Genomic DNA, 115,343 nt, shown 5'->3' with positions numbered 1-115,343 from the left:
GCTCAAGCTTAAGCCGATCCTGGGCATGGACCACCCTTGGGGATACCGCAACAAAGCCCAGCTGCAAGTGGAACGCCGGAACGGCGAAATCATAGCGGGGCTGTACGAAGCCGACAGCCACAGCATCGTGGATATCAGCGGCTGTCCAATCCAGCATCCAAAGGTGAATGAGGCCGTGGAGAAAGTGAAATCCGTGCTGGAAGAACTGCGCATCCCGCTGGCCAAAGAAAACGGCAGTAAAGATGGCGTGCGTACGATCGTGGTGCGTCACGGCTTTCAATCCGACCAGCTGCAGGTGACGTTGGTTTGCGCAAACAGCGGCCTGCCGCGTCAGGACGATCTCATCCGTCTGCTCAGATTGTCTATCGACGGATTGGCAGGAATCGCCCTGAACGTCAATCCGAAGCGGACCTCGCTGATCTTCGGCGACCGGACCATTACCATATGGGGGGCCGATTCCATGCAGGAATCCTTGAGCGATTTGGAATTCTCCTTATCGCCGCGAGCGTTCTTTCAGCTCAATCCGCAGCAGACCGTGAAGCTGTACGAATCGGTCCGGGCAGCCGCCGGTCTGACCGGCCGCGAGACGGTCATTGATGCTTATTGCGGCACCGGCACGATCGGACTCTGGCTGGCCCCGCACGCCAAGGAAGTCCGTGGTATCGAGACGATCGCAGAAGCTGTAGAGGATGCCAACCGGAATGCCGAGCGCAACGGCCGTCATAACGCCAGCTTCCATGTAGGCGAAGCGGAGGATTTGCTCCCGCGATGGGTCAAAGCGGGACTTCGCCCGGACGTCATCGTCGCCGACCCGCCGCGAACCGGACTGGACCGCCGCTTCCTGGAAACCGTTCTGAAAACGAAGCCCAACCGTTTCGTGTATGTATCCTGTAACCCTTCCACGTTGGCCAAGGACAGCAAGGTGCTCATCGACGGCGGTTATGAGCTCCAGTGGGCCCAGCCCGTGGACATGTTTCCTCAGACGAGCCATGTGGAGTGCTGTTCGCTGTTCGTTTGGAACGGCAAAAGCGGAAAATAAATACGGCAACAATTTGAAGAAGGCGGTGTCAAAGCATGGATTTTGAACAGGTCATGCAGGAGCTCGAAGCTCTCGGCAAGGAACGGCTCAAGAAGCAGTATATGTCCAATGGAGCACACGAACCGCTTTTTGGCGTAGCGACAGGTGCCATGAAACCCATGGCCAAGAAGATCAAAATCGATCAATCGTTGGCTGAGCAGCTGTACGCAACAGGAAATTATGACGCCATGTACTTTGCCGGCATCATTGCCGATCCGAAAGCGATGACCGAAGCGGATTTTGAGCGTTGGATTCAGGGGGCCTATTTTTATATGCTGTCCGATTACGTGGTGGCGGTAACCTTGGCAGAAACCGATATTGCGCAACAAGTCGCCGATCAATGGATCGCAAGCGGTGAGGAGCTGAAAATGTCGGCGGGCTGGAGCTGTTATTGCTGGCTTCTAGGCAGCCGGCCGGACACTCAATTTGACGAAAGCAAACTCGCCGATATGCTGGAATTGGTGACAAAGACAATCCACGAATCTCCGGAACGCACAAAATCGGCGATGAACAATTTTATATACACGGTTGCCGTATCCTATTTGCCGCTCCATGATAAAGCGGTCGAGACTGCAAAAGCAGTCGGTCCGGTAGAAATGAAACGCGATCATAAAAAAATCAGCATCCTAAATGCTTCGGAAAACATTCAAAAAGCGGTGGACAAGCAGCAGCTTGGTTTTAAACGCAAATATGTCAGATGTTAATTGCAGATATGTAATCTATTAAAAGAAAAGAAGATGCACCGAGGAAGCATGAAGCTCCTTCGTGCATCTTCTTTGGCGTGCGCCGTTTATTTACCGCTCCACAGCTCCACTCTCGCTTTGACCAGCTCTGTGTATTGCTTTTCCATCTCCACGGCGCCCGCGTCGTCGAGCTCCTTCAGCATACCGTCAAAGATCGCGTCGAACTGCTCAGGTTTTGCCAACACGGCTTCCGGAATCCGTTTGCGGATAATATCCTGCGTTTTCTGGTAAATCACGTTATAATTACCGTCTTGCGGAGCTGCAATATTCCAGGCAGCACCCCACGGCTTGACCGGAAATTCCTTGCTCGATGGGAACAGGTCTTTCCAGGTGGTTGCTCCGTATGCCTCAAGCGTTTCCTTTTCCGGCTTGGTGTATGAGGCGATAATTTGTTCCGGAAAATTCGTCGTGTAATAGTTTCCTGTGGCGTCCTTGACACCGTCTCCGTAGTGAGCCGACATGTTTCCGTACAAGCCGATCCCGGTGGTTTTCGTAAAGTTGGCGTTATCATTCACTTTCTTATCCAGCACTTCTTGGGGAATGACCCGTTTGCCATCCACCACATTATAGTGCTTGCCTTCAATCCCCCAGTTGATCAGGACCTGGCCTTCATCGGATGCAAGGAAGTCGAGGAACTTGATCGCCCGTACAGGATCTTTGCACGCGGTCGTAATGCCAACGCCCCAGCCGGACATAAATCCGGTATCCTGGAAGTTATGATCCTTGTACTCTTCCGACATGGTCACCGGAAAATGGGCGTAGGTGCGCTCCGCCTTCCCGCTGGACTTCAGGGCATTCTCCGCTTCCGCATATCCCCATTTGGCGTCAATCAGGCCGAGGACGCGGCCGCTGGCGATTTTGGACTTATACTGATCGCTTTTTTGGACAAACGTTTCTTTATCCAGCAGACCCACATTGTACATATGGTTCAGCCAGCGGAAGTATTCTTTTTCCTCCGGCCGCTTATAGTGCAGCTTGGCTTCAAAGGTGTCCGGATTAATGTAGTATTCACCGTCGTCCTTAAGTCCGGTAGTATACACTGCGGGGTTCGTAACCGTGATCATGATTCTCCAGTCATCGGCGTCCAAAGTTAACGGAATGGTCGGCTTGCCGTCAATCGTGGGATGCTTATCCTTGTACTGCTGGAGAACGTTTTCAAAATCCTTGACGGTTCTGACTTTCGGGTAACCCAGCTCCTTCAGCACCGCATTTTGGATTTCAAAGCCGCTGCCGGCGTCAAAGTCCTGCTGATCAACAGCCGCGTTACTTGGTATGACATAGATAGATTTATCGTCGTTGCTGTATGGCAGGCGGTTCATATACTTGCCGTATACCTTTTTCAGATTCGGTGCATACTTGTCGATCAAATCGGTCAAGTCGATCATAGCCCCGGCTTCCACCAATTTATCGACATCGCCTTTGCCGTAAATCAGATCCGGGTAATCACCGCTCGCCGCCATAAGCGATATTTTATCCGCTCCCGCGCCGGATACGGCGAATTCCGCATCCAGGGTCACCCCTGTCCTTTTGGTGATCTCTTGGCCAACCTCATCCTGCATTTTGTTCCAGTTCGGGCTCGCGTCCGCCCCAAAAAACGAAAATGTGATCGGGCTCGTATCGTCCGCTTTGGAGTCCTGCGTGCTGCCGGCCGAATCGGCTGGCTTGCCATCCCCTGAACTGCTGCACCCTGCCGAAATGAACAGCATGCCGGCAAGAAGAAGCAGCCCGAATTTTTTCCCAACTGTACCTGTCATGGTCACGTTCCCCCTTATTTCTGTTAAGAATGCGCTTGCATTTTTGGGTTTAGCATAGCTGATTGATTTTAGCTCTCCCGGTTATCCTTCCGTTTGTGCGTGCAGTAAAAACGTTTTCGGAAATATCCTCGAAAAACATCCCTCCTCTACCGGTTTCCGGTTTGGTTAATAGCCATTGTAATTCGTAATCTACAAGCAAACCTTGATTTTTAAGTCGCAATTATAGGATGATATAGACATCAAACCATACTTTATCGGGTGGGATCCTCCATGAGCATCAACGTGTATTTAAACTGGTTTACGACCGATGAGCAGTTTCCGTTTTTCATCCAGTATGGAGGTCATGACGAAGACATGCAGCTGCATAAGCACATCGACTTTTGCGAGCTGGTGATCGTACTGAACGGACATGCTACGCATATCGTCAACAACGAGGCTTCTTTTATCAAAAAAGGCAACGCGTTTGTTATTAATGGCGCCACGCAGCATGCCTACAAGGATCCGTACGATTTTAAAATTTGCAACATCATGTTCAAGCCCGATATGCTGAAATATGCCGGCCCGGATTTAAGGGCATCTCAAGGATTTCAGGCGCTTTTTATTTTGGAACCGCTTTATCGCCATCTGCATCCTTATGAAAGTAAACTTAATATTCCGCTGTCCAATCTCGAACATGTGGCTTCGGTCATTTCCGATATGATTGACGAATACCACCATCGGCACCAAGGGTATCAAACGATGCTGGCGTCACGGTTTATGGAGCTTGCCGTATACTTGTCCAGGCTGTATGAGCACCAGGATCAGGGCGTCGAAAGCAATCTGATGCATTTGGCAAATGCAGTATCCTATATTGAAGACCACTATCTCGAACCGGTGACCCTGGAAGAAATCGCGGATAAGTCCCGGATTTCCGTAAGGCACCTGAACCGGATCTTTCGGGCATATTATCAGACGTCGCCGATGGCGTATCTTCAACGGCTTCGCCTGGAACGGGCATGCATCCTGCTCAAGCAGACGAACCTTTCGATCACCGAAATCTCATACGAATGCGGCTATAACGACAGCAATTATTTGACACGCCAGTTTAGGAAAACTTACGGCATGACGCCCAAAGCATTCCGGAAAAGCGTGCAGCCGTAAGGGCTGGAGCACCAGCGTCAGCCAACCGGATCGTACTCGAACCAATCGAACGACGCGGGAGCAGGCTCCTCATAGGCAGATACCGCGTACATCGCCACGAATACCCCGGTGAATCCCCCGGCCACTTCCGTGGAAAGCAGGTGGGTCTCCCCCCAGCCGATTTCCGTCAGTTCTGCTCCCGGCTGCCCGTAATAAAACACGAATTTGTCAGGCTGTACCTCGATCTTCAGTTCCAGCGGCCCTGCTGGACAAGCATGTTCTTCCTCCACGCATAAAGATCCGACGGTGCGCCGAAGCCGTATCTTCTTGACTCCATTTCTTGACGTAACGGCAAGATCATAGTGATACTTCTCATTCATATAAACCGTTAACCCGGCTTCTTCCCCGTCGCCGACTGGTTCATATTCCATGGCTGCCGAAATATTGCAGGTAAAATGGCACAGACGGCGGCCAACAAACGCCGGAGAGCCAGTGTCGGACAGCGTCGTCCGATTTCCGCGAAGTTCCAGGTGCCCAGGCCGCCGCTCCAAAGACCAGCTACCAGGAGCGGGATTACGCAAGAAGGTCCACTCCAGCTGAAGCTGCGAGGCGTCAAAGTCATCCCTTGCCGGCTTCTCGTCCCAGCGGACGGCAGGCAAATTCGGCGAGTCCGTAACGGGTTCGATGTGTCCGCCTGCTCCGATGACCGGCCAACCGTCCGTCGTCCAGGTTACCGGCGCAAGCATCACTTCCCGGCCCAGGTGGTGGCGCATCGGATAGGACGGTGGCCGGATTCCCAAACAAACCGCCCACCAGCTTCCATCATGAGCTTGTACCAGATCGGCATGACCTGTCGCATGGATGGTGCTCTTTATGCTCCGGTTCGACAGAATCGGATTATGCGGGCAAGAATCATAAGGTCCGTAAGGATCGTTGCTTCTGGCGATCGTCACCATATGTCCGAACTCCGTTCCGCCTTCGGCGATCATCAAGTAATAATCATCCCCGATTTTGTAGAGATGCGGCGCCTCGGGATGCGCCCCTCCGGTTCCCTGCCAGATCAACCGGCTTTCGGTGAGCATCTCACCGGTTTCCTTATCGATCTCACATTGATAAATCCCGTCTCCCTCGTCTCCCATTCGGGTTGATTGGAAATACACACGGCCGTCCTCATCGAAAAACAAGGATGGATCGATCCCGCCCTGCGCAACGGGTATCGGATCGGACCAGGGGCCGGCTGCCTCTACACTGGTCACATAAAAATTCCCGATCCCGCTAACATTGGTCGTTGTCATATAAAACATACCGTCATGGTAGCGAAGGGTTGGCGCGTAAATGCCGCCTGAACTGCCTGCACCCGCTAGCCGCAGCTGCTGCTCGTTCGTCAGGCAATGCCCGATTTGCCGCCAATGCACCAAATCTTTGCTGTGAAAAATAGGCACCCCCGGAAAATACTCGAATGTGCTGGTGACCAGATAATAATCTTCACCGACCCGGCAGATGCTGGGATCCGGATGAAACCCGGGAATGACGGGGTTGGTATACTGCATCGATGCTCAGCTCCTAATCGTGATGATTCCACATGTGACTCTATGAGAGCGGTTACGCCAATTTGTTCTGGGTTCAACCGGCTCTGTCCATATTCTAAACGGTTGCCTGCAGTCAAACCTTGATGATCAAGTCAGGAAAATAGCATGATCTAGACATTCAAGCCACAAGATATGGCGCATTTGACACCCAGCCCTCCATCCGGATTCGTGCAGCCCAACACAAAAAAGCCCGCATGCTGCGGACTTTTCAAATATCTTCATTCAAGCGATTACGAAAACTCATTCAAATGCTCCGGCGTCCAATTTTTCACACCGTTGTCTTCGATGATGCCCAATACGACATCCGATATATCCGGATCCGAGCTGAGCTGGTCCTGAACGCGGAACTTAATATCATCGGCATCGGCAAGCGACAGGCCGCTCCGAAGTTCGATCATCGTATCCACATGATAGTACCGGCCTTCCTGGATAATCCGCAGACCGTTGATATCGGTGACGTCCTGATCGGACAAAATGATGGAAGACACCTTCTCCGCCACGTCGCGCGGCGCAGCCACACCGATTAGTCCAACCATATTATCATAGCCTACACGAAAAGCCACGGCCACCATCAGCACACCGATGATGACGGTCACGATGCCGTCCAGTGCTTTAAAGGCTGTAAATGTCGTGACGACAACAGCGACAAGAGCCAGAAACGCACCGGTGACCGCTACCAAATCCTCATAAAAGACCAGCCGCGTCGGAGGTGCTGAGCGTGATACATGCTTGAAAGACATAGGGATGAGTGAGATCCCGGAGGCCTCAATCCTTGCTTCTCGGGCAATTTCCTTCATCACCTTAAATAAAATCGCGCCATCGATCACCAGGTTCAGAATAAGCGCACCCACGTTAATCCAAAAAGCTCCGCCCGCTTTGGCCGGATGATGAATCAAATGCCATCCTTCCCGAATCGTTTCATAAGCCATAATCGTCACCACAATGACGGCGACCATGCAGAAAATGTTGATTACCCGGCCGAATCCGGTCGGAAATTTACGGTTGGGCTTTCTTTCCGCAAGCACGCTTCCGGCAAACACAAACCCCTGGTTTACACAGTCCGCAAGCGAGTGCATCGCTGATGCAAACATCGCCCCGCTGCCGCTCAAAGCGGCCCCCACCCCTTTGGCTGCAGCGATGACCGCATTGCCGAGCATCGCGATCGCTGATGATTTGTTTCCCTTTTTGATGAGTGCCAGCCAATGCTCCCGTTCCTGCTGCTGCGCCATCTTTTGCCTCCTGCTTAAGAATCCGACATGTTTGAATATGTTCTTACGATGGGAAAAATAGCCGGATTTTATGCAGTTTTATGGAAAATAGAAGATGTTTATTGGTTGCCGGGCAAACGATAAACCAAGAAAAAGCCCGCTATAAAGCGAGCTTTCGAATAATCCCTAATTCGAGCCGATCATGAGCCCGGTATCTCCGGGATCTTTCAGCCATATGGACGAGATCGCCCATTGGTCATCAGCAGGTCCAGTCCCCTTCTCAATCGTGAGCATTGCTTTGCCCGTGCCTTCCACGCCTGCGGATGTCACCAGCGGGTAATCGAAGGAGATTTGCACTTTGCCGTCCGATAACGTCTTGGTAGTCATGTTGGTGACCGTGCCCATATGAGGACTGGAGCCCCCGGTAACCCAGAAATTGTCCTCAAACTGCTGTTTGGTTTTGGCCTGCAGCGCGGGAGTCATCACCGCGTACTGCATCGGTCCGCTGCGCTTCTGAACACCGCGGATCCAGGTCTTGGCGGCATCCTCCGGCGTATCGGCCTGCAGTGCGTTCATGAAGCCGTTCACCTGCTGAGCCAGCTTGCTCGCCTCGGGCAATGACACATGAATGCCGTCGCTTTTGTACTCCACTTCGCCTTTCAGCTGCTCCACGATGGCCCGCAGCGAGACCATGGCGGTTCCGTTTTCGATTTTCAATTTCATAAAAGTGTTGGCGAATTCTGCCCCATTGATAAAAATCCTCGGCCCGGCCGACACTGCCAGCGCAGAGCCCGACAGAATGACAAATGCTGAACTCGCCGCAATGAACACCTTCAACCGTTTCTTCATGGATCATTCTCCTTTATATACGCCATTGAAGACGTATTTATATGTATAGATGTCATTTCTATTGTAGAAGAATGGTGATCCATGAAGGGTTACGTTCGGGTTACGATTCGGTTAACGAACCCTCATCAATGGCTTTGCGGATATCGTAATCGTGTATGTCGATATCAAGCTCCACGCCTTGGGCCAACTTAGCTAACTGATAGCCGATATAAGGCCCCATCGTCAAGCCGGATGCACCGAGCCCGTTCGCCGCGAGCAGGCCGCTCCAGCCCGGAACGGCCCCAAGCACCGGCAAAAAGTCGGAGGTAAACGGACGGAATCCGACTCTGACCTCCTGAAAGGTGCCGTCCGCCAAACCGGGCGCCAAGGCTAATCCTTTATTCAGAATTTCCTGCATACCACCCGCTGTTGTTCTTGTATCGTAGCCTTCCACGTCATTTTCATGCGTTGCCCCGATCACAATCTTCTGCTTCTCGAAAGCAAGCAAGTATTGATCCGAAGGCGGCATGACAACTGGCCATGTGCCTGTATCCTCATGATTTTCGAGCTGGAGGTGCATGATTTGCGCCTTTTGGTAACGGACGTTAAAGCGGACACCGAGCGGCTGCAGAAGCTGCCCTGCCCACGCCCCTGCACAGACAATCGTGCGGTCCGCTGCATATTCGTCGGGTCCGACCGATACGCCGCTCACCCGGTTCCCATCCGCCAGAAGCTTCGCATCCCCGTGAATCACAACTGCTCCGTGCCTCTGGGAAGATCGAATCAAAGCGTCGCGCAGGGCACGGCCGTCGACCCGGGCGGCGCCGCTGATCCGTACCGATTGATAGCCTCTCTCCAGCAGCGGAAAGCATTGATGGGTTTCTTCTTCCGAAAGCCGGGTAATACCGCCGATTTCCGGTGCATCCGCCTTACGCTGCAATGCCCGCTCCTCCATCTTCCGGATTTTCTCCGGGTCCTGGTGAACGCTGAGGGCACCGACCTTCGCATAGCCCGTCTCGGTTTCGCCTTCTCCTTCCAGTTCCTTGATTAACCCGGGATAAAAAGCCGCTCCTGCCTTGGCGAGCCTATACCAGGCCTGATTGCGGCGCTGCGACAGCCATGGACAAATGATGCCCGCAGCGGCATCCGTCGCCTGTCCTGGATCCTTGCGGTCGATGAGAATGACATCCGCTCCCATTTTTGCCAGCTGATAGGCCGTCGATGCTCCCAGGATGCCAGATCCGATGATGATATATTTCTTCATAATTACATTCCTTTCTTGATGCCTGTTTCCCCATTATAGCGGACACTTCTCTTACAGAGGAATTGGAGCTGATCTTTAGGTTTTCCTGAATGTACGGTTACAAATATTTTTTAAAGCCTTTGCTGACTGAGCCGTCATATCCTTCGCGTTCAAAAAATTGATGGGCCCGGACTCGTTTGGAATGGCTGAGCACCATGATTTTGTGACAATGCAGCGATCTGCAATATTCTTCGGCACCAGCATTCTGTACAAGTTACTCAGTTGTTCCCTATCTTTGGATTCCGCTTCACGGATCATAATATATTCTCCTTCCGATCTATCTGACGGCTCTATTTTTAATATGTTTGACCCCTGTCGTATGATCTAAATGTCTGATTTCCGAAGCAACAAATTCAGGAATGACAGTATACTGATCAAGTTCATCGATATTGATCCACCGGTTGACAAATCCTTCTTCCATGCCTTGAAATTCTTCAACATGATGATATATGGAATGATCTCTTGGCAAATTCACAAGAAAAAACATCCCCAGCTCGTGAACCTTACGATCCGGAAAGTCTATAAAATTCTCGATTACCCAAAAAAGCTTTCGGTCATAGATTGGCGCCCCATATTCTTCCATCATTTCACGTTCTATCGTTTCTTCTGCGGTTTCACCGAATTCCACTCTGCCGCCGGGTATAAACCACAATTGATTATGTTCTGCTCTTTGCATCAATACCTTATCTCTATGAAGGATAATGCAAGCAGCCCTAAACTGAAATGTATTTGTACCGGTCTCATAAGATATCATCATGTTATTTCATTCCCCACCCTTGATAATAATTTATAAAGTTTCTTTTGAGAGGCTTATTTATGACATTCCAGCTAACCTATAAGCGACTATATTTCGATACACCGCACCGTGAAACCTGCAATGACATATGGATGTCCGCTGCATTCATTGCAGCCTTTTACCACCAGCAGCCGCAAGGTCATATTTTCATTGGTAGTCCGCATAAACCATATAGGAGAGAAGTCATGAATATGGAGGTTAAGGAATGAACGATTCCCATCACAACGGTGCTGCCCCTCAGGCTGGCAATACAACGAACCGTGAACCCAATTCAGCGGTTCCAAATGAGGGGAACGACAGGCCGCAAAGCGTAAACCAGTCCTTACCATGGGCAGAGGATCTGCCGGCCGCGATGCACTCGCAGACGGTTGGCGAACGCGGGCCTGTCCTGGAACAGGATAACATTTTGCATGAAACGCTGGAAACCTTTGTACATAGCAAAATCATTGAGCGTCCCGTCCACGTAAAAGGCTTTGGCGCATTCGGTTATTTTGAGACAGTGCATTCCATGACCGACTATACGATGCTCAGCTTTTTGCAGACGCCCGGTCAGCAGGTTCCCGTCACGGTTCGCTTTTCCCTCGCGGTCAGCAATAAAGGCACACCGGATACTTCGCGCAATGTGCGCGGGTTTTCCACCAAGTTTTACACGGAACAGGGGGTATTTGATTTGTTATGCAATCATATCCCCGTCTTTTTGGTTCGAGATGCCGTCCGGTTCCCGGAATCGATCAAGGCCTTTCTTCCCTCGCCGAAAAACAACCTGATCGATCCCGAACGCTTCTGGAGCTTTGTAGCCAGGGCGCCGGAATCCACCCATTTCCTCGTTTGGCTCTACTCGGACGTGGGCACGGTGAAGAGTCTCCGTCATATCAAGGGTCACAGCGTGAGCACTTACGTGTGGAAAAATGCAAAGGGCATACGTTTTTATGTAAAATACCACTGGATGCCATTAGCCGGCGAGCAGTATATCGATCGGCAGGAAGCAGCCCGGCTGGCGGGTGAGAACCCGGATATTGCCGGTCAGGATCTGTACGATACCATTGCCGCAGGCAAGACCGTGGAGTACGGGCTGTATGTGCAGCTGATGAATCCCGATGATGCGGCGCATCTTCCGTTCGACCCGTTGGATGATACCAAGGTGTGGGACCAGCAGCAGTACCCTCTTCGTCCGGTCGGCCGCCTCGTATTGAACCGCAATACGGACAATTATATGGGACAGGTCGAAAAGATTGCCTTTTCCCCGTCCAATCTGCTGGAGGGCGCCGAATTGTCGGATGATAAAATGCTGCAGGGCCGTGCCAACATTTACTGGGATTCCCAGCGCAGGCGGTTAGGCCCTAGCTTTCGCAGCATACCGATCAATCACCAGGAGAATTGGTCTCCGGCTTCCCTGGTGACCAGCGGAAATGGCAGATACGTGGAGGGCAAGATCGAACGGACCGACATCTCCAAACCGGATAATTTCACCCAGGCCGGGGAGTTTTACCGCGCCATTTCACCAGTACAGCAGGAGCACTTGGTGGATAACCTAGCAGCTGATTTAAAAGGTATATCCCATGAAACGCAGCGGATCGTTTTAAGTTACTTGTACGAAGCATCTCCGGAGCTGGGTGAAAGGGTTGCGCTGCACATCGGTATGAAAGGAAAAGGCTGAGACTGAACAAGGAATCATTTCGAGGATCATTTCAGGTATGCCATACGTCTGAGCTTGGTAGACGGGAGGAGGGATACGTTCTTTAACGTGTCCCTTCTTTTTGTGCTCAGCATTCTATCTCAGCGAACTTTTGTCGTTCAGCGGAAACAGGAAACAGCATGAACAATGGCAAAAGGCGGCATAATGGCCGCCACCTTAGATCATACTCCATTAACGTTTACATTGACTTCGACCCAGCGTTTAGAGCGACCTTTCGTACCAATACCCGGGCGAGCGGCCATCCAGACGCATCAGTGCTTCAAGGAAAAAATAATCGCCCCAAATGACGAAATCATCCGGCGAAATTCCCCCTCTGACAAAGTAGGAGCCATGCCGCAGGAACCCCTCTTCCTCCGTGCTGCCGGCCGTAAAGTAACTGTTTGCCATGGAAATGACGGATTGCTCCGCGAATTCCTGAAAAGATGCTCGCTCGGGATCCGATTCGTCCAGATGCTGCGCCAGCTCCAGCATTCCGCATGCCGCAATGGCCGAAGCTGAGCTGTCCCTCGGTTCACCCGGCTGCTGCGGGGCGTCAAAATCCCAATAAGCCACAAGATCCTCCGGTACGTGATCCATGAAATACCGGGCCAGCTGCTTGGCTGTATCCAAAAAATACGGCTCCCTCAAATAACGATAGGCAAGTGCAAAACCGTAAATGCCCCAAGCCTGCCCGCGGGACCAAGTGGAACCGTCCCTGAAGCCCTGATGCGTACCCCCGCGGATCGAATCACCCGTTTGCGGATCAAAGTAGAACGTATGGTAGGATGATCCGTCCCCCCGTACGAGAAATCTCCGGCTCTTGTCCGCATGAATGCGGGCGATCGCGGCATAGTGAGGGTCCCCGGTCTGCTCTGACGCCCAATATAGAAGCGGAAGATTCAGCAGGCAGTCGATGATGATGCGACCGCCGTTTTCCGGGTCCCCTTCCGGACCCCACGCCTGAATGATTTGCGTGGAGGGCCTCCATCGTTTTAAGAGCAGGTCGGCTGCCTGTAAGGCGGTTTGCCGGGCATCTTCATTCTGCTCGACAATCCAGCCTGCCATGGCGGACAGAGAATACAGGAAGCCGATATCGTGGTGCTGCAAGTGGCTCTCCTGCTGCAGCCTCTCCTGAAAAGAACGGACGCTTTGGACAGCTGCATCGTGGATATCCGGATCTTTACTGTATTCGTAACTCAACCATAAAATGCCGGCCCAGAAACCTTCCGTCCAATCGGTATGATTCACCAGCTGATATTTGCCATCTCCGTGGCTGACATGCGGAAAATGACCATGAAAGCGGGCGATGTTGGATTTCGTAGTTAACAGCGTTTGCTCGATCGTTGCGCTCCAGTTCATAACAACCTCCTGAAAAATGATGAAGTAGGGTCTCTGTGTTGGAACTATGGGATGAAGCCCCCTATAAAGTTGCAGTTAAACCTAATCGGCAGCACGCCTGTGTACCTGCCTATTTCGGCTCGACTTCGTCCAGCGTCAGGCGGAACGCCAGATCCTTCATGTACGTACCGTCCCGATTCAGGAAGGTCATGCCGAAAAGAACGTCTCCCGCTGTCCCGCGAACGATGGCGATGAGCCGGTTCAGCCCGCCCTTCAGGATGATTTCCTGCTCAGGCTTCGAGACCTTTTCCCCGTTTATATAAATCTCGAACCACGCCTCGGTGTTGATCCGCAGCTTCCCCTGCCGCACCTCGTTATCCTTCCCGGGCACCAGGATGAAACAGCTGAGGAACCATGGCGTGTCTCCAGCGTCCGCTATGCGAAACATGCCGTCATCCGGGCGCCGTTCCTTCTTCTGCATCCATCCGTACAAGCCTTCGCCCAAATTGTTCAACGAAAATTCGGGGTCCGTGTGATAAGCTTTCATCGCTTCGTAATCGACATGCGGCGGACAAGGCAGGGCCATCACGGCTTCCACGGCCCACTGTGCATCTCCCTTCTCGCTCGTAAGCAAGCCGTCATCGAAGGCAGCACCAAGATTGGCGAGCAGGCGCGAATACAGGCGCAGCGCCTTGTCGCTGCCAGGATCGGGCAGCAGCTGAGAGCATACCACGCTTCCCCCGCCAATCTGGGCTTCGATCACGAATTCCCCTGCGGGCACGATCTTAGCGCGATTCAGTTCCACCAGCGCCAAACGGCTGTACTCCGCCGTGTAGCCGTTCACGAAGTAGTCCTTCCAGGCGGTGCCTTCGACGCTGCGGCACAGCACCTCCGTGCCGGGTGCTTCGATCTTGTGGCTGGCCAGCACCCGGTTGACCACGTCGCGCGGCGACAAGAATACCTTGTCGTAGCTGAACAGGTCAACCGGGCTGATGCCGCGCATGGCGGCGCCGTCATCCGCCGCCAAGTGATACGCCTCGTGCGGCGCCACCCGCACGGGGCGGTCCAGCAGGCGCGCCAGCGCCGCCTGCTGCGGACCCTTCGCCGGCAGGACGAGCACGCGTCCTCCGGCTTCGGCGTGGCGCCGGACGGCCTCGGCCGCGCCCGGCGCCTCAAGCAGGCAGGCTTCGGCCACCAGCAGGCCGAAGCCCTGCCCGGGCGGCATGGCGGCATGCCGGCCATGCACGCCTGCGTCCGGCGCCGGGGCGATGCCCTGCGCCGGCATCCCTGGCGCGGCGGCTGCGCCCGCCAGCGCGAGAAGCGGCGCTGCTTCGCCAAGCGCCGTGTAGTTCAGCCGCAGCTTGTCGAGGAAAGCTGCGGCCGCTCCGCCGGCGCGCACCAGCGCGGCCGTGCGGGCGGTTTCGCCTGCGCCCGCGTCATCGGCGCGCCCGGCGTAGGCGAGCAGGTTCCGCAGCAGCAGGCAGGCCTGCGGAACGTGCGTGACGTTCGCCATCAGATCGAGCTGGCTCGCGATAAACATACCTGTGCCGCTGCGGTATTCCAGCAGCGGTGACCACAAGTCTCCACCGTCTCCAAAATCGCCTGCACCGCATTCGAGCAGCAGCGTAAAGTCGCCGATGACCGGCTTTTCAAAGGCCGCCTGGATGATTGGCAGCGGTCCTTCTTCCCGCAGCTCCTCATGCCAGAACATTAAATCCTCGTCGCCGATTCCCTTCAGAACCGGATGGCTGTAGCTGCCAGCATGGGCACGGATGAAAGGCCTCCGTGACAGCGTCAGCTTGCCGAGCGACAGCTGGTTTTGCTCCAGCAGAATGAGACGGCCGCCGCGTTCCACGAATGCCTTCAGCTGCGCTTCCAGCCCGCCGTCCGCATCCTCGGCATAGGTGCCGATGATGAGTAAGCTGTCCGCCGGCAGTCCGGCCAAGCTTTCCCGCTCTATTGCTGCGCATTCTGGAATCATCCTGCAGATCATGTCATATTCGCCGGCCGGTCCACAAAAGAAAGCTTCCCGGCCGACTTCCACCGCTTCGCTGCGCAGCCTGCCGGAAACCAATCTGTATTCGATACGCAGTTCATGCACAAGCTGCCCGTCATGCATCAGCTGCGCGGTCAGCTCAGCCCGTTCTTCTGCATCCACAGATTCCGGGGTCCATTGCACCGAGATGATTTGGTGCTCAGCCGGAGCTTGGCGGAAGTCAAAGCTTTGCTCGTGAACCAGCCTCCCTCCCTGCCTGATCTTGCATTCCACCCGGACGTCCTGCGCGGCAAGCGTATCGTTGTACACGTCGAAGCTGCGGTGAACCGGCGCATCATCGTAAAAACAGCGGTTGTATTCTGCCGCGATGATGGTGGCCGGCTTGAATGCTCTGGCCATGATGGCAAAGGCCGGATTTGGAGAATAAGCCGGATACTCTTCAGGCAGCAGACCGTTGTTCAAGGTCAGTGAATAAGCGGGGATCCGCTTTGGCTTGACGCCGGGCTGGCAAAGTTCGCCGGGACCTGTTGCCGGTAAAATCACGTCGCGGTCAGGCATAGCCCGCATGAAATAATGCGCAAAGTTAAAGGTCGAAATGCCGGATACGCCTTGGCGCCGGGCGTATTCGACAAACAGCCGCTCCTTCTCGGCAAGTCCGGCCGTGCTCTCATCTGTCCCGCAGTAGGCTCGCAGTCCGACATACATACTGCTGTTCTGCGGGCAGATGTACCACCACCCGCCATGCTCGCCGAACGTCAGTGGAACGTCACGGTCCCACTGGCCGATCGTGCCGTCGATATTGTAATGGCGGCTCTCCACCTCCGTATCTTCTTTCGACAGAAGACGGTTGTCTCCTTCAGCAAGAATCGGCCGCGTCGGATCCAGCTCGCGGATGGTGGCCATCAGGCCGGGAATATGTGTTTTGAAACCGTCGCGCCCGTCGACCCAGCGCATCTCATTCTGTACGCTCCACAAAATGACGGACGGGTGGTTTTTGTCCCGCTGCACAAGGCGGCGGACATGGTTCCGGCAGTTATCCAGGTAAGCCGGATGGTCGGCCTGCATCGATTTTCCCGAGCCGTATATCGCGGTTTCATCCACGATGAGCATGCCTTCTTCATCGGCGATGCGCACGTAGTCCTCAGGGTACGGCTCGGCATGCAGCCGGATGCTGTTTACGCCGACAGAGCGGCACATCCGGTACCAGTTCCGGATGTAGGCTTCCGTCTGCTGCACCCCGCCTTGAAAATGCCAGGAATCTCCGCGCAGATTGATCGGAATGCCGTTCAGGACAAACTGCGGTCCTTCGCACCAAAACTCCCGAAACCCGAACGTAATATGACAGCGGTCGATGACCCGCTCATCCACCAGCAGTTCAAGCTCCGCCCGATAGAGGAATGGGGAATCCGGACTCCACTGATGGGCGTCCGTCCAATCCAGTATGAAGGAGGCGCGGTATGCCGTCCCGTCCCGCTCGTTTTCGCACAGCCTAGGCAGCTGGACAACGGCATCGTCATCAGGAACGGCCGCTGCACTCGCTGCAAGAACCGGGTTTGGAGCCGGATGAGTCGAGGATGCTTGAGCGTGCTCCAAAGGCTGCGGATCCCCGCTCAGCACACCAAGCTCCCGTACGAAAAGCCTGATTTGCACCGCATTCTGCTCCATCTCTCGCGAATTGTGAACTATCTTGGTGGAAGCTCCTCCGGCAATCGCATGCACTTCCAGTTTCCCATCCCTGACAGACGTGCGGATGGTGACGTCTTCCAGAGATAATTCCGGATAGCTCTCCAAGTAAACATCCTGCCAAATGCCGCGGCATACGGTGCCGAACCAGGAACCGGTAAGGCCGGTCACTTTTTGCGATCCGGACGGAAGGGTCACGCGGTCAAAGCTCCCGCAAACGACGTGCAGGTGGTGTTCATGATCCGCCTGCACCCGGGACGTAATATCCAGCCTGAGCGGCAGGTAGCCGTCTTCCCATACGGCGATTTCCTCCTGGTCCAAATAGATAACAGCCTTCTGCATGATGCCGTCCAGCCGCAGCACAATCCGCTGGCCGGCCATGTGGTCCGGAAGCCGGAAGCTCCGGTGCAGCACGCCCGCCTCGGCGGTGTCCCATTCCTTCGGATAATCGTACAGGTCCATCGGAACATATCCGTATTCGGGAATGTTCCCGAACGACCGGCCGGTGCCCTGCTTGTAGGTCCTTCTCCAGCTGGATGGGACCTGAACTTTGTGCTGATCGTATACGATGTTCTCCGGCAGCTGACGGGATTGGGGCTGATCGTACAATGGCATGAAATCCCAATCTCCGTTCAGACATAGCGAGTTACGCATGTTGTGCACCCCTTCTTTCGGCCGGGCAGCGCACTTCTAGCACAAGCATCAGCTTGCGCCAAATGTCCTGCCCGTCCGAAACCCCCTCCCACTTGATAAAATGAGGCTCCATCACCTCGGCCCAGTTTTCAGGCTTCAGCGACGTTTTCAATCGGCCCTCATAGAGCACGGGCGTGATCGTCTCCGGCAGCTCTGAATAGAAAAACAACACGTTCTCGTGCATGCCGATCATGCCGTACTTATCGCCGTCCCCCGGCTTTTCCTCCTGGTATTGGTAGTGATAATATACATAGCTTGCCGTTTGCTCCGGCTTTAGCAGAGCAATTCTTCCGTATGGTGTGCGTTCCTTATGGACTCGGGCCCACTGCGAATTCGACACAGGGTGCTGGTAATGAAAAATATCCGTCATCGGTACCCAACATCTTCCCGGCGCGCCTCCCGGCCATTCAGCCAGCCGCTCTCCGGTTTCAGCCAGCAAGCTTTCCGGGAGAACCGGCGTGTCCAGACATTCATAATATAGAAACAGCTGTTCTTGATCGGCAAATAGGCTTAGATTGGCGACCTGAAGCCGCTCCATCGCATCGGCAAGCGAATGCTCTCTTTCCTGGGCCCGAAAAAAAGAGCGCGGACTGCCTTCTCCGTTCCAGACGGCTCGAAATAAACATCGAATCATGTTGTCCCTCCTTGAGGTGGTTTTTGGTTTTACCGTGCTAAAAATCTTTAGGTATCCGAGAATCGCGCTTATCCATGAATTTCGCGCTGCGCACAGTTAGCACGATTTTGCCATGGTAGGTATACCGTATTGTCCTTGAATAGAATTGAATTGAACCTCTTGAGTGCTGCACCGGACCTGGAATTGTAAAAGCGCCCCCTCCATGCAGGGAGAGAGCGCCGAAGAAACCCTTAAACACCAGTAAGCTTTAAGGCACTACCGAGAAACGAATGTCGTCGAATAGCATGTAATCGAATCCGCTCACATAGAAACCGACTTTGCCGGAAGCTTTATGTCCCGGATCAGTGCCGGACAGCCTCAGTTCCCCGTTCACATAGAGCTGGATGTCGCCGTCTTTGACGACCGCCTTGACGTCATATTCCGTATCCGGCTGCAGGTCTTGCGTAGGCAGCGCCTCTTCCTTGATCTTCTGCCAGGCGGTGTCGTACAGTATCCATGCCGATGTGCCGTCGGCCCTTGTTTTGTAGCCGATTCGCGTCGATGCAGTGGCGTCCTGGCGGTCAAAAATGTACAGCACTCCGTCATTTGGCATAACCGCAGGCGTCTTCAGCTTGAATTCAAGCTGGTAGGACGAGAAGGTTCGGTCGAGCAGGCCGGTGGCGCCGTTTAAGATTTTATAGCGGCGGTTCCCGTCCGGATCGGCTGCAATGCTGCGATTGGGATCGACAGGCCAGCCGTTTCCTCCGGTTTCAAAATCGGTCTCATGCATGACGTTCGAGACGGTGACCGCGATATCCGCCTTGATCAGCGGGTTTACCTTGGATACGGCCGTGATGACCGTTTCGCCCTCGTACACGGCGCTGACGACGCCTGTGTCGTTCACTTCTGCCACCGCAGGATTCGCGGATTGCCAGGTCACATCCGTATCCGGTGTATCCGCGGGATCAAATGTCAGTTGGAGCTGCTTGCTCTCTCCGGCAGCCAGCCGAACCTGATTTTCCGCCGGGATAATTCCGGCCAGATCTGTAGTCAGCGCCTTGAACTGGATGTCATCGAACATCATGTCGCTGACATTGTTAACGTAGAACCCGACTTGACCCTCCGCGTTATGGCCCGGATCGGTGCCTTTCAGCCGTAACCCACCGTTCACGTACACGCTGATGTCGCCGCCCTTGACGAGCATTTTGACGGCATATTCCGTGTCCGGCTTCAAATCATGATCAGGCATCTTGACTTCCTTCAGCACGGACCACGCCGAGTTGTACAGCAGCCATGACGATGTTCCGTCCGCCCGGGTTTTATATCCGATACGGCTAGAACCGCTGCCCGCCTGGCGGTCGAAAATATACAGCGTTGCGTTTTCGCCGATGGTCGCCGGCGTCTTCAGCTTGAAGGTCAGCTCATAATCGGAGAACTTTTTGCTGCTCAGCGCGGACGCGCCGTTAAGTAACTTGTACCAGCGGTTTTCATCCACTTTAACGATGCTCCGGTTAGCATCCACCGGCCATCCATTTGCACCGGATTCGAAATCGGTGTAGTCCATAATGCCGTTGCCGGCTTCAACGGTTACATGTACTGAAGCTGTCAACTGCGGATTTTCCACAGATGCTACAGTGATCTCGGTTTGGCCGACAGACTGCCCGGTAATAACGCCGGCGTTATCGACCGTGGCGATTCCCGGATCGGCGGATGTGAAAGACAGAGCCGGATGATCTGCGTTCCACGGCAGGACCGCGGTTTGCAGTTTGACCGTTTTCCAGCGGTCAACCGTCACATCGTCGTTGTACACGGCAACCCCCTGGACAGGATGGCTGTCCTGACCTGTGCTGGTGCCGGCTCTGCCATTAATGCCGATTTCTCCAAACGGGATGTTGGGAAAGCCGGGTATGGCGCTGAATACAGCCGCATCCTGCCGCAGGGATAAATCTCCGTTCGCCAGATCCACAAAGCCCGGATCCTGTGTCGTAACGAAGTTATTGGCATACTGAACCAGCCCGAATTTGTCATACGCTCCGTTGGCATTGGTCGTCGTGCTGCGTGGAATGGTCGGGTTGTAGATGACATTGCCCTGGAACGTGTTCGTATCGGGATAATAACGGTTTTCTGTAAAGAAGTTGGCCAGCTCAGGATACTTGGTCAAATAAGGCGTGCCTACAAAATCGTTGTTGGCGGCGAACAGCGCCTGCCATTTTGGCATGTAGTTTTTCGGGATTTGATTGTCCGGCTGATCCCCAAGGTAGATGTCCGCGTAATCATACGGAACTTTACTGTCTACGAAAATATTGTTCCGGGACAAAATATGTGCGCCGCCGTTGTTTTTGATCGCCGAGTTGCCCATTTTGTAGAAAATGTTTTCGTCGATCTGAAGCCCCATGGTGAAGTTGTCGGGATAGACGCCCTCCACGCCGGCCTTGCTTTCTCCAATATTGTGAAAATAATTTCTGCGGATGACGGTACCCCGCTGCTGCGGTGTTTCGCCCGCGTTCATGTAAATTGCCCCGAGATCCGAGAAGGTTTTGCACACATCGTATATGTTGTTGTACTCTACGACATGGTCGTTGCCGAAGATCAGCACGCCGGGATGAGGCGCGTCATGCAGCTCGTTATGTGCCATGCGGTTGCCGACCCCGGAGAGAAGAACGCCCGGATTGTAAGCTTTATGGTAATAAGCAAAATCATGAATGTGCGAATTTTCAACGACATTGTTTCCCGGCTGCAGGGTCGTTTTGTCGCCACCCGTCAGCGTGACCGCGGTCCCGCCGATATGGTGGATATGCGTGCTGACGATGGCATGATCCGTTCCCGGCACGCCCTGAAAATCATTGTAGTAGAACCGGCTTTGCGTATTGACTAGCACGCCGCTGTTCGTGAAGTTGCGGATTTCGCTGTTCAGAATACGCACGTGGCTGCCGCCCATAATCACCGCTGCCGAGTCGCGTCCATCTTCCATGACCAGCTCGGAAAAGTCGATGTACGAAGCGTTCAGCGCATTGATCATCGGCGTTTTCAGCATCGTAACTTCTATCGTCGGATTCGCCGCTGTAAATTCGGCGTTCGGCAAAAAGTACAGCTTTCCCGCCTGGCGGTCGATGTAATACTCGCCCGGCATATCGATTTCTTCCAGCAGGTTTTGCGCAAAATGAAAATCCGGATACCAGTTTTTGAGCAGGCCGCTCATCTCTCCGTAGCGGAGGGTGATGGTTTTGGCGGCTGTGTCAATGGAGGCGATTTTGTTGTAGGACCATTCCCAGCTGTAGCCGAATATTCCGTCCAGCCAAATATCGTCCGCCTGGGTCCAGTACTGGGGCCGGTCATACGAATAGGAAAAGGTTCCTCCGCGCGTATGTACCTCCCCGTTCGGATCTTTCCGCGTCGGACCCGGATCGATGATTTCATCCATCTGTACCGTCCCTTGGTTCGGCCATCTCGCTAAAGTCATTCCCTGCCCGTTGACGTACAGCTCCATCGGCGGAACTTTGCTCAGATCGTTGGCAAGATAGTAGCCGTGGCGGCTTTGCTCGCCGTAATCGGTAATCCCCTGGCCTGCCAAGTCGGCCACCAGCACTTTTGGTCTTGCCTCGGGACTGATGATCCGGTTAAGAATCGCTTGATCGGTGACTGGTGTGAAGGCGGATTTTTCAATGCGTTTCGATCCGGACAAAGTCACCTTTTCGCCCGGATAAGCCGTATACCTAATCGGCTTCCCGGCTTCGCCGGAGTCCTGCTCGTTCAAATCAAAGCTGCCTGATCGTTCGTACCGCCCCTCACGCAGATACACCGTCACGCCGCCGGCGGGCAGGCCATCTTTCGCTTTCAGCTTCCGGATGGCATCCCTTGCCTTCTCCAGCGTTTTAAACGGGTGGTTCTCGGATCCATTATTCGTGTCGCTGCCAGTTGTGGCTACATACAGCGATTTTCCCGTTGGTTTGGCGACGGCTTCATCCGCTGCAGCTGGCGGCGGAGACGGGGTAAACGTGATCAGCACGATGGCTGCGAGAAACGCGAGCAACCGTTTTTTTGCCATGGATTCTCTTTCCTTTCAGCATGGATTAGGGCCGGCCACGGTCCCGTTGTATGCTTCCAATGAAGCCGCCCATGACAGCAGGTTTCTCCCCGTTATCCGTGCGCCGCTTGCGCTTCTCTGCCTTTAAATGAACTTCTTACTTTTTCAACCCCTTGTCTTTCAGGAATTGTTCAAACTGTTTCTTCACCTCCTCCACATACTTATCCTCGCCCGCTTCCTTCAGCTTGCCGTAAAGCACCGGCCAGGTTTCGTCAAAATCAAGCGTCCCGGTCACAAGTCCGCGTTTGTATTCGCCCCATACCGCGTTCAGGTTGGCGATCTCCGTGCTGACCGGCTCCGAATTGAATTTGAACGCCCCGACCGGATTGATTTCGGCTGTTTCGTTGATCTTTTTCGTTTCCTCCCAGACGTTCTCCGGCTGGCCTTCCTTCAGATAAGAATTGAATACGCTGCCGAACACCCAGTCCATATTCGGTTTATATCGGGAATCCGGGAGTGCGCTAATGTATTCGCCGGACTGCTTCTCGTAATGAACGCCTTCCAGGCCGTTGCAGAGCAGATTGTACAGCTCCTTGTCGGTGTTCACGAGATTCAGCAGCATCATGGCCCGGTCCGGATTCGGCGAAGTGCGGCTGATCGATTGGTTGGTGGTCGCCGAATAACCGTTGGAGAACCAGTTGCTGAGCGGGATGATGACCACATCGTGTCCGCCGTTTCTCGCCTTGACTTCAGCTTCGACGCCCGGTTTCAGGACGATATGATAATCCACCGCGATCTTGCCTTTGAAGTCGCCCGATTTCACGGTCGCCGCATCCTTGTAAATGTAACCTTCCTTGTACCATTTGCTGGCCAGGCGGAAATTGTTCAGTTCTTCTTCCGGATAACGTTGAAGCGTATAGGTCGGGTCATCCGTCTTGATGTAGAAGTGGTCATCGAGCCCCGGCACGATCCAATATTTGTCGTCATGCACCTGCGGATTGATAAAATCAGTGCCGAAGATACCGAACGGGATCATATCCGGTTCGTTGTCCTTGATCTGCTTCAGGAACGGTTCAATGTCCTCGATCTTTTTAATCTTCGTGGTGTCCAGTTTATACTTGTCGGCAAGCTCCTTCAGCACGATAAATCCGTAGCGGGAACCGTTGATCTGCTGGTTGGGGATGCCGTAAATTTTGCCGTCGACGGACAGGCCGTCCCACATCACCTGCGGCACATCGGATTTCAGCTCCGGCGCGTATTGATTCAGCAGATCGTCAAGCGGCTGTATGGCTCCTTTGCGTACCAGCTCCTCCGGCTTCAGCATATAGCCGGTCCAGAGAATGTCGAACTTCTCGCCTGCTGCCAGCACGGTGTTCATTTTTTGCACGTAGTCGCCGATAGAAACCGGCATCAGCTTGACGGTAGCGTTGATCTTTTCTTTGACGATTTTGTTGACTTCGTCCTGCACTTTCTGCTGATCGGGCTGGAGCTGGGACAGCGGATAATACCAGGTCAGCTCGACGGGTTTCAATCCGCTTTCGTTCTTCACATCCGTTGATCCGGCCGATTCTCCGCCGCCGTCCGCGCTTTTTCCTCCGCCGCATCCGGCAAGGACGGTCGCGGCCAGCAGGATAAACGCCAGCACGCCAAACCACTTTTTCTTCATCTGTGTGACCTCCTGTTTTTATAATTGCTTGAGTGTATGTTAACCCTTGAGGGAGCCAACCGTAAGCCCTTTCACAAAAAACCGCTGGAAGAACGGGAAGATGATCAGCATCGGTCCACCGGCCAGCACGGCGATCGCCATCCGGGCGGAATTGTTCGGGAAGCTCGCCAGGTCGATACCCAGCTGCGTCGCAAACTCGGTATTCGTCGTGAGAAATTCAATGCTGTTCAGCGTCCGGACCAGCAGCAGCTGCAGCGGCACCTTGCCCGGATCGTCGATGTACAGCATCGCGTTAAACCAGTCGTTCCAATAGGAGAACGAGATCAGCAGGCCCAATGTAGCCAATGCTGGCGTGGACAAAGGGAGAATGATGCGGAAGAAAATCCGGAATTCCCTCGCCCCATCCATTTTCGCCGATTCGATGATCTCAAGCGGTATCTTGGACATGAACCCTTTCATGACCATGATGTTGAACGGCGACAGCAGCACCGGCAAAATGAGTGCGAGCAGGCTGTCTTTGAGATGCAGGTACTGGGTCATTAGAATATAGGAAGGAACGAGTCCTCCGCTGAACAGCATCGTGAAAAATACGTAAAAGGTCGTCATCCGGTTGTAACGATAATCCGGCCGGGAAATGACGTAAGCGGTCATCGCGGTCAGCAGCAGTCCGACGAGCGATCCGATCACCGTGACGGTGATCGTAACCCCGTATGCCTGGATCATCACGTCCGGGGCATCCAGCAGATAGCGGTACGCCTCCAGGCTGAACGATTTGGGGATGAATTGATAGCCGTCCCGGGACAATGCCTTCTCATCCGTAAGCGATACGGCGATTACGAGCAGAAACGGCAGCACGACTAAGACGGACAGGATGATAAACAACAGGTTGATTAATACTTTCGACAGTTCCAATGTTTTTGTCACCTTTACGTCACCTCCTTACCATAAAGAATGGTCGGGATTGATTTTGCGCACAATGCCGTTAGCCAGCAGTACCAGTACGAAACCGACAACCGATTGGTAAAAGCCCGTTGCCGCCGACATGCTCACGTTCCCGATTTCCCGCAGCGCGCGGTACACGTAAGTATCGATAATATCGGTGGATCCATACAGGAAACCTGAGTTGTTCGGAATGAAGTAGTGCAGGCCGAAATCACCGCGGAACATGTTGCCGATGGACAAAATCAGCAGTATGATGACGAGCGGCGACAGCAGCGGAATGGTGATCTTGCGGGCCATCTGCCACTTGGTCGCCCCGTCGATCCGCGCCGCTTCGTAATATTCTCCGTTGATCCCCAAAATTCCCGCGAAATAGATGAGCGTATTGAAACCTACGGCCTTCCATAAATGAACCAGAATGAGAATGACCGGCCATGGCGCCGCGTTCTGATACCAGCTGACCGGATCCATCCCAAACGCTTGCAGCGTCCGGTTGATCAGCCCGTCCGCATGGTTCAAAAAAGCATACGCGACGTAACCGACCAGAACCCAGGACAGGAAATGCGGCAGAAACAAGGCGGTCTGATAGAACTTGCTCCATTTCTGCTTGATTTCGTTCATCAGGATCGCAAGCAGCAGTGCAGCCACGGTGGTCACCAAGATGTAGGCGGCATTGTACAGCACCGTGTTGCGCGTAATCCGCCAAGCCGTATCAGTAGAAAACAAATACCGGAAATTATCGAGTCCCACCCATTTGCTGCCGAAGATGCCCAGATCGTACCGATAATTTTTGAAGGCGATGATGAGCCCCACCATCGGAATATAGGCGAATATCAGCTTATACAATATTCCCGGCAATGAGAGCAGGAACAGCTCCCGGTTGTTACGGAAATGGCGCAGCTCCTTCCGGATGATCGATTTTTGCTTGCGCTGCTTTGGCGGCACGTCCGGCGAGGGTAGCAATCCGGTTTGTCCAGGTTCTGGCGCCACCCGTCTGTTTTCTGCGTCACCCGCCAGAGAAACCTTATTCAACATATCGTAAGCCCCTTTCCTCCTTTGCGCTCTGCCTGGTGTCAGGCTTTGCACGTCTAACGATAACGTAAAACCCTTGCTGCTGCGTACTGTACAATTGCAGGATCACTGTACTGGCGGGCTGTATAGATGCCGGATTCCTGTATTTACAGGCCTGCAGCCGCTCTTGGACATGCAAAAGACCCGCCAGGGAAACGGTTCTCCCGTGCGGGTCTTTATCAGGTTCATATGCTTCTCTCTATGGCTGATTTCAGGCGGTACTCCTTGGGTGTGGTTCCGTATCGGCGTTTGAACAAGCGGTAAAAATAGCTTTCGTTGCCGAAGCCCACCTTTTCCATAATTTCCGCTACGGTCAGCTCCTGCTGCTCCAAATACGTTCGGGCACGAGCCAGGCGGGTGGCATTAATCTGATCGACGACCGTCGTCCCTTCCTGTGCCTTGAACACCTGCCCGATGTAAACCGAGCTCATCTTCAGCATGTCGGCGATCCGCTGCACGTTGAGATCCGGATCGGCAAAATGCTTGTCGATGATTTCTTTCACGGTATCGGCAAGCAGCCTGTTTTTGTCTTCACGCCCGTTCCGCCGCTGTTCGAATACCTCGCGGACGACCTCGAGCAGCACCGTCTCGATTTCATCCAACGTTTCTTTCTCGAGAATGCGCCGGTTGATGGCCTGAACGTTGACCGATACCGGGTTCAAATTGTGATGGTTCATCTCTCCCAGCGTATTGCTGAGCGTCACTGCTAGATGCAGCAGCGCGGAGTACATATTCTCGAAGCTGAATCCGCCGATCAGCTCTCTCCAGCTCCGGATCGCCTGCTCCGTCTCTTCCAGATCGCCGCTCTTTAATCCTTCCGTCAGGCGCCGCTCCAATTCCTGTGGAATGCGGAACGTATCGTTTGCCTCGCAGCTTCGGACCCGTTCCGGCTCTAGCACCGCACCTTTGCCAAAAACCATGCGGTAATTGGCGTGGCGGACAGCCAGGTTATAATGCGCCGTGATTTCGCGGTAGTCTTCAAACGGGTCGCTAAGCGTTACCGTGAAGGTAACCCGATAATATTGAAGGATGGTGTGCTGAAGCTCCCGAAAGCGGTCGGCAAGCATGGCAAGATCCCTGGATTCGCCGCCGACGATAAAGACGAGATGCCCGCTTTTCATATCTGCGGCTTCGCAGGATCCGTGTTTGTGGAGCAGTTCCTGGCCAATATTGGCTATGGCGAAATACAGCAGCGATTCGGCTTGCGATCCCTGGCCGCGGGCAAGGCTCTGTACGTCGTCAATCTGGACCAGAGCCAGCCGGAGTCTTGATGGATACGCGATATCGAGCCCGTACTGCTCCCTGATCCGCCGAAACTCCAGTTCATGTACGCCTTCGCTGAGACCGATCAGGCTGCGCAGGTGATAGACCTTGGCGATGTTCCACTGGGATGCCCTCTCCTGCTCGAGCCCTTTCAGCTTTCCGATCATTTCCGTAACGTTGGCGGCAATGACCGACAGCTCATCCTTCGCAGGGGGAGCATCGCGCCGCTGCGGCGGAACGAGCGTCAGGAGCTGCCCGACCGGTTTATACAGCCGAAGCGAAAAAAACACGGACAGCAGCACAGCCAGGACCGCAACGGACAGCGTCACGGCCATCTCCGTCCATTTCATCTGCCGGACGCTGCCGAGCACGTCGTTATAATTCTGGAGGCTGACGATTTGCCAGTTGTTCAGTCCTTTGCTCAAATACGTCACCTTGTATTTATGCGAACCGTGCTTATAGATAAAAGAATCCAGCGTACTCCCGGTAGATTGGATTCGCGGAAGCAAATCCTTTTTGACGCTCAGCCCCTCCGGCAGCGACCGGTCGTTGGAGATCAGCATGCGCCCGTCACTGTCAGTCACGAACAGCATGTCGTTCTCCCGCTCCGCGACACGATTAAGCGCTTTCACGTTATCCAGCATCCATCCCGGCTTGACGGTCAAAATCAGGACATTATCATTTACGGAACCTAAGGACGGTCCGTCATAAATGAAGAAAGCGAATACGTCGATCCCTTCATTTCCGCCGTCCAGATCCATCGGAATCAACTGGAGCTTAGGCAGGTCGCTGCGGGACGACATATAATCCCCCAGCCTTTGATACAGCAGCCTGTTGTCCATATCATGGTTGAGCGATGAGAAAAACCGGTGCTGCGCCCCGTTGTAAAAGACAGCAGCGTGGAGATATGGAGACGCTGCGACGGTCTGATTCAGGCGCTCGATCTTCAGAATGCTCTGCTTGTAATCCGCTCCGGATTTCAGTGCAATCAGCTCTTCGTCGTTGTACAAGGATACCGCCAGGTCCTTGACGATGCCGTTCATGTTTTCGATGTTATAGTTGATTTGAGTCAGCAGCTTGCGGTCGGCTTCGTTCTGAAGGCCGAGCACTTTGTCGCGTGCGAAGGCGTTCATAAATAGGGAGGCCACCGCCAGCGTGGCGACTACGAGCATAAAGCTGAGCAAGATCCGCTGTAAATATTTCCGCGTTCGCAGCATTTGCAGCAAGTTCATCGTACCTCTCTCCCTCCCAATTGTTGGAGTGACCTAACTATAATCCGGTTGATTTTTAGGTGTCAATCCGTTTCTTCCGCAAGCGATTTCGAAATCGCATCCACATCGGGAGTAACACCGGGGGCCTCGCCGAACATTTCCTTGAGAAGCGTACGCGCCATAACCCAGTGCCCGGCACGGTTCGGATGAATACCGTCCCCCGAACGATAAGCAGGATCCAGTGCTCTGTGTTCCTTTATATGGTCCAGCAGCGGACTGCGCAAGTCGATGATCTGGTCGGCCAAATCACCCGCTGACAGAAGCCATGCGGAATATTGCTCGAGGACGCGGTCATATTCCTGGAATGGTGCGAGATAGCTGAAATCCGGTGCGCTTTCGGGCAGAAGCTCGGCGTTCATTGAGAGTGGGTCAAACGGCGGCGGCGTCATGAGCACCACCTTGGCTCCAGCCCCTCTGCTGCGTTCAACTAGACGAAATACCCCCTCTTGATAGGCAGCAAAACGATCCTCGGAGTAAGGATGGTAAATCCCGTCGTTCATACCGTAACAGGCGGCCACGATCCCGGGCGATACCGTATCCAGCGCGTTCCGAAGCCGATCGTGCACGCAAGGGCGCGGAAACGGGTGTGCCGCCTCACTGAGTCCCGATACAGTTTCGCTGGGCACACCGCATGAAACCAGCTTTATCTCCATCGTAGGCCGGTGCTGACGGAGCCAAGCTTCGGTATACCGGATATAATGACCGCTGGCCGTAATGCTGTCCCCCAGAAAAAGGATAACCGGCTTCACGGGCTGATTCGTCCTTTCATTCCACCATAAATCCATAGGTACCTCCCCATTGACATTCTATAAGCCGATGACATTTCGATTTGCCATGCGTCGGCCCGTAAACTTAATGGTAGCGCGGTACGCCGTTCTTCGCCTTGACGATGCCGACATTGTTTAGCATAATATGGACATGATGACCAGACTGTTTGCCACGGACATCGGACTCGAACCGGGATTTACGTTCCGCATCCAGAAATGTCCGCTAACGCACGAATATTTTGTACATAGCCACGATTTTTCCGAACTCGTCGTCATTTTGCAGGGCAGCGCCATTCATATCATTGAAGGGAGGGAATACTCCGTTACAGCCGGCCAGGTATTCTTGATTCACAGCGGCGTATCCCATGGATACAAAAACGTCGACGGGATTGAATACATCAACGTCATGTTCCAACCCGAGCAGCTTCTGCAGCTGTCCGAGCTTAGGCTGCTTCCGGGCTTCCAAGCGCTCTTCTACATCGAACCATTTTACCGCAAGGAAATGAACTTCAAGGGCATGCTTACGCTGAACGAAGCGCAGCTGCAGGAAGCGACAAAGCTGCTTGACCTGATTTTAACCGAGTATGAGCTGCAGCCGCAGGGCTATCGTCTGATGATTCGCTCTTATTTTACCGCTCTCGTCGGCCTGCTCTCCCGGTATTATCAGATCGGTAGCGGACATGAAGACAACAAGGCGCTGCGGATCGGTGAAGCCGTCACTTACATTGAAGAACATTTTCTCCAGCCGATCACCCTGCAAGCGATGGCCGACAAAGCCTATCTCTCCACCCGCCAGTTTCAGCGCGTCTTTACGCGCAACTATCACACCACACCGATGGATTACGTCATACGCAAGCGTCTGGACTATTCCTGCACGCTGCTTCGCTATCCAAACCTGTCCATTTCCCAGGTAGCGCTCGAAAGCGGCTTTCGGGACCAGAACTATTACGCCCGCCAGTTCCGCAAGGTGTACAACTGTACGCCATCCGAGTATCGGGAGAAGCTGCGGGATTCATAAATACGGGGGAAAGGCCATGGTTTAAGCAGGCCGATTGGGCGGGCGATCCGAATCCAGCCGAAAGGCCCTGCTGTGAATCAGCGGGTTACTTCAAACGGTTGTACAGGTAAGTTAATACCGCTGCCAGTACAGCAGCCCATAACAAAATAATCAGGACACCCGCAGCCCAATTCACCGGTTTCCCTTGGTTCATGCGAGCATCCGCTTTCTTTTTGGCATCCTCAATGACCTCACCAGGCATCATTTTTATAGCAGCCAATACTCCCAGCGGTATCAAAACCAAATCGTCCGCATAGCCAATGACGGGTATGAAGTCCGGTATTAAATCTATGGGGCTGAATGCATAGGCAACGACGCACATGGAAAACAACTTTGCATACCACGGCGAACGTTTGTCCCGATAAGCATAATAGAGTACAAATACCTGCCTTTTTAATTGTTTGGCCCAAGCTTTCAGCTGTTCCATCATGTCTTCCATTCTCCCCTTGGCTTGTTATGGCTCATTGTATGATCTTCATATTAACTTGCTGCAAGACTTGCCTTATGTATTCTTCGCCGCCTTAAACTGACAAACCTTCCTGCACTTATTTACGATTCGACACGATGAGAAGGAGACTCTCAGCAGCAGCAGCCGTCCTCTATGCTATCATCATTTCCAGTCATACGAATTGGAATCACTGCGGGATATGTAAGTTATATTTTCGTGATCATGGGCACCTGCGGAATATGGACATGAAGCATTCAGCCTCAGCGATCAACGCAGCGACAGCAGGAAATCGCTGAATTCTTCGGCGTTCCGAAACCGGTTGATTTGTACTCCGCGGCTCTGAAGATGCTGCTCCAGCTGCGAATCAAGCTGTTCAACCGCCACTTTCAGGGGGATGAAATCTTCCTGATTCAGTATTCCGATTACATCTGAAAAGCCAAGCTCCTTATACAAGGTTAACTCTTCCTCCCCGGCGCACAAAGGCGACGGCCAATACCCTTTCTCGGTGAAATAGAGAAAACGGGATACTTCTTTCTGCACGCCGACCGCCCAGAAATAGGCTGTATGGTAGTCGCTTGATTCACAAGCGCTCACCACCTTATCCATAATTCCTTTTACTTCTTCATAGAAGCCCTTCATCCGGCCAGGATAATCTGGACCGCTGACGTCTTTCTCTTTCTGCTGCAAAATGAGACGAAGCGTATCCTTGGTCAATCGTTCGCAGGCTTCCCGGATTTGAAATCCCGAACAGGAAGACAGAATCGTCTCCATCGTCTGCTCCAATGTGTCCGGTTGTATAGGGAAGTTTCGGATTTGCTCCCTGTTTTTGCCCCAGCCTTTGGTGTAGTATGTATGATTAATTAATGAAAGGCTCTCAAGGTTTAAGATCAGGATCTCTTGGGCTTCATAGCGAAAAGAAACCAGATCATCCATAGAGCTCATTTTGCTTAAGTTGTAAAGGTGTATATAAGCTTCTTTCAGCCTCGATTCGGCTTTATGGAGCCATTCCAAGCGTGCCCGGGCTTGGTCAGCAATTTTGCTGCGAAGCTGGAGAAACCGCCCATGATCTTCTTCGGACCGCACATACAGTAGCTTGCAATCCGCGATGATCGATACATTCAGTTCTTCGAAAGCGGCGATTCTCTCCGCACGTTCCCAGCTGATCGGCCAAAAATCAAAGCTGATCCCGTTCACTACAAACTGCAAACTATGACGGAAACCTTCCGCGTTCGCCGGTATAAAGAAAAAATCGAGATCGGAACGCTCCGTCGCCGTTCCTTGCGCGCGTGATCCATAATATCCGATCAGAGAGACGTCGTCTGGAAAATTCGTTGAGATATGTTGGACCATAAGCTCGGCTACTTCAAATGGATTGAACATCTGAAATCCTCCTTGTTCAGGGCTTGCGTTGCATACTCCCTTCTTGCGAAAAGAGCGACGGATCGTTACCATCGCCCCTTCTTCCGCCCGTGAGCGGCCGTTATTTTTTTTCCATGACCGCAAAGTAATTCGCTTCGTCATCCGCAAAGTTAAACACCCTGCCGGTAGGCAGCTCAACGATTTCACCGACGGTGATCTGTTTATCGGTCAAATCGCGATACAACGCATCCACGTCCTCTGTGAAAAACATTAAAGAAGGCGTGCCGAGATTTAAGTCCTCGGACATCTTCGCGACAGCCTCTTTATCATGCAGTACGATGCTGGAACCTGCATCCTTGGCCGGGGCGACTTCGATCCATCTCATGTGTTCATTGTTTTCTTCAGAAATGACACGAAAACCTAATTTCTCCGTCCAAAATTGTACCGCCTGATCCTGGTTGTTGACGTACAGCATCACTTGACCGAGCTTGTTGATCATTTGCCGTAACTCTCCTTTAATTTGAAAATAGTATATGACAGTTCATTCATGGTCTTCTCAAATTATAGCACGCCCAGCCACCGGAGTTTCTCGTCGATTGCCAAGACCTTAGCATTTGTTCCGCTTCAGACTCGTATACACAAACAAGCAGCCCATATGTGGACTGCTTGTTTGTGCCTTAATTGATTTTGGTCAAGGCCCATTTCTGGGCGTCCGTTCCGTTATCCGTCCACTGCTGAACGGCCGCGCCATCCGCCGTGGATGAACCGGACACGTCAACGACAAGTCCGTTTGCTTTGGAGACCAGCTTATAATACCCTCCGCCTACGTCGACAATGCTCCACCTTTGCGCGTTCGTCCCGTTATCATCCCACTGCTGCAGCTGGACGCCGGCTGCTGTAGACGAATTCGGCACATCCAATACTTTGCCGCTGTGCACGGCAGTAAGCTTGTAATAGCCATCACCCGTGCTTTCGATCCGGAATTGCTGGTTGGTGGCGGTATAATTCGTCCACTGCTGGATTTTGGCTCCGCTGGCCATGGACACGTCAATGACATCCATAACTTTTCCGCTCGCCTTGGAGGCCAATGTATAAACTCCGTCGCTGATTGCGCTGGACTGGCCATTGTCCTGATATACACGGACGTAGTCCACGAGCATTTGAGCTGGAAACGGCGTCGAATCGTTCGGAGCCCCCGGCCAGTTGCCGCCGACCGCCAAGTTCAGGAGCAGGAAGAACGGCCGCTGAAATTCCTCGGTATTTCCGGTGCCATTCTCAATATAAAATTCATTGAACTGCTGTCCGTCAACGAACCAGCGGATATACTTCGAATCCCATTCGACACTGTACACATGGTATTGGGAAAAATCGAGGTTGCCCGAAACTCTTCCGTATTCCGCATGCCCTCCCGCATCCCAGTGAACCGTGCCGTTAACATAAGGGTTGTTATTAACCCGCTCCATGATGTCCGTTTCCCCGCTGTACGGCCATCCGACCGTGCTGATGTTGCTGCCCAGCATCCAGAACGCCGGCCACAGCCCTTGTCCGGAAGGCAGCTTGATCCTAGCCTCTATTTTGCCATAGGTAAAGGATTTCAGGTTTTGCGTTTTAATACGTGCCGAAGTATAGTTCATTCCGCCGTATGATTCTTTTCTCGCCGTAATCACCAGATTTCCTCCGGTAACCTGCAAATTCTGCGACCGGTCCGTATAGTATTGAAGCTCGTTGTTTCCCCATCCGCCGCTGCCCGTGCCGATCTCCGGAGTCCAATTGGAACGGTTCAGCGCGGTTCCGTCAAATTCATCGCTCCACACCAGCTTCCAGTTTGGAGCCGCACTCACCTGTTTGACAGGAAATAAAGCAATCAAAAGACTGACCATGATGATTCCGCATAATCCTTTTTTCAGCATCTTGTTCCCTCCTCATCAAATTGGGAAAACGTCACAGACACTATAAGGAAAATCAGACCTGCATCATTAAAGAGCCCGCCTTTGGGTCGTTAATCACCTCGCTTTATGCATGGAATGGGACAGCGGCAGGGAAATCTAGAAGTCTCAATCTACTAAAGCAAGCGCTTACATTGCTAGTATAGCCGGTTTGGATAACATTAACAACCTTTATTTATATTTATTTACAATTAATTCATCATTTACCTCTCTTTATTCACTTGATCAAAATCACAATCATGATAGCTGCCGCAACGATGCTAATTAAGTAAAAGCCTAGAAGCCTAAACCATTTTTTGCCCGTATCCTGGAAGTATTGCGGATTTTGTTCTTTATTGCTTTGGGATTGTCCAATTCTCATCGTTGCGAAGAGTCCCCATATTAATACGATCACGGCAAAAACCATCAGCCAGACCATGCTGTTCACCCGCCCGTCAAGTAGATTTGTTGCAGCTTTATTATAATCACCATCGGACGTGAACACACCAGCCATTGCAATCGTTCCCTGACCATCCATTTCACTAAATGAAACGGGCCGTGTTCATGAAAACGCAAAACTTTCAGTGAGAAAAAGACGGAAATCGTTAAGCGAATAAGATATATTGGAAAGGATGATAAAAATGTGTCGTAATTGTTGTTCGAGGAAGTGAAAACGTATGTGGGGTCTTGACCGAGAAAGTAAAAAACCATTATATCAGCAAATCGCCGACCACATCGAGCGGCGAATTTCGTTTGGGGAATTTCCGCCCGGCAGCCTGCTCCCTTCAGAAAGGAAATTGGCTGAGCAGATCGGTGTAAACCGGAGCACGGTCGTACAAGCTTTTGCGGAACTCCGTTCGCTCGGGATCATCGAAAGCCGTTCCGGCAGCGGAACTCGGGTGAGTCAATTTAAGTGGGGTGCTTCGCCGAAACACACACCAAACTGGAACAGGTATGCCGAAGGCGGGAGCTTTCTTCCGAACCTTCCGTTTCTCCGGAGAATTCGGGAAGCTCTGAGCCAGGATCCCTCCCTGGTGGATTTTGCAAGTGGAGAACTTGCGGCCGACCTGGCCCCGACAAGCGAAATCAGCGAAATCATGAGCAGCCATCAGTACGCATCGTATTTGGGATACGACAACCCGCAGGGATATATCCCGCTCCGGCAAGCTCTGGTTCGATATTTGGCCGAATACCGCGGGCTTCAGGCGACGGAATCATCCATCCTGATTACATCCGGGTCTCAGCAGTCCTTATTTTTAATTACGCAATGCCTGCTGTCCCCTGGCGACGCCGTTGCTATAGAGGATCCATCCTATTATTATTCGCTGCCGATGTTCCAGTCGGCGGGACTGCGGATCTTCCGGCTCCCCGTAGATCAGGACGGCATGAGGCCGGAAGAAATTCGTGGACTGTACAAAAAACACCGCATCAAGATGATATTTACGAATCCGAATTTTCAAAATCCTACCGGTACGCTGCTTGCCGACGAACGGCGTCACCAGCTCCTTCAAACCGCAAGCGAGCTCGGACTGCCGATCATCGAAGACGATCCTTACAGCCTAACCGATTACGAAGGCTTACCACGCATGCCTTTAAAATCAATAGATACGTCCGGCTCTGTCATTTACATCGGATCCTTCTCCAAAATCGCCGCTTCGGGACTGCGGATCGGTTGGATGGTTGCTCCGAATTCCGTCGTGCTGAGACTGGCGGATGCCAGGCAGCAGATGGATTTTGGACTTAGCGTTATTCCCCAGCAGGTGGCGGCGCAGTTTTTGGAATCGGACTTTTTTGAGCCTCATCTCGGCCGCCTGCGGACAAATCTGATGTATAAGCGCGATCTTCTGATCGAAGCGCTGCGGAAGGAACTGCCGGGGGAGATTCAATTCCATATTCCCAGAGGGGGGCATCATTTGTGGTGCAAGCTGTCCGAGCCAGTCAATGACGCAAAGCTGCTGGAAGCAGCGATCCGGAACGGCGTCGTATTCGTGCCTGGCAGCGTGTACGGTTCGGATGCCGGATTCGTCCGGTTTACGTTCGCGCGTGCAAAATCGGAATGCATTGGACAAGGCATCGCCGGATTTGCCCGTGCGCTGCACAGCTTAAGGAATTAATTTGTTCCTTGTTTGGACTGTGAAAGCTGCTTCAAGCAAGGCTGTGGTCTAATTTTTCTTATGATGGCCGGGGCTTTGGCTTGCGGTGATGTCGCGCACCTCTTCCGGCAGTTGATGAGATATGCTGGGGACCTTTTTCGGGAAGTATTCGATCACGTCAGACGACAAAATGGACACAGCCATGCTGCCGCCGCCCGCAAACGCGCGAAGAAGGACCGGCTGGTTGTACGCGTTATCAAAAACAAAATCCGGTCCGCCCCAGCTTACGGTTGCATCTCTGCCCGATGGCACATAGGGAACGTGACGGCTGTGGGAATATCGCTGCACGATCTTCAGCCCTGCGCGATCGGCGGCATTAAACAAGGTGGAGGATACCTGACAGATGCCGCCTCCTACGCCTTCAGATAATTCACCCCGCACAATGACGGCAGCCCGGCGGTATCCTCTGCCGGTCGTTCGTATGCCGACCACCCGATTAAAAGAGAACCGTTCACCAGGAAAGATGACCGTACCGTCAATCGCTTCGGCCGCCAGAGCAATATTATGCGAGCGGTCTCGGTTGCCGGAGTTGTAGTAAGTAATATAATAACCGATTTGCTTCGAACGCAAAGACGCGAGCAGTTCCGTATCGACCTTCGGATATACCGGGTACGTCGGAACCTCAATCGTGGCCGGCGCGTTCGTTTCGTACAGATACGCATAATATTTCATTAAAAAAGCCCTGCGGTCGAGCTTGTATCCGTTCTTCCCCTCGACAATGCGCCCCCCGGCGTCAAAACTGGCGTTGTGCGCTTCCTTATAGGTTTTCCGGTCCAGTTCGTTGACCCACGCATTATATTGTTCCTTGTCCAGTAAAGGAAACACCCCTAAGCTGTGCGCGTCGCGATTGAGCACGGAGATGGTTTTTCCTTCATGGGTGACCGTAAGCTTGTCCTGTGCCTGTTCTTGATCTGCGGTCGGATTATGCAGCAGCATGAACAGGAGGCATGCCGCGGATGTCCATCTCAAGCCTCATCACTCGTTTCATCTTGGTGTTTGGAGCAGATCCTGCTTTCATCCTGCTATTATGATGCGATTCCACAAAAATCATTCACCTCCAATTCTCATCTATTCCCAATTTATATTAGACATTTATATAAGTTTCTAATATATTAGTGACATGAAACCTAAACATCTATCCAAAGAATTGGATGTCGCCGATTTTGTTCAAGTGATTGAAAATCTGACCCGGATTAATATTCGACTGCCGTCCATTGAAAAGCTCAGCTTCACCGCCCTGTCGGTCCTGCACACGCTAACCCACAACAGTCCGATGCGCCTGACAGAACTGACTGCCACGGAGCAGGTAACCCAGTCGGCGATCACGCAAATTGTAATCAAACTGGAGAGGGACGGGCTCGTGGAACGAAGATCCGATCCGCATGACGGCCGCGCTGTTCTCGTGCATATTACCCCCCAGGGAGCTAACGTGATCGATTCCCGGCGCCTGGAACGGATCGGTCGGATTGCCGGTTTTGCGGAACATCTCACGGCAGAACAAAGACAGGCGATAGCTGACGCCATCCCGGCATTGAGACGGCTGGTCGAAATTGCTGGCGAAGCTTAGCGGATTTTTCTCGCTTGAAACGTTCACCTTTTCGTCGGCTCCAAATCACGTCAGAGGAGGATCACTATGCCCCATGCCGAATTTCCGTTTAAAGCAAGTCCCATCCATGTTTCCGAAGAGGTACTGAACGATCTGAACCGTCGTCTTACCTCCGTCAGATGGCCCCTGGATGCAGGGAACGAAGACGGTTACTACGGCGTTCGCCGCGATGAACTGAAAGCGCTCGTCGACTACTGGATTCACGAATTCGACTGGCGTAAATCCGAGCAGGCGATCAACGCCTATGAGCATTATCAAGTCCAAGTCAACGGTGTGCCTGTCCATTTTATGCGCAAGCCCGGAGTGGGGCCAAACCCGGTTCCCCTCATTTTGTCCCATGGCTGGCCATGGACGTTCTGGCATTGGTCCAAGGTGGTGGATCCGCTCGCTGACCCGGGGGCGCATGGAGGTGACCCCGCTGATGCTTTTGATGTCATCGTCCCTTCGCTGCCGGGCTTCGGCTTCTCTGCTCCGCTTCCCGACCATCCGGACATGAACTTCTGGAAGATGGCCGATCTGTGGCACACCCTCATGACGGACATGCTCGGATACGAGAAGTATGCTGCAGCCGGATGCGATGTCGGCGCGCTGATCACCGGTCAGCTCGGGCATAAATACGGAGCCGAGCTGTATGGTATTCATATCGGTTCGGCACTCAAATTGGACTTCTTTAACGGAGAGCGTGCCTGGGATTATGCCGGCGGACGTCCGATTCCGGAAGACCTGCCTGAGGAGATCCGGAATCAATTGTTGGAACTGGACCGCCGCTTTGCTTCGCACCTTGCCGTGCACGTTCTGGATCCCGGCACGCTCGCTTACGGGCTCAGCGATTCACCTGTCGGCATGCTGGCCTGGATTCTTGAACGCTGGATCAAGTGGAGCGACAACAAAGGCAGCATTGAACAGGTGTTCTCCAAGGATGACCTGCTGACGCACGCCACGATTTTCTGGGTCAATAACGCCATCGAAACGTCGATGCGCGTATATGCCAATAACAACCGGTATCCTTGGGAGCCCTCCCATTCACGTCAGCCTGTTATTGAAGCACCGACCGGCATCACTTTCGTGGGATACGAAAATCCACCGGGGGTGACGACCGATCAACGCGTGGAGCATTTTCTCAAGACTGACCGTGCAGCATGGTATAACCACGTCAATATTACTGCCCACGAAAAAGGAGGCCACTTTATACCGTGGGAAGTGCCGGAGCTGTGGGTTCAAGATTTACGCCGGACCTTTCACGGCCGCCGGTAACGGAAGAAGGACCACCCTTAGCGGGTGGTCCTTCTCTTAGGATATAAATAGGATAGACAGCTTATCCGAATGACCGATGCCCACCTCCGTTATAGGAGTAAATCGAGCGGGCCAGGCGAAATCCGAGATCGTCGATTTGAAACGTCGGGTGGCTGCGCCGGCGGCATGTCGCTCCGCAGCCCCTTGCTTCTTCCGCCCAGCTGCCACCCCTGAATATGCGATAGGATCCATACACCTCTTCGTCATACAGATCCCAGCACCATTCCCACACATTTCCCAGCATGTCGTATAGCCCCCACGCATTCGGCAGTTTGCCTCCGACTTCATGCGTCATGCCATCGGAATTCTCCTTGAACCAGGCGACTTCTTCTAATTCGCCGTACCTGTAGCCTTGAGAGCCTGCTTTACATGCATGCTGCCATTCGGCCTCTGTAGGCAGACGATAGCCGTCCGCTTCCCGATTCCAGACGACACGCTCGCCCTCAGCGGCAATCTCATAACAAGGCTCCAGTCCCGCTTGCCGGGACAGCGCATTACAGAATGAGACTGCTTCGTACCATGATACCCCTGTGACTGGTGCTTTCGAACGTCCGTGCGTGCGGGTTTTATGCTGCAGCACGGCGTCGTAGAATGCATTCGTTACCGGGACGGGTGCCATGAAAAAGGCATCCAGCTTGACATTCCATGATCTTTTAACCCTGTCATCCCTAAGCGCAACGTCTCCCTCTGGAATACGTATCATCGGATATTCGCCTAGACTCGTCATCCATTCAGCCAACTTCAAACTCTGCCTCCCATGAATCTTGATTCTTTATCATCTATCAAATGATATAGGAATCTTTATCTTATAGGATCTCATCGGATTTGTGAACTTCTGGAAGCGAATGAAGTCTAATCTCGATCTTCGTTCCTTGATGGAGCTCGCTGGTGACGCGGATCTCTCCCCCATGTGCTTCCACGATATCATGCGCGATGGCCATCCCCAGTCCTGAACCTTTATGCTTCTCGCCCGTATGGGTCCCTCGGTAATAGCGGTCAAAAATCCGGTCCAGTTCCTCTTTGCGGATGCCTTTCCCATGATCCTCTATGATTATCGCCACCGAATCCGCCGTTTTCTCAACCCCAACCTCAATGACCGTATCCTCTGCATTGTGAACCATCGCGTTGTATATTAAATTGCTGACGGCCCTGCGAATGAGGAGGTCGTCCACTTTTACCTGAATGGTCTCTTCGTTGTAGCCGAAATCGATGTTCCTGCCGCTGTATCGGGGATCATTCAGCACGTCGATAATTACGCTGCGCACCAGGCTGACCAGATTGACGCTCTTCAGGTTAAGCGTAATATGTTTGTTTTTAAGGCGGGTGGACAAGTTCAAATCTTCAATGACGTCTTTCAAGTAGTGGGATTTCTGTTCGATGATTTCCGCGTAATCGCGCATTTCTCCGGTCGTAAACTCATAATCCTTGTCCCTCATCATTTCGGCGTATCCTTGGATCGAAGCCAGCGGCGTTTTGATGTCATGCGTGATATTCGCGATCCACTCTTCCTTCATGCGGTCCAGTTTTTTGCGTTCGGCCTCGCTGGCTTCCAGCTCCGCGCTCAGCAGGTTGACATGATGGAACACGTCTTTGTAAACCCCTTGGGGCTCGTAATGAACCCCATATTTTTTGTGGGCGAGCTGCTTGATTCCATCGATCAGCCTATGAAGCGGCCGGGTCAGTTTTTTGCTGAACAGATAAGCGATGCACAGCGCAATAAATCCGTCGACCCCCATGACGGCCAAGCTTCCGATTTTGAAAAAATGCACCACAGAGCGAATATCGTACGTTAAGACGTTACGCTCCAGATAAGTATTTTTAAAACCGATTAAGTAGCTGTAGCGCTGCTGTTTGCCCTGCTTTTCCCCCACAAAAACGGTCGACATGAGCTCTTTTTCTATATACTTGTAGGTCTGAACCATATCCATCGGCGTATATTTGGTCCTTGCATCCGGGGGGACATGGTAACCGTAGACCTCCTGACCGTTCTCATCCAAAACTTGGATCCAGGCCTGGTTACGGTCAAGAAGCTCCTTCCCTTCACCTGTAATCGTCATCCCCGAATCGGAGAGGATCACTTCTTTGCCGAACGACCGGGTAATCAAATCCGGATTATTCTGTTTGCTTTGAAAAGAAAAATGGGGAAAGGCAAACTGGTTTAAATAAAGACCGGTCACAACCACGATATTCATGAAAATGACAATCACGACGATGAGAACGACAGATACCAGGTATCTTCCGGTGAGCCTCCATTTCATCGCTTCGCGCCCTCCAGCGCCAGCTTGTACCCCAGGCCCTTTACAGTGACCAAATACTGCGGATTGGAGGGATCGTCTTCGATTTTTTCCCGGAGTCTCCTAATGTGGACCATCACGGTATTGTCGTAGCCGAATGAATCTTCGCCCCATACCTGGTCATACAGGCTTTCTTTGCTGATAATTTGGTTCGGGTGTTTCAGCAAGTGGGTGAACAATCCCAGCTCTTTCGGCTTCAGTTCGATGATTTCACCGTTTTTCTTCAGTTCGATCTTTTGCTCGTCAAACACAAAGGGGCCTGCTTGCACAATATGCGCTTTGTCCACATCTTCAGAGGCAGCCTCCTGCCTCCGAAAGCGGGCTTTGATCCGGTATGCTACTTCCTTCGGACTGAACGGTTTGGTGATGTAGTCGTCGCCTCCGATGGCAAACCCGAGTATTTTATCGATTTCCTCCGTCTTGGCCGATAGGAAGAAAATCGGTACGTTCGAAACGCTGCGGATTTGCTTGCAGACGTCATAGCCTTCTCCGTCCGGCAGCATAATATCCAGGATGACGACGTCAGGGCGCTGGTCCTGAAATTGCTGCCAACCCTCTTTCGCGGAAAAAGCGGCAAATACATGCTCGAAGCCTTCCTTTAGAAGAACGGTTTTCAAAAGCTTGACGATATCTTCTTCATCATCGACGATCAGCACTTTCTGACTTTGTGGCATACGATCAGTACCTCCTTTCTTCATCATTTCCACCCTGACATCTACTATAACTCTATTTTCAAGTCCACGTCCTCATTGAAACGCTGCCCATCTTATTCCTGCGCGAAAAACTTAGCCAACGGATTGGCGGTTTTTCGGTCTGACGTGATTTTGCCTGACGCATTCATGATATAATATTGGTAGTAATCCGTGCTGAAGCTGAGTGCATTTAACATCTGAGCAGGAAAAACCTTCATAGCCGGTTCGCTGAGCGCCTTACCGTTCCAGAAAAAGTGCAGCAGCAGGCGGTTTTGGTTGTAAGGATGCTTGACGATATAAGCGCCTGAAGCTGCTTTTTGTCCCATCAAGCTCGTCCAGTTCAGACCGATCGACTTTGCGTTTATCATGATACCGGGCTTCAGCGCCTGGATCAAGCCGTTCGACCCGGCGCTGCCGATGGCGATAATGTTGCTGGCGGCCAGCTCCTTCTCCATTTGCTTCTTGAGTACTTGACGCTCTGTAATGACGTCGGCATGAATTCCCATCAATTGCAGGGAACCTTGCAGCTGCTCAAGTATCGATTGCTCCTGCTTGTGGGCAGCACCGTCGGCCTGGTCGCTCAACACGATCGTAAGAGGTTCGCCCTGAAGTGCCTTATCCACGATGCGGCTCATCGTTTCTTCCTCAAGATCGGGTATCTGGGTCAGGGACGAGTGATAGATGCTCTTGAACTGCTCATGCCAATACGCGGCTTCTTCCGCCTCGGACAACCGGTATTCAGGCTTTAATGTAAAATTCGGGTCATGCAGCGCGCTGTCCATTTCTTTCCGCGCTTCCGTACCGAGCGTATCCTGAATCGTCTGCAGCAGACCGTCGATGGTCGCGTTTTTATATTCAAAGCGCTTGAAGTATTCCCTCATGAACGCATCGAATTTCTCCTCGCCCACCATACGGTACAGCTGGTAGATCGCCTGACGTCCTTTTCCGTAAAAGACCGGATTCTCTTCGTCCCCCGCATCTGCATTGGTTGAAGCAATCGGCTTATCTATGGACGACAAGTCATCGATTTGGATCGATTGGAATCCGCCCAGGACATCGCCTCGTTTTTCCGCAAAATATACTTTGGAGAAATCCGCAAATCCTTCATCCAAAAACGACTCTTTCTCCGAATTGTTGCCGATCAGGGCATGGAACCATTGATGGGCGATTTCATGCACGAATACGTCATTATGCGCCGGATCGCTGTTCTCCGCAATTTGCCCCATTTGAATAACCCGGGAGAATTCGACAGCAACCCCCTCTACATAAGATTCCGCAATCCGGAATTCCGGATAAGGGTACTTGCCGTATTTGTCGTTAAAAAAACGGATCGCCTCGAAAGCAGCGTCGATGTACTCATCCACGAGTTTTTTCTTGTCTGGCATATTATCGAAATAATAATATTCAACGGTCAGGCCGTCGCGCGTCACGCTCTCCACCTTGTAATTCGGGCTGGCAAAAAAGACGAGCTCCCGGGTATGATCCGCCGTCGAGCTAACTATTTTCCGTCCCGGCTCCTCGGGAACTTCCTGTGAAGTGATGGTCCCTGGCATCAGGATTTGATATGACTCGGGTACATTCAAATGTACTTCAAAATCCGAGATGTCATAATAATCGGTTTCGAAGGTTTTGCTGTACGGCGTCTTGTCCCATTGATGCTTGCTTTCGTCATAGACCGAAGCGGCCGGGAACCAATGCGCGGCGTTCACGATATCTTTGTAATACGACAGACGCTGCATCCCGTACGGGATTTTAACGTCAAAAGCGATTTGAATTGTCACCGATTCGCCTGGCTTCAAACCCTGCTTCAGCCGAACGGTCAAAGCCTGGTTGCTGTTCGTAAACTCCGCGGATTGGCCGTTGACTGCAGCGCTCCGGATGTCAATCCCGCCCAGAAAGTCTTCCGCCTTCTTCTGCGGATTCTCTTTCCGGATCTCCTCATTGTTGCGCTCAAACATCGACGTTTGGGTCGCTGTGGACCGGTTCGCATCGGCAAATGTATGGAATACGATCTCCTGGAGCGTATCTTTGGACAAGTTCCGGTAGGTGACCGATTCGCTCCCCGTAATGCGCATCTTTTTCTCATCCAGCCGCGCGTTGATCCGGTACTGAACCGGAGCCTGAACCTGTGCAGATTCAGTGGATAGGAGCGTTGGTACCGCCGGGGCGGCCAGCACATGGGAAGAGCCTGCGATTGTTGGACAAGCTGCCAGCGTCAAAGCCAGCGAATACGCCAGCGCTTTTTGGGATACGGTTTTTAAAGTTGTGCGATACATCGGATTCTCTCCCTTTAGTAAGTTTTACTGAATAAATCGTGATTCACGCAGAGAGATTAGTTCCCTGCACCGTCCAGCTTCTGCTTTGCTCCTTCCGGCAGCTCATCGGCCTTCACTTCTTGATAGGAACTGACCCCATCCCCTTTTACATAAATCCGCAAATAAGCGTCCCTGCGTAGTTCCTTATGTGCCGTAAATGTCAAAGCTTTTTGTTTCCCGCTTGGATCAAAGCCATCCAAGTTGTATTCGTAATAGACATATTTCTCACCATTGTCCGTTTTGTCTTCCATTCGTTTTCCGTCTTGGTTAATCTGCACATAATACTGCTGCGCACCGAGGCGGTTCAAATTCACGTTTTGGATAAATACGACGAATCCGACCAGAACGATCAAAATAACCGCTATTGAGATAAGTCCTTTTTTCACTTCAATCCACTCCTCACTTTACATTCGTAACGATTTTGTAGTAGCTGTTGACGGTCAGGAAATAATAAACGAGATAAATGCAAATATAAATGCCCATGCAGCTGACGACGGGAACGACCAGACTGGTCATCATCAGGTTCGATAAAGCCGATAAGGCCACGGCGCAGTGGGCAATGCCGGCCGCAAGGGGCAGCGCGAATACAAACAGCACCTGCTTGGCGACCGATTTGCGGATTTCGCTTTTTTTAACGCCGATTTTATGCAAAATCAAATACCGGGCTTTGTCGCTGCTTGCTTCCGTCAGCTGCTTGAAGTAAATAATGCTGCCTGTCGCTGCCAGGAATACGAGCCCAAGGAATCCGCCCATAAAGATCATCAGTCCGGTTGACTCCATTCCCCGTGCATAATCACTATAGAAACTCGCCAGGCCGGCGGTCTCGGGCAGAATGCTGCTCAGATGCTTGGTCAGTTCCTTGGCCTTGTCCTGATGCGTGATCTCGTATGCTTGGACGGTCAAGGATTTGGCTTTGTGCTGAAGCGACGCGAACAAATCGTCGCTGACGACCAAGGTGGAATAGACGGTCCCGAGGTTCAGCACGCTGTACGTTTTCAATTCGGTAAAATGGATCTGTTCATGGATTCCCTTTCCAGTCAGCACAATGGTAGAACCTTCGTATGCCGGTGAAATCCCCTTCATATACCCGGGCTCCAGAGCCGCGGCATCGTTTCCTTGAAGGCTGAGCACTTCGTCCCGTCCTTGCAGCTTGGCCAGCTTGTTGAAGGTGTGGTTCGACATCACCGTAAACGTCTGATCATTGGAGCCGTCTGTTTGCCCCAGTCCCGTTGTGTCGGCATCCACTTCAAGCAATGGAATGGACTCATGATAGATCACTTTGTGACCTGGAGCTTGTTCGATCGCCTGATCTGCTTTGTTATCTGTCGCTTTGTCCCCTCCAATAAACATGTAGCTGTTCGGGTTCGCCAGCGCCACATTGATCCGGTTATTGTAATACAAGCTGTATGCTGTTCCGACCGCCGTCAGCGTCGTTGCGCTCAGCACGGCGATGATCGTCAGCGTGCGTGCATTCCCTTTCATCCGGTACAAAAGCTGGGAAGTTCCAATCAGGTTCAACCCCCGCCAATAGCTTCTTTTCCGTTTGCGGGCCAGCTTCAGCAGTGTAACGGTCAATGTGTTAAACAGCAGATACGTGCCGAGAATAACCGAGACCAGAATAACCAGCGGGGTCACCAGCACACCAATCGTTTTCCATGCCTGTGACGTCAGCATGTTTTGCAGCGCAAGCCAGTAGCCGAAACCAACAAGCAAGACTGATAGAAGAGCAATCCACACCGATGACCGAGGTTCCTTCTCCCGCTCCTGGTCCGCCCGGAACAACTCAATCAGCTTGAACCGGTAAATCAGGCGGTAGCCTTGCACCGAAGTGATCAGCGTAATGATTAAGAACACGGTAATCGTGTTCAGGACGGCGGCCGGGGAAATGGCAAAGTTCGGCATGGCATCGTAACCCATCACGTTCATCAGGAGCATGACAAAAAAACGGCTGAGCACGGCTCCAAGCGCAATGCCGACCAGCAGTGCCAACACACCCATCAGGAAATTTTCATAAAAGAGCATGCGGCCGATCTGCTTTTTTCGGACGCCGAGTAATGAGTACAGTCCGACCTCCTTTTTGCGCTTACGCGTAAAAAATGAATTCGAATACCAGATAAAGATCGCGACGAAGATGATCAGGACGACGGCCGCTCCGCTGAACGCCGAGTTGATTTTATCTGACCCTTCCGATGCCGATTGAATGGTATGATCGTACTTCAACGACACAAACGTAAAATAAATAACGATGCTGAAAATCATTGATGCAAAATACAGAAAATAATGTTTGAAGTTATTCCGGATATTTTTGCCGGCGATATTAAACAATGTCATCTTCCTCACCTCCAAGCGTCGCCAGAACCTCGAGTATTTGACCAAAAAACTGTTTTCGCGAGAGACTATCCTTCCGGAGTTCCATGAACAGCCGGCCGTCGTTGATGAAAATGACCCGCTTGCAGTAACTCGCCGCATTTGCATCATGCGTAACCATCATAATGGTGGATCGATTTGCCTGATTCAGCCGGCTCAAGCTTTCCAGAAGGCGGGTGGCCGACTTCGAATCGAGCGCGCCGGTCGGTTCGTCCGCCAAAATCAGGCTCGGATTGGCCACGATCGCCCGGGAAGCCGCTGCCCGCTGCTTTTGTCCGCCCGAGATATGGTACGGGTACTTATCAAGGATTTCACGGATTCCAAACGTGTCGGCAATCTCGTTAACCCGCTGTTCGATCTCTGCCGCCGATACTTTGGACAGGGCCAGCGGGAGCAGAATGTTTTCCTTGACCGTGAGTGTATCGAGCAGGTTATAGTCCTGAAAAATAAAGCCGAGCTTATTCCGGCGGAAATCGGACAGCTTTTCTTCATTCATAGTCACGATGTTGTGCCCATCAATGATGATTTCCCCGGAAGTCGGCGTGTCGATCGTCGAAAAAATGTTCAACAGGGTGGATTTCCCCGCACCGGAAGGTCCCATGATGCCGACATATTCGCCCTCTTCGATGCTAAGGCTGATATTGTGCAGTGCCGTATATTGGTTTCCTTTGGTGCCAAAGGTTTTATTGACGTTCTCCGCTTGCAGTATCGTTTTCATGAGTATCTCCTTCAATTGGGTTGTATTCATTCCTTATCGCCTACATCACTTATGTTAAATCCCGAACCTTTCAGCATGTTAATCCCAACCTTACAGCAACCTTAAATTGATAGAAGGTGCAACAAAACGGAGAACGCTTGTCGCGTCCTCTGTTGGAGGCATGCATATGAAAACCTTGTTGATTGGAAGAAGCCTTTACCGATAAAATATATAGAGATCAACTTCGGGGTGAAGAATATGCACAGCAGAATGGCCGAGCTGCAACAAATTTTCCGTTTCGCACATGATTACTCGAATATGGATACGGTATTTACCGATCCGTCCCGCGGGATTTGCTGGGAGTTCATGTACAGTCAAATCCCCGATGCCCTTCAGCCTTATTTCAACAGCATAAGACCGAACCTCAATCCAGGCGATTCCGGTCCCGAGCCCAGCATTAAACTCCATTCAACTTCTTTTCGATTGAACTTCATTTCGGTTCATTTCTATGCGGACGGGACAAGCTTTGGTAGCCTCATCGTGGGCCCTTTCCTTCTGGACGAGCCGTCCGTATCCAGTTTGAATACCGTATTACTTGAACATCATCTGCCTATCACCTTTATGCCCCTGATCGAGCAGTATTACTTGTCCCTGCCATTAATCAGCTCGGACAAGACCGATCGTCTCGTTGAGTTTCTCAGTTTTCTTTCATCCCATTTTCATCAAAGGAAACAGCAAAGCCCACTGAAAACGATCCAAATCGATGTTCAAAACGAATTCGTTAGGCTGCCGGATACCGTCAAAGAGAAAACCGATGAGGCTATCCTGACGATCAATGATCGATACCGGACCGAAAACAAGCTGCTGTCCGTCATCGAGAACGGCAGTATCGAGAAGTTGGATGCGATGCAGGAAGAACTGGCGATCTTCAGCAAACTGCCGGACCGTATCCCCAATAATCCCTTACGCTCGCGCAAAAACCTTGCCTTCGTCACCAATACGCTGCTGCGGAAAGCTGCGGAGCAAGGCGGCGTTCATCCGGTGTATATCGACAGCATTTCCGAGAAGTTTGCCATCCAAATTGAAAAAACAACCTCCATACAGCAATTGTCAAACTTGCACGACAAGATGCTCTACGAATACTGCGAAACCGTCCGTAAACTCTCTCTGAAATATTACAGTCCGGTGATCCGCACAGCGATCGAATATATAAGGCTGCATCTCGCCGAGCCCCTCCGGCTAGAGGCAATTGCGACTGCGGTTCATGTCAGCCCATCCGATCTGTCAAGGCAGTTCAAGAAAGAGACCGGGCAGCCCCTTACCTCATACATCAACAGCCTGCGAATCCGGGAGGCGCTGCAAATCATCCGCAGCGAGCCGATCTCCATCACGGACATTGCGCAGATGGTCGGTTTCAGCGACGTCAATTACTTCACGAAAGTGTTCAAGCAATTGCAAGGGGTTACGCCGAGCGATTACCGTAAAACGCTGCAGTGCAAAGCAGCAAAAAAGCCACAGACTTGAATCTAAGTCTGCGGCTTTTTTCCTTTTTTGGAGCTTGCTATTTCGGCAGGGCTTCCTTTTTCTTCTTCAGATCGGCTGCAAGCTGCAGTGTCCGTGTTTTATTCAGCGGATACAAAAACACCACAATCAGGAAAATAGCCGATAAAATGACTGCCGGAACCAAAGTGGACAGCGTGTAGATGCCATGCAGGGTGGCTGGACTCTGGACGTTGAGCTTGGCATCGTATCCGACGGCCGCAATGGCAAAACCACCGAGTCCGCCGGCAATCGCCTGCCCGACCTTACGGGCGAAGGAGTATATGGAATAGATCGTTCCGTCCTCGCGAAGTCCCGTCAGGAACTCATGATAATCGATCACATCCGTAACAAAAGCCCAAATGACCAGATTAAAAAACGCGTAACCGAACATGGCGACGGCAAGGAGAGCGATAAACGCTTGAACGCTCAAGCCCGGCATCGCATACATGACTGCATAGACTGCAGCTGCAAGCAGTATTCCGGCCGATGCGGTTTCCTTTTTGCCGAATTTGGATACCAGCGGTTTGACAAGAGGCATCGCCACAAAGACGGTAGCTGCTTGGAGGAATCCCACCAGGCTTAGAGCCGCCGCGCTGTGAAACACATTTTTGAACAAATACACGTTGACAGCACCGACCAGCATGAAGCAAATCATAAAAGACAGGGAAGCCGCCAGAATGACGACAAGCGGTTTATTGCGAATCAGCCCTTTTAGCGTCCTGGCGAGATTGGCTTTATCCCCCTGAACATCGGGATCCACAATCCGCTCGACCGATAAACGATAGCAGGCCATGTAGCAAGAAAGCGAGAGGATGCCGAAAATGACCGCCGCCAGCAGAAAGCGGTTGGCATTGGCTTGATTATCCACAAATATGATGAGCGGACCGGCGACATTAATGATCAACCCCGCGAGGGAAGCACCCAGCGTCCTGAAGGTGGATAAGCTCGTGCGTTCCACCGGATCGTTCGTAATGACGGATGCCATAGAGCCGTATGGAATGTTGACCGTGCTGTAGAATGTCCCCCACAGGATATAGGTCACAAACGCATATGCTTCGTAGAATCCTGTGGACATGCCCGGGAGATGAATGAACATAAGCACGCCCGTTGCCACGAGCGGAAAGGACATTCTCAAAACCCACGGCCTGAACTTTCCCTGATTTCCCGATTTTCGGGTATCGATAAATCTCCCCCAGGCCACGTCGGCTACAGCATCCCACAGCCTTGCAATGAGGAACAGGCCCCCGACCAAAGCCGCACTCATGCCGAAAATATCCGTGTAATAGACCATCAAGAATGAGCTGACTAGAATAAAGAAAAAATCATTGCCGAAATCACCGAACAAATACCCGAGCTTGTCTCGAATTCCGAATTTTCGCGTTTCCTCCCGGACGATTAGTTTCTCTGCCGTCTTCAGTCCAAATTGTGGTTCCATGTGATCCCCCCGAAACAAAATGTTCAGTATGATCCAATCTCCAAATTCGTATACTGGGCAAACGAATCCCGCCCTCTACATCTTTTCTTTATAGTAGAAATCGGGGATGTCTAACCAGCGTTTGCGCAGTTCGTGCGCCGCAATTTTAGGCTTGCGGTCACGGGTAAAAATGCCCTTTTTGTTACCTTGTACACGAATGATGCCCTGGCTGGTGGCGAAATCGGCAAAGCTCCAGACTTGTTCGCCGGCAAAATGACGGAACTCGTCAAAGACTTCATGGTATGCCTTATAAAATTCCGCTTGAAACTCTTCCGTAAACATAACCGGCTCAACGTCGTGAAAACCGGTCACCGTGTCGGCGCCATATTCGGTCATCAGAATCGGCACGTCCGGACAACGCTGCGTCCAGGCGTTCAATTCGGCCCGAAGTTTCGCTTGTGCTGCGTTCAGGTCGCCGCCGTCCACATACCAGCCGTAATAGCGGTTCAAGCAGATCACATCCAAGAGATTGGCGACCTTGTCCTTGTCAGGCGTGGCGCCTAAATGTGTGACCAGTGTTACTGGACGGTGTTGCGGGTCCAGCTCTTTCAGCAGACGGATCAATGGTTCGAAATATTCATTCGCCCCTTCCTCTTCGGATGCCGGCTCGTTAGCGACGTTCCACATAACGATCGAAGGGTGGTTTTTATCCCGTGCGATCAACTCCCGAATGACTTCTTGATGGTGCTCAAAAGTTTGCAGCTCCTGCCAGGTGCTTCTGCTTCGCGGGGCGCCAGACAACATCACCATGAAATTCAAGTGCAGCCCTACCGCAGGCACTTCATTGATCACGACCAGCCCTTCTCGGTCCGCAAGGCGTATTAGCTCCTCCGAATATGGGTAATGGGCTGTGCGGAACGAGTTCGCGCCGATCCATTTCATTAAATGAACGTCCATGGCGTTTACGGCTTCGTCAAAACCGCGGCCATGGATCGGAGCATCCTCGTGTTTGCCAAAACCCTTAAAGTAAAAAGGCTTATTATTGATCAGGAATTTCCCGTCCTTCACCGCGACGGTTCGGACTCCGAAAGGCTGATCGTATACATCCATGATCTTGTCATCATCCAGCAGTTCGATGCGAAGCGTATACAGATACGCATGTAAGGGCTCCCAAAGGTTTACGCGGGATATCGACAAAGTTCCTGATGCACCGTCTCCGGCAGCGGCAACCTCACCTTCTTCATCAACGATTTTCACTCGGGTCTTTAGTCCGCAGGATGCCTTGACCTTATATTTCACAAGTCCAGAATCGCCATTCGTTTCGGTGACAATGTCTACATCTTGGATGTACAGCTGCGGAGTCGTATAAATTTTGACCGGACGCTGGATTCCGGCGTAATTAAAAAAGTCAAAATTGGGCTCATTGCACGCTTTTTTCCCTATTCCCGGAATTTCTTTTTCATAATGGAATCCAACCGGGAGTGTGGACTGATCAACGATATTGTTGACTGCCACGTTTAAACGGTTTGGGCCTGCCTGAATGAAACGGTTGATCTCTGCTTCAAAGGGTAGGAAGCCTCCCTTATGCTCCATGACGAGTTCTCCGTTCAGGTATACTTTCGCCGCATGCGTAACCGATCCAAAGCGCAGTACGATCCGCTCGGATGCAAGCAGGTTCGGCACGACGATGTCCCGTTCGTACCATACCCAACCAATATGATTCCTGATCTCAGCCAAAACGCCGATATCGTTATAAGAGGCGGGTACGGGCATGGTCATCGCTTCGAATAGTCCGGACCGGTACCACTCCTCCTGGAATCCGGTGCCGTGGTCCAGCTTGAACTTCCAAATTCCGTTTAAGTCGATGATACTTCGGGTTGACGTTACGATTGGATACAACATATCTAGTGATCACTCCTTTTCAGAACCATCCTAAATGAAAGCGCTTTTTATTTCTCGTAAAAAATTGCTCATAATCGTAATATTCTAAAACAAGTTTGTATGGTACGCTGGATTGTTGAATGAATAATAGGATGATCACTGTGGTATTACAGTTGATTCAGTGCCTTACGGATAACAAATTGAACCACTAGAAAGGCAATGCATGAGAATCGGATTCCAAAATATAAAAAGTCCGCATTTCGCGGACTTTTCCTCTAACATGAATATGAAGAAGCTTTAAAAGCTGACGGGAAGGCTCACCAATGATCGGAGCGTACTGTAGTGATATGCCAGGTCTTCCGGTTTCACGTCGAGACGCAGGTTGGGAAAGCGCCGCAAAAGCGAGCCGAACGCGATTTGTCCCTCCATGCGGGCAAGGGGTGCTCCCAAGCAAAGATGGATTCCTCTGCCAAACGCCAAATGATCGGTTTCTTGTCTTGTGATGTCCAGCCGCTCTGGCCCGTCAAATCGGCTTGCATCCATATCCGCTCCGGCCAGCGAAACCATAACCATCTCGCCTTTTCGAATGAGTGTACCATGGATCTCGATATCTTCATCTGCAACCCGGCCCGTAATCATAACCGGCCCCGCATACCGGAGCAGCTCTTCAACCGCACCCGGCAGAAGGGCCGGATCCTCACGTAGCAGCTGCATTTGTTCTGGATGCTGAAGCAGTGCCAGGGTTCCGTTGCCGATCAAATTCACGGTCGTTTCATGTCCTGCCGTAATGAGCAGCCAAATGGTAGAGAGCAGCTCGTTCTCGTTAAGTTTATCGCCCTCGTCATATGCCTGCAGCAAACCGCTGATAACATCGTTACCGGGCCGTACCCTCTTTTCGGAAATCAAAGATTGAATGTAATCAATAAACTCCTGTAGGGCTTCTTGAACCAAGTTTGCTTGGCCGGGGTTCAGCGCGCCTTCGGCCAGCTTGTGGGTCCACTCGCGAAATCGCGCCTGATGATGGCCGGGGATTCCCAGCATCTCCGAGATTACGATGATAGGCAGCGGATAAGCAAATTCAGAAATGAGTTCCATCTTGCCCCGGCTGACCACCTTATCCAGCAGCTCATCGGCGATTTGTTGGATGCGCGGGCGCAGATCCTCAATCATTCGGGGCGTAAATGCTTTGGAGACCAAACGCCGGAGCCGGGTATGATCGGGTGGATCCACCATGAGCATATTAGGCATGCTTTTGAACCATTCGAGCAATTCATTGACGGAGCTTTTCTCAGGTGAAGATTGTTGCTGTGAAGCGAACTTTCGCCGGTCCGAAAGGAACCGGGGATCTTTCAAAATCGCTGAGACATCCTCATACCGAAAAGCTATCCAAGCTTTGCCCATGCCAAAAAAGTCGTCAAGCCGGTAAAGTCTTTCCTGTCGATTGACCAGTTTTTGGTAAAACGCATTGAAATCACGCATCGTTTCCGGTGCCACTAAATCACTGCTGGTGATGTCTTTCACGGCCGCTCACCTCTTCACTTTAGTTTTCCATACCGTATCGGATCATGTCACAAAAAGCTTCCAATTCCTCCATAAGGCTGCGGGTATAGGCTCCGTCAATATGGCTCATCCCCTTCGTCTCATCCAGAAACTTCGTTTCGAAATGTCTGGTTACAGTCATGACGAGCTCGAATGCATACTTTTGATTTACGCCTTCGCGAAGGGGAACCTTGTCAAAAAGCTGTGCCAACAGCGCATTCCGGGCTTCGCTCACCTGGCCGTACTTATCCTCGATTTCCTCCTTCAAGCCATCCGGTGTGGCATAAAATGCCTCATATACCAACTTCCATTCATCCGGATGCTCGCGAAAATAGCCGAGTTTCGCACGGCTTAACTCCGTGATGGCTGTAAAAAAATCAGCATGTTCCGTAGTCCGCTCATCAAAATGGATACCCGTTCGGACCTTCTCAAAGCAGTGGTCCACTAAGTTAAGATACAGTTTCTTCTTACTTGTGAAATGATGAAAGATCAAAGCTTTGGAGATCCCGGCAGCAGCCGCCAGCATTTCCGTTGAAGTGTTCTTGTAGCCGTTGCGGGCAAACACAGTTAAGCAGGCTTGCAAAATTTTCTCCTGTTCGTAGAGCTGTATCGGCAGTCTCATCACCTCTTCCCTAGTATGCTGACCAATTGGTTAGTAAAATCATACAGGATGCTGACCTGCTGGTCAATATAAATGACAAAAAAATCCACCTGCAGAAAGCAGATGAATTTTTTGAAGGTAAAGATGTACAGGTTTCCTAGTCTCCTCCCCCTCCACAGGAACTGCAGGATGAGGAGCTGCACGAGGACGAGCTGCAGGAAGAATCGCTGGACGAACTGCAGGACGAACTGCAAGAAGAATTGCCGGAATCATCGCCGCTAGGGCTGTCACTGTCCGGAGATAGGCCTGAATCGTCCACCCCAGGATTTGTCGAAGGATCGCTGTCAGAAGGATTCCAATCGCCCGAAGGGTCGTCATCATTCCACGGATCCGTATCCATGGCCGTCAGAAACAGAATGGAGCTGAACGGATCTACCGTCACCCCGTTCTCCTCACTTCGGCGGATGCCGGTGGATTGACCTCGGCCGCTTCTGGGAGGCAAAGGACGGCTTGCCCTCAATGTGCCGGGTTTTGCTGACTTGACGTCACGATAATGTTTTCGGATCGAGCCAATGATGGCCAGTTGAATGGCTTCGATTGCGGCATCGGAACTGCTCTGAAAATATCGGCTGCGGATCTCTTGATCGTTTAGATTGTCGAAGGTTTGAAAGAACTCTTCGTCGATTTTAAATTGGAAAAACGGATTCAGAAGTGCCTCGTTTGCCGGATAAATGTGAAACAGCATGCTGTAGATCAAATCATACCGTGCCCTCTCTTCTTCCGGCAATTTTTTATTATTCGTGTAGGCCACGTTAGGTTGATGATGAATAAACCGTCCTGCGAACGTGGTGCAGAAGCGATCATAATCGCGGGTAAACATCAGCATTTCATGCCAGATCAGGTCGGCATCTTTACTGAACATGGGAACCTGCTTGAGAATCGCGCACATGAGAAAGAACCTCTTCACTTCCAGAAGCATCCATTGATATTGGGTTTGGCTGATGGGATGGCGCTCCATAACCCGCTGCTTTACGTGCTCCATATAGTCCGTTCCCAGCGCGTTCTCCAATCGTATGACGAGATCGGATAAACCTTGTATCTCTTTATTGATGCCTATGTATGGTGGTATGGGTATATCAAACCCGTGACCCTTATTCCCTTCTTTTGAGTTATCCCCGGAAGCCGAACCGGAACCCAGCAATCTTTTCAAAAATGACAGCAAACTCATGTTTCTCCTCCTTATGCCGTGGATTTCGGTCCCCAATGGAAATGAATCCCCTTCAATGAGATTACCATATCACGGGAAGGAAGCAATGACACTTTCGTTACTGGAAATCCGTTTCCTATAAAAAGGCAAACCCCCGCTTCTCTAAGAAACAGGGGTTCACCATACACCATTCACTTCCAGGATTAAGAGCTTTGTTTGGCTGACTTCAGTCTGGCCAGTTCTTCCTGAACTTCCTGCTGACGCGACCAATCGGTTAATTTGTCAGCTGCTTGATAAGCCAGCGTCCCTGCTTCTACGTGCATCAGCTTCTGCTCCATGCGCTCAAAACCGCGGGGGATTTTGCTGATATCGGAGACAGGAGCGGTTCTTGCCGTATCCCGCATCGTATTCACCGCATTGGCACGTACTAGCAAAAATGCCAGCTTGTCCGTTAGCTCTTTGTGCACGTCCTGCAGCCGTTGAATTTCACCGCGAAGCGATTGGGCCTGTTTTCTGACCGTATCACGCTGCTCCGTATAGGTCTGCTCCAGCTTGGCGTGATGCAGCTTCTCTTGAATGGCCATCGCCGCGATATCGTCTTCATTGCGTTCGACGGCTAGCTGAGCTTGGCGCTCCCGCTTTCTGACGATTTCAGCGGTTGATGCCAGCAGCAGATCATACCGCTGCTCCGCGGCAATCTGGGTTTGCAGCGCCCCGCGTGCTTGATCGATCTGTTCTTCAAGCTGTCTGATATAATGTTTGGCCATGCTGACGGGATCTTCGACCTGATCCAAGAGACGGTGCACGTCTGCTGCGGCTATATCTTTGATTCTCGTAAAAATTCCCATATATTAATCCTCCTTATGTTGTCTGCGTTCCCATTCATCCAGGAATTGTCCTCGGCTAGAACTATGCTCATACGATAACGGCGTCACGTCGGAAAAGCCCGGATCGGAAAGCAATTTACGCTGGCTGACAATCCTTTTATACAGCAGGAAAACGGCGATCAGAATGATCGTGCCCCACAGCGGGGTGAATAAACTGAGTGTACCCAGGGCAGCCAGGATGGCTCCGGCCCATTTCAGCCCTCCCCTGCTTTTCAGGAAGAGGAGCATCCCGCCGATCATCAGAGTCATCTGAAGCAGTGCCGTCCACACAGGTTTCATCCCCGTTTCTGAGCGCTCTCCCGGTCTCGTAAATCCCGGATACCCATGATGCCCCTGTTCGACAAGACCGTGCCAGGTTTTTCCCGGAACATCATGCCCGATAAAGAGGCTCCATTTCATAAGCAGCACAAGGAGAAGGACAGAAACCGATCCGATGACAATACCGGTAAGTAACGAAGTTTTTTTCAAGGAACTCACCTCCTTTCCCGCATCCGTTTTGGTTGTGTATGTTATACCTTGTCCCTTGCGTATGAATAGCTTAAGAGAACAAGCTTTAGCGAATCTTAATTGTGAAAAGAGGATGTTGACCGGCCCGATTCCCGGGTCCGGGACGCTGTGGAAATATGGACGTGCCAATGCTGAGAGAGCACTGCAAACTCCAATGGCTTAACCATTCTGAGCAAACGAAAAAGTCCGCGGTTTTCGCGGACTTTTGACCTGTTCAGATGAACTTGCTTTTCGATTTGCAATTGGTCTTGCTACGATGTTCGTTGACGTTACGTAAATAAAGACTATTTGCTTTGCAGAGTCTGAAGCCTCTTGAACAATTTTCGGATCCACCCGACGATCACAGGGACCAAAAACAGCATGACGAATCCGGCAGCGATGAGAACCCCGATTTGCGTTTCCTTTTCGCTGGAGAGCATCTCCTCTACACTGCTTCCAATCAAAATCATACGCTGATCTTCTCCCTCGCCGGGCAGATGAATGGGCTCCAGATGTCCGTTAACGGCCCGGCCGATCACCGTGATCCTTTGCCCTGGACTAAGCGCGTGATAACCGTAGGCCGTTTCCTTAGGGCTCTCCACAAGCAGCGGGCGGGATGTTTCCCCCTCATGGACAAAGGGGAGTTGGCTCGTTTCTACTGTTTCGAAATCCAGAGGCAGCCAGCCGGAGTAGAATTTGAAACGTTCACTTTCCACTTTAACGCCTTGAATGCTTAAATTCCCCCATACTTGCGGGACGGCGTCTTCATTCCACATATAGTTACATCCGCTTTTGCTGCAATGCCAATTAAACTTTTCCTTTTGAAGGAGCAGGTAACGCTGCCGTAACTTGCCTTGATCCGCTGCAGCGGTCTCCCCCTCAGCTTCTCCTTCGATCCGGACGATCCCGTTCGTGTCTGCTGTCAGCTGCTGAACCGGAGCCGCATGTGAGATTAATGAGGCCAACCTGGCCGAGTCCCAGTACAGCAGCAGTAAGCCGGCTAATATGAAAAAGCCCAGGAATTTTAATAAACCCAGCCAAAAACGGGAAGCCCGGCTTCCTGCAAGTTTCTCCTTCCGCTTGGATTTACCTTTGCGATCCCCTTGATTACGATTTGTGCTGCTGTGCTTTGTTTGACGTTTCGAATGCCTGGCCACGCGCTCGTTCCCCCTGTGAGCTCAAAAATGTTGTCCTTGTAACATTACGGAGCCGCACTAGATCGGGTTTCAGCAGCGTGCACCTGTGTGCTGGATGATTCATACACTTTTCCTGTTCCTAATATTCAGGCTTGCAATTTGCAGGATCTTCCATTATTTTTTGAATGATGCCGGTGAGTGCTGCGTCCTGCTTGCAAATGTCGGCTTTGATAAGTCCAAATATGATCGAGTGACGAAAGGAGATGCCCATGAAGGAGTCGGGAGCTCTAGTTTCTCCACCAAGGGTCTGGTACCAAAAGAAAAGAAACATCCTGCGGATCGTTCTGCTATTGCTATGCCTGGTAGAACTGGCTATTGTCGGGCTGAAGTATGATGGTCATGTCCGCCAATTTTTGTGGATTGGAATCGCCGGATACTGCACAGCTTTAATATTTTTCAGCTATATTTTTACATACGTGGTGCTTCGGTACGGCAAACGGCAACCGGTTACGCGAAGAGCAGACTTGCTATTAGCCATTTTTATATTCTTCCTATCGTTATTCCCTTTAGTTATGCTGGGGAGAGTAACAGCAGATATCGTTCAGGGGCCAGTGGTCAAAACCGTGCACGTCGTCGAAATATGGGATCCTAGACGTGGCGGGGACCGCGTACGAACAGAGGACGGTAAGGAATACGAGCTCGGATACAAGCAAATTGTCATAGAGAGTGGCGGCACTTACCGAATCGAGGCTCTGGAATATTCGGGAATGATTCTGGCAGCCGAGAAGCAGAACTAAATAAAAGATTCGATAAACTGAGAGCTGAGAGCATAACGAGCCCGCTGCAAAGCGGGCTTTCTCTTTATATGCCTTGTCAAACCGCCGCTTCCGATAAATTTGTTTGAACTCAGCCCAGATTTCTTTTCATTTGCACCGTAATGATTTTGCGGCCGTCATCTAACTGTGAAATTTTCAAATCGCTCCTAAAGCGGCGTAGAGTGGATAAAATGCAATAAAGATCGTTAGCCTACGCACTGATACGGAATTAAATCAGTTCGGGGAGCGCAAAGACGCCATGGTTCGTAAAGTCGCTGATGATCTCCTCAGGCAAATATTGAACGAGCTCCTACTTCGTAGCCCATCTATACTCGTCGTGCTCATGCGACAGGGTTACACGCGGTTCGTCGGTTCTGCACAGATAAGATAAAAGCACAATTTGCCTCCCCGGATCCGTAAAAAATGTCGTTGCAAACAGCAATCGATCGATACTTGCGTGAATCCCCGCTTCTTCTTTAATTTCGTGAATCAAAGCGGTATCCAAATCCTCGCCAAACTCCAGATTCCCACCGGCTGTTTCCCAGCCTCCCGCGCCTACTTCGTCTGAACTGGATCGTTTGAGGATCAGAATACGGCCTTGATGGATGATTACAGCTTTTAATACGACAACGATCTTACCCGTCATGATATGGTCCTCCCCACATGCAGCGTCTCTCATTGTGATTGACGATACATGAAATGGGGATGGTTTTCAATTCATGAAATCGAATCTTCCGCAATCCATGAAGCTGCCTCTTGAACAAAACGGCTCGGTTTCCCGATGCTGTACAGTTGCAGTTCATGCATGGCCCGGGTACAGGCGGTATAGAACAGCCGACGCAAGCTCTCTTCTCCGTATTCTTCGTCCGAAGCGTTATAGACGATCACTGCATCGAACTCGATTCCTTTGGCCAAATATACCGGAATGACGACGATCCCCTGTTTATATTCGATCGAACCGCTGGTAACGAGCTTGATATCCTCCAGATCGTGAAGGGATTCGAATACGGATGCGCTTTGGGCTGCGGATTTGCAAATAATCGCAACGGTCCGGTGCCCCTGTTCCCGGAATTGTTTGACTTTTTGCCGAATGGACTGATGTAACTGCTCCGTATCGGCAGCTCTCGTGAGTATGGGGCGGCTTCCGTTCCGGTCAAAAGGAATGATCTCTTCTCCGTTGGGAATAAGCGCTCGTGTAAATTCGACGATCGGTCTGGTGGACCGGTAGCTTCGGTTCAAAATAATGGCATCGGTTTGTTCCTCTCCGTACAATTCGGCCAGCATGCCGAAATCATCCGTACCGTCGGCGTGCGCGAAGACTGCCTGGTTGAAGTCGCCAAGCACCGTCATTTTCGCCGCCGGGAACAGCCTTTTTATAAATTCGAATTGAAACGGCGAATAATCCTGCGCCTCATCCACGAGGACATGCCGGATCGAAACATTGGTCTGGAAGCCTTCGATCAGCTCTTTTAACAGCAAATAAGGTGTCGCGTCCTCATATAAAAGCTTCCCTTGGTCCATCTGTTGGGACGTCATTTCGCTGATTTCGTTCCATTCGGAAGGAAGTTCTGCTCCTTCAACCTCGCCGTCAGCCGGATGGGAAACCAGCATTTGCTTATAGATGGCCGGCGTATCGATAAAGCCCAAATCTTTAATTTGTTGCCGAATACGTTTGAATTTCCTGCTGACGATCCGGCGCGCGAGCTCCTTACGGACAAGTTCCAGATCCACATCCTCTTCCGATTCTTCGGTTAACCCGTGTTTTTTTCGAAGATGCGCATAAGCCTGCTGGTATTCATCATTGTCGACCAGCTCAACGGCGTCCTGCACCCAAGGCTTTCTTCTCTCGGCCTTCTCCGCTTCTTTGACCAGCTCCTTCAACCAATCCGACAACTTTTCCAGTCTGTTGTTAAAGCGAAGCGTCGTGTGCTCACTGTAAAATCTCTCCAGAATTTCCTCGGCGGAAACGAGCGTTTTGCCTTTAAAGGATATATCCTTGAATACCATTCCGGATTGTTCCAGCGCCTGGCGGCAGGATTGGATCCGATCAAAAAACGCCTTTGTCGCCTTAAAGCGGATACCCGCCATCCGCACCCGATAGTCCGGGTCTTCCGAAGCCGTAAGGACGTATTCCAGCTGCGTGTAAGGATCTTCAACGTCGAAGAAGCCGCTCAGCCGGTGATTCAGGTACTCCTGAAACGTGACCTGCTGCATATTCTCTTCCCCAAGCTCTGGCAGCACGCTGGAGACATAACTCTTGAACATGGCGTTTGGCGAAAATAAAAGCATTTGGTCTGCCGTCAAACGGTTCCGGTATTTGTACAGCAAATAAGCGATCCGCTGCAATGCCGCCGACGTCTTGCCGCTCCCGGCCGCCCCCTGAACAATGAGCAGACGTGCGCTGTCATGGCGGATAATCCGGTTCTGTTCCTGCTGAATCGTCGCCACGATGCTTCGCATGTGCGTGTCTGCGGATTGACCGAGCACCTGCTGGAGAATTTCGTCACCGATGGTGAGCCGGGTATCAAACATCGACTGAATAACTCCGCTGCGGATGATGTACTGCCATTTTTGCTCCAGCGTGCCCTGAATCGGCCCGCCGGGCGTGATGTATTCAGCCGGACCCGGTGTGCAGTCATAATACATGCTTGAGACCGGGGCTCTCCAGTCATAAATCAGGAACTTTTCACCGGTAGCATCCGTGAGTGAAGAAACGCCGATGTACACGCGCTCTGTCTCATTCATTCCCTCTTCGGCAAAATCAATCCGCCCGAAATACGGCACATCCTGCATGCGCTGAAGCTGGGACAGCCGCTTGGAGGACTGGCGGTGGCTGCCCTGGCTTAAGGAGAGAACCTCGGACTGCTGCCTTAAGCTGATAATCGTTTCTAGAAAATCGTCAAAGTTGTCCGTGTTCACCGTAACGTCTTCCCAGAAATGCTTACGGATGTCCACAACCTCTTGCCGGCGGCGGGCCGTTGCTTCCTCATATTCGTTGATCTGATCTTGGATGATGCCAATCACCTGATCCACCCGCTGCTGCTCCTGTTGAAATTCTTGACTCATGAAGAAACACTCCTTTACACAAATGATTGTGAGTTTCTGAAAAATAGGGGTTGACGGAACCGACGCTATGGTGTAAGATATAATTAGGAAATACTGATTAAATCAATAGGGATCGCATGACGCATATTTAAATTTACCATGTTGCTTTCATTTTGGCAACTCTATTTTTGTTTACCTTCTAACTCCGCCTTTCACGGGATAACTTCCGTATGGCGGAGTTTTTTTAAGATTATAGAATTTATAAATTTCAGCGAAGCTGAACCATTCTATAATCGCAAGAAAAACTTCGGCTAAATGCGGTCTGTCTTCTTTGAAGGTACGTCGATAGACGTTTTTCTTATGTTCCAATGCAAGCTTTTTGTTCCGAGCTCATTGATCAAAGTCAACAAGAAAAGGAGCTACACCGCCTGCAGACGACATAACTCCTTCGCAACTTTTTATAAAAGCAAATCCCGCTTTTCTCGGGGACATATTCAGAACCATTATTTCTATGCCTATTCCTTCTTTACCCCTGGACCGCCTTGGTATACCCCTTCCTCCTGCTTGATGTCGTCTTCGTCCAGCCCCTGCCGTGCCAGCACGTTCGCCGCGTTGTCCTTTGGCACATAGCCGATTTTTTCGCGCAGATATCCAATATCATAATAATTGTCGTCATTCGCTGAGGTTCCGTACATGGTCAAAAACTTAAGGGATGGATCTGCCTCAATGCAGCATTCGGCCAACTGCACCATATCGCGCCGGGAGATCCAAATATGAGCAGTACGGTCCGAGTGCGGACGGTCGTCGCCCGGAAAATTGCCGATCCGGATGTTCACGGAGGAAACTCCATACTTATCAGAATAGTAACGGCCCAGCAGCTCGATATAGCTTTTGCTGAGCCCATAAAAGCTGTCGGGTCGGTGATCCTCGGGCTTGATATGCTCTCCTACTTTATAAAAACCGGTGGCATGATTGGAACTCGCGAAAATAACCCTCGATACGCCGCCTTTACGGGCGCCTTCATAAATGTGATAAGCACCTGTTACGTTAATCGGGAGCACCTTCCCGAGGAAATCGTCTTCGTCTTTAGCCCAGCCAAAATGAAGCACCGTATCGATACCCTCCAGCGCTGCCGCCACAGCCTCTCCATCCGTGATGTCCAGCTTGCCGACTCCGTGCTCCGGATCGGGACGAATATCTGTTGCGACCACTTCATACTTGCCTGTCGACCGGAGTCCATCCGCTACACAGCTTCCGATCCGTCCGGCTGCACCGGTAACGAGTATTTTTCGTTTCACAGCTCCCACCTCATTTCTTATTGTTCGATCAGCGTTCTTCCTGCTGCCACACATCCTTATACTCTTTATGCCGCTTGAATTGAACATGGGCAAATGAGCAGGCGGGAATAATCTTCTTGCCTTCCTTCCGGGCCATATCCACCACTGCTTTGACCAGTTCATCCCCGATCCGCTGCCCTCGCAGCTCTTCGGACACATACGTATGGTCTATGACGATGGTTCTATCGTCTAGGGGCTGAAAAGTGATTTCCGCCACCTCCCGGTCATCCTCTACCATCACGAACCCTTGACCCGCTTCACGGATTTCTCTCAACATTCCCACGCTCCTTGTGCAAAGTTGTTCCATCTTTGTTCTATCTTCTTTATTCTTCCCCGCCGAATGGACAAGCGAAACCTACAGAAGGCGTAACGTCATAAAATTGGCTCCCCTAAATTTTACTCTGGTGCTTTACCAGAAGAAAGTGTATGATTAATACTTGTCAGTGTTTTTTCAACAAGTCGATGCATTATTCATTCAAAAGGAGTTTGACATCATGACCAGACACAAACTGGGATTCTGGATTTTGACCGCTCTCGTCGTGGGGAATATGGTCGGTTCCGGAATTTTTATGCTGCCCCGCTCGCTGTCCGAAGCGGCCAGCCCTGCGGGCGTCATTCTGGCCTGGCTGGCGACTGGGCTCGGGGTTCTTATGCTGGCGCTGGTTTTCGGAAGCCTTGCTGTCCGTAAGCCGGAGCTGAGCGGCGGGCCGCAAATTTATGCGAAGGAGCTGTTCCGGGAAGGCTCACATGGCTCCCGCCTGGCCGGCTTCATGTCCACTTGGGGGTACTGGGTAGGCAATATAGCCGGGTTTGTCGCGGTGATTACGACCTTCGCCAGTTACCTGTCGACCTTTTTTCCCGTGTTGACCAGCGATAAGGTGTGGGTGGATACCGGAATATTGACGTTAAAGGCGGGCAATGTGCTGACATTTATCGTCTGCTCGCTCTTGCTGTGGGGCACGCACGCCATCTGCATGAAAGGCATGAACGGTGCGGGCCGATTAAATTTTATCGCGACGGCTACCAAAGTAGTTGGCTTTGCCTTGTTTATTATCATTGCATTATTCGCTTTTCAAAAAAGCAACATCGGCCCCTTCCTGGCTCCACGGACCAATGACAGCGGCGAAACGCTCAGCCTGCTGTCCCAGGTCAATGCTGCTGCCGTTGGAACGCTGTGGGCTTTTATCGGCGTCGAATCCGCCATGGTCTTTGCCGCCCGCGCCCGCCGCAAGCAGGACATCCGCCGCGCAACCATTGCCGGGCTGCTCATCTCCATCGTCCTGTATGTGGGCATCAGCATCTTGACGATGGGACTGCTTACACAGCATCAGCTGATGGCTTCCCAGAATCCGCTGGTGGACGGCATCACAGCGGTAATCGGCCCGATCGGCGGCAAGCTCCTCGCTGCGCTGGGCTTGATCAGCCTGCTTGGATCGACGATCGGCTGGGTGCTGCTGAGCGCCGAGGTGCCGTTTCAGGCCGCCAAGCTGGGCGTGTTTCTCCCTTCCTTTTCCAAGGAAAACGGAAAGGGCATGCCGAAGACGTCGCTATGGATTTCGAACGCAGTCGGTCAGGTTCTGCTGCTGTCGACGATCTCCGGCTCGATCTCGGCGGCGTTCGATTTTATCATTTACATTGCTACGCTTGCCTATTTGGTCCCTTATTTGATTGCTTCACTCTATCATATTAAGCTGATTTGGACCGGAGAAACCTTTACAGCTCGCAAAGAACGGGTAACCGAGGGCATGATCGCTGGGCTTGCGGCATTGTATTCGCTTTGGGTCATCATCGCGGGAACGGCGGATTTGAAAACCTTCCTGCTGGGCATCGTGTTGATCGTCAGCGGCATTCTGTTTTATCCGCTGCTGTTCAAGAAAGGCAAGGTACGCGGCACATCAAACTGATCATTACTGTATGAAACACAAAAAGGCGGCCATCTTGGATGGGCGCCTTTTTCATAGGATTCCGTTGCGTCGACGGTTTCAACTCCTATGGCTTACCGATATACAGCTTACCGTTCGCAAAAATCGCCGAATATCCGAGCTTGTACAGCTCGAAATACGGAGCAAGCGGGTCTCCTTCAAGCCCGTATCGGTGCCATTGAAGGTAGTACGAAATCCAGTAGTCACAGGCAATGGAATAATAAGCCTCGCTCAACATTTGAACAGGTTCCTGATCATCCGTATGCTCACTCACCAGTTCAAACAACGATTCGTGTACGACGGGATCATATTCCTCCCGGAATTTTTCGAATTCACTGCCGGATACGATGACTACTTCGGAGACCGTTCCGAGATACGCCGATGCCTCAACCGCTTCCTCCAGCTCGGCATGATCGTCCATCAGCTGATTCAAACCGAGGATATGCCTTTTACCAAGATCCCTGAGCTCCTCTTCGGATACATGATCGGATTTTCCGTTAAAATACCCGGGCACCCATTCCCCTTGAAAGTCCTGCGGATCCAGCATTTCATAGATCGGGAGGATGCGTTGTAAAAAGATATCACCGTCTTCCAAGGGTGCGAACGTAGCTTCCACCCCTTTTCCGCTGGGCATATAGATTTGAAAATAGCCGTAAAACATCTCTTCTTCAATGGGCCCTACAGTTTCTTCAGCCTCTTCTTCATCCATCAATCCAAGCACGTATTTTCCATACTCCTGCTGATCGATCATATCCGCCTCCTGTCTCTAGATTCTACTAAATAGAATTATAAAGCGGAGGGAGCGGCCGGGGCAACGTTTGGCCGGACACGGAGCTTGTCCGATTAAGATTATGCTTGGGCCGCGCAACTTCCCACATGATGCTTGCGTCTTGATTAGTAGATTCAAGTAAAAGAACACGGAGGATGATCATGAAATATTCCCACTTCATGCAAGGAGTGCTGCTATCTGCAGTGGTTGTGACGGCGGTATCACCCCATTCGCTTGCGGCAGCATCCACTCAACCGGGAGATCGAATGGATTCTGCAGCACGGTTATCGGTTTCCAGCTCTGCAGAGTCACCAGCCGCGTCAGCTTCCAGCACCGCCGCTTTGGGAACGGCTTTCGTTCAGGTAGCAGCCGGGAATTATTATTCGGTCGGACTCCGGGCAGACGGCTCGGTGTGGACCTGGGGAAGAAACTTATTGGGCGAACTCGGGATTCCCGATACTACGGCCGTTTCCAGCATGGTGGCACCTGTTCGTCTCAACACACTGCCACCATTGAACTCGATAGCTACCGACGGGTATGGTTACCAATTGGGCGTCGCACGCGACGGTACGGTATGGGAATGGGGATCACGACCGGGCTACGTCCGGGAAACCCAGGTTCCGCGAGCACTCCGGGGTTTATCCGGGATCTCGCAAGTAACGACATTGCAAAAATACAGCTTTGGTCTCGGAAGCGATGGGTCCGTTAAAGCGTGGATGAAAGATCAGAAGAGCGGCGATTCGAGCCAGCCGATTTCAGTTAAGGGCTTGAAAAATATCGTCCAGCTGCAGTCAGCATCCGATTATATCTGTGCGCTGGATTCCGCAGGATCTGTCTGGAGGTTAACGGTGAACACTTCAGAGAATCAGCTCCACCTCTCCGTACCGGTCCGAATACAGGGTTTGCCGGCATTGAAGCAAATTTCCACGCAGCATGCCTATGACGCTTATGGAGTAGACAGCTCCGGCAAGGTATGGAATTGGTCTACCCCAGCTTCTTCTAGCGCAGGAAAGCTGTATGTAAAGCCAGTGAGCATTCAGCCGTCCCTTCAGGTCCGAAATGTTTATGCTTCCCCCGGCTATGCGTTGCTGGTGAGCCGGCAAGGTGAAGTGTGGATGCACGACGGCAAATCGGGCCGATCGGCCGTTAAAGTCAAAGGATTGCATCGGATCGTAACAGCATCGGCCGGGGATACCCATCGCTTGGCCGTTGATGCCAAAGGCCAGGTGTACGGCTGGGGGGCGAACAATTGGAACGAGGTTGGCGTCCCGCGAAATGCGGGTGACGGCATGGAATACGCACCGGTTCCCATTCAGCGGCCGATCACCATTCGTATCAACGGCACCTTGCTTCCCGCCTCCTTCCCGGCAGTCAATAAGAATAACTCGATCATCGTGCCTGTTAAAAGCATAGCGAAGGAGCTCGGAGGCTCACTCGAGGCCACTACAACTCAGGAAGGGACCACTTACAGGCTGCAATACGGCCAAACTACGGTGACATTCCGTCCCGGCTCGGCCGAAGCCGCCATACAGGGGCGGTCCATGGCATTGTCCAGCCCGGTAAGTATGATAAACGGCGCCGTCATGGTGCCAGCTTCCCTATTCAAACAGCTGGGATGCCAGGTCGATTGGAATCCGAATCTTGCCGAGCTGAGCATTCAAGGCAAGTAACAGGCTGTTCATTCACTGTAAGCACACGCCGCAAATGCGGTGTGTGCTTTTTTCATAGCGTAATTGCCTAACGATAATTGTAGCTAAATTTCATTCTGCGGTGATATGCTTAAGCAAAGCCAACAGCTCTCTGATCCTGGGAGCAAGGTCCTCGTTTCCGTTCATGATCCGGATGAAGTCCGCTTCACCCTGTTTTAGCAGCACACCGCTGAAATAATAATATCCGTAAAAAGGATCCGGCTCGTAGCCGCGAGGTTCTTCTTCCTCCCACTCCTCCTCGTCTCCGTCTTCTTGCTCGGGCCAGAGGTACTTGTCATCCAGCAGCTCTTTCAAGGATTTTATCGAGCCCACTTCTTGAATATCCTGATCTGCTAATGCAGAAGCTACAGCAAGGAATAAATCGATCTCTTCGATGGAAACCTGTACCGGTTCCTCTGTTCTTAGTTTCTCGATCAGTGCAAGAATGGTCCATGGGGTCACCTGCCACAAGGTCCCTTGATGTTCGATCAATCCCGCTAAGGAAGCGTACTGTTTTTCTTTAATGAACCGTGGAATGTCCGTGCCTCTCCCATAGGCCGTCGTCAACCGATGCCATGGAACGTTTGGAATTTGAAAATCGGTAATAGCCTTCATCACATGATTTCACCTCTCGCTCTCTATCTTACTTGCTATGCTTTTGTTTACTTCCACGCTGCAGTACATGCTTCCTTTTTCCAGAGGTTAGCACCTTAGTTACTTAAATAAAGTTTTTATGTTGACAATATTAAATTTAAAAAATATAATAACTTACGTAAAGTAACTTACTGATGAATTCAGACTGCAGTCGGTTCATAATCCAAATACATCATAGATGGTTCAGGTGGTGCAAACATGTCGTTTTTCAAAAAATTATTTGGCACAGCAGCCAAGGAGGAAGTTACAATGAGCAAATTGAACATCGGTATTATTTTGGGAAGCACGCGTCAAGGCCGGGTAAGCCCGCAAGTAGGACAATGGATCAAGGAGATTGCCGACCAACGCGGTGACGCTAACTACGAAATCGTGGATATCAGCGATTATAATCTGCCTTTCCTCGGAACGACAGATGGATCCGAACCTGGCATCGCTGCCTGGAACCAGAAGCTCGGAGAACTGGACGGCTTCGTGTTCATCGTTCAGGAATACAACCACAGCATTACCGGCGCGCTGAAAAATGCGATTGACTTCGCCCGTGAAGCGTGGAACAACAAGGCAGCAGGCATCGTGAGCTACGGCTCTACCGGCGGCGCCCGCGCAGCGGAACATCTCCGCGGTATCCTGGGAGAACTGTTGGTTGCCGACGTTCGCGTTCATCCAACGCTGTCTCTGTTCACCGATTTTGAAAACGGATCGGTCTTTAAACCGCAAGCCCTTCATCTGGACAATGTCAATGCGATGCTGGATCAAGTCGTGGCTTGGAGCGGAGCCCTCAAGACTTTAAGATAATTGTATAGTCAATCCAAATAAATGCAAAAAAAGCTGCCGAATTCCCGGCAGCTTTTTTGATATTTTCCTGCATGCTTGCTTTCCCTCACTTGCTTCAATCCCCTGTGGTGACCAGCCTATTGGTTTCCTGCACCAGCTTGCGCAGAATATCAAGCGCCTCCTGTAACCGTCCAGCATTTGCCGATACCAAGGTGAATATTTGATGGACCCGCTCTGCATAGGCTGGCGGTACGATTTCGAAAGCGTCGGCGATGGCTGTCGCTCCCTTTTCGTTCATGCAATACTGATGATTTATAGCGAACAGCACCTGGTTCAAGCAGGATACCGCCCTGAAGCAGCATCCGCTCACATAAGAGATGTCTTTCTTGGCGACCCCTTTCATCCCGATGTCAAGCGAAAATTCGGCTTCCCACAAAAACTTGCCGATGACCGCTTGCCGATATACGGCTGGGAAAGGCGACGTTTTGGACTTCAGTGCGGTAATGATGTCCGCAGGATCCCATAGCACTTGGCACAACGCGACTTCCGCCATGTAAATGGCGTTAATAAAACCGTGAGGATGGCCTGGCTGATAATCAATCGTGACGTTTCCATCGAGGCATTCTTCCATCACCGTGGAGACTTTACGGATATCGCGGTACAAAAAATCAACCGGTATTTGTTCGACTTGCAGCCAGCCCCCGCCATTGATCCAAGGTCCCCAACCGCCAATCTCCGTGATCAGGTCCGTTCGGCCGTCATCATCCAAGGCAGCCGCGATCCGGCGGATTTCCTCGATATCCAATCCATCCACTGAATCGTAATAAATCCCGATATCGATATCCGACCCGGAATGATGCGTCCCTCTGGCTCTGGAACCACCAAGTACGATGGCCCTGACCCCATCAACCTGACCAAGATCCTGTGTTATTCGATGGATTATGGACTGAATATCCATGCCGGCTCACCTCATTCGACTCTTTTCATTTATTATAGCAGCCGCACAAACCCGATTTACGGTAGAAAACGATTTAACGTAAAAAAGCACCGGCTAAAGCCGGCGCCTTGCCTTATTTCCACCATTCATCAAAAGGAGTCACAGGCAGCTCACGTTTATGCTGCGAACGGTCATAACGCTGCTCAATCTTGAGCTGTTCCTGCGGGTCAACCTGCTGCCCGGTCAAATACTGGTCGATCACTTCGTATTCCATGCCCAGCTCGGTTTCATCCGGCTGCTGCGGCTTGTTGTCCAGCAGATCGGCCGTAGGCGTCTTCAGATACAACCTCGCTTCGGCGTCCAAAGCTTTAAGCAGCTGACGGCCCTGCTCTTTGGTCAGCCCCGTCAGCGGCAGAATATCCGCTCCCCCGTCACCGAATTTCGTGAAAAATCCGGTGAGCGCTTCGGCGGCATGGTCCGTCCCGATCACCAAACACTGCCGCTCACCGGCGATGGCGTACTGGGCGATCATCCGCATTCTCGCTTTGACGTTTCCTTTATGGTAATCGGGAAGCCCGTTTCCGGTAGTTTCAGAATACGTAAGGGCAAAAGCGTTGACGGCATTCATAATGTTGAAATCATAGCTCTCGTCCGGCTTGATAAAATCCAGCGCCTTCTGCGCATCGTCCTCATCCTTTTGAATGCCGAAAGGGAGCCGAACCGCGTAAAATTTGGCCTCATATCCTTCCGAACGCAGCTCCTGGACCGCAAGCTGGGCAAGGCGTCCTGCCAGGGTCGAGTCCTGCCCGCCGCTGATGCCGAGCACGAACCCTTTGGCCCCTGCCTTTTTGCAGTAATCCTTGAGGAAACCGATTCGTCTGCGAATTTCCTCTTCCGGCTTAATTTCAGGCTTTACATGAAGTTCTTGAATAATTTGTTGTTGGTTTTTCATATCAATGACTCCCTTCTATCGGTACAATTTATGTTGGCACATATAAGCATAGCAGTTGTCGGGAACCAGATAACGCGGCTCACCGCCTCGTTGAAATTCATCCCGGATATACGTCGAGCTGATTTCCATCGCGAGCCCTTTGTCGATCAAATGAAACGTCTGTCCGTCGTCGGCATTCCGCAGAATCGGCGATTTGCTGATGGCCGCCAGCATGTTGATCCCGTCCCGAGCCATCACGATGAACTTGTTTTCCTGGATGAGCTCCTCTGATTTTTTCCATTTCCCTTCCCCGATATCAAGCAGCAGATCCGCTCCCATGATAAAGTAAATGTCGTCGTCCGGGAAGGCCTCCTTATAATGCTTCAGCGTCAGATAGGTGGCAATTTCCCATCCTGCTTGCTTCATTTCATAATCGTCAGCGACAAATTTATCATTGCCATCTATCGCAAGTTGAATCATGTTCCACCGGTGCTCGTCGCTGGCATGCAGCGATTTATCCGGCCTTTTGCTTGAACAGGGCAGGAAGATCACCCGGTCCAGCCGGCAGCGGTGGGCCACGGTGCTGGCCGTCCACAGATGCACGTTGGTAATAGGATCGAACGAGGATCCGTATATTCCGATTTTCGCCATGTTCCCCTCCTTAAGGCTGCAGCTGCCGCTGGATGTCCCGCTGAATTTCGTCGATCAGCCTCATTTTGTTATCCCAGCATGCCTGGCTCAGGTTCACCGGATACTCTGCCGGATTCAAGATCCGCTGGTATTCCTCCCAAAGCACCTGTAGGTTATCACGCGCAAACGCTCTGATGTCCTTCAAATCTGGCAGTTCATACACCAGCTCTCCGCTGTCAAAAACCAGATGATGAAGCTCCCTAGCCTCAAAACCGGTCACGAACTTGGCAATATACGTATGCACCGGATGGAACATTTTGAGACGCGTCTCTTTCTGTGGTTCTTCATGCTCCAGCGCAATATAATCACCTTCCGACTTACCGTTGCTGCGATTGATGATGCGATAAACCCGCTTTCTGCCCGGGGTTGTAATCTTTTCGGGATTCGAGCTGATTTTAATGGTGTCGACCATATCACCAGTTTCATTCTCAATGGAAATCAGCTTGTAAACGGCTCCCAGTGCGGGCTGATCGTAAGCAGTAATGAGCTTGGTTCCGACACCCCACACATCGATCTGCGCCCCCTGTGCTTTCAGGCTCATGATCGTCTGTTCATCGAGATCGTTGGAGGCATAAATTCGGGCTTGCGGAAAACCGGCATCGTCGAGCATTTTTCTGGCCTCTTTAGATAAATAAGCCAGATCGCCGCTATCCAAACGTATGCCTTTGAAGGTGATCCGATCGCCGTACGCTTTGGCCGCCTTAATCGCGTTCGGTACTCCCGACTTCAACGTATCATACGTATCGACAAGAAAAACGCAGTCCCGGTGGGACTCTGCATACTTACAGAAAGCGGTATACTCATCCTTGTAAGCCTGAACCATCGCATGGGCATGCGTTCCTGCCGTCGGAATGCCGAATAGCTTGCCGGCCCGCACGTTCGATGTCGCATCAAACCCTCCAATGTACGCCGCGCGCGTTCCCCATATGGCCGCATCCATTTCCTGGGCCCGTCTGGATCCGAATTCCATCGTGACGTCGTTTCCGGTAACCTGCTTCATACGGGAAGCCTTCGTTGCGATCAAAGTCTGATAGTTGACGATATTCAGCACAGCCGTCTCGATTAACTGAGCTTCCGCCAGTGGTGCCTCAATCCGCATCAGCGGTTCATTGGCGAACGCCAGCTCCCCCTCTCTCATAGACTTCACGGTTCCCGTGAAGCGGATCCCGGAAAGATATTTTAAAAACTCGTCGCTGTATCCATCTTCCTTCAGGTAGGACAGATCAGATTCCGTAAAACGAAATTGCTGCAGATAGCGCACCACCCGTTCCAGTCCGGCGAAGACGGCATAACCGTGGTGAAACGGGATTTTACGAAAATAAACCTCGAATATTGCCCGTCGTTCATGAATTCCATCCTGCCAGTAGGACTGCGTCATATTGATTTGATATTTATCCGTATGCAGCGCGAGGCTGTCATCTGCATGAAGATTGGTATCCGGATTCGGTTGCTGATTCATTCGTTGGTCCTCCTTTTGTAAAATAACAATTAACCAAATGTTAAATCAGATTTCGAAAAAAATAAGATCTTTATTTTCGCACAATAGATTTACTTTTTGCTGTGATATATGGAGCTGCTGATATCCGCATCTATAAAGCGGTACAGCTGCGTCGGTTTCTTCGACGTTCGGCTCGTCTTCTTGCCGGCCACCTCCTGGATAAACGGGAGGGACTTGATCTTTCTGGCAAAAGCCGCATCCAGGGCAATCGCCGAATCTTTCGTTACGGTGAGCAGTACGCTCTGCAGCTCCGAATAGGTGAACTCTTCAGGCAGAAAATCCTTGGCCGCCGTCGTCTCCAGCAGCTTCCGCCGGATGACGGCAATGGCGTCCTGGATGATGACTTCATGGTCAAACGCCAAGTCCAGCGACAGGACGTCGTCGACCGGAAACAACTCAACCTCGCTCGCGTCATCATTGGCTGCTCTCTGGGACAGATGGTGTTCGGGCACGATCGCATAATGCGCGTTCGATATGATCCAGCCCCGCGGGTCCCGGCCCGGCGTATCGTATACACCAAAATGTTCCAGATGAATCTGCTCGACCCCAGTCTCTTCTTTCAGTTCCCGCTCCGCCGTTTGAAACGCGGATTCTGTTGGTTCGACAAAGCCGCCCGGCAGCGCCCACTTCCCTGCTTCGATGTTGGGGCGGCCCTCACTGTCCGTCATACTCCGTTTGATGAGCATGATTTGCAGCTCCATAACCGGCGGTTTAAATGCTTCCGTCTTCTCCGAACGGATTGTAAAGACCGCGATGTCGGACGTATAGCCGTCAGGTGTGCGGTACTTTCGGACATCGTATTGCTGAAGTGCTTGTTCGTTGGACATATTTGCCTGCGCCTTTCCTGTTTTGATTTACAATTAACATTTTGTTAATTAATAATATACCCGGGTTGGTTTTTTGTGTCAAGGGTTATGTTGCCAAAATAATAAAAAACAAGCCGACTTCTGCGTCGGCCTGTTCAAATGTTTCGGTCAGGAAGCAGTTAGACAAAATAGGCGGTTCCAAGACTGACCTAATTATTGGAACTTACTTTTAAGCGCTCGAAAGTCTTGACCATTTCGGCATCCTCCAGAAAAATATTTTTACCTCCTAATTGGTTACCCATGCCCAGCTTGTTTCCTCCAGCCAAGTAAATGCTGACGGAATCCCCGGCAGTGAACTCTACCGACATGCCGTGGAAAAACGTTACTGGAAAGGTCTTCGGCAGCGTCACTTCTGTGCCTTCCGAGGAAATTTTTTTAAGGATCCGGCAAACCGTACGAATCCCCTCCTGATCCTTCTTGTTCGCTCCAATCAGAGGTTTGTAAATGAGGTCCCCATCCTGCATATGAACAGACTTTACGGTGTCGACGGCACATGAAGCGGCCATCTCCTGAAAGCTGCGTTCTTTAGGCAGTGCCTTCCGTTCTTCGGCATAAGAAGGCCGCTCATAAGTTAACCGCTCGGAGCTGGCGTTCTTTTGGAACGGACTGAGATAAGCAAAATCTACAATTCCATGCCCCATATCCCCGGCGAAGCTCAGCGTATCTCCAGGATACGGCGTCTGGTTGTCACGGGCGTATGCCAAATCTTTTCCCGTTAAAAGCTTGTCGGCGAGTACTGTGGTCGTGTTATCCTTCAGATCGACCAGCGTCAGCAATCCCGTGCGGCCCGGCCGGACGACTAGATAATCCGCTCCAACAAACTGAACGCCGAACACATCATCCTCCTTGGTCAGCTCCTGCAAATCATGCGTGGCAACGATTTTCCCTTCGTCGTTATATAACCACACGATCTTTCCGTCCGTCAGTACTGTATATTCGATCCAGCCTTTAGGATCATAAACCTCATAGTATGACGTATTCGGTTCGTACCGGAGATCATAAGCCGCATGCTTCTGATCGACGATCCGGTTATTGCGGATAAGTAGGGAGTAGACATCATAATGAGGTTTTGGATTGTTGTATTTATCCACAAACGTCAGTACCGTATTCCCTCCTTGCTGGGACCCGCCTTCAGCCGAAACTGTTCCCTTCATCTCCGCATCCAACTTCCCAATGTTCAATACATCGGATTGTTCGTCTTTAGCCGTATACAGCTCATGGGTCGTTCGATCCCACCATATCGTTAGCCACGAGTACAGTTTGAGGTAGTCGTCCGACTTCATCATATGTACGGTTTGCGTAGCCTTATCCCACTTCACTTCCGTTCCCATAGCCTCGGAGAAAAAGCGCAGCGGAGCATACACCCGCCCGTCGACCATTCGAAGTGGCGAGGACAGGGCGACATGCTGTCCATTGACGCTAGCGCTTTTCGAGCCAAAAGGCAGTTTCACGGTGAGCTTTGGATACCTCATGGTTACCGTTTTGGCCTGAACGTTCCAAGAGACCAGGGTACCGAGCACTTCTCCCATATCCCGGACCGGCAGATAAACCGTACCTTTGTCCAGGAAAGGGGGTGTTTTCGGATTTGCAGCTTTACCGTTCATCGTCAAGTTAATGCCAGTATTGGCCGCCGCTTTGGTTGACGCGGAATTGTCGGCGCTAACAGGCAGTGTAATTGCAAATGCAGCAGCGGCGGCCAGAAAAGCAGCCGGCAGAAATGAATTCCATCGTAGTTTGAAGCGCATCAGATAGGATCCTCCCGTTATAAAAAGAATGAGTGCCTAATCAATAAACGCCGGAAATCAGCTGTTGGTTGCTGCCCTGAGAAATTCCCTCGCAAATAATTCACCAGCTACAGTGCCGCATGTGATGGTTCTCGCCTTACCGCCAAGCGCTGACCCGCTCGGATTTGCGGACAAACATCGCCGTCAGGGACTTCGCTCTCGCATCAAGCAGCTTCCTGCGACCCTCGGGAGTCCGGGTATAGACCAGCTCAGCCGGTCCGATATGCTTGCGCCACAGAACGGCAAAACGCTCGGCAATGTCCTTGCAGCGTCCGATCTCCTCCGGGACGGCATGATAATCATGCGACTGGCCAAACCACCGCCGCGATGTGCGATAGACTAAATAGCGGGGATTATCGATCGGATCGAGCAGCTGCTGCAGAGCATTGAGAAACAGCGTCTTTTCATGCGTACTCCCATCCCTCAGCCAGCATACGAAGGTACCTCCTTCCTCCTGGGTACCGATCAGATGAATGCTCGGAGCGGGTTGGACCAGCTTCATTTCATACAGCACGGTGTATACGGCTAATCCGACTTCGCGAATGCTTCGATCCAGCGACTGGTGCTTGATCGTCATTTTTGCAGCCTTGTAGATCCAGGGGCTGGCACAGACGGCCGCCAAGACGGCAGCGATGCTGAGTTTGAACCATCCCGGTGCATCCGAATGCAGCATTTGAGGCGATGAGGCCGCATCAAAAAAGGTCTCCAAACCGAGCACCAGCGCAAAAATAAGAACTGCTTTGATCGTATAGGGATAAGCCACCGGCCTTGGAACGCTCTTGCCTTCCGCCTTCAACTCCTCGGTCATCGAACCCTGCAGGGCGACAGCTGATGCCCAGTGCTCCTTAAGCAAATGCCGCTCCTTTGCCCTTTCCAATGTTTGTGCGTTGTACAGCTCAATATCCCTTTCCGCTAACTGTCCCTGCCCCAATCCCATTCGCTCCATGCCGGATTCGATCGTCTCATTCGTAATGGACAAGCCCACCAACGAGCGGAAACGTCTGGTAAGAGACGTCATATCTTCTCCTCCATCCGCAAGCTCCGTATCGACGCAGGCCAAATGCCAGATCGCCCCGGTTTTGTCCGGATTTCCGCGCTGCGAACGGATCGCACGGCCCCGCATCTGATTGGACAGCATAAATGAGCCTACGTAGGAGGCCATGATCATCGAATTGATCCCCGGCGCATCCCATCCTTCGCCCAGCAGCGCAGCCGTACCAACGAGTACGCGGACACCGCCTTGGTCAAAGAGCTCTGTGACCCATTCGACGATAACGGAACGATTCGAATCGCGCACATCGATCGTCACGTATTCGGAATCGTGGGCGAGCGGCCGCTCCGTGAGCGTAATACCGCGCTGACCGGCCGTCTCCCGCACCCATGCCGCCGCAGCGACTGGCAGGATCACAAGGGAGCCGGTCAGAACGCCGATGGGGAGCTCTCGCCCACTCGGTCCTTTTTCTCTAAGCCGTCTGCGGATGGTTATGAAAATCGGGACCACCCCGAGGCGCTGAATCGGCTGTTCATCCCCCGCTTGCTTAGGCATGTCTTCCTTCCGGATATAATCGGTCAGGATGACCATGCGCAGGCCTTCGCCAAGGACCGATCTCTCAAAATCGAGGATATGCCCGATTTGCTTCAGCTTCGAAACGCTGTGAATCAGCATTTTGTCCAGTGCCGGGGTGGACCGCAAGTACAGCTTTCTCCGCTCAATCATGCCAAGTTGGCTGAGCCGTCTGCGAAGTTCCTTCAGCTCAGGCCGATCTGAATCCACATGGGCATCTTTAAACAATACCCCGTTCAACAGCTCCTCCAGCCATTCGTCGCTTAGATTTGGCGTATCTGCTTCTTTGAGCCCCAGCAGCTTGACCGCATCGCGCCACACTGGCTGATTCGCCGCCCGTAAGAAAATGACCATGCTGGAGTAATAACCAGGGGAAGATAATATCTCTTCCATATGGGATTCCGCGTTCGTGATCCAAGGGTGGCCGACGATCAGCTCGGTTATGAACTTGTCCCGGATGAGCTCGCCCCGCAGCCTGGCCGCATGCATGCGAAACTCGCGGAGCTGTGCCGCTTCCTTCTCCTCAGGCGGGGTCAGCATGATGTAATCCTGATGCGGGCATAATTCGCCATGACGGACAAGCTCCGGCACGCTGATCTCCTCATCAATCGGCCCGCACAGCTCGATATACCGCTGCCACTCGTTCGGATTCACGTCAAACGGCGGCGTTGCTGTCAGCGCAATTTTGGTCGGCCGCTCCAGCAGGCCGCACAGCTGAACCGCGCTCCTCCACCAGGACACGCGCAAATGATGGGCTTCATCAAAAATGACGGTGTTCAGTCCCAGCTTCTTCAGCTTTTCAATGATCTCTATCGCTGCTGAAGGCTGGCCCACCTCTTCTTCCTTTTCCGCCTCATCCGTGTCTTCTGGAATCTCCTGCTCCTCCGGAGCCGATCCATGATCAGTCGCAGCATCTTCCGTATCATCGACCGCAGTTTTCATCCCGTGGTCACGTAGAACAGTAGACTGCTTGTCTCCCTGCTCCTCATCCTTTTTCCCGGCGGCAGTAAGAACGGTATGTAAGGCCTGATATGTTGTAATTGTGACCATGGCCGGATGATGAATGGAAGTCGACAACCAGTCCGGGCGTATGTCTGTATCCAAAAAAAGCTCCATGAAGCGGTTTGCCCACTGCTCCTTGATCGTCAAGGTCGGTGCCAAAATGATCGTCGGCCGGTTGATCCGCAGCATGACTTCCAGGCCCAGAACGGTTTTGCCGGATCCGGGAGGCGCAACAAGATGCAGGTGCCGATTGCGCAAATGCTCGTCCAACCGGTCCAGTATCCGCTTTTGATAGGAACGCCACGGATAGCGAAATTTAATATGGTCAGGAAAAACCTTGGTCTGATTCTCCATGGCAGTTCACCTCTTTTCATCTATTTCCTTTCGTCCCTATCCCTCTTTACGCCGAAAAACGTGCCAGGGATTCGGGGAATGGATATTTTGTAAAATCATTCATGATTTGAGCCCGTGATGAACAATACTATAATAGGGAATCTTTGCCGCTGTTGAAAAGTCATTTATGAAAAAAGGGGGATGCTTATGGCTGCATGGCTTATTTACGCGCTGCTTTCAGCCGCGGCGGCTGCGCTGGTGTCCATTTTCGGGAAAATCGGTCTGCAAAACATCGATGCCAACGCCGCCACGGCGATCCGGGCCGTCATTATGGCCTTATTTCTGCTCGGCGTCATTGCCGTACAGGGGAAGTTCGGCCAACTGGGAAGCATTTTGGCACAAAAAAAAGCACTCAGCTTCATCGTGCTCAGCGGAGTGGCAGGTGCAACGTCGTGGCTGTTCTATTTTTTGGCCCTCAAGTACGGCAAGGTGTCGCAGGTAGGCCCCATCGACAAGTTAAGTGTGGTGATCGCCGTCATTCTGGCCTTTCTGTTCCTCGGCGAAAAAATATCCTGGCTGAACTCGGCCGGCGTCGTGCTGATCGCGATCGGCGCACTGCTGGTTGCCGTGAAATAACCACACGGATTAAGTACCTTTGCTGCCGCTGCCTTTTTCTGGGGCTGTGCCGAGTTCCGACTCCTTGAATTTGCGCATAATTTCCAGCAGCATCACATGCAGACTGACCCAGACACCGCCAAAAATGTATCCGGCAAACACATCGCTTGGGAACTGCACGTGAAAATATACCCGGCTGACCCCGACGGCCAAACAGATCAGGATCACCGCCACAACGATGGGGATCCGGACGTAACGGAAGTGATAATGCCGCAGCAGTAAAAAGGCCGAAAAACCGCATACTGTCAGCGTAACTAACGTTTCCTCGCTCGGAAATGTATTGAACAGCTGTACGCCAGCTGCCACCGGGCCTGGACGATGAAACAACAGGCGGAGCACCCTGTCCAAGAACTCTCCGCCGGCCACAACCCAAACCAGGAACGACAAATCAAGCCCGCGGTCTCGGCTGTGGAGCACGATCCACAAGCCTGTCAGGCATAGAACCGGCCCATACAAATCCAAAGTTCCGAACCTCGCAAATACGTGCATCCAGCCCGCCCACTCTGGACCGAACAGAACCGATACTAAATAAGAGGCAATTTGGTCGAATTGTCCGTACTCATGCGACAAAAAATCTTGAATGACGCCGAGCATTAACGAAAAAAACAATACAAATGCAGCAAACGAGGACAGCAGCAATAGACGGACCTTTCCGAACGACTGAAAGTGCCGCACGCCGCTTGCCAGCAAATCCATCAATCGCTCGATCACTTGATGTTTATACTTGCGGTAGACATAAATAGCCGCTGTGACCAGTGTCGAACCGATCCCGAAAATAACCATGTAACGATTGACCGTAGAGTGATAGGCTTCCCATTTCGGGCCGAGCACTTTACCAAGCGAAATGAACAGGGCAACCCAGAAAAGCGCGCCCGTGTAGGCAAACAGCGCATAACGCCGGAAGGGCATACGCGTTACGCCGCAAAAGTAGCCGGTAATATGACGGACCCCCGGTATAAAATATGCGGCAAACAGAAGCTTGTCCCCGTAGCGCTCAAACCAGCCCGTAATTTGATCCATCCTCTCTTCGGTGAGATGGACCTTGCTGCCATGGCGCGAAATAAATGGGCGTCCCAGCCGGTATCCGATCCAATAAGATAAAGTCACGCCGGTCAAGACGCCGGCTCCGGCCGAGGCCATGCTCAGCAGCCAGTTCAATTTGCCTTCATACACAAACAAACCGGTATAGCTCATCATCATTTCACCGGGAAGAGGCAGAGCAAGCATTTCCAGGCACAAAAATAGATAGATCAATGCGTAACCATAGTGCTCCAGCAAATTCGTCAGCATACGTACTTCCAGCTCCCTCTACACATAACCGCTATAACTTATTAATCGTATAACTATTACTTCATCGGCTTTATAGCAGCCACTCTCTTTATATTTCCCCTTCATTTCACGCTTTTAACATGCGCTGATCCGGTCTTGAATAATACGCCGTGTAAAAAGACTTTATCTTCTTGTCAAACCGAAGGCTCCAAGCCGAAATAACCAACCCCAACGAGAAATCCGCCGGGCTTGGTTGGAGTTACCTGTCATCCTATGAAACGCCAAGTTATTTTGCATGGATCCCAATTAACGGCAACCGTTTCTTGACTGCTCTCTTCTTGTCTACATTACTCCGCCGTCACCCTGCTTTTTCGGGACTTACCGGACGTCCGCTTCTTTACATACCATGACAAACCGGCAAGGAGCATGAAGACCATGCAGCCGATCACAGCCCAGAGCAGTGAACCTTTCCGTACACCGGCGTACAGTGCGCTCATAGCCACAGTATGCGGAAACACACCGATCGCCGTCGTCAGCATGTAACGAAATAGGTTAACCTTTAACAGCCCGGCGGCATAGTTGACAGCATGATAGGGGATGAAGGGAACGAACCGTGCGATCAGAAGGCCTTTAAATTCACTGGCTCTCAGCCAATCCTCCATTTTGGCAAGATACGGTTCAACCCGCGTACCTGCAAAATAAGAAGAGAAAGACCAGGCAAGCCAATATCCCCCAAAAGCTCCGATGATCCCTGAAGTCCACAAGCAGAGACCTCCCCAATATGGCCCGTAGATTTCCAGAACCATCACGGCGGTGATTTCGCCTGGCAGCGGAAGCATATTTAGCAGGGTTTGAAACAGAAACACAGCGACGAAGCCAATGAAACGATAGCGGCGTATCCACGCGACAACAGATTCCGCATCCCCTGTTTGCAGCACATAAACGGTATATATCGCCAAAGCGGTCAGGAGCAGCATTCCGAGCCATTTCATCCTATGCTTCATCGTTTAGGGACGAAGCATCAGCTCATAATCATGGTTTGCATCTTGATAGTTTTGCAGCGTCTTCAAAATATCGTTCACGACCCGCTCGCCTGCCGCTCCTTTATGAAATTCAGCCATTTTTCCGCGGATCCGATCGGCTATCGTCGGTGCCCCGAGAAAATCCCGAAGCTGCTCCGCGAGCTGGCGGACATTGGATGAAATCTGGGCCATGCCGTTGGTTTTAAAATAGCGGGCGTTTTCCCTCTCCTGACCGCCGTACGGACTCAGAATAAAAATCGGCAGCTTCAGAATGACGGCTTCGGACAAAGTTATGCCACCGGCCTTCGTTACGATGCAGGAGGACGCGGCCATCAGATCGTGGATGTTTTTGACGTATCCAACAATATTCACCTGCGGCTGACCCGAAAACAGCGTCGTCAATTTCTCATAGGCTTGCTGTTTGCGTCCGCATACGACTGTGATTTCGCAAACTTCCTGGTCAACCAGCAGGTGGATGAGCTCGACAAGCTGCTGGAACACCGTAAATGTGCCTGCCATAATCAAAATACGTTTCCCCTTGGCCGTTCCTTGTGCAGCACGGGGCAGCGGGGCTTCAACGGCTGCTGTATAGAATTGGGGCCTCACAGGGATACCGGTAACGCTGATTTTCTCCGCTGCGGCGTCATAGTTTTGGACCATTTGGTTCTTAATCTCGTTAGTAGCCACGTAATACGCGAACGTATCCGGATGAATCCAGCGGGAATGCAGGGCGTAATCGGTAATGACCGTAAACGTACGCGCGGCGTGAACGCATTCTCGCTCCGAAATGACGCCGAAAGGGAATGTATTGATGATCGCATCGGGCCGGAAACGGCTGATCGTCTCCAGCATTTTGCCTTTCACGAGTCCGTTCAGGTACCGCATCACCGGCCCGGATGGATTGGAATCCCGGGTCATGTAATAGCTCCAGCCATAATAATCGAAACCCAATTGGGACGTAAATGTGCTCATTTGATACACTTTCGAGAACAAGGAATTGAGTACCGGATGAGCTTCCTTCATGAGGTCAATGATTTGCACCTGGTTGACCTGCTGCGCATGAAAATAGTGCAATAACGCCGAAGATACCTGAAGATGGCCGTCTCCAAAGCCGGCTGTCAAAATCAAAATACGCGGGCGACGGTTAGACATACTTGTTCCCTCCCTTTGGTCTCATCGGATTGCCAGGCGACACAAGTCGATGCCTGATCCGGTCAGGATGATCTGCCAAGAGTTAACCGTAGTTACGCTGATACGAAAAATCCTTGCCGGGGATGACCAATATATGGTCCAAAATAAACTGCTGCTCTTTCTCGGAAAGGCCGGACCGTTGAATCATATGGCGGATACGTGTTTCCAACTCATGCATGGACTGCAAAAACAAATCCATATCCTGAAGCTTCTCATACATGCCTCTCACTCCCCATCTATATTCAAATTCCATGGCTTCAATTTCATTTAGGACGGCTTCCACAGATTTCGGATCGGTTCGCTGCCCGATGTACGGCCAAGATGTGACAAATCGTACAGGTCTTCCATTGTCCGCAGGACATTTAAATGGGTGATGTTCTGATCAAATACGGCTTGACGAACATGATCCCCCACGATCATCGTCGGGATATGATTACGGCTGCCGTAATCGTCTTCGTCCCAGGTTAAAATCAGGATGCTGTTGTGGCTTTTCGCCCATTCGACATAAGGGCCCATGTTCTGTTTAAGCCACTTGTCTGCCGCTTGGATCGTTCCGTCATGCATATCGTGATCCAGGTTAGGGATCACAAAGGAAACGGTCGGAAGCTGGGTGTATTCAGCCGGGAAATCTGTGAATCTCCGGTTTGCCGATTTCGGTACGTTGGTAAAATTCACCCATGGACTATGCTTTCTTCCGTACTGCTTGTTGGTGCACGCGGTCGATCCGACAGAAGGAAGACCTTCGGAGTATCCGGCAAAAGTAAACTTGTGTTTGAACAGCTCGCTTGCCAGATTGGGCGCGGTAAACGTATGTCCGCAGGAATCATTGTGAACGCCTTGGTCTGACCCGGAAAACAGGATTAAATAATTCGGCTGGCTTGGATGAGCATTCGCATACGATTCGGTGAAATACGCCCCTTGCTTAGCCAGGCTGTTCATATAGGGTGCCGCCCGATTCCCGATGATGTTTTGGCGGGAATGATTCTCCTCCACGACGATGACGACATGATCGGGAACCTTTGCCGTTTTTCCGCTTTGAGCTGCATTTTGGCCAACGGGTTTCATCGTCTGGGGCTTTGATACGCTTTGCCCTGCCTCCGCTTGCCCAGTTCCCTTGGGCCCGGCACAAGAACACAAGATACTGAGGAGAACAAACAGTATTGATAATTTACGCATATGCATTAACATTTCACTTCCCTGCTGGCAGTTGATCTTCTTTGTTCACATGCCGGGGCAAAATCTTTGATTCGTATTTTTCATACCACCCGAGACCCGCTTTAAATGAACGAGATACGAACGTGAAGCGATCCGCAAGATGGTGCACGCCTGCTGCAACAATGATACCGATCAACGCCCCACCCAATACGTCGAACGGATAATGTACACCCGTCCATACCCTGGAGAACGCAATACACGCAGCCAAGATCAGCCAGATGACCCCTTCGCTTCGGCGATATATTACGAAAATCGAGGCAATGGCAAATGCTCCAATAGAGTGATCACTTGGAAATGATGCATTGGCAGGATGCGGGATCAATTGGAGCACCGAATGGGTGACAAACGGGCGGTTCCGGTAAAATAAGTGGCCGATCACCCAACTGATTCCAAGCCCGATGGCAGCGGAGACGACGGACTCCACCACCATTCTCCGGTTGCTCTCCTTACGGGTGAACCAATAAACCAGCAGTCCGGCAAAAAATAAATAAAATGCTCGTTCCGCCAGGATACGCATAACAGGATTCAGGAAGATAGCGGATCTTCCCCACTCGTTAATGACATGAAATAGTTGATAATCGATTTGACCCATACTCATTCTCATACTCCTTCTGCTTGTTCTGATCTGATAACGATCCGTAGAGATCAGCTTAACGCAGGAATATGAAAATTTAATGAGAATAAGCCCATCAATGGCATCGGCTTTAGGAGGATACCGCTGGGAACGACAAGGTTACCCGTGTTCCTTCGTCTTCGACGCTCGTCATGTCGATCTCGCCTTGATAATGCGAAATGAGATTTTTGGCGATCGCAAGGCCCAGGCCCGTTCCTCCAATCTCCCTGCTGCGGGCCCGGTCTACGCGGTAAAACCGGTCGAAAACATGCTGGATCTCGGCCGTCGGTATGCCGATTCCATAATCTTGAATCGATATGCATACCCGTTTGTTTTCTTCATAGCAGCGAATGTCGATTTCTTTATGTTCCGCTGAATACTTGACTGCATTTTCAATGACGATCAACAGCATCTGCTCCAGGTGAAGCGGGTTGATCCTCACCATTTTGCCGGTACCCTCTGCTTTCATACGAAAAGCGAATTCCGGATACAAATCCTCCATCCGCTGAATGGTTTGGGCCATAAACGGTTCGATCCGGATCCGTTCGATCTGATCGGTCAATGTCGCTGAATCCGACCTGGACAGTGCCAGGAGCCCTTGTACGAGCCCCTTCAGCCTTCGGACTTCCTGGAGCGACGCATTCAGCGACTCATCCAGGATGGCCGGATCCTTTTTCCCCCATCGGTTCAGCATGTTCAAGTGACCTTCCAGAATGGTGATGGGCGTGCGCAGCTCATGCGAAGCATCGTCCACGAACTGCTTTTGCTGGCGGAATGACACTTCCAGCTGGTCCATCAGCTCGTTGAACAGGCTGGCCAACTGTGATAATTCATCCCCGTTTCCGATGTTTCCGACGCGTTCCTGAAGCCCGTTTTGCTTCACATTTTGGATAGTAACAGCAAGCGCCTTAACCGGCCGCAAAAACTGCTTCGCGATCGCCCAGCCACTGGCAGCGCTGATGCATACGGCCAGAAAGCCCCCGATGACCATGACCCACAGCAGCGTCGCGTTAAAATGGTCGAAAGTTTCGAGATTCGTCGCCATTTCGACCGTTCCCGATTCGTTCTTGATCGCAAAGGGTGTCCGGTAAATGAGAATGTGATCCTCTCCATGCCACGCATCCTGCAATGAGCTGGTCGTACTCGGAAGCGGGGTGATCCATTTCGGATTAAAATGGTTCGTGACCAGCAGCAGATTCGCCCCTTTATCGTCAATCAGGCGGATCATTTGATTTTTACCGAGAATATTGCGAATGAAAGAGATCGCTTCCGGTGATTCCAGCGATTCCTTCGTTGCCTGCTGTTCTTGCAAATAGCCCTGGACCTGCGACATCATGACGTGAAGCGCGTCCCGTTCCTGCTTCAGCATCCAGTGCTTCAATACCAGGTACTGGGCAAAATTGTACGTAGCGAACAGCAGAAAAATGAGCAGCGTAGCGCCAATCATCAGCTTCCATATGACAGGCAGCCGCTTGAGCCAATCAGTTATTCGCCTCATGTCCGCATCACGTATCCCATGCCGCGTACGGTTTGAATGATGCTTTCTTCTCCGGCAGAATCTAATTTATTTCGCAAATACCGGACATACACATCAACCACATTCGTCTCCACCTGCGAATCGTAGCCCCATACCAAGTCCAGCAGCATATCCCTGGTCTGGACCAGGTTTGGATGCTTCATAAACACGGCCAACAGGTCGAATTCACGCTTCGTCAGCTCGATGGGGGTACCGCCCCGGGTAGCTACTCTGGCATCCAGATCCACCGTGATGTCCCTGAATGTCAGAACTGCCCGGTTCGGTTGATCCTGAAGCTCAATCCTGCGGAAAATCGCGCGCATGCGGGCCAGAAGCTCCTCGATGTCAAAAGGTTTGGCGATATAGTCATCGGCACCGCTGTCAAGGCCCTGCACCCGGTCTTCGAGACCGTCTCTCGCCGTGAGCATGATGACCGGGGTACTTTTCGCATTCCGGAGCCTGCGGCACACCTCTACCCCGTCCAAATGAGGCAGCATGATGTCCAGCAGGATCATATCCCATTCCTCCGCCAAAGCGAGCTGAAGTCCACTGGATCCGTCATAGGCGGCCTTCACAAAGAATTGCTCATGCTCGAGTTCGAGCTGGATGAAACGCACCAGGCTCTTTTCGTCTTCTATAATAAGTATCCGTTTCACTGATATCTCCTCCAGGTTACTGCTGCGAAGACAAGTATATTGGAATTTCATGAGAAAATGATGAGAAGATAGGCACTGTTGCCATCAACAATCAGTACTAGTTTGATCATACCTTGGAATTGTAAACAAATGATAATCCTTCCTAACATTTTCTGTATACAAAAAGCAGAGCCTCACAAGAGACCCTGCCTTGAATGCTTTTTATTCTTGGCTGCCTGCATTTTGTCCGTTACTGCTCTGTTCATTTGAAGCCTGACTGCTTGCTGTCTGCCCGCCGGAAGTCTGTCCATTGTCGGAAATGACGCGACGAGCGGTTACAAAGGTATGATCCCAGGTGCTTCCTTCAAAATCCGATACCGTCACGCCAATACCGACTCTGTAGGTATGCAGCAGTTGTCCGTTGCCTATATAAATGCTGACGTGATTGATGACGCCGTCATGATTCGTATCAGAGAAAACCAAGTCCCCTGGCTGTAATTGATCCTTGGACACCGGCGTGCCTACCTGCGATTGATCTCTTGATGAGCGTGGCAGATCGATGCCGTTTTGCTTGAACACATATTGCGTGAATGAAGAACAATCGAATCCATCCGTTCGGCCGGATGGTGCCCCAAACTGATAACGAACGCCTAGAAATTGTTTGCCAGTCGCGATGACCCGATCCGCCACGGAGGTGTCAGATACCGAGGCTGCGTGAACCGGATGGGCCGGCAGCAGCATGCTTCCGGAAAAAGCAACGGAGAGGCACACGCCGATTCCCATAAAAGTTTTGACGATACGGCTCTTTCTGTTGAGGTTCGTGTTGTTGTTCATAAAGACCCTCCCTAGAAGTCGTATTGGATAAGTGAAATTCATGCGGATTAGTGCTTTACCCTTCACAAACAGTTATAGGCGATAGAAATTAAAAAATGATGAGAATGTCCAATATCCTCCTCAAGCAATTTTATCCAAGCCCATGCCTGCAAAGTAGAAACAAAGTACCGCTTGCTATCACCTTTTATGGGATCCAAATCAACATAGCAACGACTTATGTATCCGAACGCATAAATTGGCCCAGCTTACCGAACCATAACCGATAGCTCATCATTGCCAGCAAAATGCTGGTGAGCGCCGCCGACGAAGCGAACGCAAACATGATCAATATTTGATAACGGACCGCCTCCAGCGGACTGGCTCCGGCCACGATCATGCCCGTCATCATGCCGGGCAGTTGGACGAGCCCGACGGTCTTCATCCCGTCGATCGTCGGGATCATGCTGGAACGCGCCGAGCGGTTCAGCATGCGATGGATCGCCTGCCGTGGGCTCGCGCCGAGGGACAGCAGCGTTTCGACTTCTCCCCTCGAGGTCACCGCTTCCCGCTTCATTTGGTTCAAAAACAAACTGGACACGACCATGGCGTTGCCGATGGTCATGCCGCTGATCGGGATAACATAACGCGCTGTGAGCGGGATAATGCTTAGAGCGAGCAGCAACCCCATCGTCACAACTTCCGTAATCGTAATGGTCAAACCAACGTACAAATAGATGCGCTTGAGCCCTTTTCCGCGCTTGCCCGCATTCCAGGTAGCTACCGCAATCATAATGACCAGGATTAAGGCAACAAGCAGGAAATGGTGTGTGCCAAATATGTATTGAAGAACAAACCCAACAGCGAGCAGCTGTATCGCGGAGCGAATCGTTCCATATAGAATATCCCGTTCCAGTCCGAGCTTCTGCCATATGGATATGCCGACGGATACCGCAATAAATACAAGCGTCGAAGCCAGTGCGATCAAAGACATGATATTCCTCCCTCGGACAAGGTCCCATTGGAGAGCGACCATACCCTTTCCCCGATCCGTGCCGCTTGGTCGCGATCATGGGATATCCAGACATAGCCCGTTCCCTCCTGCCGATTGATGTCCGTAATCAAACGCTCAACCGCATATTTACTGACATCATCGAGCGAGGAAGTGATCTCATCCAGCAGCAAAAGCTTGGGGCGCAGCAATAAGGACCGCACTAGAGCCACCCGCTGCTTTTCACCGCCCGAAAGGGTGGAAGCTTCTTTGGACAAGCCCATATCTCCAAGCCCAACGCTTGACATCAGATGAGCCGCATAGGCTGGATCATATTCCGTATGATGCAGCCTGCTCACCGTACGCAGATTATCTTCGATGGAACCCTCAAGCATGATGGGCGTTTGACTGACGTAGCAGACGTTCATCCGCCAGGCTTGTGGATTCCACTCATGCAGTGGCTTTCCGAGCAGAAGCATTTCCCCGCTGTCCGCTTCATCGAGCAGGCCAAGAATGCGCAGCAGGGTGCTTTTGCCTTGGCCGGACGGCCCGACGAATACAATTTTCTCCCCTGCGGGGACGGTGCCGGCGATTTTCGAAAAAATGATTTGATTAGAGACCGAGGATATCGTTTTGCTTAAATTCGTAAATGACAAGATGTTATCGATCATTCATATAAATCTCCTCTGCGTGTGGCTTACTATCGTCGATTACCATCCATTTTAAACTTTCGCAGTCGGCTTGTCATGGCTTAAGGATCGATCGGTCTTCACTCATTTGCCTAGTTGTCGTGAGCAAATCGAGCATGCAGAAGCAAATGGAACAAACCGGGAAATAAAAAAGCCGCGAAGATCGCGGCTTATCGAGTATTCAATTCGTTGAGGCAGCGTACCGCCAGATGGCTGTAATATTCCGCAGCCGGGAGCAGCGCGTCCTCTTCCGGATTAAACTTCGGATGATGCAGCGCATAGGGCGAGTTAGACCCTACATACACAAATGCGCCTGGGATGTGCTGGAGATAGTAGGAGAAATCCTCCCCTCCCATGCTTGGTCCAAGCACTTTGGTGACATAGCCGGATTCCTCCGCCGCATCGCTGGCGAACTTGGCCCAATATGCGTCGTTGATCGTGGCTAGCGGTCCGGGATACCATTTCAGCTCGGCCGACACCCCTGCCGATGCTCCGATTCCGTCAATAATTTGCCGGATCGTGTCCGGAATGCGTTTCTGAACCTCCACATCGAGCGTTCTTACCGTTCCTTCGAGCTCCACTGTCCCTGGAAGGACGTTCCATGTGTTCCCACCGGAGATTCGGGTGACGCTGACCACGACGGCGTCGAGTGCGCTGACCCGGCGGCTGGAGATCGTTTGCAGAGCCAGGATGATTTGGGAGGCGGCGACGATCGCATCGGTCCCTTTCTCAGGCGTTGCCGCATGGGCACCGATTCCGTTAATGACGATTTCGAACCGGTCAACGCCGGCGGTGATGGCGCCTTCGCATGTGCCCAGTTCCCCTACCGCAAGCTCCGGCGAATTGTGAAGGCCGAAGATCGCCGATACGCCCTCCAACCCACCGGAGTCCACCACGTCTTTAGCTCCGTGTCCAGTCTCTTCGGCCGGCTGGAAAATGATCCGTACGGTTCCTTGAAGCTCTTGCTCCTTTTCCTTCAACAGATAGGCGGCTCCCAAGGCGACGGTTGTATGAAAATCATGGCCGCAAGCATGCATTTTCCCTGCAAACTTGGATCGGAACGGAACGTCCGTCTCTTCATCGATCGGCAGCGCGTCGATATCCGCCCGCAAGGCCATGATCGGTTCCCTGCCAGTGCCGATTTGGGCGATGACCCCCGTCTTAAGGTTGGGTAAATCCAGAATTTCAATATTGGCTTCCTTCAGCCACGCTTTGATTTTGCGCGTCGTTTCGAACTCTTCATTGGATAATTCGGGTTCCAGATGCAGATTGCGGCGGATGTCCACCAAGCGTTCCTGCAGCTTCGCAGCGGAACCGGTATTCGTTATACCGGGATTGGCCATGCGAATTCCTCCTTCTAACTCCGATGATGTAGTATACATTGTCATTCTTCAAGGTACCGGCTTAATTCTTCGGTATAACGCTCAATAAAGTGCAATATCAGCTTCTGCTCGTCCGGGGAATAACTGTCGAAGTCCCGGTCGATATCCGAGCTTCGGGACTCGTGATACCGGTAATGGCCTTCGAATGCAAGCTGTCCAAGCTCCGTCAGCCGGAAATGGACCTCTTTCTTGTTATCCTCCCGCTGGAACTTGCAGATGAGTCCCTTTGAGCCCAATTTGGCGATCGTCTTGGAGGCGGTTCCCTTGGTGATGTTCAATATGCTGGCAAGCTCCGTCAGATTGGAGTCCTGATGCCTTCCAATGGCTTCAATCATATGGATTTCCGAATAATACAGCAGCATGCCGGACACATATTCTTTTGGTTTTTTATTCAGGAGATTATAAATTTCAAACATCCGTCCCAAGGCCAGGTCCACTTGAATATGAAACTGATCCAATACAAACGCTCCTCTAAATTGTTGTGTTCGTCAGAAACATTCACCTCATCTTATCCGTTCTTCCAAAATCCGTCAATCAAACGCAAGGACCCATCGTGAAATTATGAAATGAACCTTTTCTAATGCCAGCTAGTATCGACTAAAAAGTGTCGCCCAGCATCGGTCGGACCGTTAGCTCTTCGACGACTGCCTGCGGACTTAAAGACAAGATGGCTGCAACCAGCAAACCGATGTCGCTGCCTTCCAGCAGTCGGTCCGGGGCTGTTCGCTCATTGGGAACGCGCCGCTCGGTAAAGGTACCGCCGGGATGGATCAGCGTCACACCGACTCCGGCAGGCTTCAGCTCCTCCCGCAGACCGAGCGCGTAATTTCGGAGCGCCGCTTTGGAAATGCCGTACAGCGAAGTATCCGATCGCAGTCCGGCCGTCGACCCGATGACCAGAATGCGTGGGTATTCACCTTGGCGGATCAGCGGAAGCAAAGTTCGCACCCAATTGTAGTTGGTTACGACATTGGCCAGAAGGATGCGCTCCAGCTCTTCACCCTTTGGCTCTGTAACAGAACGGGTGTCATCGAAGAAAGCGGCAGCGTTTAAGATGAGAACGTCCGGTTGGAATTGATGTTCCTTCATATATATAATGAGCCGATCCGGAGTTTCCTCGCTCGTCTGGTCTGCCGTGAAAACCAGTGCATTTCCACCAAGCGAGGTTCGCGCTTCGGCCAATGATTCCCCGTTCCGCCCCACCAGCAGCAGTTCATGACCGGCGATGGACAGCTGCCGGGCAATCGCAAGTCCGATCCCCCGGCTGCCCCCCGTAATGATGACTCTCATCGAAATCCCCCCATATCATCCGGTCTTTAGTCCCTTTGATTTGGTTAAATAAAATACTCCGTGTCATGGCTCTGGACCGGGTTGTTGATCGCCATATAAATCTTTTCCACAATACTCAAGAGCTCCATATCGTTCCGGTTACGAGGCCGATCGAACGGAACGTCGAAGATTTGCTGGATGCGGCCGGGACGCGGACTGAGAAGGACAATCCTTGTCGCCAAATAGACGGCTTCAGCCACGTCATGCGTAATAAAAAAGATCGTCTTCTTCTCTTTCTCCCAAATACGTATCATTTCGTCCTGCAAGGTCAACCGTGTCAAATGGTCCACCGCGCTGAAAGGCTCGTCCATAAGGATGACCCGCGGATCGGCAACCAGCGTCCGGGCAAGCCCGGCGCGCTGCCTCATGCCCCCGGAGAGCTGATGTGGATACTTGTCCTCGAAACCAGCCAAGCCTACAAGCTCGATCGTCTTTTGAACTTTGGCGCGCCGCTCCTCGCGGCTGACGCCGGCAATCTCCAAGCCGAATTCGATATTGCGGCGGATGCTCCGCCAAGGGAACAATGCGGAATCCTGAAACACGACGCCGATGTCGCGGCTGGTTCCGGCTTGCGGAACCTGATCCAGCAGCACCTCTCCGCTCGTCTGGGATAGCAGACCCGCGGTAATTTCCAGGAGCGTGCTTTTTCCGCAACCGCTTGGACCAAGCACGCACACAAATTCCCCGTCCTGCACCGTCAGGTTAATGTCGTGGAGCGCATAGGTTTGCTCTTCATCGATATTTTCGTATTCCTTGGTAATATGCCGAAGCCCGATTGTCGGCATGACATCAGCTCCTTTCCCGCTTCCCCATTTAATTGTTCGCCTTGTATTTCCCCAGCTTCAGCCTTTTGGCGACGCGCTCCGCAAACGTGTTGTCGAATGTGCCGTCGACCGAGATTTTGTCCCGCTGCATGCCGTATTGATTCAGCAGATCCTCGGTCACTTGCAGGCGGTTTTTATCGACGATCGGGTCGTTCTCCCAGAGGACGATTTCCGATTCGATTGCAGTACGTGCCGTCTTCTCATCAAGGTTCAAATACTTGGCTGCCCAAGGCAGGAATTCATCCAGATGCGTCTTGGCGTATTCGTTGGCATAGAAATACACTTCGAGCACGCGTTCGACTACTTCTGGCTGCTCCTTGATCAGCTTCTCGCTGGCTACCAGCACGCCGGTTTGGTATTTCGGCATAAACTCCCAAGTCTTGGCCAGCACATTCCCCTTGCCAGCTTGCTCCGCCATCGTTGCGAACGGCTGGTGAATAATCGTAGCGTCGACTTCGCCCGATTCAAACGTCGCGTAGGCGGATTGATACACGCCGTTCGGCACAAGCTGAACATCCTTTTTCGGATCGATGCCGTTCTGCGAGAGCACCTCCATCAAGGTGAGCGGCATACCTCCGATCGGCTGCGCAGAACCAATTTTTTTGCCTTTCAAGTCGGCGAACGACTTGATTTCGGGCTTGGCGATAATCCAGTAAGCCCCGCGGCTTCTCCACATATTGCTGACGACTTTAATTTTCACCCCGTTCACAATGGCAGGGATATAGGTTCCGGGATCCCCGTCGGCGATGTCGACCTCTCCGGCTCCGAAAGCCGCAACCGGGTTAATCGTATCGACAAAGTTTAAATGAATGCCGGCATCCTCATACCAGCCTTTGTCAATGGCAAACTGATTGGCAATTCCGGTCATCCCTTTGGAAAAACCGGCCGTAAGGGTGACTTCCTTGTTATCCCGCCCTTTCCATGGCGGAACCCCTGAAGCGATATCCACAGTTGTATTGTCCAGTGTACTTGTAGGTGCCTCCGTGCCGCTTCCAGCTTCGGCAGAACCAGTGGAGCTGGAGGAAGCGGGAGCATCCTTGGAAGACGAGCCGCAAGCGGCGAGCGTGAAAACCAGGGACAATGAGATAACACCGCTAATTGATTTGCGTAACCATTGATTTGAGTACATGTTCCTCTTTCCCACCCTTTGTATAATGTATAATTTTATAATCAGGCGATCCGGCTCGGCATCCACCGGCGGCATACCAATCTCTCGATCAGGTTGATCAACCCGACGAACAGAACGGATAACACCGTCACCACAATGATGACTAAATATAATCTTGGCGTATTCAGCACAGCCTGAGACTCATTCAGCAGGAAACCAAGCCCATTCTTCGCTGCTGCCATCTCGGCAAATACGACGCCGGTGATCGCCGTCGCCGCCGTCACACGCAGCCCGTTGAAAATGGAAGGAAGCGCCGAAGGCAGCAAAACCTTGAATACCGTTTGCGCCCGGCTCGCCTTAAACACTTTGGCCAGCTTCAAATGCTCCGTTCGGGTCTGCTTGGAACCCGTAACGGTGTTATACAAAATGTTAAAAAAACAGAAAAGAATGACCAGGACGACCTTGCTCTTGAAGCCGATGCCGAACCATACAATGAGCAGCGGCATGATAGCCGTCTTTGGAATGGCCATGATCGCCGCCATCAGCGGGTCGATCAGCTTTTCCAATAACGGGAATGAGACGAACAGCACTCCAAGCCCGATGCCCGCCACCGCCGAAATGAGATATCCTACCGCAACCTCTTGCAGGGAAACGGACAAATGCGGCCAAAGTGTGTTTTCTTTGAGCATATATACGAACTCCTGTACGATCTGGGAAGGGGAAGCCAAGAATACCCGGCTCACCCACTCCTTGGACACCGCCAGCTGCATGCCCGCCAGCAGTGCGGCAATAAATGCGATTTGAACAAATCGGATCCATAGGTTTTTCGCTTTAGTGTCTTTTTTGGTACGTAACGCCATGCGATGCCTCTCCTTTCCTTCAGGCGTCCCCTACGACTACTTCAAATGATAGAAAGAACCGTGAATGTTGACGTACTGCTCAGGTGAGCCTTCCTGACCGCTGTTCAGTCCGACTAGAAACGGACGCTCTCCCCTTGATTGCAAGTACTCCCTTGCGGGTCCCTCTTGATCGGGCTCCAGAAATACCAGTTGGAACGAACCCAGAGAAATGACTTGTTTCTTGCCCTTCCAATAGTCATCATAGACGGCTTCCCCGGCCTCTAAGTGGAGCCATTTCGTCCATCTGCCGACCGTCTTTCCCAAGTCGCGAACCGTAAACGCCACATAATCCAGAGTTATGGGACCCCTGGCATGATCCGTAATGGTGCCGTTTGCCGTCAGTTCGGCCCTTCTGTCTTCATCGGAATCGTTCCATTGGATGAAGAATGGCAGCGGCAGCCCTTCGTCAGGCAATCCTGCGAACAACAGCTTCCATTCCAGCAGTTTTCCGTCCGGCCTTCTGCGGGAACAATCTACAGGACCGATCACCTGATTACCCTCGGCGGCCAGCTGCTCCGCCAACTCATCAATTTGCTCCGTCCGCAGCGCGATCCGGCTGAGCCCTTCGACATAACCGTCACCTGCCAGCGTATCCACGAGCCCATAACGTTGGGTATCCTGGTGGGGAGGCAGCAGCTTCGGGTCAAAAATGCCGATCCATTCGATATAGCGAAGATCAAAATACGTTAGCGCGTTGTACGTTCCTACCGATTCGTGCCTCCCGCCGTTCACCGTATGAATCCCCAGCCCTGCAAGTTCTTCCGGCGCTTGCTCAGGTTTATTCACAAAATGTACGGCATGATCAAACGTTAATTGGACTCCCATGGTTCGCTCCTCCTTGGCTTGTTTAAGGATGAATGATAATCTTGCCGAAAAATTCCCGTTCTTCGATCAAACGGTGCGCTTCCCTGATCTCTTCCAGCGGCAGTACGCGGTCGATGACAGGCTTCAGTTTTTTACGGCTTACCAAATCCAGCAGCGTATGCAGATCTCCCTCTCCCCAGCCGTTGGAGCCGATGATCGAAATCTCACGGACCCATACGTACCGGAGGTCCGTAACGGCCTCGAACCCCGTCGTCGCTCCGCAGGTCAGAATCCGTCCTCCTTTGCGCGTCGCTTTGATGCTCTGCGGCCAGGTGGCTTTGCCGGTATAGTCCACGACAATATCCGCGCCTTGCTTGTCCGTCAAAGCCCATACTTCCTTGGAAAAATCGGTTTTGCTGTAATTGATCACATGATCCGCTCCAAGCTCCTTCAACTTCTCCGCCTTGCTGTCCGATCCGGCTGCCGCAATAATGCGTGCCCCTGCCAGCTTAGCGATCAGCACCGCGGCATTCCCTACGCCGCCGCTAGCCCCCAAGATGACAATCGTTTCGTTGGCCTGAAGCCTGCCCTGCGTAATCAGCATCCGCCAGGCCGTTCCATAAGCGATCGGCAGTGCAGCCGCCTCGTCAAAGGAGATGTCTTCCGGTAGTGGAATCAAATTGATTGCCGGAACCTTTACGTATTCCGCCAGTCCACCCGTCGTATCCTCACCGAGTGCCCCTTTGCCCGGGATATGCGGATCGATCAGGACCCGGTCACCGGGATTAACGTTCGTGACCCCGGATCCGATCTCTTCGACGACGCCGGCGACATCTCCACCTGAAATATGGGGCAGCTCCAGTTTTCTTCCAGGAATCCCTCTCCTGACGAAGATATCCAAATGGTTCAGGGATACCGCCTTAACTCTGACTAGAACTTCTCCATGACCGGCTTCCGGTTTCGGATAATCCCCCACCACCACATTGTTTCGATCTCCATGTTCAAGAATCAGCGCTGCTTTCATATCGATTTGCCCACTCCTTTTTGTAATTGTTCGGCCAACATTTGTTTGAGCCGCGTCCGATCCACTTTCCCCGGACCGGTCAGCGGAAAAGCGTCCAATTCGTAAATCTCGCGAGGATGCGCATAGGCCGGTCCCTGCTCGATGAAGAAGCGCTTGATTTCCTCACGATCGGTGGGATGATTCAATACGACAAATGCTGCGGGCACCTCACCCTTGAGTTCGTGAGGGACCGGAAGAACACAGGCATCCTCGACATGCGGGTGCTGGAGCAGGATGTTTTCGACTTCCTTCGGATAGACGTTCTCGCCGCCTACGTTGATCATGTCGTCCTTGCGTCCAACAATGTAGACATAACCCTCATCGTCCTGCCACGCCATATCTCCTGTTTTGAGCCAGCCGTCTGAGGTGATCCGTTTGCGCGTCACGTCCGGCAGATTCCAATAGCCGTCCGCTACGCCGGGGTTACTCACCCACAATTCGCCTATCGTTCCTTCCGGGACATCTGCTTCTGTCTCATTCACGATCCGAATCGAACATCCCGGCAGCGGAAAGCCGGCCGATCCCGGCTTGTGCAGGCCTTTACGCGATTCCAGCACAACCGGTCCTCCTTCGGTAAGGCCGTAACCTTCATACACCTCGATGCCCATCCACTGCTTGATGTCCTCCAGGAGTTCAACCGGCGTATCGGACGACCCGCATATCGCATACTTCAGTGAGCTGAGATCATAAGAAGCGGGTGACTCTTTCAGGTGAGTCACAAGCATGCGGTACAGGGCTGGAACGCCGGAAATATAAGTGGCCCGATGCGTCCCGATCGCATGAAAAATAGCCGCAGGCTCAGGTGCCGGTAGGATAACGGCAGATGACCCGGAATAAAACACCGCCTTCATGGACAGCATGGCATTCTTATGATAAAGAGGCAGGGATATCACGATCCGGTCTTCCGGCTGCAAGTCGCGGATTTCAGCAATCGCCGTTACGTTCCACAGCTGACCGCTGTGAGTGAGGCGGCATCCTTTGGGATTTCCCGTAGATCCGGAAGTGTACGGAAGCAGGCACAAATCGCCTCCGCGGGTCGGATACAGGTCCAACTGGGTATCCTGTGACGATAGTATTTCATCATACACCAATGAATTCAGCCCGTGATCGTCCGGATGTGATTCCGTCGTGCAGATGACGCTTGCCGCGACATCAGCCTCCTGATGAATGATCTTTGCCTTGTCCCCCATTGATGAGTGGTAGACCAGCAATCGGCTGCCGCTATCCCTGTAAATATAAGCAAGCGTATCTGCGCCCAGCTTCGAATTCATCGGCACCGGAACCGCTCCTATGGTCATCAGTCCGAAGCAGATTTCCAAAAACCTGAAGTCATTGATGAATAGCACGGCCACCCGGTCTCCGGGCTCAACACCAAGTCCGGCAAACAAATTGCCCGCCTGGTTTGTACGGCTTTGAAGCTCACCGTAGTTTATCGTTCTCCCTTGGGCAATGATCGCAGGACTTAAAGGAGCACGGGCTGCCGAGGAACGAATGATTTCTGCAAAATTGTAAGAGTTCATCGCTGCTCCACCTTTGTATTCTGAATATTGTTGGCTTCTTACTCCTGTTTTGAGCTAAACAATCCTCTTCCGATAGCAATCGCTTTACCGGTTGTATCGGCAGCCACGATGTCTGCGATGCTGACGGTCCTCCCCAGCTTGACTACGGAAGCGGTAAACAGCAGATCCCCTGCCCTCCCGGGACGCAGGTAGTCAATTTTGAGATCGACCGTCGGTACCGGCTGATTCAGCTGGCTGAACACGGCAAAATATCCGGCGATGTCGATGACAGTGGCAAGAATCCCCCCGTGGATATATCCGTCGACGGAGGTATAAAAAAGCTCGTTATAGGGCAGCCGAATCGTAACGGACTGCTCGTTCACTTCTTCGAGCCGGATGCCCAGAAATTGATGAAACTTCGTACCGGTCAGAACCGGCTCAATTGCTTCTCGAGTTAAAACGGCGGCCATTTGAGGTTCACCTCCTTTTTGTTTGCCTGTGAAACATTTTTATTCATACTAAACCGGTAGGAATTAAAAGTCTAATTGAACTTTTCTATAAAAAATCAAATAAAATCTATATGTCATTGACGCAGGGCTCGACATTGATCTATAGTTCTCACTAAACTTCGACAAAGAGGAGATCAATTCATGGAGACGCCGCTGAAGCAAATCTATCAGATTCGCATCCCGCTTCCCTTTCGACTCAATCACGTGAACAGCTATCTCGTTCAGGACGGGTCTTTTTGGAGCGTCATCGATCCCGGGCTGGACACCTTAGTTACCGAGAAATCATGGGTGCAGACGCTGCATCAGCTCAATGTAAAGCCCTCTGATATCCGCAATATTTACATCACGCATTTCCATCCTGACCATTATGGGTTTGCCGGTAAGATGCAGCGCTGGACGGAAGCCGACGTTATCGCAAGTCCCGATACATTTACCTTGGCCGAGCGTTATTTCAGCAAAGAGCAGGGGGTGCGAAATCTCCATTTTTATTTAAAAAGCGGCATGCCGGAGACGCTAGCTCAGGATGTAGCTGAGCTGGATTCGCGGCTGCTCCATCAAATTTCCCCAATTACGGGTACAAGGGTAAACCTGCTCGAAGGTGACTCGATCGTGCTCGCCGGGGAGCCGTATGAAATCGTACTTGGCGGCGGTCATGCCGAGGGCAGCGTGGGTTTTTGGAATGTGGAGAGGCAGGCGCTGATTGGCGGGGATCTGCTGCTGCAGAAGATCACACCCAACATCACGTATCAGTTCGAAGAGGATGAGGGAAATCCGCTTGAGTCATATTTCGAGACGTTGAACGCGCTGCAAAGACGGATGGTTCGCACCGTTCTGCCCGGACACGGACCGGTGTTTCAGCCGCAAACGGACTATTTTGAATCGGTGATCGCCCACCATAAGGAGCGGCTCGATCATGTCCTGGGCATTGTACATGAGGCTGGAAGCGCTGGTCTTACGATATATGACATTAGCATGAGTCTGTTCTCCAAAGTTTTTGACAATGACAGCGCACGGTTTGCGCTTGGGGAAACCGCAGCACACGTACGTTACCTGGAACGACAAAAACTCTTGCGGGTGCAAGAGTCCGGGGGAAAGTATTCCGTTTTTGAAAATGTACAATATTAGCTTCACATAGCCGTGATTCCACACATCCAGCAAAAGTAGTACGATTCTCAAACCATCTCGATCTAAAAATAAGAAAGGTCCGGTAAATCCGGACCTTTCGTCTCTTTCATGAAAAAAATCAATACAAACTTTCAAGTTCATCGATCAGGGAACCGACATAAGCGGCCGCACTCCGGATCGGATCGGGCTGAGACATATCCACCCCGGCCAGCTTCATCAGTTCCAGTGGGCTCATAGAGCCACCGGCTTTTAACACTTCGAGCCAGCGGTCCACTGCAGGCTGTCCTTCCTCCCGGATCAGCTTAGCAACGGCAGTAGATGCAGAGAGGCCGGCTGCATAGGTGTAAGGATACAAGCTCATATAATAATGCGGCTGGCGCATCCAGGTTAACTTGGCTTCTTCGACGATGACCACGTCCGCTCCCCAGAACGATGACAGGATATCGCCTTTCAGCTCGCACAAGGTTACCGCAGTGATCGGCACATTCTTCATGGCCAGATCGTAAACTCTACGCTGGAGCTCGCCTTCCAGTAAATGCGTCACAAAGTTATGGAAGTACGTACCGAGCAGTTGCGAAATCACCCAGCGGCGCATTCTAGGTTCATTGGACCGCGTAAGCAAATGATCCGCCAGCAAGAGCTCGTTCATCGTCGACGGTGCCTCGATAAAATACAGGGACGGACGGGCATTCGTCAGCCGCTGGTATTTCCCTGCGAGCATCAAATGGCCGGCATGCCCTACTTCGTGAGCGAGCGTAAACGCCCCGCGCATGCTGTCGGACCAGCTGATCAGAATGTACGAGTGAACGCCCGGAATCGACGAGCAGAAAGCCCCCGTGCGTTTGCCGGCGTTGTCCGCGTAATCCACCCAGCGGTTGCGGAAGGCATCCGATACGATTTCCCCGTACTCCGGTCCGAGGATAGCCAGAGCTTCCTTGATCAGTTCACCGGCTTCCTGAAAGGATATTTCCGGGTTGTAATCGGGATCGAGCGGCGCTTTCAGGTCGGCAAACGTCATCTCATCCAACTGGAGCACCTTTTTCTTCAGAGCGGCATATCTGCGCATATGCGGCGCAAGCTCCTCCTGCAAAATATCCAGGACGTTATTGTACATCTCCTTGGTGACCTGCTGTGGCTGCAAAAGCATATCAGTCACGGACTCGTAACCGCGCAGACGGGATTCAATGACCTGTCGCTTGACTTCGGTGCCGTATGCCTCGGCAAACGTATTCCGGTATTTGTGCAGCGTGTCGCTGAACGCTTTAAACGAGTTGCGGCGCAGTTTCGTATCAGGCGATTCGCAGTACTTATTCTCGTACAGGGCAAACGAGACCGGAACTTCTTCCCCTTCGCCGTTCACCGCCTGCTTGAAGGTCATATCGGCCAGCTTGCTCCGTTCATAAATCCGGTAAGGGGCATCCAATACCTCGCCCAGCGAGGCCAGCACCTTCTCCGTTTCTGCCGTCAAGCGGTGGGGCTTCGTTTGCAGGAGCAGGTGAAGGCTGCGCTCGAATTCCCTCAGTTCGGGCTGATCTGCTATGTACTGGTCAATCGTACCGTCCGGAAGCGCAATGATTTCGGATTTGATAAAAGACAACGCCGAGCTGACCTGCGAAGCAAGGTCGCGCGCTTTCGAAGCGTTCCTCTGATTCTCCGGATTGATGCTGTCGCCGGACTGATGCAGGTAGGCGTACGCTCCTGCCCGGCTCATTCTGCCGGAAAGCTCTTCCTGGGCCTGCAGGCAGGCCAGCAAAGTGTCAGCGCCCTGACTTAGTTCGCCCTCATATTTCGTCACCGTGCCGATATCCCGCTGAATATCAGTTAATTCTTGTTCCCATGCTTCTTTGGATGGAAAGATATCATCCAAGTTCCAGGTGGTTTCCACCGGCACTTCAGCCCGTGTTAAAATTTTCGACATATGCAAAGCCCCTCTCCCATGTACTTGAATTGACCATTGTATAAATACCAATATGCTCCATTGTATCATAGATGGATACTGTAACGGTAAGCGTTTTATTGATACAACGAATTGTTCTTCCGGTAGTGTGAAGGGGACATGCCGACGATTTTGCGGAAGGTGGCCAGGAAGTGGCTGTACTCCTCGAAACCGACTTCAGCGGCGATTTCCGCAAGCGGCCTGTTTGTGGCCAGCAGCAGTTCCTGTGCTTTCCCGATTCTTACCTGCAGCGAATACTGGTAAGGAGACACCATTAAATGTGTGCGGAACAGCAGACGCAGATGGCCCTCGCTCGTATTGGCTACCTTGGCCAAATCTCCAAGTCTAATGGGTGCTGCATACGATCTTTGAATAAAAGCGCAAACTTCGCGCACCCTCTCGTCGATGACCGGTTCCGGGGTCATCAGATGCGGCTCCAGAACGCGGATCATTTCGGCAAACCAGTTCAGGCAGACTGCCTGTGTCTGCAGTTGCCTTGCGGCCTGGGAGATGGATAGCATACCGTCTCCTCTGCTGGAAGCCTTCTCCGAATCACGCGGCTGCCAGGCACGAACAAGATTATACCAGCTGTCCTTAAGCCTTTGCCCATCCTCAATGTTTTGAATCCGGAAGCGGGGAGGCAGCCCGTACAATTCGGACCACTCGATCCCATGCATGTAGGCTGACACACTGGCTGACAAATAATGGATCGCTCCTCCTTCCCCCTCCCCTCCTTCCGTCATAAAAGTGGTGTTTGGCGGAATCAGGACTACTTCTCCCGGCTGCAGGTCAAAGGCTTGTGCTCCAGCGAGCAGCCTGCGGCGGCCGGCCAGAATATACCACAGTGTAACGCCGGGGTTGCGGTACCCCGGAGCGTTCCATTCCGGGCTGCGGATCCATTCAAACGCAAACTGCAGAACCACTTTGTAGGGTTCATGAACGATTCCAATCGGATCAGGGAACATGTTTCAACAGCCACCTCGGGTTCGGTATGACAATGCCATGTTGTTCGTTTTTTATGAGAAAATCATCGTTCTTTTCTACTGGATCATCTTTCGTTTATTTTAACATAGATCTATGAAAGAGGACCTGGTCCAAGAAAGGGATGATGGAATGAAGGCCATTATGGTCATGTTTGATACGTTAAACCGGCGCATGCTTCCTTCCTATGGCTGCGATTGGACGCATCTTCCCAACTTTCGCCGATTGGAAGAGCGGACAGCGGTTTTTGACCGCAGCTTTGTCGGCAGCATGCCATGCGTGCCTGCACGCCGGGAACTGCATACCGGGCGCTATAATTTCCTGCATCGGAGCTGGGGGCCGCTTGAGCCATACGACGATTCCATGCCGGAAATTTTGAAAAACGAAGGTGTACATACGCATCTGGTCACGGATCATCAGCATTATTGGGAGGATGGCGGGGCGACGTACCACAGCCGCTATACGACCTACGAGTTCATCCGCGGTCAGGAAGGCGACGCCTGGAAAGGCCGGCTGAAGGACCCGGTCATTCCGCCCCAAGCCGTCGACCGTCCGCTGACGGGCATGTTCCGCCAGGACTGGATCAACCGCGAGTTTGCCAAGGAAGAAGAACGTTATCCGCAAGCGTTAACCTTTGAGGCGGGTTTGGAATTTATCCGGGCGAATGCAGATCAGGACCGCTGGTTTCTGCAGCTCGAGACCTTTGACCCCCATGAGCCGTTTCGGGCTCCGGAACGGTTTCGAAAGCTGTACCCTCATGCATATGAAGGCAAGCATTTCGACTGGCCGCCGTATGAAGAGGTCCGGCAGTCCCCGGAAGAAGTGGAGCATTTGCGGTATGAATATGCCGCCCTGCTGTCGATGTGCGATCACTACCTCGGTCAGGTGCTCGACTTGATGGATCAGAACGCCATGTGGCAGGATACGATGCTGATCGTGAACACGGACCACGGATTTCTGCTGGGCGAGCATGATTGGTGGGCCAAATGCATCCAGCCTTTTTACAACGAGGTGGCCCATACACCGCTCTATATTTGGGATCCGCGTTCGGGCGTTCAGGGGGAGCGCAGACAAAGCCTGGTACAGACGATCGATTTAGCGCCAACCCTGCTGGAGTTCTTTGATGTTGAAATCCCTGGGGATATGACCGGGCGCCCCCTCCGAGACACCATTGCGCTGGATACGCCAGTGCGCAAAGCCGCATTATTCGGCTTGCACGGTGGCCATGTGAACTGTACGGACGGACGGTATGTGTACATGCGTGCCCCAGCAGGCCCAGAGAACGGACCGCTCTACAACTACACGCTCATGCCAACGCATATGCGCACACGCTTTTCGGTCGAGGAGCTGCAAAACATCGAGCTGGCACCTCCGTTTGCATTTACCAAAGGCGTGTCCCAGATGAAAATCCCCTCGGAATCGTTGGAACGTTACCATGGATTCGGCACGATGCTGTTCGATATGGAGAAGGATCCCGGGCAGAAGCATCCGTTCCGGGATGAGGACATCGAGCAGAAATTAATCGGTTACATGCTGGAACTGATGACTGCCCACGATGCGCCGGAAGAGCAATATGTTCGGCTCGGCTTGGAGGGATACAGACGTAAGGCGAAGTGATATTTTACAAAAACTTTATAAAACAAAAAACGGCAATCTCCTCATAAACTGAGTTGGGGATTGCCGTTTGTTCCATTTAGACCTTCGCCGCTGTTCGGGTAGATCCCAGGCTTATATCGTATATTTTACCTTATTTATCGAATGTCACACCGGATGCTCCGTCAGCTTTCCTTTTTCCAGATAAAATACCCGGTCGCAATATGGGAGCACCCTGTCGTCATGCGTAACCATCACCGCGCTTTTCCGCTGCTCCTTGACCTGCTTCGCAATCATGGCGACAACTTCCAACCCGCGCGAAGCATCCAGGCTTGCTGTCGGCTCATCGGCGAACAATACGGCGGGGTCATTCATCAGCGCCCTGGCGATCGCCACCCGCTGCCGTTCACCCCCGGAAAGCTTATGCGGATAAGCATTTTTCCGATGCGTCAGCCCCATCTTCTGAAGCAGTTCGTCAGCCCTCGCCGCGCAAGCCTCCTTGCTGCTTCCCGCCAGCTTAGCCACGAGCATCAGCTGCTCCTCCACCTTGAGATACGGTATCAGATTGGCATTCTGAAAAATAAAACCCATCTTCCGCAGGCGCAGCTCTGAAAGAGCTTGTTTGTCCTGGCCAATGATGGACTTGCCGTCTATCAAAACGTCTCCTCCGGTTGGCTCCAGCAGCGCCCCAGCGATCGATAAAAATGTGCTCTTACCGGAGCCCGACGGTCCCATGACAGCGACCAGCTCCCCCTCCGCCACCTTCAAGTTGAGACGGTCCAGGATCGTCCGCTGAAATCCACCGTCTGCAAAAGTGCGTGTGATGTCGTGCAGTTCCAAGCGATTGTTCATGCTGCTGCCCTCCCTATTGCGTCCAATGCTTCGATGCGGGCTACCTTCCACACCGAAAACAGCGAGCCAGCCAAGGACATCGCGATAAACGCAGCGCAGGTAAGCGCCAGCATGTCTGCTCCTAACTGAAACGGCATCGTCCCGGGAAGCGCCATCTCCAACACTTTCACCAGGAAAATGCTGACTGCCAAGCTGAATACGGACAAGAGCAGTACTTGAAGCGTCACGCTTCCGGCCAGATACGCGGTGCGCGTGCCAATCGCTTTGAGAATACCGAATTGGCTCGTTTTTTGAATCGTGATGACGTAAAAGAAGACAGCCAGCACGAACGCCGAGATAACAAACAGGAACGCAATCATCATCAGCAGCGAACCCTGTTCCTCTTTGTATCCGGGAATCGCCGACACAGCATCCGCCTTCTTAATGATCTCTGTGTTCGGAACCGCACTTTGAAGCTTAGAGACCTGAACCTCCGTTGCTTTAACCGCAACCGCGTTATATACGGCCTGCCCTTCGGCACTGCCGGAACCTGATTGCGCAGACGATAGCGAATGAAGCCCCATCCACTCCTCCTTGCTCAAGAACACGGCCGGGGCGTGGCTGAACGACTCATTTTTGACAAAACCGGTTACGGTCCACCGGATTCCCGAAGCTTGATCGACCAGAATGGATCCTAATCTGACGCCGTGCTCCGCCAGCTTCTCATCCACGACGACACCGCCTGTTTCCTGTTTCTCCGCAGCCCCCATAGTTAGATCCGGTGCCAGCCATCCTTTGGGATTAACGGCTAACAGCGCAACGTCGATTTTTTGAATGTCACCGGAAAGAACGACGCTCGTCATTTGCACCCCCAGCGGCTCCGCATTCGTTTCGCCCACGACGGACCGGGTCTGTTCGAGCTTCTCCCCACTGATCTGTGATCGGGTAAAGCGATGATCGGATCCTTGCTCCAGCACGAAATGGGTGGCGGGCATATTTTGGATCGATGCTGCATTATCATAGGCCAAGCCCTGGGCCAGACCCGTGACGAACAGCACGAGAAACGAAATCAGCAGCATGATGGCTGCAATCAACGTATACCGGGCCTTGGCGAATCTGATTTCCCGTAAAGCTAAGTACATCCTGCTTCCCTCCTTTGGAATGAGTCCAGTATAGGAAGCGAATGTGAACGGCGCATGAATGGCAAATTACAACGCAGGCAGCGTAACGGTAAAGCTGGTTCCTTCGGGTGAACTGGTTACCTCGATGTGGCCTTCGTGAAGCTGTACGATCCTTTTGACAATGGCCAGTCCAAGGCCTGTGCTTCCGGAACCCCGTTCATGCGCCCGGTCTGCGCGATAGAAACGGTCGAACAAGAAGGGCAAATGCTCTGCGGCAATGCCGTCGCCCGTATCCCGGATTTCCACCTTGATGTCGGCATGCGTTTGTTCGGCATGAACGGTAATGGTCCTCCCGGCAGGAATATGTTGAGCAGCGTTTCCGATCAGGTTCATCCACACCTGAATAAGGAGCACGTCGTCTCCAGTTAACGTTATTGATTTGGGTATAGATATTTTCAGCAGAAGCTCTTTCTCCTCGATACGCCACTGGAGCATCTGAACCGCCTGACGAACCTGATCCCGCAGGGAAAATGTTTTCCGGTTAACTGCAACCTGTCCTTGTTCCAAGGATGAAAGCAGGAGCAGCTGCTTGCTGAGCATCGAAAGATGGCGGCTTTCCTGTTCGATGATAGATGCATAGTGCGCAGATTCCTCAGAAGATAGACGGGACCCGCCAAGCAGTTTGGCAAACCCCTGAATCGACGTCAGCGGCGACTGGATTTCGTGCGAAACGTTGGACACAAACTGCTGTCTGGCCGCGTCCGTACGCTCCAGTTCCCGGCTCATGACCATAAAATGCTCGGCGAGCCTGCCGATTTCGTCCCTCCGTTTGGTCGGCAGCACGATATTGTAATTCCCCTGCGCGATACGCTTCGTTGCCTCCGACAACCGGGTCACCGGCTTAACGAGATAGCGTGTGCTGATCAAAAACAAGACGACGCTGATGGCTACCGTTAAGATCCCGACCAAAGCGAAAAAAATCCGCAGCTCCCCAAATTGCAAAATGACGTCAGGATGCATAAACAAAGCGAATTGACGGCCGCCTGCCGCGACGGGTACCCCGACCGTATTGCTTAACCGGTTATCGAAGAACCCGGAGATAAAAGGCTTGTTCGGGAATTGGGCTACCCCGTGATAGATGTCTCCCTGCAGAACCCCCGATATGGTACTTTCACTCAAGTCCATTTTGCGAAAACTGCGGCCGTAATCGCGGTCATCCTTGTCCCCGTCCGTCAAATAAATCTGATATCCAAGCGCTGCCGCATTCTGCAGGTAGGCATCGACATCGGCAGGCTCATCCTCCAAGAACCGCTTCATTTGGCTGGCGATTCCGACGAGCTTCTCGTCGTTGAACGGTTTGAGTTTGACATGGTAATACATATTGGAAGCCAAAAAGCCGAGCGTGCTGCTGACAACAATCACAATGAGGGTGATAAGAAACACACGCGAGTACAGCGATTTCATCGTTTGGGCACCTCTAATTTGTACCCGATGCCCCTTACTGTTTGAATGAAGAAATCGTCTGTATAGTCCGCAAACCGCTGACGAAGCCGCTTGATATGGACATCGACCGTTCGGTCATCCCCCTCGTAATCGGCTCCCCATACCAGCCGGATCAGCTCGTCCCGCGAAAACAGCCTTCCCGGATACTGGGCAAGCTGCGAGAGCAGCTCAAATTCCTTCATCGGCAGCAAAAAGACGCTCTGACCATCGGTGACCTCCACGTTGTTCCGGTCGATCACAATTCGGTTCAAATAAAGCGTATCGCTTGAGGTGCGCTGATAGCGGCGGAACAGCGCCTTGACGCGAAATACGAGTTCCTCCGGTTCAAACGGCTTGGTCAGGTAATCATCTGTTCCCCGGGAGTAAGCCTCTTCCTTGTCGGTTAGCTGATCCTTTGCCGTCAGCATAACGATGGGAATATCGTAATTTTCCCGAATATATTCGCACAGCTCGTACCCGTCCATATATGGCATCATGATATCCACGACGGCGAGGTCAATGTCATGCCTATCCATCATTTTGGCTGCTTCCATACCGTTCTCGGCTTCATAGACTTGATAGCCCTCTCTCGTCATGACGAACCTCAGCAATTCACGGATATGGCTGTCATCGTCCACAATCAGCAGTTGTCTCATCAAAACTCCCCCACTTTATACAACATTCATAACGATCAATATATCAAAAGGAGATGAACGGCATATGAACAAAACAATACAAAACTTTTCTCTCCGATTAGTTCCCATTGTTCCCCGCTCTGTCTGCATCTAAAAAACAGGCTTAAACAACAAAAAGAGAAGCCCCATTGGGCTTCCGGCTTCCGCTCACAGCTTACACTTTGGAAAAGATCCGCTCACCCTGCAGGAACGGCTTGCAATATTCTGCGCACAAGCGCGGCATCCTCTCCCGCATCCACCCATGAACCGCTTCATTCGGCATTTGAAATGCATAATATCCGATGATTGCCACGAGCGCAAAGCCATCCAGCAAGACCCTATCGTCTGGGCTAATGCTGCGTCCTATCGCTTCATAATACCCATCCAACAGCACGTCCCTGTGTTCGGGCGGCACCATCATGGCCCCCATCGCCACGTCAAGCAGCTCGTAGCCTTGTCCGAAAAAACCAAAATCGATAAAGCTCATGATCCCTTCGGGTGAAATAATTACGTTCCCTAATCCCAGATCTCCATGAACGAGCTTTTGCCTGCCGGAAGGAGACTCAGCTGACGCAGCTAAAAGCTTGTTGATTTCCCGCAAGGTTTCATCAATGATGTCGACATCGGATGCTGTAAACAGGCCGAGGTTGAGTCCTTTCCGGACCGTTTCCGCCAACCAATGATTGTAATCCATCCCCTGGCTGGGCCGGTTCTCCAACGTTTCGTGACGGTAACCGCGAAAAAAAGTGTGCAGCTCGCCGATTTGGCTGCCGAGCCTGCGTACCAATCCGGGTTGGCTGACATCCGTTTTATTCAGGTCCCTCCCCTCTAACCATGAGAGCATGGAGCAATTCAGCTGACGCCCATTATGCTCCATCACAGTGATCAAGCTCCCTTCCGTATTACGGATCGGGGTCTGGACTTTAAAGCCGCTGTTATGGGATAACTCCTCCAGCATATGCAGTTCACCCAGCAGTCCTTCATAGGTGTGCTGCTTACCGGTCATCCCCTCTTGGCAAGGCTGATGGATTCGCAGAACATATTTGCGGCCGTCTCCCGCATTTACCTTGTATGTTTCGTTTTCGTTATGCCGGAGAAAATCGAATGATGCCCCCTTAATGCCAAACCTTTGTGCCAGCCGCTCCAGTTCTTCGTTTGTCATGGATTATACCTCTTTGAATTGGGATGAATGCCTTCTAACCAAAAGATTATCATACGTCCAGCTGAATTTATAGATTGTTATCCGTAGTTGCTGTGAGTGTGCGGGCCCTATTTTTTTCGAACTATACTCTCCGGCTTCGCGAATTCCGATATATTCTATAGCTAAATAGAATGAACTATCGAAATGAAGTTTACAGGCTGCTAACTGAAGGCACGATGCTCAGCTTTAGTTCAATCTATATAGAAACAGCACGACTTATTTCATGACGCAAATAGGAGGAATTTTATGAATAACCGCTCGAAGTACGCGGCAATCATTACCCTGATCTGGGCATTTCAAATGGTAACCTCTTCGGTTCTCCCCGAATCCGCATCCGCTGCGGACGACCCTCAACCTGCTGCCATCGTTAGCGAAGGAGGTGCGGCAGATGATTCATCCTCAAATACCAACCAGATGACGAATGCCAGCACACAGCCGCAGATTGCCACCAGTGACGGAACAACCAGCTTTAGAGCAGGGAATAATACAATAGCCACTCCCGTCACCGTGGATTCGAATATTTCCATCATGAAGTCTGATACCCCCACTTTGTCCTCCGCTCAGGTTCGAATTACATCCGGGCTGCAATCCGGCGAGGACCTGCTTATGTTTGTGAATAACAGTACGACCCAATATGGCAATATCTTCGGAAGCTACGATTCATTTAACGGAACGTTGACTCTGACCTCTTCTGGAGCATCAGCTACGATTACCCAATGGCAGCAAGCCCTGCGAGCAGTGACATACTCGAATACGGCCATCACCCCCGATACGGCGAATCGCATCATCACATTTACGGTGAGTGACGGTACCGTTTCAAGCAATCCCGCAGACAAAACGGTGACAGTGACAGCGGTCAACCAGGCGCCGATTTTGACAACAACGGGTGGCACCTCTACCTTCAAAGGGATCCCCGTTGCCATCGATTCCGGCCTTACCCTTTCAGACTTGGATAACAAGACGATGTCAACGGCAACGGTCTCGATTTCGGGCAACTTTTTTACGAATGAAGATATCCTTGCCTTTATAAACGACGGCTCGACCATGGGTAACATTACAGGGAGCTATAATGCTGAGACAGGGACATTAACACTGACGTCATCTGAAGCATCGGCCACGATTGCCCAGTGGCAGCAAGCCCTGCGATCGGTGGCCTACTCCAACAGATCCACAAATCCGAATACGGCCGCGATAAGAACCATCACGTTCACGGTAAGCGACGGTATCGTAAGCAGCAATTCCGCCACCAAGACGGTAAAGGTGTCCAACCAGCCGCCCGTTGTGACAACAAGCGCCGGTTTAACCTCCTATACAGCCGGGACCGTCCCTGTCGATCCAGCACTGTCCATCTCGGATCCCGATGATCAGACTTTGGCTTCCGGCCGCGTGTCTATCGTCAGCCTGTATCATGCCGGTAAGGAAGAGCTCCAGTTCACCAACGATGGAGCGACGATGGGCAACATCATCGGCCGCTTCGATCCCGTTTCTGGTATGTTGACTCTGACATCGGAAAATGGAACAGCCACTGTTTCTGAATGGGAGTCGGCTTTTAGAAGCGTAACTTACATAAGCTCTGAAAATGCATCGGAGCCATCAAATCGAACCATCCGCTTTGTGGTAAGCGACGGCAACGACGAAAGCAATCAAGCCGATAAAGGCTTAACGGTTCAGGGCTTGACACGCTTGAGCGTCAACGCAAGCAGCTTACATATGGAGGTTGGCCAGAGTTCATCAGTCTTGTTGAAAGCTCTGTATTCGAATCAGTCTGAAACTGACGTTACAAAGTCAGCAGTATGGACTACTGCCGATCCAGCGGTTGCCGAGGTTACCAACGGCGAGATAAACGGTAAGAGTGCGGGCACGACTGTGATCACAGCCGTCTACGGGGGCAAGAGCGAATCATTGAACCTAACGGTCACAGCCAAGCCGGTCGTTTCTATCCCTTCCCAACCGGCAGATACACCATCTGCACCAAGTCCGGCCCCTGTAACGACGCCTACACCGACTCCAACTCCTACGCCAATACCGGAAATGCCGGAATCTTCATTCCGGAAGTTTATTCGCGCAGAGGATATTGCTGCTTCGTTCCGCCACGCCTTGGCGATGAACCATCCGGAGAGATTTGCCGATACATACACGCATTGGGCGGCAAAAGACATCGCGGTGGCTTCCCGGCTTGGATTGGTCAACGGATATGGTGACGGAAGCTTCAAGCCGGACCTTCCGATTAGCCGGGCGGAAATCAGTGAACTGCTTGTCAGAGCTTTCGCGCTTCGGCAAGGGAATGAGGTCGTTACCTTCAGGGATATGCATGATCATTGGGCGGCTGAGTCCATAGGCATTCTGGCTTCCAATGGAATTGTCAAGGGCAATGCAGACGGGCTTTTCCAAGCCGGGCGCAGCCTGACCCGGGCCGAAATGGCTCAAATGATGGCCAATCTGGCGGATTTATCTGAACTGGCCACCGGTGAAGCACGCCATTTTACGGATATTGCCGATTCATATTGGGCTAAGGATATCATCGGGCAAGCCGCAGCAGCCGGACTTCTCGAAGGCAGAGACGATTCCCGTTTTGCACCTAATGAACCCGTTACCCGAGCCGAAGCCGTCACGATGATTCTTCGGCTGTTAGGAACCAATTCAGACCTCCGTTCGCTGCTGGAGCAAAGCTCCAAGTAACGGATACACACAGCTTTAAACTTGATAGCCAGCTAGCCGGAAATTGCCTTGAGAGAATAAGAGCGTGTTTGGAACAAGTCCAAACACGCTCTCTTTCGTTCATCGATCTTCTTGAATTCCACTATCGTGTCCGCGAATTTTCAACTAACGCCCTAATCACGTTTATTAATAAATCGAAAAATTCACGCCATAGAAAGAAAGCCCCATTTTTCCCGCGACGCGCTGAGAAGATAGATTATCCGATGAGGTGCTGTATAGCGGAATACAGCCGAGCTCCCGGACGGCTTCAGCCCATCCCACCGTCGCTGCAGCAGCGTATCCCCTGCCTCGGAATTGTTCTAACGTTTCCAGCCCGGCTTCATGCGCCTTCGTACCGATGCGGACGCTGCGGCACACGGAGACGGCTCGGCCCTCCTGTACCACCGCAACGCAGGGCTGCGCATAGCTGACCTCGTCAGCGAGCCATTCGAATCCTTCCCGCGCAAGCTGCCTCACATTTTCTGGCGTAATTCGCTGCACATCCACGGATGGCTCTCTCGTTTCATTTTCAAAAGAAAAGCAAGGCCCCATCGTCATCTTTTTACCTTGCAGCAGGTTCCAATAATCCTTCTCATGCTTCGGCCTGTCTTGAAAGTCAACGACCGCAGCCTCTTCGGCACTCCATCTCTCCAGCTGTTTCACCAGTTGGTCAGGAACGTCGTGACGGAAACGCCAAACGCTCCCTCCCTCCGTGGTTCTTCCCAGAAACAATCGTGGAGCCGGGTCTGAACCAGGCCAAGGTTCATTGACCAGATGCAGGCGTCCGCTGCGGTCATGGGTAAACATAGCCTCCGCATGATATTCCATTAGATCCCGGGCGGAGGGTTTGTTACTAAGGCCATCATTCAAGATTTCATGCCCCCTTTGAGCGTTCTTAGAATCTCACTGATCGGATGGTTTAAGGGAATGCGCGAGTTCCGTAAAAATCACGCCTAATGCGTAGGCTCCCGCATCCGGGTAACCGATACTCCGGTCGCCAACCGTTCCGGCTCTCCCCATCCGGGCCGCAATGTGCTCGGTTTGCTTGGCCCCCTGAACGGCTGCTTCTGCCGCGGACAGGCCTGCGCCGATCAGATCGGTGCCCTGCTCAGCCGCCTTCGCCCAGGCTTCGGCATAGGGGACAAGCGCATCGATCAGCGTTTTGTCACCCACGACGGCACCCCGTCCAAAGGAACGCTCACCCGTATCCTGAATTCCCTTCACGGCAGCACTCATCATGCCGGCGATGTCCGTAACGGACAGCTCGCTCCGGTTCCCCGCAAATTTGCCTGCCGCCCGGAAGGCCGAACCCCAGATCGGACCGGAGGCACCGCCGCAATGCTCCATAATGATTAGAGAGCAGGCATCAAGAAATCCTCCGATATCTTGCGCCTGGGAGGTGAGTTCCTCCCACTCGGATTTGAGCTGCTTAAACCCTTTGGCTACGCTCATCCCAAAGTCACCGTCACCGGCATGAGCATCCAGCTCGCAGAACGGAATTTCGTTTTCGATAATGACGCCGCTCATGCGATCAACCAGATAAACCAGGTTTTCCAGTGTAAGCTTATTGTTGTGTATGATTCCATGCGCTTCATCGGTAGTGGCGCCGATGGATGCCGGGTGTCGGACGGTCTCTTCATCAGGTACGTACTGTACCGGCTCAAATGGCCCGCGGACGGTCAGTGCTGGCGTCTCGCACTCCTCGCTGAGCAGCTGCTTCAGCTGGGGATTCAGCTTCATGATCGACAGTGACGCACCGGCCATATCAATGCTTGTCATATAGTTGCCAACGAAAACTTTATACACAATGACGTTCCGTGCGGCAAGCTCACGTATGACCGCATGGTTCAGCAGGTACAGCTCCTGCAGCGGCGTGCCGCCGAATCCGTTTACCAGGACGGCAACCTCCGCAGGTGCACTGTCGCTGATACGCAAGCTTTCCAGCAGCTCGGCAACCATTCGGGAAGCCAGTTCGTCAGCCGTGATCAGCTTCTCCCGCCGGATGCCGGGCTCGCCATGGATGCCGACGCCGTATTCCATTTCCTGATCACCGATCTCAAACGTCGGACTGCCTTTGGCCGGCACCGTACAGGACGTGAGCGCAAACCCGATGCTTTTCACGTTATCGACTGCATTCTGGGCGGCCTGCTTGACTTCTTCCAGCGGTAAGCCTGCTTCCGCTGCGGCTCCTGCGATTTTATGTACGAGCACCGTTCCGGCAACGCCTCTTTTGCCGACAGTATACAAACTGTCTTCAACGGCGATATCGTCATCCACCTTCACGTAGTCGACTTGAATGCCGTCTTCGGCAGCGAGATGGGCCGCATTTTTAAAGTTCATGATGTCGCCGCTATAGTTTTTAATAATCAGCAGCGTCCCCTTCTTGCTCGCAGAAGAGCGGATCGCCTGGTACACCTGAATCTGGGACGGGGAAGCAAACACGTCGCCGCAGACGGCCACATCCAGCATGCCTTTGCCGACGAAACCCGCATGTGCCGGTTCGTGGCCGCTGCCGCCGCCGCTGATCAGCGTCACCTTATCCTGCTGGATCACTTTTTTCTTGATGATGTTGTATTTACGGATAAACTCAAGCTCAGGGTAGGCCAATACGAGACCGCTGCACATTTCCGCAACGAGCGTCTCCGGTCTGTTCATGATTTTCTTCATGAGATCACATCCTTTCTTAAAACACTCCAACACGCTATAACCATTATACCGTTGCTGACACCGATTTTAA

The 115,343-nt window shown here is 52.0% G+C and carries 97 protein-coding genes (1 of these 97 cut by a window edge); 17 read left to right on the top strand and 80 right to left on the bottom strand.

Annotation, left to right across the window (positions count from 1 at the left end; all coding sequences use genetic code 11):
* Both rlmD and BCV73_RS11890 read left to right on the top strand, forming a co-directional pair.
* On the top strand, positions 1 to 1,039 hold the 3' portion of the coding sequence (rlmD, locus tag BCV73_RS11895; protein WP_089550212.1) for a 23S rRNA (uracil(1939)-C(5))-methyltransferase RlmD. Its footprint begins 371 nt before the window's first position; 1,039 of the gene's 1,410 nt are visible here — the last part of the coding sequence; its start codon lies off the left edge, out of view; the stop codon is at positions 1,037 to 1,039.
* A gap of 35 nt (positions 1,040 to 1,074) precedes the next feature.
* A complete protein-coding gene (locus tag BCV73_RS11890) occupies positions 1,075 to 1,782 on the top strand; it encodes a DNA alkylation repair protein (protein ID WP_089547253.1) in 708 nt (235 codons plus the stop codon).
* 86 nt (positions 1,783 to 1,868) lie between these two features.
* Here BCV73_RS11890 and BCV73_RS11885 read toward each other — a convergent pair whose 3' ends face one another.
* Positions 1,869 to 3,575 (bottom strand): ABC transporter substrate-binding protein, encoded by a 1,707-nt coding sequence (locus BCV73_RS11885; protein WP_089547252.1) that lies wholly within the window; start codon positions 3,573 to 3,575, stop codon positions 1,869 to 1,871.
* Positions 3,576 to 3,845: 270 nt separating this feature from the next.
* Between BCV73_RS11885 and BCV73_RS11880 the strand changes: the two genes are divergently transcribed.
* Positions 3,846 to 4,715, top strand: coding sequence for an AraC family transcriptional regulator (locus BCV73_RS11880; RefSeq protein WP_089547251.1), 870 nt, complete (start codon positions 3,846 to 3,848; stop codon positions 4,713 to 4,715).
* Positions 4,716 to 4,732: 17 nt separating this feature from the next.
* On the opposite strand, the gene BCV73_RS11875 is transcribed toward BCV73_RS11880, so the two are convergent.
* The 6 genes from BCV73_RS11875 to BCV73_RS11850 form a co-directional block, all read right to left on the bottom strand.
* Entirely contained in the window at positions 4,733 to 6,244 is a 1,512-nt protein-coding gene (locus BCV73_RS11875; protein WP_089547250.1) for a glycoside hydrolase family 43 protein, read from the bottom strand.
* 269 nt (positions 6,245 to 6,513) lie between these two features.
* Positions 6,514 to 7,512, bottom strand: a complete 999-nt coding sequence (locus tag BCV73_RS11870) for a cation diffusion facilitator family transporter (protein ID WP_076165695.1) — start codon at positions 7,510 to 7,512, stop codon at positions 6,514 to 6,516.
* 165 nt (positions 7,513 to 7,677) lie between these two features.
* Positions 7,678 to 8,340, bottom strand: coding sequence for a hypothetical protein (locus BCV73_RS11865; protein ID WP_089547249.1), 663 nt, complete (start codon positions 8,338 to 8,340; stop codon positions 7,678 to 7,680).
* Between the two features lie 100 nt (positions 8,341 to 8,440).
* Positions 8,441 to 9,583, bottom strand: a complete 1,143-nt coding sequence (locus BCV73_RS11860) for an NAD(P)/FAD-dependent oxidoreductase (protein WP_089547248.1) — start codon at positions 9,581 to 9,583, stop codon at positions 8,441 to 8,443.
* Between the two features lie 75 nt (positions 9,584 to 9,658).
* Positions 9,659 to 9,880, bottom strand: coding sequence for a hypothetical protein (locus BCV73_RS11855; protein WP_089547247.1), 222 nt, complete (start codon positions 9,878 to 9,880; stop codon positions 9,659 to 9,661).
* Between the two features lie 19 nt (positions 9,881 to 9,899).
* Positions 9,900 to 10,379: an NUDIX hydrolase gene (locus BCV73_RS11850; protein WP_089547246.1), complete on the bottom strand. Its 480-nt coding sequence runs from the start codon at positions 10,377 to 10,379 to the stop codon at positions 9,900 to 9,902.
* 391 nt (positions 10,380 to 10,770) lie between these two features.
* On the opposite strand from BCV73_RS11850, the gene BCV73_RS11840 reads away from it, so the two are divergent.
* The gene (locus BCV73_RS11840) at positions 10,771 to 12,075 is read left to right on the top strand and encodes a catalase (protein WP_089550211.1); all 1,305 of its coding nucleotides are present in this window, start codon (positions 10,771 to 10,773) and stop codon (positions 12,073 to 12,075) included.
* 240 nt (positions 12,076 to 12,315) lie between these two features.
* Here the strand turns inward: BCV73_RS11840 and BCV73_RS11835 are convergent, their stop codons facing one another.
* The 9 genes from BCV73_RS11835 to BCV73_RS11795 all read right to left on the bottom strand — a co-directional run bounded on the left by BCV73_RS11835 (position 12,316) and on the right by BCV73_RS11795 (position 29,435).
* Positions 12,316 to 13,452 (bottom strand): glycoside hydrolase family 88 protein, encoded by a 1,137-nt coding sequence (locus BCV73_RS11835; RefSeq protein ID WP_089547244.1) that lies wholly within the window; start codon positions 13,450 to 13,452, stop codon positions 12,316 to 12,318.
* Between the two features lie 109 nt (positions 13,453 to 13,561).
* On the bottom strand, positions 13,562 to 17,764 hold the full coding sequence (locus tag BCV73_RS11830) for a glycoside hydrolase family 2 protein (protein WP_089547243.1): 4,203 nt from the start codon (positions 17,762 to 17,764) through the stop codon (positions 13,562 to 13,564).
* Positions 17,757 to 18,437 (bottom strand): hypothetical protein, encoded by a 681-nt coding sequence (locus BCV73_RS11825; protein WP_089547242.1) that lies wholly within the window; start codon positions 18,435 to 18,437, stop codon positions 17,757 to 17,759. The genes BCV73_RS11830 and BCV73_RS11825 overlap by 8 nt, the downstream gene beginning before the upstream one ends.
* Before the next feature lie 247 nt (positions 18,438 to 18,684).
* The gene (locus tag BCV73_RS11820; protein WP_089547241.1) at positions 18,685 to 22,461 is read right to left on the bottom strand and encodes an Ig-like domain-containing protein; all 3,777 of its coding nucleotides are present in this window, start codon (positions 22,459 to 22,461) and stop codon (positions 18,685 to 18,687) included.
* A gap of 136 nt (positions 22,462 to 22,597) precedes the next feature.
* Entirely contained in the window at positions 22,598 to 24,106 is a 1,509-nt protein-coding gene (locus BCV73_RS11815) for an ABC transporter substrate-binding protein (protein WP_089547240.1), read from the bottom strand.
* A gap of 39 nt (positions 24,107 to 24,145) precedes the next feature.
* A complete protein-coding gene (locus BCV73_RS11810; RefSeq protein ID WP_089547239.1) occupies positions 24,146 to 25,030 on the bottom strand; it encodes a carbohydrate ABC transporter permease in 885 nt (294 codons plus the stop codon).
* A 15-nt stretch (positions 25,031 to 25,045) separates the two neighbouring features.
* Complete coding sequence (locus tag BCV73_RS11805; RefSeq protein WP_076165735.1) at positions 25,046 to 26,080, bottom strand: ABC transporter permease; 1,035 nt, start codon at positions 26,078 to 26,080, stop codon at positions 25,046 to 25,048.
* Between the two features lie 221 nt (positions 26,081 to 26,301).
* Positions 26,302 to 28,611, bottom strand: a complete 2,310-nt coding sequence (locus BCV73_RS11800; protein WP_089547238.1) for a helix-turn-helix domain-containing protein — start codon at positions 28,609 to 28,611, stop codon at positions 26,302 to 26,304.
* Positions 28,612 to 28,673: 62 nt separating this feature from the next.
* Positions 28,674 to 29,435 (bottom strand): SGNH/GDSL hydrolase family protein, encoded by a 762-nt coding sequence (locus BCV73_RS11795; protein ID WP_089547237.1) that lies wholly within the window; start codon positions 29,433 to 29,435, stop codon positions 28,674 to 28,676.
* Between the two features lie 133 nt (positions 29,436 to 29,568).
* Between BCV73_RS11795 and BCV73_RS11790 the strand changes: the two genes are divergently transcribed.
* Positions 29,569 to 30,435 (top strand): helix-turn-helix domain-containing protein, encoded by an 867-nt coding sequence (locus BCV73_RS11790; protein WP_179231970.1) that lies wholly within the window; start codon positions 29,569 to 29,571, stop codon positions 30,433 to 30,435.
* An 85-nt stretch (positions 30,436 to 30,520) separates the two neighbouring features.
* Here the strand turns inward: BCV73_RS11790 and BCV73_RS11785 are convergent, their stop codons facing one another.
* The 5 genes from BCV73_RS11785 to BCV73_RS11765 all read right to left on the bottom strand — a co-directional run bounded on the left by BCV73_RS11785 (position 30,521) and on the right by BCV73_RS11765 (position 34,720).
* A complete protein-coding gene (locus BCV73_RS11785; protein ID WP_076165743.1) occupies positions 30,521 to 30,904 on the bottom strand; it encodes a YkvA family protein in 384 nt (127 codons plus the stop codon).
* Between the two features lie 285 nt (positions 30,905 to 31,189).
* Positions 31,190 to 32,302 (bottom strand): nucleotidyltransferase domain-containing protein, encoded by a 1,113-nt coding sequence (locus BCV73_RS11780; protein ID WP_089547235.1) that lies wholly within the window; start codon positions 32,300 to 32,302, stop codon positions 31,190 to 31,192.
* 100 nt (positions 32,303 to 32,402) lie between these two features.
* Entirely contained in the window at positions 32,403 to 32,780 is a 378-nt protein-coding gene (locus BCV73_RS11775; protein WP_089547234.1) for a VOC family protein, read from the bottom strand.
* A 178-nt stretch (positions 32,781 to 32,958) separates the two neighbouring features.
* Positions 32,959 to 34,191, bottom strand: a complete 1,233-nt coding sequence (locus BCV73_RS11770; protein WP_089547233.1) for an RICIN domain-containing protein — start codon at positions 34,189 to 34,191, stop codon at positions 32,959 to 32,961.
* A gap of 253 nt (positions 34,192 to 34,444) precedes the next feature.
* A complete protein-coding gene (locus BCV73_RS11765) occupies positions 34,445 to 34,720 on the bottom strand; it encodes a hypothetical protein (protein WP_089547232.1) in 276 nt (91 codons plus the stop codon).
* Positions 34,721 to 34,883: 163 nt separating this feature from the next.
* Between BCV73_RS11765 and pdxR the strand changes: the two genes are divergently transcribed.
* Positions 34,884 to 36,320: a MocR-like pyridoxine biosynthesis transcription factor PdxR gene (pdxR, locus tag BCV73_RS11760; protein ID WP_089547231.1), complete on the top strand. Its 1,437-nt coding sequence runs from the start codon at positions 34,884 to 34,886 to the stop codon at positions 36,318 to 36,320.
* A gap of 48 nt (positions 36,321 to 36,368) precedes the next feature.
* On the opposite strand, the gene BCV73_RS11755 is transcribed toward pdxR, so the two are convergent.
* Positions 36,369 to 37,295, bottom strand: a complete 927-nt coding sequence (locus BCV73_RS11755; protein ID WP_089547230.1) for a VanW family protein — start codon at positions 37,293 to 37,295, stop codon at positions 36,369 to 36,371.
* 184 nt (positions 37,296 to 37,479) lie between these two features.
* Here BCV73_RS11755 and BCV73_RS11750 point away from each other — a divergent pair, with 184 nt between their 5' ends.
* Both BCV73_RS11750 and BCV73_RS11745 read left to right on the top strand, forming a co-directional pair.
* Positions 37,480 to 37,926: a MarR family winged helix-turn-helix transcriptional regulator gene (locus BCV73_RS11750; protein WP_089547229.1), complete on the top strand. Its 447-nt coding sequence runs from the start codon at positions 37,480 to 37,482 to the stop codon at positions 37,924 to 37,926.
* A gap of 66 nt (positions 37,927 to 37,992) precedes the next feature.
* A complete protein-coding gene (locus tag BCV73_RS11745) occupies positions 37,993 to 39,219 on the top strand; it encodes an epoxide hydrolase family protein (protein WP_089547228.1) in 1,227 nt (408 codons plus the stop codon).
* A 61-nt stretch (positions 39,220 to 39,280) separates the two neighbouring features.
* Here the strand turns inward: BCV73_RS11745 and BCV73_RS11740 are convergent, their stop codons facing one another.
* The 7 genes from BCV73_RS11740 to BCV73_RS11710 form a co-directional block, all read right to left on the bottom strand.
* Entirely contained in the window at positions 39,281 to 39,961 is a 681-nt protein-coding gene (locus tag BCV73_RS11740) for a formylglycine-generating enzyme family protein (protein WP_089550210.1), read from the bottom strand.
* Between the two features lie 103 nt (positions 39,962 to 40,064).
* A complete protein-coding gene (locus BCV73_RS11735) occupies positions 40,065 to 41,516 on the bottom strand; it encodes a sensor histidine kinase (RefSeq protein ID WP_089547227.1) in 1,452 nt (483 codons plus the stop codon).
* On the bottom strand, positions 41,513 to 42,226 hold the full coding sequence (locus BCV73_RS11730; RefSeq protein ID WP_089547226.1) for a response regulator transcription factor: 714 nt from the start codon (positions 42,224 to 42,226) through the stop codon (positions 41,513 to 41,515). Before BCV73_RS11730 ends, BCV73_RS11735 begins: the two co-directional genes overlap by 4 nt.
* A 92-nt stretch (positions 42,227 to 42,318) precedes the next feature.
* Positions 42,319 to 44,520 (bottom strand): M1 family metallopeptidase, encoded by a 2,202-nt coding sequence (locus BCV73_RS11725; RefSeq protein WP_089547225.1) that lies wholly within the window; start codon positions 44,518 to 44,520, stop codon positions 42,319 to 42,321.
* A 56-nt stretch (positions 44,521 to 44,576) separates the two neighbouring features.
* Entirely contained in the window at positions 44,577 to 44,945 is a 369-nt protein-coding gene (locus tag BCV73_RS11720) for a YxeA family protein (RefSeq protein WP_076165784.1), read from the bottom strand.
* Positions 44,946 to 44,958: 13 nt separating this feature from the next.
* Positions 44,959 to 46,890 carry an ABC transporter permease gene (locus BCV73_RS11715; RefSeq protein WP_089547224.1) on the bottom strand — a complete coding sequence of 644 codons (1,932 nt, stop codon included), beginning with the start codon at positions 46,888 to 46,890 and terminating at the stop codon, positions 44,959 to 44,961.
* Positions 46,877 to 47,644, bottom strand: a complete 768-nt coding sequence (locus BCV73_RS11710) for an ABC transporter ATP-binding protein (protein WP_089547223.1) — start codon at positions 47,642 to 47,644, stop codon at positions 46,877 to 46,879. Before BCV73_RS11710 ends, BCV73_RS11715 begins: the two co-directional genes overlap by 14 nt.
* Before the next feature lie 237 nt (positions 47,645 to 47,881).
* Here BCV73_RS11710 and BCV73_RS11705 point away from each other — a divergent pair, with 237 nt between their 5' ends.
* Complete coding sequence (locus BCV73_RS11705; protein WP_089547222.1) at positions 47,882 to 49,147, top strand: helix-turn-helix domain-containing protein; 1,266 nt, start codon at positions 47,882 to 47,884, stop codon at positions 49,145 to 49,147.
* Between the two features lie 37 nt (positions 49,148 to 49,184).
* On the opposite strand, the gene BCV73_RS11700 is transcribed toward BCV73_RS11705, so the two are convergent.
* From BCV73_RS11700 to BCV73_RS11665, 8 genes are all read right to left on the bottom strand, one after another.
* The gene (locus tag BCV73_RS11700; protein ID WP_089547221.1) at positions 49,185 to 50,600 is read right to left on the bottom strand and encodes an MFS transporter; all 1,416 of its coding nucleotides are present in this window, start codon (positions 50,598 to 50,600) and stop codon (positions 49,185 to 49,187) included.
* 75 nt (positions 50,601 to 50,675) lie between these two features.
* Entirely contained in the window at positions 50,676 to 52,481 is a 1,806-nt protein-coding gene (gene uidA, locus BCV73_RS11695; RefSeq protein WP_089547220.1) for a beta-glucuronidase, read from the bottom strand.
* Between the two features lie 276 nt (positions 52,482 to 52,757).
* On the bottom strand, positions 52,758 to 53,981 hold the full coding sequence (locus tag BCV73_RS11690; protein ID WP_089547219.1) for a cytochrome P450 family protein: 1,224 nt from the start codon (positions 53,979 to 53,981) through the stop codon (positions 52,758 to 52,760).
* Positions 53,982 to 54,000: 19 nt separating this feature from the next.
* The gene (locus BCV73_RS11685; RefSeq protein WP_244879269.1) at positions 54,001 to 54,621 is read right to left on the bottom strand and encodes a TetR/AcrR family transcriptional regulator; all 621 of its coding nucleotides are present in this window, start codon (positions 54,619 to 54,621) and stop codon (positions 54,001 to 54,003) included.
* A gap of 136 nt (positions 54,622 to 54,757) precedes the next feature.
* A complete protein-coding gene (locus tag BCV73_RS11680) occupies positions 54,758 to 55,828 on the bottom strand; it encodes a glycine-rich domain-containing protein (RefSeq protein ID WP_089547218.1) in 1,071 nt (356 codons plus the stop codon).
* Between the two features lie 182 nt (positions 55,829 to 56,010).
* Positions 56,011 to 56,655 (bottom strand): PspA/IM30 family protein, encoded by a 645-nt coding sequence (locus BCV73_RS11675; protein ID WP_089547217.1) that lies wholly within the window; start codon positions 56,653 to 56,655, stop codon positions 56,011 to 56,013.
* 3 nt (positions 56,656 to 56,658) lie between these two features.
* Positions 56,659 to 57,162, bottom strand: a complete 504-nt coding sequence (locus BCV73_RS11670; RefSeq protein WP_089547216.1) for a hypothetical protein — start codon at positions 57,160 to 57,162, stop codon at positions 56,659 to 56,661.
* A 323-nt stretch (positions 57,163 to 57,485) separates the two neighbouring features.
* Positions 57,486 to 58,337, bottom strand: coding sequence for a hypothetical protein (locus BCV73_RS11665; RefSeq protein WP_089547215.1), 852 nt, complete (start codon positions 58,335 to 58,337; stop codon positions 57,486 to 57,488).
* Positions 58,338 to 58,585: 248 nt separating this feature from the next.
* On the opposite strand from BCV73_RS11665, the gene BCV73_RS11660 reads away from it, so the two are divergent.
* Positions 58,586 to 59,113, top strand: coding sequence for a hypothetical protein (locus BCV73_RS11660; protein ID WP_089547214.1), 528 nt, complete (start codon positions 58,586 to 58,588; stop codon positions 59,111 to 59,113).
* Positions 59,114 to 59,441: 328 nt separating this feature from the next.
* Here BCV73_RS11660 and BCV73_RS11655 read toward each other — a convergent pair whose 3' ends face one another.
* The 4 genes from BCV73_RS11655 to BCV73_RS11640 form a co-directional block, all read right to left on the bottom strand.
* Positions 59,442 to 59,777, bottom strand: a complete 336-nt coding sequence (locus BCV73_RS11655) for an NUDIX hydrolase (protein ID WP_089547213.1) — start codon at positions 59,775 to 59,777, stop codon at positions 59,442 to 59,444.
* 71 nt (positions 59,778 to 59,848) lie between these two features.
* Entirely contained in the window at positions 59,849 to 62,197 is a 2,349-nt protein-coding gene (gene helD / locus BCV73_RS11650; RefSeq protein ID WP_089547212.1) for an RNA polymerase recycling motor HelD, read from the bottom strand.
* A gap of 494 nt (positions 62,198 to 62,691) precedes the next feature.
* A complete protein-coding gene (locus BCV73_RS11645) occupies positions 62,692 to 63,474 on the bottom strand; it encodes an NAD-dependent epimerase/dehydratase family protein (protein ID WP_089547211.1) in 783 nt (260 codons plus the stop codon).
* Positions 63,475 to 63,502: 28 nt separating this feature from the next.
* Entirely contained in the window at positions 63,503 to 63,787 is a 285-nt protein-coding gene (locus BCV73_RS11640) for a GNAT family N-acetyltransferase (RefSeq protein WP_089550208.1), read from the bottom strand.
* A gap of 220 nt (positions 63,788 to 64,007) precedes the next feature.
* Between BCV73_RS11640 and BCV73_RS11635 the strand changes: the two genes are divergently transcribed.
* Positions 64,008 to 65,417, top strand: coding sequence for an amino acid permease (locus BCV73_RS11635; protein WP_179231969.1), 1,410 nt, complete (start codon positions 64,008 to 64,010; stop codon positions 65,415 to 65,417).
* A gap of 85 nt (positions 65,418 to 65,502) precedes the next feature.
* Here the strand turns inward: BCV73_RS11635 and BCV73_RS11630 are convergent, their stop codons facing one another.
* Entirely contained in the window at positions 65,503 to 66,186 is a 684-nt protein-coding gene (locus BCV73_RS11630) for a hypothetical protein (protein WP_256992824.1), read from the bottom strand.
* Positions 66,187 to 66,365: 179 nt separating this feature from the next.
* On the opposite strand from BCV73_RS11630, the gene BCV73_RS11625 reads away from it, so the two are divergent.
* On the top strand, positions 66,366 to 67,874 hold the full coding sequence (locus BCV73_RS11625; protein WP_179231968.1) for a stalk domain-containing protein: 1,509 nt from the start codon (positions 66,366 to 66,368) through the stop codon (positions 67,872 to 67,874).
* A 90-nt stretch (positions 67,875 to 67,964) separates the two neighbouring features.
* Here the strand turns inward: BCV73_RS11625 and BCV73_RS11620 are convergent, their stop codons facing one another.
* On the bottom strand, positions 67,965 to 68,507 hold the full coding sequence (locus BCV73_RS11620; protein WP_089547209.1) for a hypothetical protein: 543 nt from the start codon (positions 68,505 to 68,507) through the stop codon (positions 67,965 to 67,967).
* Positions 68,508 to 68,744: 237 nt separating this feature from the next.
* On the opposite strand from BCV73_RS11620, the gene BCV73_RS11615 reads away from it, so the two are divergent.
* Positions 68,745 to 69,338: an NADPH-dependent FMN reductase gene (locus BCV73_RS11615; RefSeq protein ID WP_076165832.1), complete on the top strand. Its 594-nt coding sequence runs from the start codon at positions 68,745 to 68,747 to the stop codon at positions 69,336 to 69,338.
* A 94-nt stretch (positions 69,339 to 69,432) separates the two neighbouring features.
* Here the strand turns inward: BCV73_RS11615 and BCV73_RS11610 are convergent, their stop codons facing one another.
* The 7 genes from BCV73_RS11610 to BCV73_RS11580 form a co-directional block, all read right to left on the bottom strand.
* The gene (locus BCV73_RS11610) at positions 69,433 to 70,275 is read right to left on the bottom strand and encodes a nucleotidyltransferase domain-containing protein (RefSeq protein WP_089547208.1); all 843 of its coding nucleotides are present in this window, start codon (positions 70,273 to 70,275) and stop codon (positions 69,433 to 69,435) included.
* Between the two features lie 112 nt (positions 70,276 to 70,387).
* The gene (nadE, locus tag BCV73_RS11605; protein WP_076165839.1) at positions 70,388 to 71,206 is read right to left on the bottom strand and encodes an ammonia-dependent NAD(+) synthetase; all 819 of its coding nucleotides are present in this window, start codon (positions 71,204 to 71,206) and stop codon (positions 70,388 to 70,390) included.
* A 15-nt stretch (positions 71,207 to 71,221) separates the two neighbouring features.
* On the bottom strand, positions 71,222 to 71,836 hold the full coding sequence (gene nadD, locus BCV73_RS11600) for a nicotinate (nicotinamide) nucleotide adenylyltransferase (RefSeq protein ID WP_076165843.1): 615 nt from the start codon (positions 71,834 to 71,836) through the stop codon (positions 71,222 to 71,224).
* Positions 71,837 to 71,846: 10 nt separating this feature from the next.
* Positions 71,847 to 73,334, bottom strand: coding sequence for a nicotinate phosphoribosyltransferase (locus BCV73_RS11595; RefSeq protein ID WP_089547207.1), 1,488 nt, complete (start codon positions 73,332 to 73,334; stop codon positions 71,847 to 71,849).
* Positions 73,335 to 73,423: 89 nt separating this feature from the next.
* Positions 73,424 to 74,200, bottom strand: a complete 777-nt coding sequence (locus BCV73_RS11590; protein ID WP_089547206.1) for an NUDIX hydrolase — start codon at positions 74,198 to 74,200, stop codon at positions 73,424 to 73,426.
* A gap of 188 nt (positions 74,201 to 74,388) precedes the next feature.
* The gene (locus tag BCV73_RS11585; protein WP_089547205.1) at positions 74,389 to 75,984 is read right to left on the bottom strand and encodes a copper amine oxidase N-terminal domain-containing protein; all 1,596 of its coding nucleotides are present in this window, start codon (positions 75,982 to 75,984) and stop codon (positions 74,389 to 74,391) included.
* Between the two features lie 136 nt (positions 75,985 to 76,120).
* Complete coding sequence (locus BCV73_RS11580) at positions 76,121 to 78,943, bottom strand: DEAD/DEAH box helicase family protein (RefSeq protein ID WP_089547204.1); 2,823 nt, start codon at positions 78,941 to 78,943, stop codon at positions 76,121 to 76,123.
* A gap of 186 nt (positions 78,944 to 79,129) precedes the next feature.
* Here BCV73_RS11580 and BCV73_RS11575 point away from each other — a divergent pair, with 186 nt between their 5' ends.
* Positions 79,130 to 79,558: an EamA family transporter gene (locus BCV73_RS11575; protein WP_089547203.1), complete on the top strand. Its 429-nt coding sequence runs from the start codon at positions 79,130 to 79,132 to the stop codon at positions 79,556 to 79,558.
* Positions 79,559 to 79,567: 9 nt separating this feature from the next.
* Here BCV73_RS11575 and BCV73_RS11570 read toward each other — a convergent pair whose 3' ends face one another.
* From BCV73_RS11570 to BCV73_RS11475, 21 genes are all read right to left on the bottom strand, one after another.
* Complete coding sequence (locus BCV73_RS11570; RefSeq protein ID WP_089547202.1) at positions 79,568 to 80,887, bottom strand: VTT domain-containing protein; 1,320 nt, start codon at positions 80,885 to 80,887, stop codon at positions 79,568 to 79,570.
* Positions 80,888 to 81,213: 326 nt separating this feature from the next.
* On the bottom strand, positions 81,214 to 81,858 hold the full coding sequence (locus tag BCV73_RS11565) for a TVP38/TMEM64 family protein (protein ID WP_179231967.1): 645 nt from the start codon (positions 81,856 to 81,858) through the stop codon (positions 81,214 to 81,216).
* Positions 81,859 to 81,873: 15 nt separating this feature from the next.
* Complete coding sequence (locus tag BCV73_RS11560; RefSeq protein ID WP_089547200.1) at positions 81,874 to 83,040, bottom strand: MGDG synthase family glycosyltransferase; 1,167 nt, start codon at positions 83,038 to 83,040, stop codon at positions 81,874 to 81,876.
* Positions 83,041 to 83,122: 82 nt separating this feature from the next.
* The gene (locus BCV73_RS35030) at positions 83,123 to 83,299 is read right to left on the bottom strand and encodes a hypothetical protein (protein ID WP_179231966.1); all 177 of its coding nucleotides are present in this window, start codon (positions 83,297 to 83,299) and stop codon (positions 83,123 to 83,125) included.
* Positions 83,300 to 83,346: 47 nt separating this feature from the next.
* Complete coding sequence (locus BCV73_RS11555; RefSeq protein WP_179231965.1) at positions 83,347 to 84,144, bottom strand: alkaline phosphatase family protein; 798 nt, start codon at positions 84,142 to 84,144, stop codon at positions 83,347 to 83,349.
* Positions 84,145 to 84,268: 124 nt separating this feature from the next.
* Complete coding sequence (locus BCV73_RS11550) at positions 84,269 to 84,886, bottom strand: undecaprenyl-diphosphatase (protein WP_089547198.1); 618 nt, start codon at positions 84,884 to 84,886, stop codon at positions 84,269 to 84,271.
* Between the two features lie 112 nt (positions 84,887 to 84,998).
* Complete coding sequence (locus BCV73_RS11545; protein WP_089547197.1) at positions 84,999 to 86,405, bottom strand: HAMP domain-containing sensor histidine kinase; 1,407 nt, start codon at positions 86,403 to 86,405, stop codon at positions 84,999 to 85,001.
* Positions 86,402 to 87,079: a response regulator transcription factor gene (locus tag BCV73_RS11540; protein WP_089547196.1), complete on the bottom strand. Its 678-nt coding sequence runs from the start codon at positions 87,077 to 87,079 to the stop codon at positions 86,402 to 86,404. The genes BCV73_RS11545 and BCV73_RS11540 overlap by 4 nt, the downstream gene beginning before the upstream one ends.
* A gap of 201 nt (positions 87,080 to 87,280) precedes the next feature.
* On the bottom strand, positions 87,281 to 87,892 hold the full coding sequence (locus BCV73_RS11535) for a C40 family peptidase (protein WP_089547195.1): 612 nt from the start codon (positions 87,890 to 87,892) through the stop codon (positions 87,281 to 87,283).
* A gap of 214 nt (positions 87,893 to 88,106) precedes the next feature.
* Entirely contained in the window at positions 88,107 to 88,862 is a 756-nt protein-coding gene (locus BCV73_RS11530) for an ABC transporter permease (RefSeq protein ID WP_089547194.1), read from the bottom strand.
* Positions 88,853 to 89,530 (bottom strand): ABC transporter ATP-binding protein, encoded by a 678-nt coding sequence (locus tag BCV73_RS11525; protein ID WP_089547193.1) that lies wholly within the window; start codon positions 89,528 to 89,530, stop codon positions 88,853 to 88,855. The genes BCV73_RS11530 and BCV73_RS11525 overlap by 10 nt, the downstream gene beginning before the upstream one ends.
* A gap of 188 nt (positions 89,531 to 89,718) precedes the next feature.
* On the bottom strand, positions 89,719 to 90,891 hold the full coding sequence (locus BCV73_RS11520) for an amidohydrolase (protein WP_089547192.1): 1,173 nt from the start codon (positions 90,889 to 90,891) through the stop codon (positions 89,719 to 89,721).
* A 41-nt stretch (positions 90,892 to 90,932) separates the two neighbouring features.
* The gene (locus BCV73_RS11515; protein WP_089547191.1) at positions 90,933 to 91,388 is read right to left on the bottom strand and encodes a MarR family winged helix-turn-helix transcriptional regulator; all 456 of its coding nucleotides are present in this window, start codon (positions 91,386 to 91,388) and stop codon (positions 90,933 to 90,935) included.
* 139 nt (positions 91,389 to 91,527) lie between these two features.
* Complete coding sequence (locus BCV73_RS11510) at positions 91,528 to 92,220, bottom strand: SDR family oxidoreductase (protein WP_089547190.1); 693 nt, start codon at positions 92,218 to 92,220, stop codon at positions 91,528 to 91,530.
* A 44-nt stretch (positions 92,221 to 92,264) separates the two neighbouring features.
* A complete protein-coding gene (locus tag BCV73_RS11505) occupies positions 92,265 to 93,044 on the bottom strand; it encodes an ABC transporter ATP-binding protein (protein WP_089547189.1) in 780 nt (259 codons plus the stop codon).
* Between the two features lie 28 nt (positions 93,045 to 93,072).
* Positions 93,073 to 94,164 (bottom strand): ABC transporter substrate-binding protein, encoded by a 1,092-nt coding sequence (locus tag BCV73_RS11500; RefSeq protein WP_218828128.1) that lies wholly within the window; start codon positions 94,162 to 94,164, stop codon positions 93,073 to 93,075.
* Positions 94,165 to 94,253: 89 nt separating this feature from the next.
* Positions 94,254 to 95,051, bottom strand: a complete 798-nt coding sequence (locus BCV73_RS11495) for an ABC transporter permease (RefSeq protein WP_089547187.1) — start codon at positions 95,049 to 95,051, stop codon at positions 94,254 to 94,256.
* 36 nt (positions 95,052 to 95,087) lie between these two features.
* Positions 95,088 to 95,915 (bottom strand): VOC family protein, encoded by an 828-nt coding sequence (locus BCV73_RS11490; RefSeq protein WP_089547186.1) that lies wholly within the window; start codon positions 95,913 to 95,915, stop codon positions 95,088 to 95,090.
* 22 nt (positions 95,916 to 95,937) lie between these two features.
* Positions 95,938 to 96,918 (bottom strand): zinc-binding dehydrogenase, encoded by a 981-nt coding sequence (locus tag BCV73_RS11485; RefSeq protein ID WP_076165914.1) that lies wholly within the window; start codon positions 96,916 to 96,918, stop codon positions 95,938 to 95,940.
* Positions 96,915 to 98,477: a class I adenylate-forming enzyme family protein gene (locus BCV73_RS11480; protein ID WP_089547185.1), complete on the bottom strand. Its 1,563-nt coding sequence runs from the start codon at positions 98,475 to 98,477 to the stop codon at positions 96,915 to 96,917. Before BCV73_RS11480 ends, BCV73_RS11485 begins: the two co-directional genes overlap by 4 nt.
* Positions 98,478 to 98,515: 38 nt before the next feature.
* The gene (locus tag BCV73_RS11475; RefSeq protein WP_089547184.1) at positions 98,516 to 98,926 is read right to left on the bottom strand and encodes a PaaI family thioesterase; all 411 of its coding nucleotides are present in this window, start codon (positions 98,924 to 98,926) and stop codon (positions 98,516 to 98,518) included.
* Between the two features lie 180 nt (positions 98,927 to 99,106).
* On the opposite strand from BCV73_RS11475, the gene BCV73_RS11470 reads away from it, so the two are divergent.
* Positions 99,107 to 100,090 carry an MBL fold metallo-hydrolase gene (locus BCV73_RS11470; RefSeq protein WP_089547183.1) on the top strand — a complete coding sequence of 328 codons (984 nt, stop codon included), beginning with the start codon at positions 99,107 to 99,109 and terminating at the stop codon, positions 100,088 to 100,090.
* A 118-nt stretch (positions 100,091 to 100,208) separates the two neighbouring features.
* Here BCV73_RS11470 and pepF read toward each other — a convergent pair whose 3' ends face one another.
* A complete protein-coding gene (pepF, locus tag BCV73_RS11465) occupies positions 100,209 to 102,008 on the bottom strand; it encodes an oligoendopeptidase F (RefSeq protein ID WP_089547182.1) in 1,800 nt (599 codons plus the stop codon).
* 95 nt (positions 102,009 to 102,103) lie between these two features.
* Positions 102,104 to 102,991, bottom strand: a complete 888-nt coding sequence (locus BCV73_RS11460; protein WP_089547181.1) for an AraC family transcriptional regulator — start codon at positions 102,989 to 102,991, stop codon at positions 102,104 to 102,106.
* Positions 102,992 to 103,139: 148 nt separating this feature from the next.
* Between BCV73_RS11460 and BCV73_RS11455 the strand changes: the two genes are divergently transcribed.
* The gene (locus BCV73_RS11455; protein ID WP_089547180.1) at positions 103,140 to 104,624 is read left to right on the top strand and encodes a sulfatase; all 1,485 of its coding nucleotides are present in this window, start codon (positions 103,140 to 103,142) and stop codon (positions 104,622 to 104,624) included.
* A 144-nt stretch (positions 104,625 to 104,768) separates the two neighbouring features.
* On the opposite strand, the gene BCV73_RS11450 is transcribed toward BCV73_RS11455, so the two are convergent.
* The 5 genes from BCV73_RS11450 to BCV73_RS11430 form a co-directional block, all read right to left on the bottom strand.
* Positions 104,769 to 105,452: an ABC transporter ATP-binding protein gene (locus tag BCV73_RS11450; RefSeq protein ID WP_089547179.1), complete on the bottom strand. Its 684-nt coding sequence runs from the start codon at positions 105,450 to 105,452 to the stop codon at positions 104,769 to 104,771.
* Entirely contained in the window at positions 105,449 to 106,573 is a 1,125-nt protein-coding gene (locus BCV73_RS11445) for an ABC transporter permease (protein WP_089547178.1), read from the bottom strand. The genes BCV73_RS11450 and BCV73_RS11445 overlap by 4 nt, the downstream gene beginning before the upstream one ends.
* 66 nt (positions 106,574 to 106,639) lie before the next feature.
* Positions 106,640 to 108,016, bottom strand: a complete 1,377-nt coding sequence (locus BCV73_RS11440; RefSeq protein WP_089547177.1) for a sensor histidine kinase — start codon at positions 108,014 to 108,016, stop codon at positions 106,640 to 106,642.
* Positions 108,013 to 108,690, bottom strand: coding sequence for a response regulator transcription factor (locus BCV73_RS11435; protein WP_089547176.1), 678 nt, complete (start codon positions 108,688 to 108,690; stop codon positions 108,013 to 108,015). The genes BCV73_RS11440 and BCV73_RS11435 overlap by 4 nt, the downstream gene beginning before the upstream one ends.
* Positions 108,691 to 108,883: 193 nt before the next feature.
* The gene (locus BCV73_RS11430; protein ID WP_089547175.1) at positions 108,884 to 109,870 is read right to left on the bottom strand and encodes a phosphotransferase enzyme family protein; all 987 of its coding nucleotides are present in this window, start codon (positions 109,868 to 109,870) and stop codon (positions 108,884 to 108,886) included.
* 285 nt (positions 109,871 to 110,155) lie between these two features.
* Between BCV73_RS11430 and BCV73_RS11425 the strand changes: the two genes are divergently transcribed.
* Complete coding sequence (locus BCV73_RS11425; protein ID WP_089547174.1) at positions 110,156 to 112,588, top strand: S-layer homology domain-containing protein; 2,433 nt, start codon at positions 110,156 to 110,158, stop codon at positions 112,586 to 112,588.
* Between the two features lie 165 nt (positions 112,589 to 112,753).
* On the opposite strand, the gene BCV73_RS11420 is transcribed toward BCV73_RS11425, so the two are convergent.
* Positions 112,754 to 113,476, bottom strand: coding sequence for a GNAT family N-acetyltransferase (locus BCV73_RS11420; protein ID WP_256992823.1), 723 nt, complete (start codon positions 113,474 to 113,476; stop codon positions 112,754 to 112,756).
* A 33-nt stretch (positions 113,477 to 113,509) separates the two neighbouring features.
* Entirely contained in the window at positions 113,510 to 115,273 is a 1,764-nt protein-coding gene (dhaK, locus tag BCV73_RS11415; protein WP_089547173.1) for a dihydroxyacetone kinase subunit DhaK, read from the bottom strand.
* Positions 115,274 to 115,343 lie beyond the last annotated feature (70 nt).

The organism is Paenibacillus sp. SSG-1, assembly GCF_002224835.1.
Classification (GTDB): domain Bacteria; phylum Bacillota; class Bacilli; order Paenibacillales; family Paenibacillaceae; genus Paenibacillus_AQ; species Paenibacillus_AQ favisporus.
The sequence above is the reverse complement of the archived record's forward strand: the minus strand, read 5'-3'. Positions and strand labels throughout refer to the sequence as shown.

What these genes read in the sequence shown, in the direction of transcription:
- BCV73_RS11890 (WP_089547253.1), top strand. Translation starts at nt 1,075, where the DNA reads ATGGATTTTGAACAGGTCATGCAGGAGCTCGAAGCTCTCGGCAAGGAA.
- BCV73_RS11885 (WP_089547252.1), bottom strand. Translation starts at nt 3,575, where the DNA reads ATGACAGGTACAGTTGGGAAAAAATTCGGGCTGCTTCTTCTTGCCGGC.
- BCV73_RS11880 (WP_089547251.1), top strand. Translation starts at nt 3,846, where the DNA reads ATGAGCATCAACGTGTATTTAAACTGGTTTACGACCGATGAGCAGTTT.
- BCV73_RS11875 (WP_089547250.1), bottom strand. Translation starts at nt 6,244, where the DNA reads ATGCAGTATACCAACCCCGTCATTCCCGGGTTTCATCCGGATCCCAGC.
- BCV73_RS11870 (WP_076165695.1), bottom strand. Translation starts at nt 7,512, where the DNA reads ATGGCGCAGCAGCAGGAACGGGAGCATTGGCTGGCACTCATCAAAAAG.
- BCV73_RS11865 (WP_089547249.1), bottom strand. Translation starts at nt 8,340, where the DNA reads ATGAAGAAACGGTTGAAGGTGTTCATTGCGGCGAGTTCAGCATTTGTC.
- BCV73_RS11860 (WP_089547248.1), bottom strand. Translation starts at nt 9,583, where the DNA reads ATGAAGAAATATATCATCATCGGATCTGGCATCCTGGGAGCATCGACG.
- BCV73_RS11855 (WP_089547247.1), bottom strand. Translation starts at nt 9,880, where the DNA reads ATGATCCGTGAAGCGGAATCCAAAGATAGGGAACAACTGAGTAACTTG.
- BCV73_RS11850 (WP_089547246.1), bottom strand. Translation starts at nt 10,379, where the DNA reads ATGATGATATCTTATGAGACCGGTACAAATACATTTCAGTTTAGGGCT.
- BCV73_RS11840 (WP_089550211.1), top strand. Translation starts at nt 10,771, where the DNA reads ATGCACTCGCAGACGGTTGGCGAACGCGGGCCTGTCCTGGAACAGGAT.
- BCV73_RS11835 (WP_089547244.1), bottom strand. Translation starts at nt 13,452, where the DNA reads ATGAACTGGAGCGCAACGATCGAGCAAACGCTGTTAACTACGAAATCC.
- BCV73_RS11830 (WP_089547243.1), bottom strand. Translation starts at nt 17,764, where the DNA reads ATGCGTAACTCGCTATGTCTGAACGGAGATTGGGATTTCATGCCATTG.
- BCV73_RS11825 (WP_089547242.1), bottom strand. Translation starts at nt 18,437, where the DNA reads ATGATTCGATGTTTATTTCGAGCCGTCTGGAACGGAGAAGGCAGTCCG.
- BCV73_RS11820 (WP_089547241.1), bottom strand. Translation starts at nt 22,461, where the DNA reads ATGGCAAAAAAACGGTTGCTCGCGTTTCTCGCAGCCATCGTGCTGATC.
- BCV73_RS11815 (WP_089547240.1), bottom strand. Translation starts at nt 24,106, where the DNA reads ATGAAGAAAAAGTGGTTTGGCGTGCTGGCGTTTATCCTGCTGGCCGCG.
- BCV73_RS11805 (WP_076165735.1), bottom strand. Translation starts at nt 26,080, where the DNA reads ATGTTGAATAAGGTTTCTCTGGCGGGTGACGCAGAAAACAGACGGGTG.
- BCV73_RS11800 (WP_089547238.1), bottom strand. Translation starts at nt 28,611, where the DNA reads ATGAACTTGCTGCAAATGCTGCGAACGCGGAAATATTTACAGCGGATC.
- BCV73_RS11795 (WP_089547237.1), bottom strand. Translation starts at nt 29,435, where the DNA reads ATGGATTTATGGTGGAATGAAAGGACGAATCAGCCCGTGAAGCCGGTT.
- BCV73_RS11790 (WP_179231970.1), top strand. Translation starts at nt 29,569, where the DNA reads ATGATGACCAGACTGTTTGCCACGGACATCGGACTCGAACCGGGATTT.
- BCV73_RS11785 (WP_076165743.1), bottom strand. Translation starts at nt 30,904, where the DNA reads ATGATGGAACAGCTGAAAGCTTGGGCCAAACAATTAAAAAGGCAGGTA.
- BCV73_RS11780 (WP_089547235.1), bottom strand. Translation starts at nt 32,302, where the DNA reads ATGTTCAATCCATTTGAAGTAGCCGAGCTTATGGTCCAACATATCTCA.
- BCV73_RS11775 (WP_089547234.1), bottom strand. Translation starts at nt 32,780, where the DNA reads ATGATCAACAAGCTCGGTCAAGTGATGCTGTACGTCAACAACCAGGAT.
- BCV73_RS11770 (WP_089547233.1), bottom strand. Translation starts at nt 34,191, where the DNA reads ATGCTGAAAAAAGGATTATGCGGAATCATCATGGTCAGTCTTTTGATT.
- BCV73_RS11765 (WP_089547232.1), bottom strand. Translation starts at nt 34,720, where the DNA reads ATGGCTGGTGTGTTCACGTCCGATGGTGATTATAATAAAGCTGCAACA.
- pdxR (WP_089547231.1), top strand. Translation starts at nt 34,884, where the DNA reads ATGTGGGGTCTTGACCGAGAAAGTAAAAAACCATTATATCAGCAAATC.
- BCV73_RS11755 (WP_089547230.1), bottom strand. Translation starts at nt 37,295, where the DNA reads ATGCTGCTGCATAATCCGACCGCAGATCAAGAACAGGCACAGGACAAG.
- BCV73_RS11750 (WP_089547229.1), top strand. Translation starts at nt 37,480, where the DNA reads ATGAAACCTAAACATCTATCCAAAGAATTGGATGTCGCCGATTTTGTT.
- BCV73_RS11745 (WP_089547228.1), top strand. Translation starts at nt 37,993, where the DNA reads ATGCCCCATGCCGAATTTCCGTTTAAAGCAAGTCCCATCCATGTTTCC.
- BCV73_RS11740 (WP_089550210.1), bottom strand. Translation starts at nt 39,961, where the DNA reads ATGATACGTATTCCAGAGGGAGACGTTGCGCTTAGGGATGACAGGGTT.
- BCV73_RS11735 (WP_089547227.1), bottom strand. Translation starts at nt 41,516, where the DNA reads ATGAAATGGAGGCTCACCGGAAGATACCTGGTATCTGTCGTTCTCATC.
- BCV73_RS11730 (WP_089547226.1), bottom strand. Translation starts at nt 42,226, where the DNA reads ATGCCACAAAGTCAGAAAGTGCTGATCGTCGATGATGAAGAAGATATC.
- BCV73_RS11725 (WP_089547225.1), bottom strand. Translation starts at nt 44,520, where the DNA reads ATGTATCGCACAACTTTAAAAACCGTATCCCAAAAAGCGCTGGCGTAT.
- BCV73_RS11715 (WP_089547224.1), bottom strand. Translation starts at nt 46,890, where the DNA reads ATGACATTGTTTAATATCGCCGGCAAAAATATCCGGAATAACTTCAAA.
- BCV73_RS11710 (WP_089547223.1), bottom strand. Translation starts at nt 47,644, where the DNA reads ATGAAAACGATACTGCAAGCGGAGAACGTCAATAAAACCTTTGGCACC.
- BCV73_RS11705 (WP_089547222.1), top strand. Translation starts at nt 47,882, where the DNA reads ATGCACAGCAGAATGGCCGAGCTGCAACAAATTTTCCGTTTCGCACAT.
- BCV73_RS11700 (WP_089547221.1), bottom strand. Translation starts at nt 50,600, where the DNA reads ATGGAACCACAATTTGGACTGAAGACGGCAGAGAAACTAATCGTCCGG.
- uidA (WP_089547220.1), bottom strand. Translation starts at nt 52,481, where the DNA reads ATGTTGTATCCAATCGTAACGTCAACCCGAAGTATCATCGACTTAAAC.
- BCV73_RS11685 (WP_244879269.1), bottom strand. Translation starts at nt 54,621, where the DNA reads ATGAGACTGCCGATACAGCTCTACGAACAGGAGAAAATTTTGCAAGCC.
- BCV73_RS11680 (WP_089547218.1), bottom strand. Translation starts at nt 55,828, where the DNA reads ATGAGTTTGCTGTCATTTTTGAAAAGATTGCTGGGTTCCGGTTCGGCT.
- BCV73_RS11675 (WP_089547217.1), bottom strand. Translation starts at nt 56,655, where the DNA reads ATGGGAATTTTTACGAGAATCAAAGATATAGCCGCAGCAGACGTGCAC.
- BCV73_RS11660 (WP_089547214.1), top strand. Translation starts at nt 58,586, where the DNA reads ATGAAGGAGTCGGGAGCTCTAGTTTCTCCACCAAGGGTCTGGTACCAA.
- BCV73_RS11655 (WP_089547213.1), bottom strand. Translation starts at nt 59,777, where the DNA reads ATGACGGGTAAGATCGTTGTCGTATTAAAAGCTGTAATCATCCATCAA.
- helD (WP_089547212.1), bottom strand. Translation starts at nt 62,197, where the DNA reads ATGAGTCAAGAATTTCAACAGGAGCAGCAGCGGGTGGATCAGGTGATT.
- BCV73_RS11635 (WP_179231969.1), top strand. Translation starts at nt 64,008, where the DNA reads ATGACCAGACACAAACTGGGATTCTGGATTTTGACCGCTCTCGTCGTG.
- BCV73_RS11630 (WP_256992824.1), bottom strand. Translation starts at nt 66,186, where the DNA reads ATGATCGATCAGCAGGAGTATGGAAAATACGTGCTTGGATTGATGGAT.
- BCV73_RS11625 (WP_179231968.1), top strand. Translation starts at nt 66,366, where the DNA reads ATGAAATATTCCCACTTCATGCAAGGAGTGCTGCTATCTGCAGTGGTT.
- BCV73_RS11620 (WP_089547209.1), bottom strand. Translation starts at nt 68,507, where the DNA reads ATGAAGGCTATTACCGATTTTCAAATTCCAAACGTTCCATGGCATCGG.
- BCV73_RS11615 (WP_076165832.1), top strand. Translation starts at nt 68,745, where the DNA reads ATGTCGTTTTTCAAAAAATTATTTGGCACAGCAGCCAAGGAGGAAGTT.
- BCV73_RS11610 (WP_089547208.1), bottom strand. Translation starts at nt 70,275, where the DNA reads ATGGATATTCAGTCCATAATCCATCGAATAACACAGGATCTTGGTCAG.
- nadE (WP_076165839.1), bottom strand. Translation starts at nt 71,206, where the DNA reads ATGAAAAACCAACAACAAATTATTCAAGAACTTCATGTAAAGCCTGAA.
- nadD (WP_076165843.1), bottom strand. Translation starts at nt 71,836, where the DNA reads ATGGCGAAAATCGGAATATACGGATCCTCGTTCGATCCTATTACCAAC.
- BCV73_RS11595 (WP_089547207.1), bottom strand. Translation starts at nt 73,334, where the DNA reads ATGAATCAGCAACCGAATCCGGATACCAATCTTCATGCAGATGACAGC.
- BCV73_RS11590 (WP_089547206.1), bottom strand. Translation starts at nt 74,200, where the DNA reads ATGTCCAACGAACAAGCACTTCAGCAATACGATGTCCGAAAGTACCGC.
- BCV73_RS11585 (WP_089547205.1), bottom strand. Translation starts at nt 75,984, where the DNA reads ATGCGCTTCAAACTACGATGGAATTCATTTCTGCCGGCTGCTTTTCTG.
- BCV73_RS11580 (WP_089547204.1), bottom strand. Translation starts at nt 78,943, where the DNA reads ATGGAGAATCAGACCAAGGTTTTTCCTGACCATATTAAATTTCGCTAT.
- BCV73_RS11575 (WP_089547203.1), top strand. Translation starts at nt 79,130, where the DNA reads ATGGCTGCATGGCTTATTTACGCGCTGCTTTCAGCCGCGGCGGCTGCG.
- BCV73_RS11570 (WP_089547202.1), bottom strand. Translation starts at nt 80,887, where the DNA reads ATGCTGACGAATTTGCTGGAGCACTATGGTTACGCATTGATCTATCTA.
- BCV73_RS11565 (WP_179231967.1), bottom strand. Translation starts at nt 81,858, where the DNA reads ATGAAATGGCTCGGAATGCTGCTCCTGACCGCTTTGGCGATATATACC.
- BCV73_RS11560 (WP_089547200.1), bottom strand. Translation starts at nt 83,040, where the DNA reads ATGTCTAACCGTCGCCCGCGTATTTTGATTTTGACAGCCGGCTTTGGA.
- BCV73_RS35030 (WP_179231966.1), bottom strand. Translation starts at nt 83,299, where the DNA reads ATGTATGAGAAGCTTCAGGATATGGATTTGTTTTTGCAGTCCATGCAT.
- BCV73_RS11555 (WP_179231965.1), bottom strand. Translation starts at nt 84,144, where the DNA reads ATGAAACCCGTTGGCCAAAATGCAGCTCAAAGCGGAAAAACGGCAAAG.
- BCV73_RS11550 (WP_089547198.1), bottom strand. Translation starts at nt 84,886, where the DNA reads ATGGGTCAAATCGATTATCAACTATTTCATGTCATTAACGAGTGGGGA.
- BCV73_RS11545 (WP_089547197.1), bottom strand. Translation starts at nt 86,405, where the DNA reads ATGAGGCGAATAACTGATTGGCTCAAGCGGCTGCCTGTCATATGGAAG.
- BCV73_RS11535 (WP_089547195.1), bottom strand. Translation starts at nt 87,892, where the DNA reads ATGAACAACAACACGAACCTCAACAGAAAGAGCCGTATCGTCAAAACT.
- BCV73_RS11530 (WP_089547194.1), bottom strand. Translation starts at nt 88,862, where the DNA reads ATGTCTTTGATCGCACTGGCTTCGACGCTTGTATTTATTGCGGTATCC.
- BCV73_RS11525 (WP_089547193.1), bottom strand. Translation starts at nt 89,530, where the DNA reads ATGATCGATAACATCTTGTCATTTACGAATTTAAGCAAAACGATATCC.
- BCV73_RS11520 (WP_089547192.1), bottom strand. Translation starts at nt 90,891, where the DNA reads ATGGCCAATCCCGGTATAACGAATACCGGTTCCGCTGCGAAGCTGCAG.
- BCV73_RS11510 (WP_089547190.1), bottom strand. Translation starts at nt 92,220, where the DNA reads ATGAGAGTCATCATTACGGGGGGCAGCCGGGGGATCGGACTTGCGATT.
- BCV73_RS11505 (WP_089547189.1), bottom strand. Translation starts at nt 93,044, where the DNA reads ATGCCGACAATCGGGCTTCGGCATATTACCAAGGAATACGAAAATATC.
- BCV73_RS11495 (WP_089547187.1), bottom strand. Translation starts at nt 95,051, where the DNA reads ATGGCGTTACGTACCAAAAAAGACACTAAAGCGAAAAACCTATGGATC.
- BCV73_RS11490 (WP_089547186.1), bottom strand. Translation starts at nt 95,915, where the DNA reads ATGGGAGTCCAATTAACGTTTGATCATGCCGTACATTTTGTGAATAAA.
- BCV73_RS11485 (WP_076165914.1), bottom strand. Translation starts at nt 96,918, where the DNA reads ATGAAAGCAGCGCTGATTCTTGAACATGGAGATCGAAACAATGTGGTG.
- BCV73_RS11480 (WP_089547185.1), bottom strand. Translation starts at nt 98,477, where the DNA reads ATGAACTCTTACAATTTTGCAGAAATCATTCGTTCCTCGGCAGCCCGT.
- BCV73_RS11475 (WP_089547184.1), bottom strand. Translation starts at nt 98,926, where the DNA reads ATGGCCGCCGTTTTAACTCGAGAAGCAATTGAGCCGGTTCTGACCGGT.
- BCV73_RS11470 (WP_089547183.1), top strand. Translation starts at nt 99,107, where the DNA reads ATGGAGACGCCGCTGAAGCAAATCTATCAGATTCGCATCCCGCTTCCC.
- pepF (WP_089547182.1), bottom strand. Translation starts at nt 102,008, where the DNA reads ATGTCGAAAATTTTAACACGGGCTGAAGTGCCGGTGGAAACCACCTGG.
- BCV73_RS11460 (WP_089547181.1), bottom strand. Translation starts at nt 102,991, where the DNA reads ATGTTCCCTGATCCGATTGGAATCGTTCATGAACCCTACAAAGTGGTT.
- BCV73_RS11455 (WP_089547180.1), top strand. Translation starts at nt 103,140, where the DNA reads ATGAAGGCCATTATGGTCATGTTTGATACGTTAAACCGGCGCATGCTT.
- BCV73_RS11450 (WP_089547179.1), bottom strand. Translation starts at nt 105,452, where the DNA reads ATGAACAATCGCTTGGAACTGCACGACATCACACGCACTTTTGCAGAC.
- BCV73_RS11445 (WP_089547178.1), bottom strand. Translation starts at nt 106,573, where the DNA reads ATGTACTTAGCTTTACGGGAAATCAGATTCGCCAAGGCCCGGTATACG.
- BCV73_RS11440 (WP_089547177.1), bottom strand. Translation starts at nt 108,016, where the DNA reads ATGAAATCGCTGTACTCGCGTGTGTTTCTTATCACCCTCATTGTGATT.
- BCV73_RS11435 (WP_089547176.1), bottom strand. Translation starts at nt 108,690, where the DNA reads ATGAGACAACTGCTGATTGTGGACGATGACAGCCATATCCGTGAATTG.
- BCV73_RS11430 (WP_089547175.1), bottom strand. Translation starts at nt 109,870, where the DNA reads ATGACAAACGAAGAACTGGAGCGGCTGGCACAAAGGTTTGGCATTAAG.
- BCV73_RS11425 (WP_089547174.1), top strand. Translation starts at nt 110,156, where the DNA reads ATGAATAACCGCTCGAAGTACGCGGCAATCATTACCCTGATCTGGGCA.
- dhaK (WP_089547173.1), bottom strand. Translation starts at nt 115,273, where the DNA reads ATGAAGAAAATCATGAACAGACCGGAGACGCTCGTTGCGGAAATGTGC.